Raw genomic sequence first — 112,001 nt, 5'->3', positions numbered from 1 at the left:
GCCCGACGCCCTCGACCTGGGCCTGCCCGATCCGGTCCGCGCCCCCGGCCTGCCCGAGGAGGTCCGGATCCACGAGGTCGGGCCGCGCGACGGCCTGCAGAACGAGAAGTCCCTGGTACCGGTCGAGGTCAAGGCCGAGTTCATCGCCCGGCTCGCGGCCGCCGGGCTGCGCACCGTCGAGGCCACCAGCTTCGTTCACCCGAAATGGGTACCGCAGCTGGCCGACGCCGAGGAGCTGGTCCCCCGGCTCGCCGGTCTGCCGGAGCTCCACCCCGGCCTGCGGCTGCCGGTGCTGGTGCCCAACGAGCGCGGCCTGGACCGCGCGCTCGCCCACCACGCCGCCGACATCGCGGTGTTCGCCAGCGCCACCGAGACCTTCGCCCGCCGCAACCTCAACCGCTCGGCGGACGAGGCCATGGCGATGTTCCGCCCGGTCGTGGGCCGGGCCACCGAGGCCGGGGTCGCGGTCCGCGGCTACCTCTCGATGTGCTTCGGCGACCCGTGGGAGGGCCCCGTCCCGGTCGACCAGGTGGTCCGGTACGGCGTGCAGTTGCTGGAGCTGGGCTGCGCGGAGCTGAGCCTCGGCGACACCATCGGGGTCGCCACCCCGGGCCAGGTCACCGCCCTGCTGGCGGGTTTCGCGCGGGCCGGCGTCCCGGTCGACCGGCTCGCCGTGCACTTCCACGACACCTACGGCCAGGCGCTCAGCAACACCCTGGCGGCCCTGTGCGAGGGCGTCACCACGGTGGACGCCTCGGCGGGCGGCCTGGGCGGCTGCCCGTACGCGAAGAGCGCCACCGGCAACCTGGCCACCGAGGACCTGGTCTGGATGCTGCACGGGCTCGGCATCCGGACCGGCGTCGACCTGCGCTCCCTCGTCGCGACCAGCGGGTGGATGGCCGGGCGCCTCGGCCGCCCGAGCCCGTCCCGCACCGTCCAGGCCCTGCTCGGCTCCGCCGGGGGCTGACCACCCGCTCCCGTCCCCGGCGCCGGCCGCCCGCACCATCCGGCCGACGCCCCGCACCACCCGCACCGATCGACAGTCCATCCCTCAATCGCACCGTGCGACCGTCACACCGTCCGACGGACGCCGGTCACCCCGCTCACGTCCGCGGCCGACCCGGCCGGGCGCCAGGAGGATCACCATGCTCGACCACAGGCTCAGCAGCGAGTACGAGGAACTGCGGCGCACCGTCGCCGAATTCGCCCAGGACGTGGTGGCGCCGAAGATCGGCGAGTTCTACGAGCGGGAGGAGTTCCCGTACGAGATCGTCCGGGAGATGGGGCGGATGGGCCTCTTCGGCCTGCCCTTCCCGGAGGAGTACGGCGGCATGGGCGGCGACTACTTCGCCCTCGGCCTCGCCCTGGAGGAACTCGCCCGCGTGGACTCCTCGGTGGCGATCACCCTGGAGGCCGCCGTCTCGCTCGGAGCGATGCCGATCTACCGGTTCGGCACCGAGGAGCAGAAGCGCGAGTGGCTGCCCCGGCTGACCTCGGGCGAACTCCTCGGCGCCTTCGGCCTCACCGAGCCGGAGGGCGGGTCGGACGCGGGGGCCACCCGGACCACGGCGCGGTACGACGAGGCCACCGACGAGTGGGTCATCAACGGGACCAAGTGCTTCATCACCAACTCCGGCACCGACATCACCGGCCTGGTCACCGTCACCGCGCTCACCGAACCGATCGCTCGTTCGAGTGAAGAGGGCGAATTCCGCTCGCCTGCACGGGAGATCTCCTCCATCATCGTGCCCACCGGGACCCCCGGCTTCCAGGTCTCGAAGAAGTACTCGAAGGTCGGGTGGAACGCATCCGACACCCGCGAACTGTCCTTTACCGACTGCCGCGTTCCCGCGGCCAACCTGCTGGGCGAGCGTGGCCGAGGCTACGCCCAGTTCCTGCGGATCCTCGACGAGGGCCGCATCGCGATCGCGGCCCTGGCCACCGGCCTGGCCCAGGGCTGCGTCGACGAGTCCGTGAAGTACTCCGGCGAGCGCCGGGCCTTCGGCCGGCCGATCGGCGCCAACCAGGCCATCCAGTTCAAGCTTGCCGACATGGAGCTGCGCGCCCACACCTCCCGCCTGGCCTGGCGGGACGCCGCTTCCCGGCTGCTACACGGCGAACCGTTCAAGAAGGAGGCCGCGATCGCGAAGCTGTACTCGTCCGAGGCCGCCGTCGACAACGCCCGCGAGGCGACCCAGATCCACGGCGGGTACGGCTTCATGAACGAATTCCCGGTCGCCCGCTTCTGGCGCGACTGCAAGATCCTGGAAATCGGGGAGGGCACGTCTGAGGTCCAGCGCATGCTCATCGCCCGGGAGCTCGGCGTCGGTTCGTGACGACCGCATCCTGACGGTCGCCTCCTGAACCACGCCCACCGGGCCGGCACACCGGTCAACACACCGCTCCGCGACGAGAGTTGGGGAGCGCCACGGCGAAGGAGGCGTCAGGGGAAGGCGTCAGGAGGAAACAGCAGGAGGAGGCGTAGGAGGAGGTGTCGCGGCGGCTTCGGGAGAAGCCGCCGGAACAGGGCCTCAGGGGATCACGATCACCGGGCGGTTGGCCCGCCGCGCCAGCCGTCCGGAGACCGAGCCGAAGATCTTGCCGAGAAGGCCGTGCGTCGTGCCGACGACGATCGCGTCGGCGGCGTACTCACGGCCGACCTCCTCGATCTCGTGGCAGATGTCCCCTCCGCGCTCGACCAGGATCCACGGCACCCCGGTGAGGAAGTCCGCGCAGGCGAGCTCCAGGCCGAGGACCTCGGTCCGGTGGTCGGGGAGGTCGACGAAGACGGGCGGCTCGCAGCCCGCCCAGACCGTGGCGGGCAGGCGGTTGGCGACGTGCACGATCACCAGGCCGCACTGCGAGCGGCGCGCCATGCCGACGGCGTAGGCGAGGGCGCGCTCGCTCGACAGCGAGCCGTCGAAGCCGACCACCACACCGTGCTGGAACACCGGGTCGAGGGACGGCGCCGGGGTGTCCTGCCCGGACGGCTCGGTGGGCCCGCCCAGCGGGCCGGCCGCGCCGGAAGCCGCCTCCGGGTACTCGGCCCCCGGGCCCAGGCGGCCCGTCACCGGAACCCCGGCGGGGTCGGCCGGAGGCTCGCCACGCCGCTGGCGGGGCCCCGGGCGGTCACGGCGGGCGAGGCTGCCCCGACGGGCGAGGCCGCGCAGAGCGCGTGCGAAGCCCAGCGGGCCGTCGCGCCCGGGGCCGGGCTCCCCTGGCTCCGCGGGCTGTGGCACGTCGGCCGCCGGCCGGGCCGCGCGGGCCGCTCCGGCCGCCTCGAACCCTTCCGCGTCGTCGGCGACGCCGCTGTCGTCGTCGACCCGCTCGTGGCCCGTCCGCACGCCCGGGATGCGGCCCGAGGCCTCGGCGCGCGCGTCGGCTCGTTCGTCGGCAGTGTCGGCAGGCCCGTCGACAGACCCGCCCGCGCTGTCGTCCCCGCGGCCTCCGTCGCGTTCGCCGCCATGGCCACGGTCGCGTTCGTCGCCGTGGCTGCCGTAACTACCGTGACTGCCGTCCTGGTCGTCGTGGCCGTCGCCAAGGTGGTCACTGTGGTGGTCACGGCCGTCCTCGCCGCGCTGGTCGGCGCACAGCTCGGCGCGGCCGTCGGAACGATCGGCGGCAGGCCCGCGGGCCGGGTCCATGCTGCGGGACGTGTCCGGTTCAACCGGTCGGGGAGGCTCAAAACCAGCCATGGCTCACGGCTCTTCGATGGAGAGGGGCCGACAGGAGAGGAGGACAACGCTGCCCGGGCAGCAGGCCCGCCCACGGGATGACGTCGGTCTGCGCCGCGCAGCACCGTATGTGACCTGTTCCTTTCAGAGTACGACGGGCTTGGGGCCCCGCCCAGCGAGGAAGCCCCGGAGCGACGTTGTTCCCGCGAAAGGGGGATGCGCCCGCCGAGGCTGTGCGCCCCGCCCACAGGCGATCGCGCCCCCTCCGGAAAGGAGGTTCCCTGGAGCTTGACTGAGCGGACCGGGCGGCGCAACAGCCCCACGGGACACCGTGACCGGACTGTCATGGATCGGCGACGATCCGTTGCGGCGCGTCGCGAACCGTGACGTCCGACCTGCCCCGACAGTCCCGGTGAGCCCGCGCCTCACCGCCCGCCACGGGGGTGCGGAGGCCGTTTCAGCCAACGCGTACGGCTTCGCGACGCCGTCTGGCATTTGCCATATGCATAGGCGCGGCCGCTGGCACCATGCTCGGCATGTCCCTGCTCCTGTTCGACCTCGACAACACCCTGCTGCCCCGGGACGCCGCCTACCGGGCCTGGGCGCAGGACTTCCTGTCCGAGCACGACCTCCCGCCGGTCGACCTCGACTGGTTCGTCACCCTCGACGGCGGCGGCTACGTACCGCGCAGCACCGTACTGTCGGCAGTCCGGCGGCGCTACGGGCTGGACGTCTCCGCCGACTTCCTGACCGCTCACTACCGACGCGGCATCAACTCCCACATCCACTGCCCGCCCCGGCACATCGAGGCGCTCCGGGTCGCCCGGGCCGCCGGGTGGACACTGGGGATCGTCAGCAACGGCGGCACCCGGCCGCAGTTGGAGAAGATCCGGCGGACCGGGCTCGGCCCCCTGGTCGACGGCTGGGTCATCTCCGAGGAGGCCGACTGCGTCAAACCGGACCCGCTGATCTTCGAGATGGCGGCTCAGCGGTGCGGCATCGCCCCCACCGGGGACTGGGCCGAGCACACCTGGATGATCGGGGACCACGCGCCCGCCGACATCGCCGGTGCCGAACTCACCGGACTGCGCAGCGTCTGGCTGCACCACGGCCGACCCTGGGCGGAGAGCGGCTACCGGCCGACGCTGAAGGCGGCCGGTCTGCCGGAGGCCGTCGGCCAGGTCCTCGCCGCGCGGAACGCGCCCTCGCCGCGGCCGGACGTCCGCTCCGGCGGGCCGCTCCGGAAGGCCGCGGCGGGAGCACCGGTTCACGCGACGGCGCTGGTCGGCGCACGGTCCGGCGCACGTCCCGCGGTGGCCGCCGTGGACGGCCCGAGTGCATCCGTTCCCGCGACCGCCGGGACCGCCGGCCAGGCCACCGCCGCAGGTGGGCCGGGTGTCCGAAACCGATCCGGCGGGTTTGCCCTGATCGCCGAGGCCCGTCCGGAGACCGGCCCGGGCTCCGGGACCAGGGCGGGGAGCAGACCGGGTCCGGCCGCGGACGGCCTCCGCCCCGCACCGACCGCGGCCGGCGCCGCGGCCACCGTCACGGCCGGAGCCGTCCGTCCGAAGCCCCTCGGCAGCGGGCCCGACGGCGCCGTCCCCGCCCGGACCGCCTTTGCCGCCGTGCCCCCTGCGGCCTCGTCCGCGGCGTCGTCCGCGACCGCCGTGGCGGCCGCCCAGTAAGGCCTCGGCCACACCCCGCCCGAGCCCCCTCCGCTTCCCCGCCCCCTACTTCCCTGCCCCACTCCGGCCCCGCTCCCCCGCTCCCCCGCCGCCCCTGCCCGCCCCCGCGCCGCCGTCAGCCGTTCGCCCGCCCCACCGACTCCACCCGCCGCCCCGGCTACGCCGTCGCCGCCACCGCTGTACGGGTCCACCAGCAGGTGCGGGCCTGCTCGACGAACCCGAGCTTGCGGTAGAGCGGTTCGCCGAGCGCGGTGGCGACCAGGGTGGCCGGGCGGTCCGGGTGCGCGTGGGCCAGAGCGGTCCGGAGGACGGCGCGGGCCGCGCCCCGGCCGCGCTGCTCGGGCAGGGTGGCGACCCAGTACACGCCGGTTGCCTGGCCGTCGTCATAGGTGAGGCAGGTGCCCGCCACCGCGCCGTCGACACGGCCGAGCCAGCCCCGCCAGCCGGGTACGTCCAGCAGTCGCTCCGGGAGGGCCTCGCCCCGGACCCAGGGCTGTCGGGCGGGCAGCGGGAAGCCCTCCACGATCGTCCGCTCGACCAGGGCGAAGCTGTCGCCGTCCCGCGCCTCATCGACCGTCAGGACGCCGCCCCCGTGCGCCTCCGAGACCACGGGCAGGTCGGTGGTCGCTCCCTCGACCGGTCCCGGATCCCGGACCATCACCGGCATGAGCGGCATCCGGGTGGCGCCGAGGCCGGTGAGGTCGAGCCCGTCGTACGGGTCCTCCACGGTGCAGCGTATGGTCGACCAATCGGCCATCAGCTCCGCCAACTCCTGCGCCACGGCGGCCGGTTCGTCGTAGGGGCGGGTCACCACGATGCGGTGCGCGTCGTCCGGGGTCCGGGCGCACCGGACCGCGGTCAGCCCCGGGCGGGTGCGGGACTGCCAGCCGTGGACGCGGGCTTGGGCGAGCCAGAAGGCGGCGGCGTTGTCGTTGGCCCGTTCGAGCCGGCTGTTGGTGTTCACGGCAGGACCGTAACCCGGTGCTCCGGTTCCCGGTTCCGCCGTCCCAGGCTTGGCCGGATGAAGCCTGGGAGGCGCACGACTTCTCCCCGTGCGCCCCCTCGTGCACCGCCGATTTTCGGTCAATTTCGCGCCGATCCCTCCCGCTTGGGCAAATCCGCAGCCCAGACCAGCCGGCCGGGCGCACCGGAGCCGGACGCCCCAGGAACCGTCCCGCGACAACCAGCCACCGTTGCCCCGGCCCTCTTCCCAGAAAGGTCGACGGGTGCCACGCTTCGTGATCGAATGCATCACGCCAAATTGCCATGTCGACATAGCGTCGGATGGTGAACTTGTCACAACGGCAATGGTCCACCCGATAGATTTCGATCTTGGCCAGCAGTGCCGCACCACCCACACCACACCACCGAGGGGGCTTGAGCGCCTTGAGCAGGGTGAGCAGGAGCGACGCGGGTCCTGATAGCGGCCAGGCGGCGGCCGGCAGCTCGGGTCGGTCCGCGAGAAGCACTGGCACCGCCGCGATCGCCACCACCCGCACCTCCGGCACCCCGGGCGCCGCCTCGCACTCCTCGTACTCCGCGGTGCCCTCCCCCGGGGCGGGCACCGGCATCGGCCCCGGCGCGGCGCCGGCCACGGCGGACCACGGCGCGGCGGCATCCTACGGAGGACAGCCCGCCTACGGGGGCCAGCCGGCCTTCGGCGGACAGTCCTTCGGCGGACAACCCGTCAGCCGAGGACCCGTCAGTCCCGGCCAGAACTACGGCGGCGAGCACCCGGGCCATTCCAGCCACCCGGGACATCCCGCCCACCCCGGCCATTCCGGCCACCCGGGCTACGGCGGCCAGCTCGGTCACCCCGGTCATTCCGGCCACCCCGGCTACGGCGGCGGCACCCCGGGCCCGAACGGCGGCGGCACCGTCGCCGCCGGGCCGGGCGGCGGTCCGCTCGGCGGCCTCGCGCTCGGCTCCGGCCACGGCCCGCTGGGCCACGGCGGGCCCGGAGCGAACGGCTCCCCGACCCCGGTGACGGCCTCCGCCCCGCGCAAGCTGTCCGGCCGGCGCCGCCGGGAGACCGTCGCGGTGCTGATCTTCGGCGGCGCCCCGATCTTCGAAAGCTCCATCCCGCTCTCCGTCTTCGGCGTGGACCGCCAGGACGCCGGGGTGCCCCGCTACCGCCTGCTGGTCTGCGCCGGCGAGGAGGGCCCGCTGGCCACCACCGGCGGACTGACCCTCTCCGCGCCGTACGGCCTGGAGGCGCTCGCCCGGGCCGGCACGATCGTCGTACCGGCCTGGCGCTCGATCTCCCAGCCCCCGCCGGTCGAGGCGATCACCGCCCTGCGCAAGGCCCACCACGAGGGCGCCCGGATCATCGGGCTCTGCACCGGCGCCTTCGTACTGGCCGCCGCCGGCCTGCTCGACGGCCGCCCGGCGACCACCCACTGGATGTACGCGCCGACGCTGGCCAAGCGCTACCCGCGGGTCCACGTCGACCCGCGCGAGCTGTTCGTCGACGACGGCGACGTGCTCACCTCGGCCGGTACCGCCGCCGGCATCGACCTGTGCCTGCACGTGGTGCGCAGCGACCACGGCGCCGAGGCGGCCAACGCGCTGGCCCGCCGCCTGGTGGTGCCGAGCCGCCGCGGCGGCGGAGGACAGGCCCAGTACATCGATCAGTCTTTACCTGAAGAGATCGGCAACGACCCGCTGGCCGAGGTGGTCACCTGGGCGCTGGAGAACCTCAACCAGCAGTTCGACGTCGAGGTGCTGGCGGCTCGCGCGTACATGAGCCGGCGCACCTTCGACCGGCGGTTCCGCACGCTCACCGGCAGCGCGCCGTTGCAGTGGCTGATCACCCAGCGGGTGCTCCAGGCGCAGCGGCTGCTGGAGACCTCGGAACTGTCGGTGGACGACGTCGCGCGCCGGTGCGGGTTCCGTTCGCCGGTGGCGCTGCGCGGGCACTTCCGCCGCCAGCTCGGGGTCTCCCCGGCCGCGTACCGGACCAGCTACCGGGCCCGCCGTCCCGGTCAGCAGCCGACCGCGCCGGCCGGTGCGCTCGGCGACCTGCGGCTGTCCGGAGCGATCCCGCACCCGGCGGGCGCGGTCGTCCCGGCGGGCGGTCCGCTGTTCGGCGGGGCCCACGGCATGCCGTCGGGGCAGCCGTTCCCGGCCGGTCCGGGCGCGCCGCTCCCGGTCGGCTCGCACGGGCAGCCGGTGCCGCACGGGCAGCCGGGCGGCCACGGCCAGCCCGGCGGGTTCGGTCCGGGCCAGGTCGGGACGCCGACCGGCCAGGCCTTCCACGCCCGCGGCGGTCAGCCGTACCCGCACCAGCAGGCCTCGCAGCAGTCGCACCCCGGGCAGCAGGGTGCGGCTGGGCGCGGTCCGCTGCGGCCGCCGGTGGTTCCGCCGCAGGCCGGGTCGGGGACCGGTCGTCCGCCGCGCACCGCCGAACACGCGGCGGCGGAGGACGGCCTCCCCCAGCCGGGGGTGCGCGGTCAGGGCCAGGGGCACCGGAGCGCGGCCGAGCGGCCCGCGGACGACCCCGGTTCGGCCGGGCGCGGCCACGGCGCGGCCACCGGACGGATGCCGGCCCCGGCCGGGCAGCCGGGCTCCGGCCCGGGCGAGCTCCGCGGCCGCCAGGCCCGGGCTCCGCAGGTCCGCGGCCAGGCCGGCCGACCCGCGCCCGAGGGCGCCCGGGCGGCGCGCGAGGTCCGGACCGGACGGGACGGCCACACGGTCCTGACCGGCCGGGAGGGCGAGCACCCGGACGGCCACGGCACGCACGACGGGCCGGAGGAGCACCAGGCCGAGGCACCCCGCTCGGCTCCACCGGTCCCCGCGGCGCGTGATCGCGCCGTAGGGTGAGTTGTGTGAATGACCGTTTGGTATGGATCGACTGTGAGATGACCGGCCTCGACCTCGACCAGGACGCCCTGGTCGAGGTCGCGGTGCTGGTGACGGACTCCGAGCTGAACATCCTCGGCGAGGGCGTGGACGTCATCATCCGGCCGCCGGCCGAGGCGCTGGCGAACATGCCCGAGGTGGTGCGCGAGATGCACACCGCCTCCGGGCTGCTGGAGGAGCTGGAGCAGGGCGTGACCCTGGCCGAGGCCGAGGAGCGGGTGCTCGCCTACGTGCGCGAGCACGTGCCGGAGGCCGGGAAGACCCCGCTGTGCGGCAACTCGGTGGCCACCGACCGCGGCTTCCTGGCCCGGGACATGCCGGCCCTGGAGAAGCACCTGCACTACCGGATCGTGGACGTCTCCTCGATCAAGGAGCTGGCCCGCCGCTGGTACCCGAAGGCGTACTACAACAGCCCGCAGAAGGGCGGCAACCACCGGGCGCTCGCCGACATCCGGGAGAGCATCGACGAACTGCGGTACTACCGCGAGGCGGTGTTCGTCCCGCAGCCCGGCCCGGACGCCGACACCGCGCGGGCGATCGCCGGGAAGTACCAGGCCCCGGCGGGCTGAGCCCGGGCCCGCCCCGGGCGGCCCACCCCGGAACCGCCCGGAACCGCCCGGCGGACCCCTGTCGGAGGGACCGGGAAGGTGCCCGCGTTCGCCGGAGCGAAACCCTGGCGCGAGCACCCTCTCGGATCCTGTAGAGTTCTTCCTGTCGGAACGGGAACGCGAGAGCGGGAACGGGCCGGACAGATGGTGGGTGTAGCTCAGTTGGTAGAGCACCTGGTTGTGGTCCAGGTGGCCGCGGGTTCGAGTCCCGTCACTCACCCCAGAGCCTGAGGGGCCGATCTCTTCAAGAGATCGGCCCCTCAGGCGTTTTCGCCTCCCTCGGTCGAACACGGCCTCGGTCGAACACCGCCTCAGCCGGACACGGCCTCAGCTGCGCACGCGCCCCCTCGTCCGCGTGTGCGCTCCCTCACACGCGCCCGCCGGATCGGCTTTGCGGCGACCCCTGCCCTCGGAAGCTACCGACTAGTAACATCGTCGCCATGACCACTCCCACGATCGGCCAGATGCTCGACTCCACCGTGCCGATGGCGCACACCCTCAAGCTGGAGTACCTGGAGACCACCCCGGAGCGCGCCGTGCTCCGCCTCCCGGACCAGCCCGCGTACCACAACCACGTCGGCGGCCCGCACGCCGGCGCGATGTTCACGCTGGCCGAGTCCGCCAGCGGCTGCATCGTGCTCGCCGCCTTCGGCGACCAGCTGTCCCGGGCCGTGCCGCTCGCCGTGAACGCCGAGATCGCGTACAAGAAGCTGGCCATGGGCGAGGTCACCGCCACCGCACTGCTCGGCCGCCCGGCCGCCGAGGTCGTCGCCGAGCTGGACGCCGGCGGCCGCCCCGAGTTCCCGGTCACCGTCGAGATCACCCGCGCCGACGGCGCCGTCACCGGCGTGATGACGGTCACCTGGACCCTGCGCCCCAACTCCTGACCGCCACCCGGTCGGTGGCCCCGGGAGAACAGGCCCGGGGCCACCCGTACGATGACTGTCCGTGACGGCGGGCGTGACCTCACCGCCCGGCCGCTCGTTCTCGATTCACGTGCGAGCCAATCACGCGACCAAGCCCCAGGAACCCGTCCCCCGCGGCGCCCCGCGCGGCGTCGCCGGCGCCCGCCGCGGGATCGCCCGGCGGCTGCCCCGCCCCCGGGTCCTCGCGGCCGCCGGGGCCCTGCTCGCACAGCTCTGGGGGTTCGGCGCCCCCGGGGCGTACGCGGCCACCGCCGACCCGGTACCGGACCCGGCCCGGCCCACCGTCCGCCGCGCGCTGCAGGCCGCACCGGCACTCGACCGGCCGGTGCTCGACAGGCCGGTGCTCGACGGACCCGCCCTCGACGGGCAGTCAGCCGAACGTCCCGTCGGGTCCGGACCGCCGGGCCGCTCCCCCGGGCCCGCCGGGGAGCCGACCGGCAACGGCCCCGCCGGCGGGATCACCGGCGTCGCCGGGGCCGTCGGCGGCACCCTCCAGGAACGCATCCGGGCCGGCGGCCTACCCCTGCCCGGCCAGCGGGCGGCCGTCCCCGACGCCTTCGCGCTCGCCTCCGGCCTGCTCGGCACCGTCCCCGCCCAGGCCCGGCCCGACGGCCCCCGCGCCTCCCGCGAGGGCGAACCCGCCGACCCGCCCTCCGCCACCCGGCACCGCGGCGGCGCCCCCTCCACCATCCCCCGGCAGCGCGAGGCCGCGACGGAACCCCTGCTCCAGGAGGCGGCCACCGCCGTCGACGAGGGCGGACCCACCACCGAAGCCGGCAGCACGGCGGACTCCACCGCCACCCCCGCGCCGGACCATGGCAGCACGCCCGGGACGACGGCCATCGCCGACACCGCCACGGCGGCCGGCTCCGGAGACGGCTCCGCCACCGCGACCGCCGTCCTCGTCCCCATCGCCGCCGGACTCCTGCTCACCGGAGCGGCCATGTGCAAGCACCGCGGACTGCCACGCGGCCACTGAGCGGCCCCGGCCGCAGTGGACCGCCCCGTAAGGCATGGGGACGCTGCGCAGCCGCGAGAAGGCGGCGGGACACCTCCGGCCACCGGGCCCAGGGCCGGGCGGCAGCGCTCCGCCCCCGCCTAAGGCGTGGCCAGGTCCACGGCCAGCAGCGGGAGTTCGCGCCCCGGGATCGAACCGGACGGGACGGCGCCGATCCGGATGGCGCCCATCGCGAGGTAGAACGGCTCGGCGTTCGGATCGGATTCGATGATGAGCCGAGACAGGCCGAGTGCCACGGCCAGGCCCTTCGCCCGTTCGAACAGCGCGCGGCCGACGCCACGGCCGATCGACTCGGGCTCGATGAAGAGCAGGTCCAGCGACCCGGTCGGCGGCGCCCCGGAGAGCGAGACGAAGCCCAGGACCCGCCCGTCGTCCTCGGCCACCGCCGTGGCCGACCGCTCGATCACACCGGCGTCCACGGTCAGCTCCGCCCGACAGTCGGCCATGAACGCCTCGTCGTAGCCCCAGCACGCCTTGGACCGCAGCGCGATGCCGGTGAGCAGCGCGGCCTCCTCCGGCCGGGCCGGTCTGATCTCCATGACGCCCCCTCGGGTCGCTGGCCGGACGGCAGCGCCATTGTCGACCGCGACTCGGTCGTCGGCAAACGGTTTTACGGCCGGCGGAGCGGGCGCGGAGAAGCGGTGCGGAGAAGCACCCGCAGGACCGCCGAACCCCCTACCGCGACGAGCGGCCCGTCAGCGGAACACCCCCGGCGGCGGTTCCGGGGACGGGGCCGCCGTGGCGTCCGTCGCCGGGACGGCGCCGGCCGCGAAGTCGGTGAGGGCGCGGCCGTGTTCGACCCGGGCGTGGGCGGGGTCGGAGGCGGCGCGGCGGGTGAGTTCGGCGATCGGCAGCGGGGTGTGGGCGGCGGCCAGGACGAGGTTGCCGAAGCGCTTGCCGCGCAGCACGGCGGGGTCGGCGATCAGGCAGAGCTCGGGGAAGACCGCGGCGAGGGTGGCGACCTGGGAGCGGGCGAAGGGCAGGGCGCCGCCGTCGGCGATGTTCGCGGCGTACCAGCCGCCGGGGGCGAGGGCGCGGGCGGCGAGGGTGGTGAACTCGACGGTGGTGCAGTGGGCCGGGGTGCGGGCCCCGGAGAAGACGTCGGTGATCACCAGGTCGACGCTGTCCTCGGGGGTGCGTTCCAGCACGCCGCGGGCGTCCGCGCCGCGCACCTTGATCTGCCAGCCGCGTTCCAGGGGGAGTTCGGCGCGGACGAGTTCGGTGAGCGCGGTGTCGATCTCGGCGACCTGCTGGCGGGAGCGCGGCCGGGTCGCGGCGGTGTAGCGGGCGAGGGTGAGGGCGCCGCCGCCGAGGTGCAGGACGGTGAGCGGGCGGCCGGGCGGGGCGACCAGGTCGATCAGGTGGCCGAGCCGGCGCTGGTACTCGAAGCCGAGGCGGGTGGGGTCGGCGAGGTCGACGAGGGACTGCGGGGCGCCGTCGATCAGCAGCGACCAGGCGGCGGGGCGGTCGCGGTCGGGGCGCAGCTCGGCGAGGCCGGAGCCGACGGGGCGGCTGAGCGGGCCCTGGGCGTGGGTGCGTCCGCCCGGTCCGGTGGTGGCCTCGGGTTCCGGTCCGCGTGCGGCTCTGCTGCTTCGTCCCATGGCGGCCATTATCGCCGCCGCCGGGGGACGTCCGCTGGTCAGGGGCGTGCCACGGGGGCCCGGCCGGAGGTCGACTGGCCCGGCGGGGTCCGCGCGGCACGCCCGCTAGAACGGGCCGAGGCCGCCCGCGGTGAGTGTGCAGGCGGCCTCGCAGAGGGCGGATCGGAGGACCCAGGCGTCGGTGGGGCGGGCGGTGCGGCCGGTGCCGGAGGGCGGGATCACCCAGCGCGGGTCGGTGGCGGCGGGCAGCAGGGCGCCCGCGGTACAGGAGCTGCCGGGCAGGTGCCAGGTCTCCCAGGTGCCGGCCGGGACGAGGAAGGAGACGGTGCTGCCGTTGCGGCTCTGCAGGACGACTCCGCAGGCGCGGCGCAGTCTCAGGATGTCGACGGCCTCCAGGCCGTGCCGCAGGGCGACGGTCACGGTGTCGCAGGCGCTGACGACGGCGCCCTCCTCGGGGACGGTGCGCTCGCGCCGGTGGCCGCCGCGGGGGAGGCGGCCGCCTTCGACCGGTCCCCGGCCGGAGAGCCGGTCGTCGGCGGGTTCGGGGAGCAGGGCGGGGGCCGCGCCGGCGAGCACTCCCCCGGGGACGGGTCGGTACTGCGGCAGTCCGGTGGCCATCATGGGCTCTCCTGTACCTCGTCGGGTCCGGAAGCACAGCCGTTGGGAGGGGCCACCCGGCTGGGACGGGCCGGGCGACGGCGTGGGCTTCTTCCTCGTACCAGGACAACGCGGGGGTCGTGGCGCAGGCCACGGGGCGCATTACAGCAAGGCATGGCATTTCATGGCGGATACCCCGCAACATCGCCCTTTTTACCCGGGATTGACACGATATGTCCCACCAACCGAATGTGTCCGCTCGGTGACTCCGAGTACTCTCGGCGCCATGGCAGCCACCCCACCGGCCGAGCCGAACCGTCCGTCCCCCAACGCCGTGATGCGCGCACTGCGCGGCGACCGCTCTCCCGGCGAGTTCGCCACGGCCGTCCGCAGGGCCGCCCGCGAGATCGGCGAGCACGTGTCCTGCGACGCCCGGTACGTCGGGCGGGTCGAGTCCGGTGAGATCCGCTGCCCCAACTACGCCTACGAGCGGGTGTTCCGGCACATGTGGCCGGACCGCGCGCTCACCGACCTCGGCTTCGCCCCCCGGACCTCCGTCCGCCGCCGCCCGGCGGACCGGTCCGTCGGGTGGAGCGAACCCCCTCCGCTCCACCCGACGTTCCCGCCCCCGCCCGCCCCGCGCTCACCTCTCTCCACTCAACTCCCGTACGCTGCCTCGCCGTACACGGATCCAGCCGCACCGGACGGGCCCCCGTGGCCGAGCCGCGGGACGGTGCCCAGGGGGCCCGATGGATCGCCCAATCTCGACGAGGAGAACGACGACGTGCGTCGCCGTACGTTCCTGGCCGGCGGCACCACCGCGCTGGCCTCCGTGATCGGCATCGACCGACCGGCCTCGGCGGCCGGCCGGCAGGCCGGCGCCGACGGCGCCGACGGCGCCCCCGGTGCGCTCGCCGGCCAAGGCGCCTTCCCCGGTGCGGAGTTCACCGCGCCGTCGCTGCTCGGCGGCGAACCGCTGGTGCCCGGCCGGCCCGGGCCGGTGGGGCCGCTGCGCCGGGTCGGCGCCGCCGAGGTGCTCGGCGTGGAACAGGCCGTCCGGGAGATCCGGCTGGCCGACGACGCGCACGGCGCCGACGCCCTGTACGAGCTCGCCGGGCGGTCGCTGCGCAACGCGTACGTACTGCTCAACGAGTGCGAGTACAGCCCGGAGACGGAACGCCGGCTGCAGACCGGGGCGGGCGAACTCGCCATCTCCGTCGGCTGGTTGGCCCACGACTCGAACCGGCTCGCGGACGCCCGCTCGTTCTACTCCGAGGCGCTCGCCACCGCCCGGATGGCCGGGGACTCCGCCCTGGAGGCGCACGTCTTCTGCAACAGCGCCTTCCTGGCCAGGGACGCCGGCCGCCCGCGCGAGGCGCTGCGCGCCGCCCAGGCCGGGCAGGTCGCCGCCCGGGGCCTGGGCTCCGAGCGGCTGCTCGCCCTGCTGGCCATGCGCGAGGCCGGCGCCTGGGCGCTGCTCCAGGACCGCGTCTCCTGCGAGCGCGCGCTCGGCCGGGCGTACGCCCTCTTCGACCGGGGCCCCGGCGGGCGGGACCCGGAGTGGATGTCCTTCTTCGGCGAGGCCGAGATCGCCGGCCTCCAATCGCAGTGCTGGTCGGCGCTCGGCGACTGGGACCGCGCGAGCGAGCAGGCCGGGCTGGCGATAGCGCTCCAGAAGCCGCACTTCGTCCGCAACCGGGTGCTGTACACCGCCGAGCTGGCCCACGACCGGCTCGGCCGCGGGGACCTGGCGGGGGCGGCGCACCACGGCTCGGCCGCCGTCGCGCTGTTCGGCGCCGTCCGCTCGGCCCGGATCCGGAGCATGCTCGCGGACACCGCCGGGCGGCTGCGCCCGCACGTCGCGGTGCCCGAGGTGCGCCGGTTCCTGACCGACTACGACCGGGCGGCGGCCGCCTGAGCCCCGCCGCCGGGCTTGGCCGCGACGGGTCCCGGAGCCGCCCGGCCGGCCGGCGGGCTCAGTGCCCGGCGGCCAGGCCCTCCAGGTGGGACAGGTCGTTCCAGACCTCCACCGCCGGGGCGCCGTACTCCCAGGACAGCACGCACAGCGCGGCCGTACCGAGCTTGAACCGCTGGGCGTACTCGGGCGGCAGGCCCAGCCAGCGGGCGGTGAGGATGCGCAGCAGGTGGCCGTGGGCGAACAGGATCACGTCCCGGTCGGCGCAGTGCATCACGGTGGTGTCCGGGGCGGGGACGCCGTGCTCCTCGTTGAGGCCGGCCAGGAAGGCGTCCACCCGGGCGGCCACCTCGGAGAGCTTCTCGCCGCCGGGCACCCCGTCGCGCCAGATCAGCCAGCCGGGCTGGTCACTGGAGCGGATGTCCGCGCCGGTGCGGCCCTCGTACCGGCCGTAGTCCCACTCCATCAGCTCCGGACGCTCCACCGCGCGGTCGCCGAAGCCGGCCAGCTCGCAGGTCTCCTTGGCCCGGCCGAGCGGGCTGGTGTAGACGAGCGCGTCCGGCAGCCCGTTCCAGGGGGCCTTGGCGAGGCGGGCGCCGAGGGCCCGGGCCATCGCCCGGCCCTCCTCGGTCAGCGGGATGTCGGTGCGGCCGGTGTGGCGGCCGGTGGCGGACCACTCGGTCTCGCCGTGGCGGACCAGCACGATGCGGGCGGGCATGGGGACTCCTAGCGACGGGGCGGTGGCAACGGTCGGTCGGTCTCACCATTGAGCACCGGGCTCCATGATCCCCCACCCGGGCGGCGACCACGATCGAGGGGCCCGTCCCGGCGGCCGCGGGACCGGGGGCGGCAGGTGTCCGGTTCCGGCCGCGGACCGGGGGCGGCGGACGTCCGGTTCCGGCTGCGGACCGCCTCTCCAACGGCCGGTCCGCACCGCGTTGTCGGACCTGGATGCGACACTGGGCCGCACCATGAACGTCTCGACGAACGTCCCGCCGCGCGGGCCCGCTGAGCCGCTCGCCCAGCGGCTCGCGGAGCTGCGCGGACCGGCCCCGCAGCGCAGTCTGAACGCCCGCTCCCTCGCCGCGCTGGCCGCCAACCCGGGCTGCCACCGCCGCGCCGTGCTCGACGCGGCCGGGGTGGACAAGTCGGTGCTGGCGGCCCGGCTCGGCCGCCCGGCCCCCTTCGGGCAGTCCCCCTTCGCCATCGCCCGCGGCGTGATCTTCGAGTCCCGGCTGAAGGCCGACGGCTTCGCCCCGCTGCTGGAGCCGCTCCGCCACCACCTGGGCCTCCCGGCGGACGGGCACGCCCCGCTCCTGGTGCCGGACCTGCTGCACCGCTCGGGCCCGGCCGTGCGCGCCGACCGGACGGCCGAGGCGCTGGCCCTGGCCGCCGCCGACCCGGAGGCCTGGACGCTGCTGGACCACCCGATGCTGCGCCTGGGGGTGGCCGGCAGCACCGCCTACCTGGAGCCGGACGCGCTGGTGGTGCACGGCGGGCGGTGCACCGTGGTCGAGATCAAGTCCTTCCCGGTGCTGGACGGCGGCGCCGACCCGGCCAAGGTCGGCGCCGCCGCCCGGCAGGCCGCCGTGTACGTGCTGGCGCTCCAGCGGCTCGCCGCCGCGGCGGCCGGGCAGCCGCTCGCCGAGGACCCGTACACCGAGCAGCGGCTGCCGGGCAGCCCGCGCACCAGCGTGCTGCTGGTCTGCCCGAAGGACTTCGGCAACCGGCCGACCGCGGTCGCCGTGGACGTCCGCCGCGAACTGGCCACCACCCGCCGCCAGCTGGGCCGGATGACCGGCATCGGCCGGCTGCTGGCGGCGCTGCCGCCGGACGCCGACTTCGACCTGGCCGCCGACGAGGACGGCGCGCCGGCCCGGACCACCGAACAGCTGGCCGCCTCGGTCGAGGCGGTGCCCGCCGCCTACAGCCCGGACTGCCTCTCCACCTGCGAACTCGGCTTCCACTGCCGCGCCCGGGCCCGCTGCGACGACCGGGTCGAGCAGCTCGGCCGGGGCGTGCGCGGCGAGCTGGGCAGCATCCGTACGGTCGCCGAGGCGCTGGCCGCCGCCGGCACCAAGAGCGAGGACCTGGACGGCGCGGACGACGCCGCCGAGCGCCTGGCCTACGCGGCCGCCCTGCGCGCCGAAGCCCTGGGCGCCGGCGCCGTGGGGGCGGAAAACCAAGGGGCTCGCGCATGAGCCTGCTCACCACCCTCGCCCGGCTGGAGGCCGTCCGCAGCGGCCGGGCCGAGCCGCTGGCCACCGTCCGGCACCGGCACCTGTCGGACCGCCCGATGGTGCTGGTCCCGCTGACGGCCGCCGGCGAGTCCGGCGCGCCGCTCGCGGTGATGCTCGGCACCGACCGGGACGCGCCCCGGCTGCACCTGGTGCCGCAGCCGCTCAACCGCACCCTGCGGTTCGACTTCCTGGCCGAGCTGGCCGCCGACCTGCTGCCCTACCTGGAGTCCTTCGCCGAGGACGTCGAGCAGATCGAGGGCTCCGAGAAGGACCCGGAGACCGGCGAGAAGACCCAGGTGTTCCGCGAGCTGTGCGCGGACGCCCCGCAGCTGGTGGTGCCGAACGGCGCGGGCGTGCACCACCTCGCCCTGATCGGCCGCTCGACCCGCTTCCGCCGCACCGCCGAGGACGAGGAGCCGGGCCCGTACCCGGCGCCGGTCCGGGTGCCGCTGCTCGGCCGCTGGCTGACCCACCTCACCGACCGCGCCCAGGTGCCCGGCTCCTCGCTGCTGCTGCCGATGACCGGCCTGCTGGCCCGGCACTGGGCGACCGGCCAGAGCCACCTGGAGGACCAGCACCTGGCGGCCCGGCTCGCCTGGCACCGCCCGCCGGACGGCCTGACCGGCGCGCGGGCGGCCGAGCTGGCCGAGTCCGCCCGGGACGACCGGGGTCAGCTGCTGCACCCGCCGGCCGGCCCGGCCACCGACCCGCGCTTCGACGAGTTCGTGCTGGCCCCGGCGATCACCCGCTACGACTCCGCCGTGGGCGCCCTGCAGCACAGCGCCGAGCAGCGCGACGAGGCCGCCGCCGCGCGCGCCCGGGCGGCCGTGCGGGCGGCGGTGACGGCGCTGGAGGAGGCGCTGGCGTCGGTCCTGCTGCCCACCTGGCGGGACGTCTGGCAGGGCCTGGACCTGCTGCGCGCCCTGCCGCCGGCCGGTCACCTGGCGGAGCGCTGGACGGGCGACCGCTGGTCCTACACCGGCCACCGGGACCGGCTGGCGGCCGGCGAGCCGCCGCAGCCCCGGCAGGACGACGCCGTCACCGCCGCCCGCAAGCTCGCCCAGCGCGAGCGCGAGCAGGCCCGCCTGGACGTCCAGGAGGCGCTGGACGACCCGCTGGCGATGGCCGAGCACCGGCTGTCCGGCGAGGCGTTCAGCGGCGTGGTGACGGAGGTGGTGCCGGACTGGGACACCACCGGCCGCTCCCCCAAGCCGCGCCCGCTGGTCACCCTGCGCACCGCCGACCGCCCGCACGCGGACCTCGGCCGGGAGGTGCACCGGGTGCACGGCCCGAGCCCGCAGAAGGCCGAGATCGTCGCGGTGGACACCGCCGAGGGCACCCTCACCCTGCGGGTGCTCTCCGGCATGGGCCGCAGGAAGGAGCCGGAGCCGGGCAGCCTGCCCGAGCCCGGCGAGCCGGTCACCTTCACCCTGTTCGAGCTGACGGTGCGCCAGTCCGCGCCGCTGCCCGAGCCGGACGACACCCCCTGGACCCACGGCGGCCCGCCCGGCGCCACGCCCGTACCCGCCCCGTCCGTCTCCGAGGAGTGGGAGTGATGACCACTTCGATCCCCGAGCAGGCCCCGGGCGCGGCCGCCGACGCCGCGGTGGCCCGGATCCTGACGGCCACCGTCCGTCCGCCGGCCGGCGCCCCGCGCGGCGTGGTGGTGGACTCCCCGCCCGGCGCCGGGAAGTCGACGCTCGTGGTGCGGGCCGCCCGCGAGCTGGTCGGCGCCGGCGAGCGGCTGATGATCGTCGCCCAGACCAACGGCCAGGTGGACGACCTGGTGGGCCGACTGGCCGAGAAGGCGCCGGAGTTGACGATCGGCCGGCTGCACGCCGCGGACTCCCGGCCCGGCCCGGAGGTGCTGAAGCACGCCAACGTCACGCCCTCCGACAAGGTCGCCGACCTGGTCGAGCACGACGTGGTGATCTCCACCTCGGCCAAGTGGCAGTGGGTGCGGACGGAGGCGCCCTGGCGGCACGCGATCGTCGACGAGGCGTACCAGATGCGCTCGGACGCCCTGCTCGCGGTGGCCCGGCTGTTCGAGCGGGCGCTGTTCGTCGGCGACCCGGGCCAGCTGGACCCGTTCACCGTGGTCGGCACCGAGCAGTGGGCCGGGCTGTCGTACGACCCGTCCGGCAGCGCGGTGGTCACCATGCTGGCGCACAACCCGGAGATCGAGCCGCACCGGCTGCCGGTCTCCTGGCGGCTGCCCGCCAGCGCCGCGCCGCTGATCTCGCGGGCCTTCTACCCGTACACGCCGTTCCGCTCCGGTACCGGCCCGGACGACCGCCGGCTGACGGCCGCCGTCCGCCCGGACGGCTCGGCGCTGGACGCGGTGATCGACCGGGCCGCCGAGCACGGCTGGGCCCTGCTGGAGCTGCCCGCCCGGCACACCGTACGGACCGACCCGCAGGCCGTGGCGGCCGTCGCGGCCACCGTCCGCCGGCTGCTGGAGCGGGGGCTGACCGCCCACTCCGAGCAGGGCGAGGCCCCGCTCACCGCGGACCGGGTCGCCGTCGGCACCGCCCACCGGGACCAGGCGGCGGCCGTGCGCGCGGCACTGCTCAAGGCGGGCGTGCCGGTGGACGGCGCGGCCGGTCCGGCCGTCACCGTGGACACCGCCAACCGCCTGCAGGGCCGCGAGTACGACGTCACCGTGGTGCTGCACCCGCTCTCCGGGCGCCCCGACGCGACCGCCTTCCACCTGGAGACCGGCCGGCTCTGCGTGCTCGCCTCCCGGCACCGGCACGCCTGCATCGTGGTGGCCCGGGCCGGGATCGCCGAGCTGCTGGACGAGCACCCCGCGACCGAGCCGGTGCAGCTGGGCGTCCCGGTGGCCTTTCCGGACGGCTGGGAGGCCAACCACGAGGTGCTGGAGCACCTGGGCCGCCACCGGGTCCACCTGCGCTGAGGCCCGTCCGGCCGGCCGCCGAGGTCAGTCCTCGGTCTCGCAGACGGCGTAGGCCACCACCGACCCCCGCTCCGCCTGCGCGCTCCAGCCGCGCGCGTCGGCGGTGGGGCCGTCGGCGCGCACCGGACCGTCCGCGTCGGGCTGGAGCCGGTAGCCGCCGCCGGTCAGGTGGGTGCCGGCCGGGCAGGTCGCCGTCGAGGCGCCGCCGGGGGCGCTCGGCTCCCCGGTGACCACCAGCGCCGTCTCGGCGGCCGCGGCGGGCGGGGCGACGGAGGCGGCGACCGCGAGCAGGGCGCCCAGCAGGGACAGGACGGACAGGGCGAGGGCCGTCAGGCCTCTTCTCACACGCATGGGGGTTCTCTCCGGTTCGTCGGCTTCGTCGGCTTCATCGGCTGCCTCGGCTTCGTCGGGCAGCCCGGGCGCACCGGGTGCACCGGGCGCACCCGGACAACCGGTTCGCATGCGATCCGGAAGCGCGGCGCACGAGTCGCGCGCCCGGCGTGCGCCGGGGAATAGCGCTCGCGTGCGCACCGTTCCGCTACGGGCCCCCGCCGCGAGACAATGGACGGCGGCCACGACCGGGCGGCGCAGCCCGGAGCAGATTTCCCCCACCCCCACCCGAAACCCGGAGGTGTCCGTCCATGCCCGACTCCCCAGAGTCGTCCGAGCCCACCAGGCGCCTGCGTCCGGTGCAGCTGCTGTTCGAGCCGCAGTCCGCCGAACCCGAGCCGGAACGATTCTTCGACCTGGAGTCGATCGAGGACCCGGCGGAGCTGCTGCGCCGCTCCACGGAGCTGGCCCTGGCCTTCCGGGCCGCCGCCGAGCGGGCCACGGACTTCCAGGCGGTCGCCGCCGCGCAGCTCGCCGACCCGCGCCGGTTCGACGCGCTGTCCGACGCCGAGGTCGCCCGGCGGGCGGACTGGACCCCGGACTACGCCGCGAAGATGATCGAGTACGGCCGCACCCTGCTCCAGCCGCGCCGGCACGAGGACTGAGCGCCCGCGGCCGACACGGGCCCCTGGCATATGCGCGGCGGGGAAGGGTACGCCGTCCCCGCCGCGCTGTCCGGCGAACCGCGCTTTCCGTCGCACCGGGGGCGTGCGCCGCACAGGCTGCTCTCCGTGGAGATCTGGACGCAGCAATCGGTGACGCAGCAGTCGGTGTCGTACCCGTCGGTGATGCACCCGTCGGTGGAGTGCGTCGGCGCGGCCGGGGAGGCCTGGCTCGCTTCCGCCAGCGAGTACCCGCGCAGCATGCGCGCCCTGTGGGAGAGCCGCCCCTGGGCGCCCTCGGTACTGCCCTGCGGGCGCGCCTTCGATGTGATCAGCATGCCGGCGCTGTTCGGCCGCCGGGTGCTGGACGAGCTGTGGGCGTCCGGGCCGGGCTGCGGGCCGGTGGCCGTCCACCGGGGGCGGCTGCTGCTGTTCGTCCAGCCGGGCGCGGCGCCCCGGCTGCGCCGGCTGCTGGCCTGGGAGGAGTGGGCCCGGGACGTTCCGCCGCTGCTGTGCCACGGCAAGGGCGACGCGGTGACCGTGCCGCCCCTGCAGCGGATGGTGAACAGCCCGGACTCCCCCGGGCAGGGCGCCGGCCGGTGGATCGTCGCGCCGGAGCGGCGCGCCCCCCGGCTGCCCGGCGCCGCGGTGGTGCTGTGGGCCTGCGTCCGGGCGGCGCGCGAGCCGGGCGCGCCGGTTGCCGCCGGGGCGGCCGTCGTGACCGGGGGGTGAACGCGGGGCGTCCGTTATTCGATTTTGGCTCGGCCGCACGGCGCTGCTAGAGTCTTCTCTGTCAGCAGGCGCCGCTAGCTCAGTTGGTTAGAGCAGCTGACTCTTAATCAGCGGGTCCGGGGTTCGAGTCCCTGGCGGCGCACAGACAGCCGGAAGGCCCTTCGCGAGAGCGAAGGGCCTTCCGGCGTTTCGGCGTCCCAACGCTCCGGCGTTCCGGCGTTCCGGGTTTCCACGGCCGGAGGAGCGTCCCGGTCCGCCCGCCGGAGCGGACGGCCCGGGACGACGGGCTCAGCGGCCGCGCAGCGCCCGGTAGCGGGCGACCAGCTCGGCGGTGGAGCTGTCCAGCTGCTCGGTGCCCTCGCCGGTGAGCAGCACCGGCTCGATCCGCTTGGCGAGCACCTTGCCCAGCTCGACGCCCCACTGGTCGAAGGAGTCGATGTTCCAGATCGCGCCCTGGACGAACACCTTGTGCTCGTAGAGGGCGACCAGCTGGCCGAGCACCGAGGGGGTGAGCTCGCCGGCCAGGAGGGTGGTGGTCGGGTGGTTGCCCTGGAAGGTCTTGTGCGGGACGAGCTCGGCGGGCACGCCCTCGGCCGCGACCTCCTCCGGGGTCTTGCCGAAGGCCAGCGCCTGGGTCTGGGCGAAGAAGTTGGCCAGCAGCAGGTCGTGCTGGGCGACCAGGCCGGCGGGCAGGTCGGCGACCGGCTTGGCGAAGCCGATGAAGTCGGCCGGGATGACCTTGGTGCCCTGGTGCAGCAGCTGGTAGTAGGCGTGCTGGCCGTTGGTGCCGGGGGTGCCCCAGACCACCGGGCCGGTCTGCCAGTCCACCGGGGTGCCGTCGCGGGTCACCGACTTGCCGTTGGACTCCATGTCCAGCTGCTGGAGGTAGGCGGTGAACTTGGACAGGTAGTGCGAGTAGGGCAGCACCGCGTGCGCCTGGGCGTCGAAGAACGCGCCGTACCAGACGCCGAGCAGGCCGAGCAGCAGCGGGACGTTCTGCTCCGGCGGGGCGGTGCGGAAGTGCTCGTCGACCAGGTGGAAGCCGTCCAGCATCTCGCGGAAGGCGTCCGGGCCGATGGCGGTCATCAGCGAGAGGCCGATCGCCGAGTCGTAGGAGTAGCGGCCGCCCACCCAGTCCCAGAACTCGAACATGTTGGCCGTGTCGATGCCGAAGTCCTGCACGCCCCGGGCGTTGGTGGACAGCGCGACGAAGTGCTTGGCCACCGCCTCGGTGCCGGCGCCCAGGCCGCCGAGCAGCCAGTCCCGGGCGGAGACCGCGTTGGTGATGGTCTCGATGGTGGTGAAGGTCTTCGAGGCGACGATGAACAGCGTCTCGGCCGGGTCGAGGTCGCGGACCGCCTCGTGCAGGTCGGCGCCGTCCACGTTGGAGACGAAGCGGACGTCGAGGTCGCGCTTGCTGTACGAGCGGAGCACCTCGTAGGCCATCGCCGGGCCGAGGTCGGAGCCGCCGATGCCGATGTTGACGACGGTGCGGATCGGCTTGCCGGTGTGGCCCTTCCACTCGCCGCTGCGGACCCGGTCGGCGAAGGCGGCCATCTTGTCGAGGACGGCGTGCACCGCGGGCACCACGTTCTCGCCGTCGACCTCGACCACGGCGCCGCGCGGGGCGCGCAGCGCCGTGTGCAGGACCGCCCGGTGCTCGGTGTTGTTGATCTTCTCGCCGCGGAACATCGCGTCCCGCAGCTCGGCGACACCGGTGGCGGCGGCCAGCTCGCGCAGCAGCCCCAGCGTCTCGTCGGTGACCAGGTGCTTGGCGTAGTCCACGTGCAGGTCGCCGACCTGGAGCGTGTAGCGGCGGCCGCGCTCCGGGTCGGCGGCGAACAGCTCGCGCAGGTGGGTGGCGCCCAGTTCGGTCCGGTGCTTGGCCAGGGCGGCCCACTGCGGGGTGCGGTCGAGCGGGGTGCGGGCGTCGGCGCGGGTCTCCGACATCGGTGGGTCCTCGATTCATCTGGGTGCAGAAACCGGCAGGGCCAGGCGTGAGGGTTCGCCGAGGTCGTGCGGGTACTGGTGGTGCGCCGACTCCGTTGACGGCCTGCCCGGGTTCAGCCTATGCAACCCCGGGGCCGGTCGTGCGCATTCCGCCCGGCCCCGGCTGCCGCCCCGTCACTTCCGTTCGGAGCGCAGGTCGAGTCCGCGCAGCACCTCGTCGACCAGCTCCGGATCGGCGCCGGGCTCGCTGCGGGCGGCGAGCATCTCGCGGCGGGAGGCGGCGATCATCTCCTGCTCGACGTCCCGGGCGGCCCGCCACTGGGCCATCCGCAGCTTGGCCTCGGCGGCCTCCTCCTCGGCGTAGTTCTCCGGGCAGAGCCGGGCCAGCCGGTCGTGCTGACGGTCCCGCAGGCGGTCGGCGACCTCGGCGGGCAGCCGGTCCTGCTCCTCCAGTTCGCCGAGCCGGTTGAGCCCGGCCTTGGCGGCCCGCCACCAGAGCTGGCGCACCGCCTGCTCGTGCTTGTCCTGGTCGATGTCCAGCTCGAACCGCTTGGCCAGCCAGGGCAGGGTGAGGCCCTGCACCAACAGGGTGAAGAGCACCACGCTGAAGGCGATGAAGACCAGCCGGCCGCGCTCGGGGAAGTCCTCGCCGGAGTGCAGGGTGAGCGGGATGGCGAGCGCCAGGGCGACGGTGGCCACGCCGCGCATGCCGGACCACCAGAGGATCACGCTCTCCTTCCAGCTGAACGGCGTGTCCTCCTCGTCGCCGGAGCGCAGCCGCTTCGACAGCCAGCCGGCCGGCAGCAGCCAGAGCAGCCGGACCGCCACGACCACCGCGATGACCACGGCGGCGTCGCCGATGAAGCCGGTCCAGCCGCGGCCGGCCTCCTTGAGCACGGTGGCCAGCTCCAGGCCGATCAGTCCGAAGGCGACGCCGGTGATCAGGATCTCGACCACCTCCCAGAAGGCGTTGCCGACCAGCCGGTAGGCGACGGCGTCCGCGTCGGAGGCCCGCTCGGCGAGGTAGAGCGCGCAGACCACGACGGCGAGCACGCCGGAGCCGTGGATCTCCTCGGCCAGGGTGTAGGCGGCGAAGGGCACCAGCAGGTTGAGCGCGACCTGCTGGGTCGGGTCGTCCAGGCGCTCGGCGAGCTTGGTGTTGACCCAGCCGAGCGCGACGCCGACCACCACGGCCAGCACCGCGGACAGCACGAAGCGCAGCACCGCGTCGCCGCCCGAGAAGTCGCCGCTGACCATGGCCTCGATGGACAGCGAGTAGATGACGATCGCGGTGACGTCGTTGAACAGCCCCTCGCTCTCCAGGATCGCCACCAGGCGGCGGGGCAGCCCGACGCTGCCGGCCACCGCGACGGCGGCGACCGGGTCGGGCGGGGAGACCAGCGCGCCGACCGCGATGGCGGCGGCCAGCGGCAGGGCGGGCAGCAGCCAGTGCACGGCACCGGCCACGGCGACCGTGGTGACCACCACCAGGCCGATCGCCAGCAGCAGGATCGAGCGGGCGTTGGCCTTGAAGTAGCGCACCGAGGAGCGCCGGGCCACCGCGAAGATCAGCGGCGGCAGGACCAGCGGGAGGATCAGCTCGGGTTCGATGCTGACGTCCGGGATCTGCGGGACGAGCGCCATGACGATGCCGAGCAGGGTCATCAGCACCGGTTGTGGCACTCCGGTCTTCCGACCGAGCGGCATGGTCACCACGGAGGCGAGCAGCACCAGGAAGAACAGGGGCAGCTGGCCCACGGGGAGGTTCCTCTCGACGACGGACGGCTGAGCGCCGTCCAGGATAAATCTGACAATGCGCCCATCAGTGTCGACACGCTGAACAAAAGCTTGACCTCAAGCGCACTTCAGGCCCGAGGATCGTCGACAACGGATGGATCAAGAAGGCTCACGAAGGTTCGAGAAGGATCGAGAAGGGGCGGGAAAAGGCATGAAAGCGGTCACCGTGACGGGGAGCGGCGGTCCTGAGGTCCTACGGGTCACCGAGGTGCCCGACCCGGAGCCCGGGCCGGGCGAGGTACGGGTACGGGTGTACACGGCCGGGGTGCAGCCGGTGGACCTCGCGATCCGGGAGGGGTTCCGTCCGCCGGGCCTGGCGGTCGAGCCGCCGTTCGTCCTCGGCAACGAGTTCGCCGGGGTGGTGGACGCCCTCGGTCCGGACGCCGGCGACTGGCGGGTCGGGGACGAGGTGCTGGGCTTCCGGATGCTGGGCTGCCAGGCCGACCGGGTCGTGGTCGACGCCGGCCGGCTGGTCGCCAAGCCCGCCGGGATGCCCTGGGAGCAGGCCGGCTCGCTCTCCGCCTCCGGCCAGACCGCGCACCTGGCGCTCACCGAGCTGGGCGTCGGCCCGGGCGACACCGTGCTGGTGCACGGCGCCGCGGGCGGGGTCGGCACGGTCGCCGTCCAGCTGGCCCGCGCCTGGGGCGCCACCGTGGTCGGCACCGCGAGCGAGCGCAACCACGCGTACCTGCGGGAACTGGGCGCGGTACCGGTCACGTACGGCGAGGGGCTGGTGGAGCGGGTCCGGGCGGCGGCGCCGCAGGGGGTGACCGCGGCCTTCGACGCCGCCGGGCGGGGCGCCCTGGAGGCCTCCGTCGAACTGGTCGCCGACCGGGACCGGATCGGCACCGTGGTCGACTACCCGGGCGCCGAGCGGCTGGGCGTCCGGCAGCTGCGGGGCGAGCGGACGGCCGGGCGGCTGGCCGAGCTGGTGAAGCTCTGGGAGGCCGGCGCACTGCGGCTGGAGGTCGAGGAGTCGTTCCCGATCGAGCGGGTCGCCCAGGCCCACCGGCTGGTCGGCTCCGGGCACGTCCGGGGCAAGGTGGTGCTGACCATGTGAGCGCGCCGGGCTCCCCGCCCCGGGCCGATTGTGAGTTTCAGCCGCTGACCAGGTAATGTTCTCCACGTCAGCAGGCGCCGCTAGCTCAGTTGGTTAGAGCAGCTGACTCTTAATCAGCGGGTCCGGGGTTCGAGTCCCTGGCGGCGCACAGACAGCCGGAAGGCCCTTCGCGAGAGCGGGGGGCCTTCCGGCGTTTCGGCGTACGCCCGCGCGGTTTCCGCCGTACGCCCGTACGGGTCCCGCCGTCCGCCCGCGCGCCCCTCCGGTCCCGCGCCGCCGCACGCGCCCCCACCCTCGCTCCCGCACGCGCCGGATGGCAGGAAAGGTGGGAAGCAGGTCATTGCTGCCACCGCTCCCCGTTGGGAGGCTGGCCGCATGAGAGCGCACAGCGTGGTCATCGTCCTCTTCGAGGGCGTGCAGAGCCTCGATGTGACCGGCCCCCTGGAGGTGTTCGCGGGGGCGGGCCGGGCCGCCGGGCAGCCCGCGGCCTACCGGGTCACCACCGCCTCCCCCGGCGGCGGGCCGGTGCGCAGCCACAGCGGACTGCGGCTGCTGCCGGACGCGGACCTGGCCGGGGTCGGGCCGGTGGACACCCTGCTGGTTCCCGGCGGGATGGACACCGGGCGCCCGGACCCGGCCCTGGTGGAGCGGATCCGGGAGCTGGCCGGAGCGGCCGAGCGGGTGGTGTCGGTGTGCACCGGGGCCTTCCTGCTCGCCGAGGCCGGACTGCTGGCCGGGCGCCGGGCGACCACCCACTGGGCCTACGGCGAGGAGCTGGCCCGGCGGTTCCCGGACGTCGAGGTGGACCCGGACCCGATCCACGTCCGGGACGGCCGGATCGCCACCTCGGCCGGGGTCACCGCCGGGATCGACCTGGCGCTGGCCCTGGTCGAGGAGGACCTCGGGCGCGAGACGGCCCTGCTGGTCGCCCGCCACCTGGTGGTCTTCCTGCGCCGGCCGGGCAACCAGGCCCAGTTCAGCACCCAGCTGGCCGCCCAGGTGGCGGCCCGGCAGCCGCTGCGCGAGGTGCAGCGGTGGATCGCCGAGCACCCGGAGGCCGACCTCTCGGTCGAGGCGCTGGCCGACCGGTCGGCGCTGTCGCCGCGGCACTTCGCCCGGGCCTTCGCCGCCGAGGTGGGGGTGACCCCGGGCCGGTACGTGGACGGGGTCCGGCTGGAGGCCGCCCGGCGGCTGCTGGAGGACACCGACCACGGCATCGAGGAGATCGCGCGCTCCTGCGGCTACGGCACCCCGGAGGCGATGCGGCGCGCCTTCGTCCGGGCCCTGGCCGCCCCGCCCGCCGAGTACCGACGCCGCTTCCGACCCGAACCCACTGGAGGTCACTGATGCGCATCGCCATCCTGCTCTACCCCGAGTTCACCACCCTGGACGCGGTCGGCCCGTACGAGGTGCTGTCCCGGCTCCCCGGCGCCGAGGTGGTGTTCGCCGCCGCCGAACGCGGGCCGGTCCGCAACGACCTGCACAGCCTGGCGCTCACCGCGGACGCCGCCCTGGACGAGGTCGACTCGGCCGACCTGCTGCTGGTGCCCGGCGGGCCCGGGACGGAGGCCCAACTGAAGGACCGGGCCGTGCTCGACTGGGTGCGCCGGATCGACGCGACCACCACCTGGACCACCTCGGTCTGCTCCGGCTCGCTGATCCTGGGCGCCGCCGGACTGCTGGAGGGCCGCCGGGCCACCTCCCACTGGGGCGTCCTCGACCGGCTGCCCGGGTACGGGGCGGAGCCGACCGGGACGGAGCGGGTCGTCATCGACGGCAAGTACGCCATCGCCGCCGGGGTCTCGGCCGGGATCGACCTCGCGCTGACGCTGGCCGGCCGGATCGCCGGGGACACCGTCGCCCAGGCGATCCAGCTGCTGATCGAGTACGACCCCCAGCCGCCGTACGACTCCGGCGCGCTCGCGAAGGCGTCCCCCGAGGTGGTCGAGGAGGTGAACCGGCTGATGCGGGGCTAACTCCGGACCGACGGGAAGGCGTGCCGGCGGGCGGCGGTGGCCACCGCGAGGACGGGGAGCATCAGCGCGAGCACCGTCCAGGGCAGGGCGCCGGTGCCCAGGCCGCTCAGGACCAGGCCGCCGAGCACGCCGCCGCCCGCCATCGCGGCGTTCCACAGGGTCACCAGGACGGCCTGGGCGGCGTCCGCCCGCTCCCCGCCCGCGTCGCCGAGGGCGGTCTGGAGCAGGGTCGGGGCGCCGCCCCAGCCGAGGCCCCAGAACAGCGCCGCGGCGTACACCAGCGGCGTGCTGCCGGACGCCACCGCGAGGACGGCCGCGGTCACGGCGACCAGCAGCGCGCCGCCGATCGTCAGCTGCCGCAGCCGGCGGTGGATGTGGGCGCCGACCAGCCAGACGCTCGCCAGCGAGGCCAGCCCGAAGACCAGCAGCACGGTGCCGGTGGCGCCGCCGAGGCCGGCCCGGTCCAGGAAGGGCGCGATGTAGGTGAACAGGATGGTGTGCGCGAGCACCCAGAGCACCGTCACGGTGAGCACCGGCCGGACGCCGGGCACGGTGAGCGCGTCCCGGACCGGTGTCCGCTCACCGGCCGGCTGCCCGGGCTGGTCCGGCAGCAGCGCCGCGATCCAGCCGATCACGGCGACCGCCAGTGCCGTCATGGCCAGGAAGGGCACCCACCAGGCGAGCACCTGCCCGAGGAAGGTGCCGACCGGCACTCCCAGCGACAGCGCGACCGGCACGCCCGCCATCGCCACCGCCATGGCCCGGCCCTGCTGGTCGACCGGCACCAGCCGGCGCGCGTACCCCGCCAGCAGGGCCCAGGCAAGGCCGGCCGCGACGCCCGCGAGGAAGCGGGCGGCGAGCGTGAGCGGGTAGTTGGTGGAGACCGCGGTGACGGTGTTGGCCACCGCGAAGCCCGCCATCGCGGTGAGCAGCAGCCGCTTGCGGCCCCAGCCGGCGGTGGCCGCGCTGAGCGGGATCGCGGTGACGGCGGAGCCGATCGCGTAGACGGTGACGGTCTGCCCGGCCGCGGACTCGCTGACCCCGAGTGCCTCGCTCATCCCGGGCAGCACCCCGGCGGGCAGGTTCTCGGTGAGACCGGTGACGAAGACGGCGGTGGCCAGGGCGAGCAGGGCGGGGAGCGGGAAGGGCTTGGGGGGTACCGGGGTGGTGAGCTGTGTGGTCGCCATGGGGACCATGCTTGGACCTCACACCGGTGTCAGGTTCAAGCACGGTCCCGCGGGCGGCCGGGTCAGCGGATCAGCCGGGCCGGGACTCGGCTGCTCAGCGGCCGAAGTAGCCGTTGAAGTTCTTGGAGAACTCCTGGCCGCCGAACCGGTCCCAGTTGATCGACCAGGTCATCAGCCCGCGCAGGTTCGGCTGCGCGCCCGAACGCGGCACGTAGGTGCCGCAGTTGGCCAGCTTGGTGAGGCAGTCGAGCGCCTTGTTCACCTCGGCCGGGGCGACGTAGCCGTTGCCCGCGTTGGTGGTGGCCGGCATGCCGATGGCGACCTTGGAGGCGGGCAGCGCCGGGAACACGTTGTTCGCGTTGCCCGCCACCGGGAAGCCCTTGAGCAGCATGTCGGTCATCGCGACGTGGAAGTCGGCGCCGCCCATCGAGTGGTACTGGTTGTCCAGGCCCATGATGGAGCCGGAGTTGTAGTCCTGGACGTGCAGCAGGGTGAGGTCGTCGCGCAGCGCGTGGATGACCGGCAGGTACGCCCCGGCGCGCGGGTCCTGGCCGCCCCAGGGGCCGGATCCGTAGTACTGGTAGCCGAGTTGGACGAAGAAGGTCTCCGGCGCCATGGTCAGCACGAAGCCCGGGCCGTACTTGGCCTTGAGGGTCTTCACCGCGGAGATCAGGTTGACGATGACCGGGCTGGTCGGGTTCCTGAAGTCGGTGTCACCGGTGTTGAGGGAGAGCGAGTGGCCCTCGAAGTCGATGTCCAGGCCGTCCAGGCCCCACTTGTCGATGATCGCCGAGACCGAGCTGACGAAGGTGTCCCGGGCGGCGGTGCTGGTCAGCTGGACCTGGCCGTTCTGGCCGCCGATCGAGATCAGCACCTTCTTGCCCTGGGCCCGCTTGGCGGCGATGGCGGCCTTGAACTCGTCGTCCGACTCGACGGTCGGGCACTCGGTGGCCGGGCAGCGGTTGAAGCGGATGTCGCCGGAGGTGACGGAGGTGGGCTCGCCGAAGGACAGGTTGATGAAGTCCCAGGAGTTCGGGACGTCGGCCATCCGGGTGTAGCCGGCGCCGTTGGCGAAGCTCGCGTGCAGGTAGCCGACCAGGGCGTGGCTGCCGGCGGGCGGGCTGGTGGGCGTCCCCGTGGGGGTGCCCGTGGGCGTGCTGGTCGGGGTGCCGGTGGGCGTCCCGGTCGGGGTGCCCGTCGGGGTCGCGGTCGGCGAGGCGGTCGGCGAGGCCGTCCCGGTGGGCGTCGGCGTGGGCGTCGGGCTGGGCGCGCCCGGCCCGTCCAGCGAGATGTCGTCCGCGTAGTAGGTGCCCTGGCCGTACCAGCCGTGGGTGTAGACGGTGGCGCTGGTCTGGGTGGCGCCGGTGGTGAAGCTGAGGCTGAGCTTCTGGTACGAGCCGCCGGTGCCCGGGGTCCAGGTGCTCGGGCCGCCGCCGTCCACGCCCAGGTAGACGTACGAGCCGTTGACGTAGGCGCTGAGCATGTAGGTGGTGTTCGGGGCGACGGTGACGGTCTGGCCGCACTGGGCGGTGTCGCCGGCCGTGGCGGCCGCGGCGAGCGCGCGACTGCCGCCGTGCACCGGGCTGGTGACGACGCTGCCGGAGTTGCCGGAGCAGCTCCAGGGGCCGAGTGAGCCGGACTCGAAGCCGCCGTTGACCAGGAACTCGCCGGCCGAGGCGGTGGGCGCCAGGCCGAGTGTGACGCCGACCAGCGTGGCCGCGGCGACGGCGGAGGCGGTGCCGGCCGCGATGGTGGCGCGGCGTTGTCCGGGAAGGGTTCTGCGCATGCGGGTGCTCCTGCGATGGCGCGGTCGTGGGGGACGTCCGAGGGCACGCCGGAGCACGGGCCAGTGGGGGGAACGGCCCGGCCTGGCACCCAAGTTGGACTAGACCACTGAAGTGGATCCGGCCGGGAGGTGTCAATGGTCCAGACCGGTTCGGGCGGCCCCGGCCCGCTGGCGCCCGGCCGCCCCCGGCCACCCCCGGTTGCCTCCGGTTGCCGGAGGTGACACCCCGTCGAAGGATGGAGGCGTGACCCCGCCCGGCTACCTCCGCCACCCCCACCTGCACGGCGGCCTGCTCACCTTCACCGCCGAGGACGACGTCTGGATCGCCCCGCTGGACGCCGACGGCGGCGGCACCGGCCGGGCCTGGCGGGTCGGCTGCGACCGCACCCGGGTCAGCCACCCCCGCTTCTCCCCCGACGGCACCACCCTCGCCTGGACCAGCTGGCTCGCCCTGACCCCCGAGGTGTGGACCGCCCCGGTCGAGGGCGGCCCGGCGGACCGGCTCAGCTTCTGGGGCAGCCAGGACACCCGGGTGCGCGGCTGGCTGCCGGACGGCGAGGTGCTGGCCGTCACCTCCTACCACGAGCCCTTCGGCCACTACACCTGGGCGCACGCCCTGCCGCCGGACGGCTCCCCCGGCCGCCGGATGCCCTGGGGGCCGGTCGGCGACGCCCAGATGAGCCGCGAGCGGACCGTACTGCTCACCGGCGCCGCCCCGCACGGGCCGGCCGCCTGGAAGCGCTACCGGGGCGGCGCCACCGGCCGGCTCTGGGTGGACGGCGACCGGATCCTGCCCGGGCACACCGGGCACCTCGCCGCGCCGATGCCGGTCGGCGGCCCGCTCGGCGACCGGATCGCCTTCCTCTCCGACCACGAGGGCATCGGCAACGTCTACTCCTGCCGCCCGGACGGCACCGACCTGCGCCGGCACACCGACCACGCCTCCTACTACGCCCGCGAGGCCGCCACCGACGGCACCCGGATCGTCTACCAGCACGCCGGCGACCTCTGGCTGCTGGATGACCTGGCCGCCCCCGCCCCGCGCCGGCTGCACGTCCCGCTCGGCGGCGCCCGGGCCGGCCGCCGCCCGTACCAGGTCAGCGCCGCCGGCCAGGTCAAGGATCTCGCCTGCGACCAGACCGGCCGGGCCGGGGTGGTCACCGTGCGCGGCAGCCAGTACTGGCTCACCCACAAGGACGGCCCGGCCCGGGCGCTCGCCGACACCCCCGGGGTGCGCACCCGGCTGCCGGTGCTGCTCGGGCACACCGGCGAGGCGGCCTGGGTCACCGACGCCGAGGGCGCCGACGCGATCGAGGTGGTGCCGCTGCCGGGGCACCCCCGCTCGGAGCAGCACCGCCACCGGGTGCTCGCCGCCGGGCGGATCGGCCGCGTCCTGGAGCTCACCGCCTCCCCCGACGGCAGCCGGCTCGCCGCCACCACCTCGGACGGGCGGCTGCTGCTGGTCTCCGCCGCCGACGGCGGGGTGCGCGAACTGGCCGCCTCCGGCTACGGGCCGGTCACCGGCGCCCGCTTCTCCCCCGACTCGCACTGGACCGCCTGGTCCGAGCCGGTCGCCGGGCGCTCGCTGCGCCGCATCCGGCTCACCCGCGCCGACGCCTCCGCGGCGACCACCGACGTCACCGACGGCCGGTTCGAGGACGAGCAGCCGGTGTTCACCCGGGACGGCCGCTACCTGGCCTTCCTGTCCTGGCGCGGCTTCGACCCGGTCCACGACGTGCACACCGGCGACCTCTCCTTCCCGGTCGGCTGCCGCCCGTACCTCGTCCCGCTCGCCGCCGACACCCCCTCACCGTTCACCGCCCCGCCCGAGGACGGCGCCGCGCACGGCGACGGCGGCGACGGCACCGTCCAGGTCGACCCGGAGGGCATCGGCGAGCGGCTGCTCCAGTTCCCGGTGATCGCCTCCAAGTACTCGGCCACCGACGCGGTGCGCGGCGGCCTGGTCTGGCTGCGCTGGCCGATCTCCGGCACCCTCGGGCAGACCTTCGCCAGCCCGGAGGACACCTCGGGGCGCCCCTCGCTGGAGCACTTCGACCTGGCCCGGGGCACCCGCAGCACGCTGGTCGACAAGCTGGACGGCTACGCGGTCTCCGGGGACGGCGGCTCGATCGCGGTGTACTCGGCCGGGACGCTGCGGGTGGTCCCGGTCGCCGCCCCCACCGCCGGCACCACCGTCGACCTGCGCCGGATCACCCACACCGTGCACCCGGCCGCCGAGTGGCGCCAGGCCTACCACGAGGCGGCCCGGATCGTCCGGGACCAGTTCTGGGACGAGCGGATGTCCGGCCTGGACTGGCCCGCGCTGGTCGCCCAGTACGAGCCGCTGCTGGACCGGGTCTGCTCCCCCGACGACTTCGCCGACCTGCTGCGCGAACTCCTCGGCGAACTCGGCACCTCGCACGCCTACGTCACCCCCTCCCGGCGCGCCGAGGGCCCGGTGCTCGCCCAGCAGCCGCTCGGCCTGCTCGGCGCCAACGCCCACCGCTCCCCCGACGGCCGCTGGCTGGTCGACCGGGTGCTGCCCGGCGAGACCTCCGACCCGCGCGCCCGCGCCCCGCTCGCCGCCCAGGGCGTGCGGGACGGCGACGAGTTCCTGGAGGTCGGCGGCCGCCCGGTGGACCCGCTGCGCGGACCGCTGCCGCTGCTGGCCGGCACCGGCGGCACGACGCTCGAACTGGCCCTGCGCGGCGCCCCGGACGGCCCGGTGCGGCGGATCGTGATCACCCCGCTGGTCGACGAGCGGCCCATCCGCTACCAGGACTGGGTGGCCAAACGGCGTTCCCTGGTCCGCGAGTTCAGCGACGGGCGGTGCGGCTACCTGCACATCCCGGACCTCGGCGGCTCCGGCTGGGCACAGTTCAACCGGGACCTGCGGCGCGAACTGGACAAGCCCGCGCTGGTCCTGGACGTCCGCGGCAACGCCGGCGGCAACGTCTCCGAACTCGTCCTGGAGAAGCTCTCCCGGCACGTCCTGGCCTGGGACTTCACCCGGGACCGCCGCCCGGTCCGCTGGCCCCGGCACGCACCGCGCGGACCCCTGGTGGCGCTGGCCGACGAGGCCACCAGCTCCGACGGCGACGTGATCATCGCGGCGATCAAGCTGCTCGGGCTCGGCCCGGTGGTCGGCGCCCGCACCTGGGGCGGGGTGGTCGGGATGAGCGGGCGGCACACCCTCGGCGACGGCACCCAGATCTCGGTGCCGAAGAACGCCTCCTGGTTCGGCGGCGGGCTCGGCTGGACAGTGGAGAACCGGGGTGTCGAACCGGACGTGCACGTGCTGCGCACCCCGCGCGACTGGGCCCGGGGGCGCCACCCGGAGCTGGTCGCCGCCGTCCAGCTGGCCCTGGAGCTGCTGGAGGACGCCCCCGCCGCCGAGCCGCCGTCCGCCGACACCCCCCGGCCGGACCTGCGCCGCCCGCCGCTGCCGCCGCGTACGGCCTGAGCTCCGGGCTCAGCCCCAGGGGTCGCCCTCGGCGGTCATGTTCTCGGCGGCGCGCCGGTCGGCCTCCTCCTGGGCGAGCCGTTCCTGCTGCTCCCGGGTGCGCTCGATGTCGTCGCCGTACGCGTCGGCGGCCTCGTCGTGGGCGAGGGCGGCCCGCTGGGCGGACTCCTGCCCGGCGGACTCGTGCTGCGGCCGGTGGAACAACCTGTCGAAGATGCCCATGGCTCCTCCTCCGGGGGGAACGACGGAATGCCGGGCTGTCCCCCACTCTCACACCGGGCACGGACGGGCGCACCTTGAGCCTTTGGTCCCTGGTGAACGCGTCCAAGGGCCGTAGCCGGGAGCCACCGGACGGGCGGAGGGTGGTGGCCGTCGGCGACATCCACGCCACCCCCTGGAGCCCGCAGTGACCGTCGTACACCCCGGAAGCCCCGCCCGGCGCACCGCCGAGGACCAGCACGACGGACCGCGCCGGCGGGTCGGCCCGCTGGCCGCCCTGGACGGCCGGCTGCCCGGCGCCCACGACCTGCTGCTGATGCAGTGCCCCAGCTCGCTGCGGCCCCTCGCGGGCGGCGAACTGCCGGACTGGGCACGGGCCGTGCTGCGGGCGCACCCCTGGGTGACGGTCGGCCGGGCGCCCGCCGTGGTCGGCAACCCGGTGGACCTGCCGCACCCCCAGCGCTGCACCCGGGACCCGGAGGCCGCGCCCGAGTTGTGGTTCCCGGTGACCGTGCGCGGCCCGCGCCCGGGCCAGCGGCTGGACGCCCTGGCCCCCTGGGCGGCGGTGGCCCGGACCCTGCGGCCCGAACAGCTCCCCGACCGGCGCGGGCATCTGGCCCCCGAACGGCTCGCCGGCATCCCGGCCCTGGCCCTGCTGCCCGAGGTCGGCCGGCTGGTCGCGGACCACCGGCTGCCCTGGGGCCCGATCGGCGCGGTCGGCTACGAGCTGGGCAGCGGCGTGCCGGTGGCCGGGCCGATGAGCCCGCTGCGGCTGGTGCTGCGCGCGCCGCAGCCGATCAGCCGGCGGGACGCCCTGCAGCTGCGGCGGGCCCTGACCAAGCTGCCGGTGCCCGTGCAGGCCGAACTGGAGACCCGGCACGGCTCGGTGCAGCTCGCCGAGTACGCCTCCGGCGCGCTCGGCCTCACCCTGCTGACCCCGGACGGGCCCCGCGAGGTCCACGACCCGTGGTTCCCCCGGGGCCCGTTCGCCTGACGGGCCCGGACCGCCCCCGAGAAAAGTCCTCGAAAGAATCCCGGGCCCGATGTCAATCCCGCCGGGTCCGCTCCGACGTCCCGGTGTGCGGCACCCCGCCGCACGATCACAGGACAGGAGCTCCAGTCATGGACCAACTACTCAGAGTGATGAACTTCAACGTCTCCGCTGACGGCGTCGCGGCCGGCGAGCACCAGAGCTTCGAGCTGCCGTTCGGCCTCGACCGCCCCGAGCGGCTCTTCTCCTGGGCCGGGGCCACCGCGAGCTGGCCGATGCGCACCGACCCCGGCGGCAGCCGGGGCCTGGACGACTACTTCACCCGGGACTTCGACCGCAACATCGGCGCCGAGATCATGGGCCGCAACAAGTTCGGGCCCCAGCGCGGCCCGTGGCAGGACCACGAGTGGCTTGGCTGGTGGGGTGCCGAGCCGCCGTTCCGTACGCCGGTGTTCGTCATGACCCACCACACCCGGCCGTCGTTCACGCTCTCCGACACCACCTTCCACTTCGTCGACGGCGATCCGGCCACCGTCCTCAAGCAGGCCCGGGAGGCCGCCGACGGCAAGGACGTCCGCCTCGGCGGCGGGGTCACCACCATCCGCCAGTTCCTCGACGCCGACCTCGTGGACACCCTGCACGTCGCGGTCTCCCCGCTGGAACTCGGCACCGGGCTGAAGCTCTGGGACTCCCCCGACGAGCTGCTCGACCGGTTCCACCTGGAGGTCGTCCCCAGCCCGAGCGGCGTGGCGCACCACCTGTTCTGGCGGCGGTGACACGGGGGCCCCACTTCTCGGCGGAGGAGTGGGGCCCCGTTCGGCGCGGTGGGAACGACGGTCAGCCGGTGATGCTCGCCGCACCCGTCTCCAGGTGGCCGGTGAAGCGCTGGGACCAGGTGCTGTCCGCATCCACCGTCACGGTGAAGTCGTACCAGCCGTTGCTGTACGCCACGGCGTTGAAGAAGTCGCTCACGCTGCCGCCGGCCGGGACCTGGTACGTCCAGGGGCCGTCCGTCCGGTAGTTGTTGGACGCGATCGTGAACGTGATCGGGGTGCTGCCGGAGTTGGCGAGCTTGAAGTAGAGCGCGAGCTTGCCGGTGCCCGGTTCGACGGCGTACGAGGCGGTGACAGCAGCGTTCTTGCCCGCCTTCGTCGCGTCGCCCTTGAAGCGGCGCAGGAAGCGGTTGGGGCCGACCACCGTGAGGTCGTACGGGCCGCCGCCGAAGTTGGTGCCGCAGTTGAAGAAGTCGCTGGTGCTGCCGCCCGGGTCCACCGTGTACTGCCAGGGACCGCCGCCGCGGTAGGCGTTGGCGTAGGCCGCGAAGTGGGCGGACTTGGTGGCGGTGGCGCCCCCGTTGTCCATCGCGATCCAGACCTTCATCACCCCGCCGGAGCCGAACTCCAGGTGGTCCAGGTTGGCGTTCGGCTGGTACGGCAGGGCGCGCGCGGGGCGGGTGCCGGACTCCTGCACCGGGAGCTGGTTGTTCACCGGGGCCGGGTTGGGCAGCGGGCCGCAGGCGGACAGGCCGATGGTCTGCGAGGTGTCGGGCAGCGCGGGCAGGCCGTAGACCGGGTTGGCGAAGTCGAACACGCTGGTGAGGTCGCCGCAGACGCGGCGGCGCCAGTCGCTGATGTTCGGGCAGGTGGCGGGCTTGCCGAGGGCGGCGGTCCAGGTCTCCAGGAAGCGCAGCACCGAGGTGTGGTCGAAGGTCTCGGAGTTGACCCAGCCGCCGCGGGTCCAGGGCGAGACGGCGATGAGCGGGACGCGGAAGCCGAGGCCGATGTTGGTGCCGTTGTAGAACTCGCCCGGGGTGCCGGCCGGGGCGGCGGGCGGCGGGACGTGGTCGAAGAAGCCGTCGTTCTCGTCGTAGTTGATGAACAGGACGGACGAGTCGAAGACGTTCGGGTCCGCGTTGAGCGCGTCGATCACCATGTGGACGAAGTGCGCGCCGTCCACCGGGGTGGCGTACGGGTGCTCGGAGGAGGCCTGGTCGGGGACGATCCAGCTCACCTGCGGCAGCGTCCCGGCCAGCACGTCGGCCTTGATGGCGGCGGCGATGTCGTCCGGGGTCCGCCCGGTGACCTTGGGCACCGAGCCCATGCCCTTGACGGCCAGCGGGCTGCCGGCCTGGGCGCCCGTGAAGTTCGTGAAGTACGCCAGGGCGTTGTCGCCGTAGTTGTCGGCGGCGTTCTGGTAGACCTTCCAGCTGACGCCGGCGCTCTCCAGCGCCTCGGCGTAGGTCTGCCAGCGCAGGCCCTTCTCGTCGCCGCCGTCGTAGGCCGGGCCGCCCGCGGTGCCGGCCGGGTCGATCTGGCCGGACCAGTGGTAGGTGCGGTTGGGGCCGGTCGCGCTGAGCACGGAGCAGTGGTAGGCGTCGCAGATGGTCCAGTTCTCGGCCAGGGCGTAGTGGAACGGGATGTCCTGGCGGGTGAGGAAGCCGAGCGTGCGGACGTTGCCCTTGGCGGCGACCCAGGAGTCCATCTTGCCGCCGTTCCAGGCCTTGTGCTGGTCACCCCATCCGTGGCTGAGGTCCCCGTTGCACTGGGCGAGGCGCTCCGGGTCCGCTCCGCCGGCCGGCTTGGTCTGACTGAACTGCCACGGGTACTGGCGGGCGAGCAGGCCGTTCGGCTGGTTGAAGACGCTGTAGCCGCCGGAGATCTGGATGGCGCTGCGGTCGGCGAAGCCGCGCACGCCGCGCAGCGTGCCGAAGTAGTGGTCGAAGCTGCGGTTCTCCTGCATCAGGATCACCACGTGCCGGGCGTCGGTGATGGTGCCGGTCGCGCTGAGCGCGGCGGTGGAAGCGGGAGCCGCGCCACTTCCCTGGGCGGCCCCCGCGGGCCCCGCCGCTCCGGTGCCGGCCACGGCGAGGCCTGCCGCGGCGGCGCCGGACAGCGTGACGAACTTCCTACGACTCAACTCGGCCATCAGACCGGTCCGTCCCTTCGCTGGCGATGTTGTGTGCACAAGTCGGGGCCATCGATCGCGGAGAAGTCTCCACCTCGGCCCGACCGGCCCACCAGGTGCCGACGGCAGGTTTGGCGGACTGTTCGCCCGGGCGTCACCGAGCGACGCCCGGCTGAACGCGCGGAGGGGCTCAGGTGCTCAGCGGTCCTTGACCTCGATCCCCAGCGCGTGGGCGAACTGGGGGGCCAGCTCCATCAGTTGGAGCGAGCTGATGACCGCCCCGCGCAGCCCCTGGTGGCCGTCGACCAGGCCGAGCCGGACGGCGCCCCGCAGGTCCGTCCGGCTCAGCGTGGCGCCGCGCAGCCGGACCTCCTCCAGCGTGGAGCCGGGGAAGGACACCCCGGTCAGCTTCGCCTCGCCGAAGTCCACGTCGCGCAGCAGGCAGTCCTCGAAGACGACGTCCCGCAGGACGGCCGAGCGCAGGTTGACCGCCTCCAGCTTGCAGCCCCGGAACACCACCCGGCGCAGCGCCGAGCCGTACCCGGCGACCCCGGCGAGCACGCCGCCGACGAAGGAGCTGTCCTGCCACTCGGAGTCGCTCAGGTCGCAGGCGACCCAGCGGCCGGCCTGCACCCACACCTCGTTGAACCTTGCCTGGCGCAGCTTGACCCCGCTGAGCGCGACACCGGTGAAGGCGCACTCCAGGAAGGCCGCCCCGGCGCCCGACTCGTCGGTGTGCTCGCCGCCGTCGAAGTGCGCGGTGTCGTACCGCTCGTCGGCGCGCAGCGGCCCGGTGTGCGGGCGCAGCAGCTCGGCGTACGGGAGGTCGGCGAGCCGGTCGGGGGCGGAACGGGGCATGGCGATGGCTCCTGGCGGTCGGGGCGTACGGGTCTCGGCCGCATGCTCGCACGCGGCACCGACAACGCCGGGGAGCGACGAGGCCCCGGACCGGCCGCGCCGAGGCGGCCGGTCCGGGGTTCACCGTCCGGGGTTCACTGCCCGGGGTTCAGCGCCCGGGTCAGCCGCGCGCCCAGAGCGAGTTGACGCGGCTGCGCTCGGTGGTGTTCGGGTACGGGTTGGTGCAGGAGGTGCCGGGGCCGCCGCCCGACATCAGCTCGCTGCACGGGCCGGAGTAGTGGTCCGGCAGGCCGAGCACGTGGCCGGTCTCGTGCGCCACCACGCGCACCGAGCTGTACTGCTGGTTCTGCTGGTAGTCGAGGAAGACGTAGCCGCGCCCGTGGCCGTCGGTGCTGGCGTAGGAGCCGCGGCTGTCGTTGCCCTCGTAGTAGCGGAAGTCGGCGGCCGAACCGGACTGCAGCTTGACGTTGGCGACCGAGCCGTTCCAGATCTGCGCGGCCTGGGATATCTGGTTGCGGAAGGAGGGGGCGGAGCTGGCGTCGTAGGTGACGGTGACGCTCGCCAGGCCCGGGTTGGCGGCCTGCTTGGCCTTGGCCGAGGCCATCACGGCCTGGAAGAAGGCCTGGTTGTTCGCCGCCTCCGCGGCCGAACCCGCGTACGTCGTGGCGGTGTAGCCCTGCACGGCCGGGGCGGTCGGCGTCGCGGCCGCGGCGGCGGTGGTGGGCAGCACGGCGAGGCCGGCCGCGAGGGCGAGGCCGAGGGTGGCGGACAGCACGGATCGCTTCATGTGGGGGCTCCGATTCCTGAGGTGACGTGGCCGGTTGGGGGCCGGCCGGGGGGAACACCTGGTCAACGGGTGGTGTCCCCAGAGCTTCGGGCAACCCGGCGCGTGCGCGGATGATGCCAACCCGCGATAGCACCGTTCAATACCCCTGCTATGGAGTCGATTTGAGCTGTCTTTTCCTCGCCTTGACTCAATCGTGCCCCTGGCATTCCGTTCCGGCGGCGGCTAGGCTCCGGTCCGGGGAAGTACCCGGGGTGGCGGGCCGCTCGATTCCGGCCGAGCGGCCCGCCACCCCGAACCCGCTTGCCGCTCGCGTCAGTTCCGCGCCGCGAGACCGTTCGCCCAGAGGTAGTCGACCTGGCTGCGCTCGTTGCCGTCGGGGTACGGGTTGGTGCAGGACGGGCCGGGGCCGCCGCCCGACATCAGCTCGCTGCACGGGCCGGAGTAGTCGTCGGGCAGGCCGAGCACGTGGCCGGTCTCGTGCGCCACCACGCGGAGCGAGCTGTACTGCTGGTTCTGCTGGTAGTCGAGGAAGACGTAGCCGTGGCCGTGGCCGTCGGTGCTGGCGTAGGAGCCGCGGCTGTCGTTGCCCTCGTAGTACGAGAAGTCGCCGCTGCCGCTCGCCGCCTGGAGCTGGACGTTGGTCTCCGAGCTGTTCCAGATCTGCGCGGCCTGGGATATCTGGCTGGTGAAGGAGGGCGCGTTCGCGGTGTCGTAGGTGACGGTGACGGTCGCCAGGCCGGGGTTGGCGGCCTGCTTGGCCTTGGCCGAGGCCATCACGGCCTGGAAGAAGGCCTGGTTGTTCGCCGCCTCCGCGGCCGAACCGGCGTACGTCGAGGGGGTGTAGCCCTGGACGGCCGGGGCGGCGGGAGCGGCCGGCGCGGCGTTCGCGGCGGTGGCGGGCAGGACCGCCAGGCCGGCCGCGAGGGTCAGGCCCAGGGCTGCGGACAGCACGGATCGCTTCATGTGGGGACTCCGGTTTCGCGGTGCGCCGGCTCGCCGGGGCCCGATGGGGGCCGGGCCCGGCCGGGGCGCACGGTGGGGGCCGCCCCGGGCGGTGGCCGAGGGGCGGGTTGCTGCCCCCGAGCTTCGACCCGGGCGGGGCCGTCGCGGATGATGCCAACCGGCGATAGCACCACCGCATAGCGGCCCGGTGCCGTCGTGCGGCGCACCGGTCGATCCGTCGGCCGTTCAGCCGGTCGGTCCGTCGGCCGGCCCTTCGGCATGCCTTGAATGCCTGTCATGTCCTTGGCGAAGGGGTGCGACGGCGTCTATGCTCCCGACGTGGAGCTCGACGTGAGACACCTCCGGGTGCTGTGCGCGATCGCCGACAGCGGCAGCCTCCGCAAGGCCGCGCTCCAGCTCGGCATGACCCAGCCCTCCCTCACCACCCAGCTGCACCGCATCGAACGGGCCATCGGCGGCACCCTGTTCACCCGCGAGCAGACCGGCAGCCGGCCCACCGCGCTCGGCCACTCGGTGCTCTCCCGGGCCCGGCCGGTGATCACCGAGATGGCCGCCCTGGTGGCCGCCGCCCGCCAGGAGGCACGGGACTCGGCCGGACCCGGCCGGCAGCGGCGGCTGCGGATCGGCAGCGTCGGCAGCCGGGCGGTCGCGGCCTGGCTGCGCCGGGTGCACGAGCGGCTGCCGGACACCGACACCACCATCCACGTGGACATCTCGGCCAGCGCGCTGCTGCGGATGGTCGCCGCCGACCAGCTGGACGTGGCCTTCGTGCACGAGTGCGAGGGCTTCCCGCTGCGGGTCCCGCCGGACGCCGAGCACCGGGTGCTGATGGCCCGGGAGCCGCAGTTCGTCGCGCTCGCCGCCGGGCACCCGGCCGCCGCCCGCGACGTCGTCCACCTGGCCGACCTCGCCGAGGACACCTGGATGGTCGACCCGACCGCCGACCACGAGTACGCGGCGATGCGCCGGGTGTTCACCGAGGCCGGGCTCAACCCCCGGGTGGTGCAGGTGCGGGACAACGCCACCGCCGCCGAGCTGGTCGCCTCCGGCGAGGCCGTCCGCCCCTGCCAGCCCACCTCGCTGCCCGGTCCCGGCACGGTGGTCCGCCCGGTGCACGGGGATCCGCTGGCCGTCCGGCTGCTGTTCACCTGGCGTCCGCGCGTGCTCAGCCCGCCCGCGCTGGACGCGCTGTACGGCGAACTGCGGGCCGCCTACCTGGATCTGGCCAAGGTCAACCCGGCCTACCTGGACTGGCTGGCGCGGCACGAGCCGGTGCTGCTGGGCCGGGTCGGCTGACGGGCAGGGCGGGCAGGGCGGTTCGAACTGGGCGGTTCGGACTGGGCGTGCCCCGTGGATCGGTACGCCCCGCGGATCAGTACGCCCGGCGGGCGCCCGCCCGCCTGCTCTCCCGGCCGTGGACCAGCACGCCCACCGCCACCATCAGCGCGCAGACCAGGCCCGCCGCGAACACCCCGGAGCCGCCGAGCGCGGTGCAGGCCAGCACCAGCGCGGCCCCCGCCGGCGCCACGGCCTGGGCCGCCGCGCCCCGCTTGGTGTGCCGGGAGTGCAGGAACCAGACCGTGACCAGGTAGAGCGCGGTGGGCACGGTGACCGTCGCGGTGGCGGCGGTCTCGGAGATGTGCGCCTGGTGCACCGCCGACTCCACCGCCACCTCCAGCCCGGTGCCGATCGCCGCCGCCGAGGCGAACACCAGGTAGTGCCCGTACCCCCAGACCAGCGCCTGCCGGTTGGAGCGCAGGTGCTCGTGGACGGGCCGGGCGAAGTAGATCCACCAGGCCGCGAAGCAGATCAGCAGCCCCCCGACCGCCACCGGCACCAGCCGGCCCAGCTCCTCGTGCTCGTCCACCGCCGACTGCACCGCGACGGTCGCCGCCGCCACCGTCTCGCCGAGCACGATCAGGGTGAACAGCCCGTACCGTTCGGCGATGTGGTGCGGGTGCCAGGAGGTCCGCGCCCGCAGTTCGGCGACCACCGGTACGGCCAGCTCGCACAGCACCCCGACCGGGATGACGTACAGCCGGACGTCCTGCGGCAGGAACAGCACCACCACCCAGCCGGCCTGGCAGAGCGTGATCCCCGCCGCGTAGCCCAGCGCGACCCGGCGCGCCGGGCCCTGCTCGCCGGCGGCCGCGCGCAGCCACTGGGTGACCATCGCCAGGCGCATCACCAGGTAGCCGACGATCCCCAGCGTCAGGTCCTGGGTGGCGAAGATCCGCGGCACGCCGGCGGCGAGGATCAGCACCCCGGCGATCTGCACCAGCGTGGTGATCCGGTACGGCACGTCGTCGACGTCGTACGCGGAGGCGAACCAGGTGAAGTTCATCCAGGCCCACCAGATCGCGAAGAAGGCCAGCACGTAGCCGCGCAGGCCGTCGCCGTAGTGCCCGGCCGCCAGCGAGCCGGCCAGTTCGCGCCCGGCCTGGCCGACCGCGACCACGAAGCAGAGGTCGAAGAAGAGCTCCAGCGGGGTGGCGACCCGGTGCGGCTCGTTCCGGTCGCGCGGGACCATCCGGCGCACCGGCGGCGGATCGACGGGGTGGCTGGGGCGTGCCGTCGCGGCGGGGTCACTGGCCATCGGAGCTGCTCCGGGGAGTCGGGAGGAGGGCGGGGGGACCGTCCCGCGCATCCTGGCAGCGGCCCCGGCCCGGCGCACGCACCGGCGCGACGGCTGTGCACGCGGGCGCAACAGCTGTGCACGCTCCGGCGCGGCCCGGAATGTCCGCGCGCCCCCGGGTACGATGGCCCCGTATGTCCCCTTTTTTCCTTGCCGTCAGCCGTAGTTGACGCTCCGGTGCGCGAACCGGGTGACAGCGCGGCGGGTTTCCGGGCGCGCCCCGCGCGCTGCGTCGCGAGCGACCGGAGCGCCGCTAGATTCTTCCCCGGTTGGAAGAGCGCGGGCCCTGCCGGGCCCCACGACACGGGTGGCGTGCGGGCAACGCGGAAGGTCAAGGCGGGTGGCGGGATTGCGGGGGCGGCGGAGCCGATCCCCCCGCGTCCGCGCCACCGGCCTCGTGATCACCGCGCTGCTCGCCAGCGCCTGCCGTGCGGCCCGCCCCGCCCCGGCGGCGGCTACTTCTCCCAGCCGAGCCTGCTGTAGTCCTCCTGGGCGAGACCGAAGGCGCCGTAGTTGGCCAGCCCCTTGCGGGTCGCCACCACGGCGGGCCGCTGGTAGAGCTCGACGGTGTGGCCGAGCTCCCAGATCCTCGCGTCCGCCTGGTTGTAGAGCTTCGCGGCCTCCGCCGGGTCGACCGTCCCGGCCGCCTTCTTCAGCAGCGCGTCGATCTCCGGGGTGCCCAGCCGGGAGGGGTTGCTGAAGGTGTTGTCGCCCACCGGCAGGCGGAAGTTGGCCAGGCTCTTGGAGTTCGGGAACGAGTCGGTGTTGCGCCAGCTCGCGATGTCGAACTTGCCCGGGGTGACGTACTTGGCGAAGTAGTCGTTGGCCGCCACCTTGTCCAGGTCGACCTTGACCCCGGCCGCCTGCCACATCGCCGCCGCCGCGGTGGCGAGGTCGAGCTGGGCCTGCGCGGTGCCGTCGCTGAGCACCCAATGCAGCTCCAGCGGCTTGCCGTCCTTGGTGCGCGGCTGGCCGCCGCCGGACTCCTTCCAGCCGGCCTGGTCGAGCAGCTTCTTGGCCGCGGCCAGGTCGAAGGTCGCCCACTCACCGGAGTTGTCCTGGTAGCCGGTCTGGTTGGGCATGATGATGTGGTTGCCGAGCGGCTTGAACTCCACCGGCACCCCGTTGTTGGCGATCTTGATCAGCGCCGAGCGGTCGAGCGCCTTGCCGAGTGCCTGGCGGACCGTCCGGTCCGCCAGCGCGCCGGTGCCGCCGAAGGAGATGTGCACCTCGTCCCACGGGCTGGCGGCCCGGATCACGGTGTCCTTGGCGTTCTTGAGCTGCCCGTACGCGGCGGCGGTGCCGGCCGAGGCGAAGTCGATCTCGTTGTTGAGGTACGCCTGGATGCTCGCGGCCTTGTCCATCACCCGGAAGGTGATCTTGTCCAGCTTGGCCCGGGTGCCCCACCAGGCCGGGTCCGGCACCAGGCTGATGGTCTGCGCGGTCTTGTCCGCCACACCGATCTTCAGCGCGCCCGCGGTGATCGGGACCTTCTCCACCCAGCCCTTGTTGAAGTCGTCCGGGGTGGCGATGCCGGCCGCCGGGATCAGCGGGCGGAACAGGTTCTGCCAGTCCGCGTACGGCTCCGAGAAGGTGACCTTGACCTCGCTCGGGTCGGCGCCCTGCTCGACCGCGGAGATCAGCTCGTAGCCGGACGGGTCGTAGATGTTGTACGCCGGGTCCTTGCCGTTGCCCGCCTGCCAGTCGGCCTTGAAGTCCAGGTAGCTCAGCTGCTTGCCGTCCGACCAGGTGGCCTTGGGGTTCAGCTTGTACGTGACCACCTGCGGCGAGGTCGAGGTGACCTCGGCCCCCACCAGGTAGTCCGGGTCCGCCCGGAAGGCGCCGGAGGCGTCGGTGCGGAAGAGCGAGGGCTCCAGGGCGCGGATGAGGTTCACCGTGTCGGTGTAGGAGCCGCCGTCCACCTGGAGCGGGTTCCACTGGGTGATCCACTGGTCCAGCTGGAAGCGCACCTCCCCGCCGTCCTTGATCTGGTCCGGCGCCTTGGGGTTGACGTCCTCGGAGTCCTGTCTCGGCGGCTCGCTCTTGGCCACCTTGTCGGCGGAGCCGGCCCCGCCCGAGGTGCACGCGGTGACCGCGAGCGCGACGGCGACGGCGAGCGCGGCGGCCCGGCCGAGGCGGCGGGCCGTGGTGGAAGCGTCCATGAGGGTCCCCCTGGGATCGATGACGGGAGTTGGGGCGCGAGAGGTGTGACGGGGCTTGAGCGTGGGCAGCCAATTCGGCACCGGGCGAGCAGAAGGTAACAGCGGATCAGATCCGCCACCAGGGGGAGGAGGGCACACCTGATCGAAAAGTCACACGCGGCAACACGGGCGCAACACTGCCTCAGCGCCCGGGTGCTTCACTCTGACCTGCGTTTTCCCAACTGCCGGACGAACCACGCCATCTGACGATCCGACGAACCAGAACGAACCCCGACGAACCCTGCCACCCGACGCCCCCACCGGGCCCGGACCGGAGGCCACCACCCGATGCCCACCAGACGCGTCGGCCCCACCCGCACCGCGACGGGCGGCCGTTGATGCTCCGCTTCCTGGCGAAACGGCTGAGCTACTACGCGGTGCTGCTGATCGCCGCCGTCTTCCTGGCGTACGCGATCTCCGCGACCGCCCTGCAGCCGCGCACCTACTTCGAGGCCAAGGTCCCCCGGCCGTCCGTCGAATCGGTCGAGCGCCAGCTCACCGCGCTCAACCTGAACGACCGCACCCCGGTGGTCGAGCGCTTCGGCCACTGGGCCGGCGGGCTGCTGGAGGGCGACCTCGGCCGGACCATCCACGACACCCCGGTCACCGACGACTTCGGCCGCCGGGTCTGGGTCTCGCTGCGGCTGCTGCTGCTCGGCAGCCTGCTGGGCATGGTCCTCGGCGTCGCCGCCGGGGCGTGGAGCGCGGTGCGCCAGTACCGGATCTCCGACCGGCTGCTCACCGTGCTGTCCTTCGTGCTGCTCTCCACCCCGGTCTTCCTGGTCGCGCTGTTCCTCAAGAACGGCGCCATCGCCGCCAAGGACGCGGCCGGACACGAGGTGGTCCCGTTCACCGGCTACGAGACCCCCGGGCTCGCCGGCGGCCTCGGCGCCCACCTCGCCGACTGGGCGCTGCACCTGCTGCTGCCCACCATCTCGCTGGCCCTCGGCGGCCTCGCCACCTACAGCCGCTACCAGCGCGGCACCATGCTCGACGTGCTCGGCTCCGACTACCTGCGCACCGCCGAGGCCAAGGGCCTGACCCGCGGCCGGGCACTGCTCAAGCACGGGCTGCGGACCGCGGTGATCCCGATGTCGACCATGTTCGCCTACAGCTTCCTGGGCATCTTCACCGGCGCGATCTTCACCGAGACGATCTTCGGCTGGCACGGCATGGGCGAGTGGCTGATCAAGTCGATCAACGAACAGGACGTCAACTCGGTGGTGGCGATCAACCTGTTCACCGCCGTCGTCGTGCTCGTCTCCGGCCTCCTCGCCGACACCCTGCACGCCGCCCTCGACCCGCGCGTGCGGTCCTGACCGGAGGAGAGCCGAGTTGACCACCGCCACCACCGCCGGACCGGCCGGACCCACCGGCCCCGCCGAACCCACCGCACCCGCCGGCCGCCCGCCCCGGGCCACCGGCCGCGGCCGGCTCGTCCTCGCCCGGCTGCTCGCCGCCCGCGGGGCCGTGGTCGGCGCCGTCATGGTGCTGCTGCTGTTCGCGCTCGCCTTCGGCGGGCCGTACCTGACGCCCTGGGACTACGCCACCCCCGACTTCTCCGCCCTGCACCAACCCCCGTCCACCGAGCACCTGTTCGGCACCAACGGGGTCGGCCAGGACGTCTTCGCGCAGACCGTCCGCGGCCTGCAGAAGTCGCTGGTCATCGGACTGCTGGTGGCGCTGCTCTCCACCGTGCTGGCCTCCGTGGTCGGCGCCTGCGCCGGCTACTTCGGCGGCTGGGCCGACCGGGCGCTGATGTTCCTGGTGGACCTGCTGCTGGTCTTCCCGGCCTTCCTGATCATCACCATCGTCTCGTCCCGGCTGAAGAGCGCCGGCTGGATCGCCTTCGTCCTGCTGCTCGCTCTGTTCAACTGGATGATCACCGCCCGGGTGGTCCGCTCGATGACCATCTCCCTGCGCGAGCGCGAATTCGTCCGCGCCGCACGGTTCATGGGCGTACGGCCGCTGCGGATCATCAGCCGGCACATCCTGCCGAACGTCGCCTCCTTCCTCATCATCGACGCCACCATCGCGGTCGGCGGCGCCGTGATGAGCGAGACCGCGCTCTCCTACTTCGGCTTCGGGGTCAAGCCGCCGGACGTCTCGCTCGGCACCCTGCTCGCCGCCGGGACCGGCGAGGCCCCGGTGTTCCCCTGGCTGTTCTACTTCGCCGCCGGGCTGCTGGTGCTGTTCGTCCTCGCCGTCAACCTGATCGGGGACGGGCTGCGCGACGCCCTCGACCCCACCTCCGGGACGGCGCCCCGCCGTTCCCGGTCCACCCGCCGTTCCCACCGCCCTGCCAGCCGTAGGAAGCTCCCGTGACCACCACCGTCGAAACCCCGCTGCTCGCCGTCCGGGACCTGCGGGTCGACTTCGCCGGGCCCGACGGCCCGGTCCCCGCCGTCCGCGGGGTGGACCTCACCCTGCGGCGCGGCGAGACCCTCGGCATCGTCGGCGAGTCCGGCTCCGGGAAGTCCGTGACCGCGCTGTCCGTGCTCGGGCTGCTGCCCGGCACGGCGCGGGTCAGCGGCTCGGTGCGGCTGGACGGGCGGGAACTGGTCGGGCTGCCGGGCCGGGAGCTCGCCGCGATCCGCGGCCGCCGGATCGCCATGGTCTTCCAGGACCCGCTGTCCGCCTTCACCCCGGTCTACCGGATCGGCGACCAGATCGCCGAGGCGGTCCGCGTCCACCAGCGGGTGGACCGGGCCGCCGCACGCCGCCGGGCCGCCGAACTCCTCGACCTGGTCGGCATCCCGGCACCCGACCGGGCCCTGGACAGCTTCCCGCACGAGTTCTCCGGCGGCATGCGGCAGCGCGCGATGATCGCCATGGCGGTCGCCAACGATCCCGACATCCTGCTCGCCGACGAGCCCACCACCGCCCTCGACGTCACCATCCAGGCCCAGGTGCTCGACGTGCTGCGCACCGCCCAGCGGGAGACCGGCGCGGCGCTCGTCCTGGTCAGCCACGACCTCGGGGTGATCGCCGGGGCGGCCGACCGGGTCGCGGTGATGTACGCCGGACGGGTGGTCGAGACGGCCGGGGTGGACGAGCTCTTCGCGGCCCCGCACCACCCGTACTCGCTCGGCCTGATCGGCGCGCTGCCCCGGCTGGACGGGCGCGGCGGTCCGCTCGTACCGATCCCCGGCACCCCGGCGCCGATGGCCGAACTGCCCCCGGGCTGCCCCTTCGCGGCGCGCTGCCCGCTCGCGGAGGAGCGCTGCACGACGGCCGAGCCCGCCCTGGAGGGCACGGAGGAGCACCTGTCCGCCTGCGTACGGTCGGCGGAGCTCGCCGAGCGACGGCCCGCGCCGGCCGAGGTCTACCCCGTTCCGGAGCTGCCGCCGGCCGCCGCCGGCCCCGTCGACCGCTCCACCCGGACGCCGGTGCTGTCGGTGAGCGGCCTGGAAAAAACGTTCCCCCTCCTCAAGGGCACGGTGTTCAAGCGCAAGGTCGGCGAGGTGTACGCGGTGGACGGCGTCGACCTGGACCTGCGGGAGGGCGAGACCCTCGGCCTGGTCGGGGAGTCCGGCTCCGGCAAGTCCACCACCCTGTTCGAACTGCTGCGGCTCGGCGCCCCGGAGACCGGCCGGATCGAACTGCTCGGCCACGACACCGCGACGCTCACCCGGGCCGAGGCCCACCGGCTCCGCGCCCGGGTGCAGATCGTCTTCCAGGACCCGATGGCCAGCCTCGACCCCCGGATGCCGATCGGCGACATCGTCGCCGAACCACTGCTCGCCCAGCGCGCCCCGCGCGAGGAGATCGCCCGCCGGGTGCCCGAGCTGCTGCGCCAGGTCGGCCTCGACCCGGAGCACGCCGTCCGCTACCCGCACCAGTTCTCCGGCGGCCAGCGCCAGCGCGTCTCGATCGCCCGGGCACTCGCCGTCCGGCCCGGGCTGCTGGTGCTGGACGAGCCGGTCTCCGCCCTGGACGTCTCCATCCAGGCCGGGGTGCTCAACCTGCTCCAGGCCCTCAAGGCCGAACTGGGCCTCTCCTACCTGTTCGTCTCGCACGACCTCTCGGTGATCCGGCACCTCGCCGACCGGGTCAGCGTGATGTACCTCGGCCGGACGGTCGAGCAGGGCGAGGTCTCCGCCGTCTTCGACCGCCCCCGCCACCCGTACACCCGCGCCCTGCTCTCCGCCGTCCCGCTGCCCGACCCCGCCGCCGAGCGCGCCCGCGACCGCATCCTGCTGGCCGGCGACCCGCCCCCGCCCACCGAGCGCCGCACCGGCTGCGTCTTCCGCACCCGCTGCCCGCGCTACGCCGCGCTCACCGCCCCGGCGGACCGGGCCCGCTGCGAACAGGAGCGGCCGACCCTGCTCGGCACCCCCGGGGCGGACCACCAGGCGGCCTGCCACCACCCGGAGCCGACGACCCGGGGGCAGTGACAATCGGTGATCACTCGAACACGATTCGGTGGATCCGGTCGGCGGCGTGTAAAGTCTTCGACGTCAGCAAGCGCCGCTAGCTCAGTTGGTTAGAGCAGCTGACTCTTAATCAGCGGGTCCGGGGTTCGAGTCCCTGGCGGCGCACATGGCAAGGTCTCAGGCCGTCCACTCCGGTGGGCGGCCTGAGGCGTTTCCGGGCCGGGTAGGCCTTCTCCCCATGAACTCCCCCGACACCGGCACCCGGCCCCTGGCCGAGGAACTGCTGCTGCTCTGCGCCGACCCAGCGGACGGACGCCTTCGGATCCCCGCCCTCACCCTCTCGACGGCGGTCGCGGGCGCCGTCCTCGCCGAGCTCCAGCTGGCCGGCACGATCACCGTCGACGGGCGCCGGATCACCGGCCACCGGCCGCCGGGCGACCAGGACGAACTCGCCGCCGCCGTCCTGGCCGACCTCGGGCAGGCGGGCGAGGGCCGGCCCCGGACCCTCGAACACGCGCTGCGCGCGCTGACCCACCCGCACGGCCGGGCGACCCACCACCACCTGGACCGGATGGTCGGGCAGGGCGTGCTGACCGTCCGGAGCCACCGCTTCCTCGGGCTGCCCTACCGCCGCTGGACGGCCGTGCGGCCGGATGCCGGAGCGCTGATCGCCGCCCGGACGGCGGCCACGCTGGCGCGCGCCGGGCTCTCCGGGCTCTCCGGGCTCTCTGGTCCGACTGGTCTCTCTGGTCTCTCTGGCCCGACCGGTGCGGCTGATCCGACCGATCCGGCCGACGAGCGCGACCGGCAGCTGGCCGGCCTGATCGGGGCGGCCGGGCTGGAGCGCCGGCTCTACCGGGGTCCGGACGGCGCCGAGACCCGGCACGCCGTCCGGCAGCTGGCCCGCGACCTGCCGGTCCCCCGGGCCGTGAAGCGGGAGATCACCCGGCGGAGGTCCCAGTCCGGGGGCTGATCCGTGCTCCGGCACCCGCCCTCGCGGCCTCCGGCACCCGGGCCGACCGCTCAGTGGGTGTCGAGCACCGCCGAGGCCACCGCGTCCGGGCGGTCGAACATCACCAGGTGCCCGGCCGGGGCGGTGGTGCGGAAGTCCGCCCCGAGCAGCGCCGCCAGCTCCCGCTGCCTGGCCAGCCAGTCCTCGGTGCGGCGGGTCCGGCAGCCGTCGTCGGCGGCCAGCACGGTCACCGGCAGGTCCTCGGCCAGCGGCCGGGTGCGCCGCAGCTCGTCCAGTTCGGCGGCCGTGTCGAGGTAGCGGCCGTTCTCCCGCAGCAGCGCGCGCAGCGCCCGCCCGGTGCGGTAGCAGTGCCGGACCAGCGGCGCCGGGGCGAGGTCCTCGCGGCGGACGGTGGACAGCCGGGCCATGGCCCGGCGGGCGGTCGGGCCCAGCAGGTAGGGCACGGCGAGGGCGGTGGCGGCGCCGGCCACCGCCCGGGCCACCAGGTCGCGCGCGGCGGGCGCCGGGTAGGGCCGGGCCGCCGCCTCCACGCTGCCGTCGACCAGCACCAGTCCGGCGGTCCGCTCGGGGTGCAGCCGGGCGAAGGCCTCGACGTGGAAGCCCGCGAGCGAGTGCCCGACCACGGTGCAGCGTTCCCGCAGCCCGAGGCCGTCCAGCACCGCCCGGATCCGCCCGGCCTCGCCGGCCGCCGTCGGCGCGGGCCGTCCGGTGGCGGGCTCCCCGGCGCTCAGCCCGTAACCGGGCCGGTCGAAGCGGACCACGGTGCGGTACGGGGTGAGGAAGGGGACGACCAGGTCCCAGTCGAACCAGCTGCTGCCGAGGCCGCCGGAGAGCAGGCAGACCGGGCCGCTGCCCTCGGTGCGGACGTGCAGCGGGACGCCGTCGACGCGCAGGAAGCGCGCCCGGTCGACGGCCTCCGGTCCGGCGGTGCTCATGTCGGCCTCCGTCCCGGGGACGGTTCGGTCGGTCGGCGCCGCCCCTCGTCCCCCTGGTTCACCTCGGCGTCCTCGGCGTCCTCATCCGTACCGTCCGAGCGGGCGACGCCCAGGGCCAGCAGGCCGAGCCAGAGCGCGACCAGCAGCACCTGGAGCCGCTGCCCGGCCCCGAGCGCCCAGGTGCCGTGCCCGGCCTGGAAGGCGGCGATCGAGGCGAGGCTCCAGCCGGTGGCGAGCAGCTCGGCGCCCAGCAGCCAGGGCCCGAACCGGCGCACCGGCGGCCACCAGTGGTAGCGCCGGGCGGCCACGGTGAGCGAGACCAGCGCGGTGAGCGCCCCGGCCATGGCGAGGCTGCTGGTGACCGCGTGCGCGGTGTGGGTGGCGGGGACGAGCCCGGCGGTCTCCCGGGCGGCGCACATCTCGTCGCTGGTGGGGGCGCAGCTGAGCGGCAGCCGGGAGTCGGCGGCGGTCGCGGCGCCGAACAGGGCGAGCGCGGACCAGCCGGCCAGCGCCCAGCGCCGCCGCCGCGAGGCCCCGACCCGACCGGTGGCGAGGGCGGCGCCTGCGGCGGCGAGCAGGCAGAGTCCGGCGGCCAGGTCGGTGGCCCGGAACAGGCCGCCCAGCGGCTGGTCCTCGGCGGCGAGTTCGCTGATGTACGCCTGCACCGGGTCGAGTCCGGTGCTCAGCACGACCTCCAGCACCCAGGCGGTGTACGCCACGGCGCTGAGCAGCAGCAGGGTGGCGACCGTCGTCCGCGCGGCGCGGTGGCCTGGCTGGGGGCGGGGCACCGTTCCACCCTAACCAGCGGCGAACTCCGGACCAACCGGAAGGAAAGGGACGGATCGATCGGCCGCCGCCCGGGTCGTTCGCGGGTGCCCCGGGCACGACCCGGGGACGACCCGGGGGCGGCTCGGGGGCGGCTCGGCGACGGTTCGGTGATGGCTCGGTGATGGTTCGAGGCACCCCTCGGAACCGTGTATTGTTTTCCAGGTCAGCAGGCGCCGCTAGCTCAGTTGGTTAGAGCAGCTGACTCTTAATCAGCGGGTCCGGGGTTCGAGTCCCTGGCGGCGCACAGACATTTGGGGAGCCTCTCGCAGCAGCGAGGGGCTCCCCGATTTTTTGGCCTCCGACGTCCGTTTTGCGTGTGATGTCGGTCTCGATTGGCGATCCGCCGGAGCTATCCGGCCCGTTCTGCTCGTCCAGGGCAGTAAAACCGGAATCGGGACAAAGGTCCCCAACCGCCGATGTCCCCGTCCGTGCCGGGCTGCCTCGATGCGCCCGCAGGAAAGGCCGCGCTTTGTCCAGAAACGCCCAGGGCGGCCGTCGCACGCCGTCGATCAGTCTCCGGCCGGTCAAACGGCTCAAGCGCTCCACCCGCCCGGCCGGCGGGTCCGGCGGGTCCGGCGGCAGGAAGCCGCGACGTCCGAAGCGCACCGGCTGGCGCCGGCTGATACCCACCTGGCGGATGACCCTGCTGGGCTTCGGCTCCGCGCTGCTGCTCGGCATCGGTCTGTTCGCCCTCGGGATCGCCCTGGTGAAGGTGCCGGACGCGCACGCCGCCGCCACCGCCCAGAGCAACACCTGGCTCTACGCGGACGGTTCGGTGCTCACCCGCACCGGCCAGACCAACCGGCAGAACGTCTCCCTGGACAAGGTCTCCCCCGCCGCCCAGCACGCCGCGCTGGCCGCCGAGGACCGGAACTTCTACAACGAGGGCGCGATCAACGTCCAGGGCCTGGCCCGGGCCGCGGTCAACACCGCCAAGGGCCAGGGCACCCAGGGCGGCTCCACCATCACCCAGCAGTACGTGAAGAACACGTACCTGAACCAGAAGCAGTCGGTCACCCGCAAGGTGAAGGAACTGTTCATCGCCATCAAGGTGGACGCCACCGAGAGCAAGAACGACATCCTCTCCGGCTACCTGAACACCTCCTACTACGGCCGCGGCGCCTACGGCATCCAGGCCGCCTCCCAGGCGTACTTCGGCATCGACGCGTCCGCCCTCGATCCCGCCCAGGGCGCCTACCTGGCCACCCTGCTGAACGCCCCGAGCGCCTACGACGTCGCCACCGCGACCGCGGCGGGCAAGCAGAACGCCGTCAACCGCTGGAACTACGTGCTCGACGGCATGGTCAAGGAGGGCTGGCTCTCCGCGGACGAGCGGGCCAGGACCGCCTTCCCGGAGGTCCGGGACCCCCAGCCGAACCCGGGCCTGTCCGGCCAGGCCGGCTACCTGGTCGACGCGGCCACCCAGTACCTCACCTCCAGCGGCGTGATCAACGAGACCGAGCTGGCCAAGGGCGGCTACACGATCAAGCTGAGCATCGACCCGGCCCGCCAGCAGGCCCTCCAGGACTCCGTCCAGGCCCAGCTGCACGACAGCCTGAACCCGGACAAGCGGAAGAAGGACGCGGCCGCCCAGGCCGGCGCCGCCTCGGTGGACCCGAAGACCGGCGCGGTCGTCGCCCTGTACGGCGGCGTCGACTACGTGAAGCACTACGTCGACAACGCCACCCGGCGCGACTACCAGGCCGGCTCGACCTTCAAGGCGATCGCGCTGGCCGCCGCCTTCGAGAACAACGCCAAGACCCAGGAGGGTCGCACCGTCACCCCGCGCACGGTCTACGACGGCACCAGCGGCCGGAAGGTCCGCGGCGGCAAGGGCACCCCGTACGCGCCGCCGAACGAGGGCGACAAGAGCTACGGCCAGATCACCCTCCAGCAGGCCACCGACTGGTCGGTCAACTCGGCGTTCGCGCAGCTCGCGCAGGACACCGGGCTCCAGAAGGTCAAGGACACCGCCGTCGCGATGGGCCTGCCCGGCAACACCCCGGGCCTCGACCCGGTGCCGTCCATCCCGCTGGGCGCGGCCACCCCGAGCGTGCTCGACATGGCGGGCGTGTACGCCACGCTGGACAACGGCGGCAAGCAGATCACCCCGTGGCTGGTGCAGTCGGTGGACCGCGAGGGCGAGAACGTCGCGCTGCCCGCGCACAAGACCACCCAGGCGATCAGCGAGGACACCGCCAACCAGGTCACCTCGATGCTCCAGGGCGTGGTGAGCGACCCGGGCGGCACCGGCTGGCGGGCCAAGGGCCTCGGCCGCCCGGTGGCGGGCAAGACCGGCACCACCGACGACCAGAAGTCGGTCTGGTTCGTGGGCTACACCCCCGAGCTGGTCACCTCGGTCGCCCTGTTCGGCCAGGACCCGGGCAACGGCTCCCAGGTCAGCCTGAGCGGCGTCGGCGGCATCGACGGCGCGGCCGGCGGCCAGTTCCCGGCCCAGATCTGGACCAGCTACATGAAGTCCGCGCTCAAGGGCCAGCCGGTCAGCGACTTCGCCACCCCGGCGGGCGGCGACTCCTCGGGCGCCACCGACCTGCCGACCGCCCCGAGCACGCCGAGCAGCGCCCCGTCGACGGGCGCCCCCAGCGGCGCTCCGAGCACCGGCCCCACCACGGCGCCGGGCGACGGCTCGGGCTCGACCCCGTCGGGCGGCACCGACGGCGGCGCGACCACCGCGCCGACGGCCCCGCCGACCAGCCAGCCCACCACCCAGCCCACCCGGCCGCCCCGGCCCACCTCGAAGCCGACGCAGACCACCCAGCCGACCGCGCCCCCGACCAGCCAGCCGACCGGCCAGCCCACGGGCGGGACGGGCGGGACGGACGCGCTCACGGGGACGGGCGCCTCGTCCCGCTCCGGGGGCTGACGGGGTCCGATCACCCCGGCCCGTTCACTCGGCCCCGGCCGCCCGCTCTCAGCTGAGACCGGGCGGCCGGGGCCGAGTGATTTCGCCGCTGCGTACGGTGAAGGGCAGGACCGAATGACGGAATGGCGCCTTACCCGATCATTGGTATGACTGTCACAATGCGGCCGTGCACAGATCAACGGCCTCGCCCACCCTCCCTTCGGGCAGAACCCTCGGCCTCGGCCTCGCGCTCGTCTCCGCCTTCGCCTTCGGCGGCTCCGGCACCGCGGCCAAGCCGCTGATAGAGGCCGGACTCTCCCCCCTGCACGTGGTGTGGCTCCGCGTCACCGGGGCGGCGGTGGCACTCCTCCCGATCGCCTACCGGCACCGGGACGCCGTCCTGCGCCGCCCCGGCCTGCTGCTCGGCTTCGGCCTGCTCGCCGTGGCGGGCGTCCAGGCCTGCTACTTCGCGGCGATCTCCCGCATCCCGGTCGGCGTCGCCCTGCTCATCGAGTACCTCGGCCCGCCGCTGCTGATCGGCTACGTCAAGTTCGTCCAGCGCAAGCCGATCACCCGCGGCGCGGCCATCGGCGCCGGCGTCGCGGTGGCCGGGCTGGCCTGCGTGGTCGAGGTCTGGAACGGTCTGAGCTTCGACGCGCTGGGCGTGCTGTTCGCCCTCGGCGCGGCCTTCTGCCAGGTCGGCTACTTCGTGCTCGCCGACGCCGGCCGGCACGGCGACCGCCCGGTCGACCCGCTCGCCGTCAGCGCGTTCGGGCTGCTCGTCGGCGCGGTGCTGCTCACCGTCCTCACCCGGCCGTGGCAGGCCGACTGGAGCCGGCTCGGCGGGTCGGTGGTGATGAACGGGCACACCCTGCCCGCGTTCGTCCCGGCCGCGTGGATGGTCCTGATCGCGACCGTGCTCGCCTACCTGACCGGGGTGATCTCGGTCGGCTACCTCTCGCCGCCGATCGCCGGGGTGGTCGCCAACCTGGAGGCCGTGGTCGCCACCGTGACGGCCTGGGTGCTGCTCGGCGAGCACCTCGGGGTGCCGCAGATCGCGGGCGGCCTGCTGGTGCTGACCGGCGCCTTCGCGGCGCAGGCGAGCAAGCCCGCGGAGGCGGGTTCGGGGACGGGTTCAGGGACGGGCTCGGGAACGGGTTCGGGAACGGGTTCAGACGCGGGGGCCGACGGCCCTGGAGCCGCCGGGCCCGGGGCCCCCGACCGGGTGGCCGCCGAGCGCGGGATCAGCGGCCGGTCCAGCCGAACCAGTCGAGGTGACTGAGCGGCCACACGACGGCCGACACCGGGCCGACCACGTTGTCCACCGGCACGGCGCCGCCGCCCGGGCCGTGCTGGTGGTACCGGGAGTCCGCGGAGTCGCTGCGGTGGTCGCCCTCGACCCAGACGTAGCCCGAGGGCACCTTCACCGGCCCGAAGTCCAGCCCGGCGCAGGAGTCGTCCCCGGGATGCAGGTACGGCTCGTCGACCTTCCGACCGTCGACGGTCAGCGTGGTGCCCTCGCACTGCACGGTCTGGCCGCCGGTCGCGATGACCCGCTTGACCAGGTAGTTGTCGTCCTTCGGCGGCACCAGGCCGACGAAGCTGAGCACCGAGCTCACGGCGTTGGTGACCGGGTTCGGGTCGGTCGGCTGCGGCGGCAGCCAGCCCCCCGGGTCCTTGAACACCACCGGCTGCCCCGGCTCCGGCTCCCAGCCGGTCAGCGGCGCCAGCTTGTTCACGCCGACCCGGTCGCCGATCCGCAGGGTGTTCTCCATCGAGCCGGACGGGATGGTGAACACCTGGAACAGGCAGGTCTTGATCAGCAGCGCGACCACCAGGCCGACCGCCGCCATCACCGGCAGCTCGATCCACCACGGCCGGGGACGCCGGCCCGCGCGGCGGTCCGTACGGCCGCGCGAACCGCGCGCCCGACGGCGGGCCTCGGCGCGGCCGCCGGACACCTCGTGGACGTTCGACGCGGAGCCGCTGGGGGCTCCGGCCCCGCTGGGCGTTTCGGGCAGGTTCACCGCCATCGTCGCTGCTCCACCTCTCCGGCTGGGGAAACCTGCACGCTACGCCAACCGTGGAGCCTGACGAAATCGGTCATTTAGCCGCCGCCGACATCGCCGGGTGTGCCGGAGGAGCCCGGGGGGTCGCACCGGGGATCACCGGGGGTCACCTGGGAACGGCCGGGAGGGGCCGGGCACGACCGGGGCCCGCTGCCGGCGGTCCGCTCCGTCTCCGTCTCCGGGTGGGGTGCGGGCTCCGGGCGTGGGGGCCTCCGGCCTCCGGGCGTGCGGGCTCCGGCCCGGTCAGGCGCGGGCGATGGCCTCGTGGTGGCGGATGACCTCGGCGATGATGAAGTTCAGGAACTTCTCCGCGAAGACCGGGTCCAGCTTCGCCCCCGCCGCCAGCTCCCGCAGCCGCTTGATCTGGTCCCGCTCGCGCGCCGGGTCGGCCGGCGGCAGCTTGTGCTCGGCCTTGAGCCGGCCGACCCGCTGGGTCGCCTTGAAACGCTCGGCCAGCATGTGGACCACCGCGGCGTCGATGTTGTCGATGCTCTCGCGCAGGCTGGTCAGCTCGGCCCGTACGGCGTCGTCGATCCCCTGGGGCAGAGCGGCGTCGGGGGTCGTGGAGTGGTCCGTCATCGGGGCGGCTCCCGGTGTCTGGAGTGGGCGCCCGACCGTACGCCGGCCGGGCTCGGGCCCGGGCAAATCTAACAGGGCCCCCGCTCCGGCCCCGCACCGTCGAACAGAACCGTCCACGATCCGGACAGTGCCCCGGAGCCGCCCGTCGGCACCGCGCACCGCCTCCCCGCTGCGGCGTGACACGCCGGAGCGGGGAGGTCCCTGCCCGTAGGCTGGGGCACGCATGACCGGAAGTGACCGCTCGAACACTCTCCCTCAGCACTGGAGGAACCGATCGTGGCAACCACCCGCACCGCCCGTACGGCCTGGGAGGGCAACCTCGTCGCCGGCCAGGGCCAGGTGACCTTCGAATCGTCCGGCATCGGCACGTACCCGGTGTCCTGGCCGTCCCGCGCCGAGCAGGCCAACGGCAAGACCAGCCCGGAGGAGCTCATCGCCGGCGCCCACTCGGCGTGCTTCTCGATGGCCCTCTCCCACGGCCTCACCGGCGCCGGCACCCCGCCCACCACGCTGGAGACCCAGGCCGACGTCACCTTCCAGCCGGGCGAGGGCATCACCGGCATCCACCTGACCGTCACCGGCACGGTGCCGGGCCTGGACGAGGCGGGCTTCGTCAAGGCAGCCGAGGACGCCAAGGCCAACTGCCCGGTCAGCCAGGCCCTGACCGGCACCACCATCACCCTCACCGCCAAGCTGGCCTGAACCGCACCCCTCTTCTCCTCTTCTTCTTCACCGCGCCCCTCGGGGACCGGCCGGCGTCCGGCTCCCGGCCGGTGTCCGGCCCGCGGTCGGCGCGCGACCGGTCCGCGTCCGGCGCACGGTTGGCGCCCAGGGGCGCGGCTTCAGCGCACGCGCCCCTGGCGCACATCATGTGATGTGCACCGGGGGCGTCTGCACGTACCGCCATTCATGATCACAAAGCGGGCGAATCACCCTGGCGGCGGTCACCGCGTGTTGCCGTCGCGGCCTATGATCGGCCGCAGCGCCCTGTCCTTCAGGCGGGTCCCCGCGCACCGGCGCCCCACGACGGGCGGCCCCGCAGCGGACCGACTCCGAGGACCACGACAGAGTGCGGAGCCGACCGCCGGGTCCCGACTGGCCGGCCGGACATCGTCAAGCGTCAGCAGCGGACGGGAGCATGCCGTGCCGGGCCAGAACGAGGGGGCCGACGCACACCACCCGGGCGGGCGGCACGAGGAGTCACCGTGCCACCGCCACCTCGCCTCTCCGGTCCTGGAACCGGTCCTCGATCCGGCCCTTGAACCGACCCTGGGACCCACCGCCGGATCAGCCGTCGGACCTGTCGTCGGACCTGTCGTCGGACCTGTCGTCGGATCGACCGGCGGAACGGGCGGCGGGCCCGTCTCCGGATCCGTCACCGGGCCGGCCGCGGGGCCCGTCACCTCCTTCACCGCCTGCGGGACGCTGACCGAGCCGGAGCCGCTGCTCTGCCCCACCTGCGCGGCCCCGCTCAGCGGCGACGCCCGCCGGGAGCGGGGGCTCACCCGTGGCAGCGGCCGGGAGAGCATCGACACCGACCGGCTGCTGGCGGCGCTGCGGGCCAGCGAGTCCCGGTTCCGGGCCGCCTTCTGCGACGCCGTCATCGGCATGGCCCTGATCGATGCCGATGACCGGATCATCGAGGTCAACCCCGCCTTCGCCGCCCTGATCGGACAGGGCGTCGGCGACCTGGTCCGCACCCACCTGCACGAGATCATCGACCCGGAGGGCATGCCGGACCGGCTCTTCTCCGAACTCGTCCGCGGCGAGCGGGAACGGTTCCGCGTGGAGAAGCAGCTCAAGCACCGCGAGGGCCACACGGTCTGGAGCAAGGTCACCGTCTCTCTGATCCGGGACGGCGCCGGGGACCCCCTCTACACCCTCGCGCTGGTCGAGGACATCACCGAGCAGCGCCGGCTCGGCGACCGGCTGGAGTACCAGGCCCTGCACGACCCGCTGACCCGGCTGCCCAACCGGACCTACTTCTTCGAGCGGCTCGACGCCGCCTGCCTCGCGCCGGCCGACCAGCCGGGCCCGGTCGGCGCCCCGGACGAACGCCGGGTCGGGGTCTGCTACCTGGACCTCGACGGCTTCGCGGCGATCAACGAGGCGCTCGGCCACCACATCGGCGACCAGCTGCTGATCGCCGTCGCCACCCGGCTGCGGCGCGGGTTCGACGGGCGCGACACCCACCTGGTGGCCCGGATGGGCGGCGACGAGTTCGCCGTACTGGTCACCGACAGCCTGGGCAGCGAGCAGCTGACCGAACTGGCCGCCCGGATCCTGGAGGTGCTGGAACGTCCCTTCGACGTCGCCGGGCACCGGCTGGTGGTCACCGCCAGCGTCGGCGTGGTCGAGCGGTCCGTGCACGAGACCACCTCGACCGACCTGGTCAAGGACGCCGACGCCACGCTCTACTGGTCCAAGGCCGACGGCCGCGCCCGCTGGACCCTCTACGACCCGGACCGCGGCGCCCACCAGCTCACCCGGCAGCTGCTCGCCACCGCGCTCCGCCCGGCCCTGGAACGCGGCGAGTTCGCGATCGAGTACCAGCCGCTGGTCGGCCTGGCCGACGGCACCGTGCACGGCGCGGAGGCGCTGGTCCGCTGGCGCCACCCCCGCTACGGGACACTCTCCCCGGACCGCTTCATCCCGCTCGCCGAGGAGACCGGCGCGATCGTGCCGCTCGGGACCTGGGTACTGGAGGAGTCCTGCCGCCAGGCCCGGCAGTGGCTCGCCGAGTTCCCCGAGACCGAGACCTTCGTGAGCGTCAACCTCGCCGCCCGCCAGATCTGGGACTCCGACATCGTCGCCGACGTCGCCCGGGCCCTCGAACGCACCGGCCTGCCGGCCCGACTGCTCCAACTGGAGATCACCGAGAGCGCCCTGCTCGGCCCCGGCGGCCGGCCCCTCCAGGCCCTCCAGGCGCTCGCCGACATGGGCGTGCGGATCGCGATCGACGACTTCGGCACCGGCTACTCCAACCTGGCCTACCTCTCCCGGCTGCCGGTGCACGTGCTCAAACTCGACGGCACCTTCATCGAGGGCTTCCGCGAGCCCTCCCCGACGGACCGGCCCGGACGCCCGGAACTCGGCTCCCGCCGCAGCGACGCGGACGAGCAGATCGTCGGCGCGATGGTGCAGCTCGCCCACACCCTCGGCCTGACCGTCACCGCCGAGGGCATCGAGAGCGCCGCCCAGGCCGAACGCCTGCGGCTGACCGGCTGCGACACCGCCCAGGGCTGGTACTTCGCCCGCCCCGGCGAGGCCGAACTCGTCGCGGCCATACTCCGCGACGGCCGCCCCGCCCTACAGGGCCGCTAGCCGCAGGGGCGGGCCGGAACGAGACGGGGCCTCGGCCGACGCCCGCCCGGAGCCGGCACTTCGCCTGCCCCCGGCGAAGCCGAACCGGTCGCAGTGAGCAACAGCCGCGGGCCGGCGGGCCGACGGGTCGGTCCGCCCGGCCCGCGGTGGTGTGGCCCACCACCGCGTGGCGCTCGGCCCGCGCCCCGGCCAGCCCGGGGCGTCGAACCTCCCGGCGGCGGTCACGGCTGTAGCAGGACCGCAGGCCGTCGGTCCCGCCACAGCCGTCAGGCCGCAGCCGTCACACCGTCGCCGTCAGGCCGTACGCCTCGGCGATCAGGCCGTACGAGCGGAGCCGGGCCTCGTGGCCGTGGATGTGGGAGGTGACCATCAGCTCGTCCACGCCGGTCCGCTTGCGCAGGGCCTCCAGCCCGTCGGCGACCCGGCCCGGGTCGCCGAGCACGACGTTGTCGAGCCAGCTGTCGATGAAGTCGGCCTCGACCGGGCTGTACGGGTACTCCTCGGCCTCCTGCGGGGTGGGGATCGGGCCGGGGTTGCCGCGCCGCAGGCGGAGCATGCCGAGGGCCGCGGAGCGGGCGAGGCGCCGGGCCGAGGGCTCGTCGTCGGCGGCGACCGCGCTCACGCCGATCAGCGCGTACGGCTCGGCGAGCACGGCGGAGGGGCGGAAGGACGAGCGGTAGAGGTCCAGCGCCGGGACGGTGTTGGCGCTGCTGAAGTGGTGGGCGAAGGCGAACGGGAGGCCGAGGCGGCCCGCGAGCTGGGCGCTGAAGCCGGAGGAGCCGAGCAGCCAGACCGGCGGGCGGCCCTCGCCCTTGGGGACGGCCGTCAGCCGGGCGTACGGGTGGCCGTCCGGGAAGTCGCCGTCGAGGAAGTGGGTCAGCTCGGCGAGCTGCTGCGGGAAGTCGTCCGCGCCTTCGGCGAGGCCGCGGCGCAGCGCCCGGGCGGTGGCCTGGTCGGTGCCGGGGGCGCGGCCGAGTCCGAGGTCGATCCGCCCGGGGTGCAGGGCTTCCAGCAGGCCGAACTGCTCGGCGATGGCCAGCGGGGCGTGGTTGGGGAGCATGACGCCGCCGGAGCCGAGCCGCAGCGTGGTGGTGTTGGCCCCGAGGTGGGCGAGCAGGACGGCGGGGGTGGAGCTGGCCACTCCGGGCATGCCGTGGTGCTCGGCCACCCAGAAGCGGTGGTAGCCCCACTGTTCGGCCTGGCGGGCCAGTTCGGTGGTGGCGGCGAGGGCCTCGGCGGGCGTGTGGCCGACGCCGACCGTGGCCAGGTCGAGGATGGAGAGCGGGGCGGGTGCCGTTCCCCGGACGGTGCCCCGGATCGCCGTGTCGGCCGCCGGTTCGGCTCCGTGCTCCTGCTGGTCCTCGGTGGTCATCCCGTCCGCCCTCCTGGCTGCCGTCCTTGTGCCGGCCGTCGTGGCCGGCCGCGCGGGCCCGGGTGGTCCGCCGGTCGCTGTCGCCGACCGGGGTCAACCACGGCCGGGGGCTCGCTGTTCCCGCCTCGGGGATGTCGTCCGGCCACGGTCCGAGTGGGTTTCGGCCATTTCGCACGGGCGTCCGACCGACCGTTCGGCTGACGGAGAGCCAGTGGGCGAACACGGCTGGCGACTTCCCGCCAGCGCCGGAAGTCGCCAGCCCGGGCCCTCGCGACCGGGGGCCGGCGTCCGGCAGGCTTGGGCCCAGAGGCGGACCGCCGGAGCGGGATCCGCACTCCACCAGCAAGATCGTCGGGCTGGACCAGCACCGGACGATCACTGCGAGCCCTCGGCGCGGCACCCCGCCCCGGGGGCTCGTTCGGTTTCGGCGGCCCTCCGCCGCCCGGGCACCCCTCACCCCGGCCGACCCGGACATACGGCCCGGACGCACGGCCCGCAGCCTCGGGGCACGGCCGGAATCAGCACTCGTGATCCATGCCATACCGGGGTGCTTCATGGCATGAAAAGTCGAGGCGCTAGCGTTGACCCCTGCAGCCACCTGCTCCCCCGGGAGGCACGGAGGGAGTAAAGGGTCTTGAACTTCGTGGCCGCGATCGGATCCTCGTGGATCTGCGCGCTGGCGCTCGTCGCCGTGCTCGGGGACGCCCTCCTGCCGTTCATCCCCAGCGGGACGCTGGTCATCCTGGCCGTGCTCAAGACCTCGCAGATCAACGGCGCGCCCCTGATGCTCGGACTGGGCGTGGCGGTGGCCTCCTTCCTGGGCGACCTCCTGCTGCTGAACCTGGCCCGGCGCGGCGCCCCGGTGCTGCACCGCCGACTCGCCCGGCGCCCGAAACTGGCGGCCAGCGTGACCCGGGTCCAGGAGGCCCTGATCGAACGCCCCCACGGAGCGGCCGCCGCGATGGTGGTGGTCGCCCGGTTCGTCCCGGCCGGCCGGACCGTCCTCGACCTGGCCATCGGCCACTCCCCCGCCCATCCGCACCGGTTCCTGCACTGGTCGGCACTGGCGGCACTGGTCTGGGCCGCCTACATCGTGACGCTGGGCTGGCTGAACAGCCACTGGTTCAACACCGCCTGGCTGAGCCTCGTGGTCTCCTGCGCGGCGGCCACCGCCATCAGCACCGCGATCGCGCGCATGGTGCGCCGCACCCGGCGACTCGCCGCGCTCTGACGGCCCGCCCGACCGCCCCTCCCCCTTCTCTCCCTCCTTTCCCCTCCCGCCCGGCCCGCCCGGAGCGGCCCCATAGCGGGCTTCGGGCTGCCCGGCCCAGCAAGGGGCAAAAGTTTTCCCAAAAGGGCGACCAACCGGGCCGAACGCTGACGAACTCCGGCGGGGAGCGGACCGACCGGCGGTAGCGTACTGACCGGACCGCACGGGGCGGGAAGCGTCACAGGACGGCAACAGTCGAGGCATCCCCGCAGCCCAGCCGTACGCGCCCGGCGTGTTGAGAGTCGTCAGCGCTCGGCGACCTTGGTGGCCGCTGCGGCGACATGACATGCTAACGGCGGAATATTCATCAATTGCCCGATTTGACCGGTGCGGCCATGGGCCGCCCTCACCACCGGTATCGGCACCCAGGGGAGACCATGACCAGCATCTCGCGCAGGACGGTGCTCAGCGCAACCGCCGCGACCGCGGCCCTCGGCGCGGTCGCGGCCTGCTCCAGCGGCGGGTCCGGCTCGGGCCAGGGCTCCCCCTCCCCCGGCCCCGGCGGCGCGAGCACCACCCAGGGCGGCAGCGGCGACCCCACCCAGGCGGTGGTGCCCAAGGGCACCCCGATCGGCGACGGTTCCAACGCGGACACCGGCCCGCAGCCGAACCAGCCCAAGCCCGAGAAGCTCAAGCCGGGCGAGCGGCCGCCCCAGTTCGTGGTCTTCTCCTGGGACGGCGCCGGCGGCACCGAGGACGGCCAGTTCCCCCGCTTCCTGAAGCTGGCGGAGCAGCACAAGGCCACGATGACCTTCTTCCTCTCGGGCATCTACGCCCTGCCCAAGGGCAAGGCGGACCTCTACCACCCGCCGAAGCACTCGGTCGGCGCCTCCGACATCCCGTACCTGTCGGACGGCGCGGTGAAGAGCACACTCAAGCTCGTCAGCCAGGCCTGGCTGGCCGGGCACGAGATCGGCACCCACTTCAACGGGCACTTCTGCTCCAGCCGTCCGGACAAGAACGGGGTCAACGTGTGGACCCCGGAGGACTGGCAGAGCGAGATCGACCAGGCGATCGGCTTCGTCACCCAGTGGCGGACCAACACCGGTTTCACCGATGTCGACCCGCTCCCCTTCGACTACAAGAAGGAGCTGATCGGCGGCCGCACCCCGTGCCTGGAGGGCCAGAAGGCGCTGCTGCCGACCATCGCCAAGCTGGGCTGGAAGTACGACGCCAGTTCCTCGGGCGGCCTGCAGATATGGCCGCAGAAGGTGCAGGACGGCAAGGTCTGGGACTTCCCGCTGCAGTCCATCCCGTTCCCCGGGCACACCTTCCAGGTCCTGTCGATGGACTACAACATCCTGGCCAACCAGTCCGCCGGCAGCACCAAGGGCGACCCGGCCAAGTACGGCGACTGGCGCACCCAGGCCACCAACTCCTACCTGGCGGGCTTCGAGCGCGCGTACAACGGCAACCGCGCGCCGTTCTTCGTCGGCAACCACTTCGAGCAGTGGAACGGCGGCATCTACATGGACGCCGTCGAGGAGACCCTCAAGACCATCGCGGGCAAGCCCGACGTCCGACTGGTCTCCTTCAAGCAGCTCGTCGAGTGGCTGGAGGTGCAGGACCAGTCCACCCTGCGCAAGCTGCGCTCGCTCAACGTCGGCCAGGCGCCGGCGGGCGGCTGGGAGAGCTTCCTCGGCACGGCGGGCTGACCCGCCGGGGAGCGGCGGGACGGGGCACCGGCGGCGGCCGGCGGGGGTGCGGGCCCCCGCCGGCCGTCGGCGTTCCGGGGCGGACCGGCTACCCGGCGGTGAGGGCGTCCGCGAGCAGGATGCGGACGATGCGGTCCGCCCCGGCCTCGCCCCAGAGGATCGAGTAGTGGTTGGTGTCCGGCACCGGCGAGGCCGGAACCCGCTCCGGGTCCAGTCCGGCCAGCCCGATCCGCTCGTGGTCGTAGAGGCCCTGCGGCTCGTCGAACAGGCCGCGCTCGGCCCAGATCAGGTCGGCCGGGCAGGGCAGCCGGTGCACGGCGGCGGCCGCGTCCTCGTCCAGCAGGACCTGGGCGCCGTCGGCCTGCACGGCCTCCAGCACGCAGGAGGAGCGCAGTTCGGGCTCAGCGCCGACCAGGTCGCGCTGGGTGTAGGCGTCGATCCCCTCGGTCCACTCACCGGCGAAGGCGGGGTGCCCGCGCCAGAACTCCCGGTAGGCCTCCCGGTCCGGGAAGGTCGTGGACAGCCGGGCCAGCGCGGGGCCGAGCACCGCGGCCAGGGCGTCCTCCTCGCGGACGCCCTGCGGCAGCGGGAAGGTCACCGCCCCGTCGACCAGCAGGACGCGGCGGACCAGGTCGGGGTGCCGGACGGCGGCCAGGGCGGTGACCCAGGCCCCCATCGAGTGGCCGACCACCGTGACGGGCCCCGAGCCGAGCGCGCCGATCAGCGCGGCCACGTCGTCGGCGTGCCGGGCCAGTCCGTACGGTCCGGTGACCGAGCGGCTGGCGCCGCGGCCCCGCAGGTCGGGCGCGAGCAGGGTGACCCGGCCGGCGAGCCGGCGGGCGACCTCGTACCAGGCGAGGCCGTTGGCGGTGATGCCGTGCACCGCCACGACCGTCGGGGCCTGCGGGTCCTCGGCGGGCCAGCGCAGGACGGCCAGGTCCCCACCGGGCACGGGGACGGTCAACTCCTCGGGCTTCAGCGGCGACTGGCTCACGCGGGGGTACCTCCGGTGGGGTGGGCGGTTCCGAGGCCGGCCGGCGCCGGGGCGGAACGGCCGGTGCGGGCGGATCGGATGCGGGCAGGCAGTCTAGCCAGGCCGCCGGGCAGCAGGTAGACCACGGCGACGAACAGGGCGCCCAGCAGGAACAGGGGTTGGGAGAGCGGCACGCGCAGCACCGCCGGAAGGTCGGCGACGGCCGACGAGTTGGCGAGGTCGCCGAGCCGGTGGCTCGCCCAGGTGTACAGGACACCGCCGAGCAGCGGCCCCCAGCGGGTGCCGGAGCCGCCGAGGACGACCATGACCAGGAGCGCGAGCGTGGCGTCCGAGGTGGTGGCCTGCGGAGTGGCGCCACCGGTCAGCAGCAGGTAGACCACCCCGCCCAGCCCGGCGAGCCCGCCGGCCAGCACGAAGGCGACCAACTTGTAGCCGTACGGCCGCAGTCCGAGCACCTCGACCCGGCGCTCGTTCTCCTTGATGCCCTCCCAGACCCGGCCGATCGGGGACTTGACGGCCCAGTGGACCGCGGCGACCGTCAGCACCAGGTAGCCGACGGCGATCCAGTAGAGGTTGGCGGTGTTCTCGATCCCGAGCAGGCCGGAGGGCAGCAGGTCGGCCGGGGCGGACCGGCCCTCCTCACCACCGGTGGCGCCACCGGGGTTGCGCTGGACGAGGATCGAGCCGGCCTGGGCGAAGGCGAGGGTGACCATGGAGAAGCCGATGCCGGTGACGCGCAGGCTGACCGAGCCGAGCAGCAGGGCCAGCAGGACGGAGCAGGAGACGCCGAACACCGCGGCGGCGGCGAACGGCAGTCGCAGCTCCAGCATGCCGAGGTCGGTGGCGTAGAGGCCGGTCGCGAAGTAGAGCGCGTGGCCGAAGGAGAGCAGTCCGGTCCGACCGAGCAGGAGGTCGTAACCGGTGGCGAGCCCGCCGTAGAGGAGGCACAGGGCGAGCAGTTGGAGGCTTCCGGGGCTGCCGAGCGGGCCGTCGAGCAGTCCCGGGACGGGAAGCGCACTGTATGGGGCGACAAGGAGCGTGATCAGCAGAGCGATCGGCCACCAGCGTAGCGCTCTGTGCACGCCAGTCCAGCGATTAGTGACTGGATCACCCGTTCGAGGGATGGCGCCGGACTCGGCCCTGTGTTCACAATGGGTCTCGGCAAGGCCGGTGTCAGTCCCCCTTGCCACAGTGGCGGTGTCGGTGGAGCTGGTGTCAGTCCCCTCTGCTGACATGGTGGTCACGGCAGGGCTGGCGTCAGTCCCCCCTGCCGGAGCGGCGGCGCTGCGGCCGGCCGCGGGGCCACCGGTGCTCGTGATCGGTGTTTCGGCGCTCACGCGAGCCTCCCGGTGAGTCCACGGGGTCGGACGAGAAGCAGCACGGCGAGCAGGACGACGACCGAGAGGTCGCCGAGCCCGGCGCCGGTGTAGTAGTTGGCGAACTGCTGGACGAGGCCGACGCCCACCGAGGCGACGGCGGCTCCGGTCACGGAGCCCATGCCGCCCATCACCACGACGACGAAGGCGAAGATGAGCAGGCCGGTCCCCTGGCCGGGATTGACCGAACCGAAGTAGAGGCCGCCGAGGGCGCCACCGAGGGCGGCGGCCGCCCCGCCGAGGGCGAAGACGAGGGTGAACGCCTTCCGGACGTCGATGCCGAGCGCCGTGACCATCGCCCGGTCCTCGACGCCGGCCCGGACGATCAGCCCGTAGCGGGTGCGGGCGAGGAACAACCGAAGAGCGAGCAGCAGCAGGGCGGCGGCGGCCACCAGCACGAAGCGGTTGACCGGGACGGTCGCCCCGAGCACGTGCCAGGTGCCGGACAGCAGCTCCGGCTGCGGGAAGGGGCGGGAGTCCGCGCCCCAGATCCCCATCAGCAGGGCGGGTACGGCGAGCCCGACCCCGACGGTGGCAAGGATCTGGTCGCGCGGCCGGCTGTAGAGCGGCCGGATCAGGAAGAGCTCCAGCAGGACGGCGGCGGCCGTTCCGACCAGGGTGCCGAACGGCACCGCGAGCCAGAAGGAGAGACCAGCCTCGGCACCGGCCCACCAGGTGGCGTAGGCGCCGATCGAGAGCAGGGCGCCGTGCGCGAAGTTGAGCACGTCCATCAGACCGAAGATCAGCGACAGACCGGAGGCGACCAGGAAGTACAGCGCACCGAGACCGAGTCCGGTACAGAAAAGGAGGACGACAGTGTCCATCAGGGCTTCACCTCGGCGGTGACGACAGGGGCGGCCGGGGAGGCCGGGGCGGCGGCGGGCCGGGGCCCGCCGGCGAGCGGGTGACGGGAGCCGACGCCGAGCAGGCGGCGGGCGGCCTCCTCGTCGGCCAACAGCTCGGCGGTGTCTCCGCGGTGGGCGGTACGGCCGTCGGCCAGGACGGCGCAGGTGCCGGCCAGTCGGCGGACGAGGGCGAGGTTCTGCTCGACCAGGAGGACGGGCACGGCCTCGGCCGCACGCGCCAGCACCTCGGCCACCTCGGCGACGATCTTCGGGGCCAGGCCCTTGGTGGGCTCGTCGGCGATGATCAACCGGTTGCGGTTGAGCAGCGTCCGGCCGATCGCCACCATCTGCTGCTGGCCGCCGGAGAGCGTTCCGGCCAATTGCCCGGCCCGCTGCTTGAGTTCGGGGAAGAGCTCATGGACGAGTGCGTAGTTGGGCTCACCGGCCTCGCCGCCACTCCCACTCCCGCTCCCGCTCCCGCTCCCGGCAGCGCGCTCGGCGAGGCGGAGGTTCTCGGCGACCGTGAGGCCGGCGAAGATCCCCCGGTCCTCGGGCGCGTAGCCGATGCCATGACGAACGACCAGATGCGTGGGAAGGGAGGAGAGTTCGGAGCCGGACAGCCGGATGCTTCCGGTGCGCGGCACCAGGCCCATGACGGCCTTGACGGTGGTGGTCTTCCCGGCGCCGTTGCGGCCGAGGAGCGCGGTCACCCCGACGGGGGCCACGTCGAAGTCGACGCCGTGCAGGATGTGCAGCCCGTCGATGACCACCCGCAGATCGCGGACGGAGAGGAGGGGTTCGGCAGCGGACGACGGCGAGGACGCGGACGACGGAGAGGAGGCGGAGTGCGCCGAAGGAGCGGGGCGCTGAGCGGAGAACGGAGAGGAGGTCACAACGCCTCACCCAGGTAGGCCTGTTGCACGGTCGGGTCGGCCATCACGGCCTCGGGGGTGTCCAGGGCGAGCAGCGTGCCGTGGTGCATCACCGCGAGCCGGTCGGCGAGGCCGAGCAGGACGTCCATGTGGTGCTCGACCATCAGGACGGTCCGGCCCAGGTCACGGTGCACGGAACGGATCAGCTCGGTGAGGGCGGGCACCTCCTCCGCGCTGACTCCGGCCATCGGCTCGTCCAGCAGGATCAGCCGGGGCTCCGAGACCAGCAGGACGGCCAGCTCCAGCTTGCGCTTCTCCCCGTGCGAGAGCGCACTGGCCAGGGTGTCCGCGCGGTGGGTGAGATCGGTGCGTTCCAGGGTGTCGGCCAGCTGCTGCTCGTAGCGGTCGGCGCGGCGCCAGAGCCGGTACGAGGCACCCGGTCCGGCTGCCGCCTGAGCGGCCAGGCGGACGTGGTCGGCGACGGTCATCCCCGGCCAGAGCGAGGATGTCTGGAAGGTGCGGCCGAGCCCGCGGCGGGCCCTGGCGTGCACCGTCTCGGCGGTGATGTCCGCGCCGTCGAGGTGGAGGCTGCCGTGGGTCGCCGGGTAGATGCCCGAGATCAGGTTGAAGAGGGAGGTCTTGCCGGCGCCGTTGGGCCCGATGAAGGCGATGAACTCGCCTTCGCCGACCGAGAAGGAGACGTCCTCGACGATCGGCACGCCGCGGACGGCCCAGCCGAGCCCGTCCAGACGCAGCACCGGAGAGGAGGACGCGGAGGACCCCGCGGACGAGGTGGACGCGGCGGAGGCAGCCGAGGAGGCGGAAGGAGTCGACGTGGTGCGGGCGGGCATCGGGATCAGCCCGCCATCGGGGTGACCGGGGGTGCCGCCTCGTCCGCGGTCAGGGTCTTCTCCACCGAGGGCTTGGCGGCGGCACCGCTGCCGGTCAGCCGCACCTGGAACATCGGCTGGAGCAGGGCGTGGTCCTCGGCGCGGACCGTGGTCTTCCCCTTCACGCCGTCGAAGCTCCAGCCCTCCAGGGCCTTGACCAGGGCCGAGGTGTCGTCGGCGGAGCCGTGGTTGGACTCGACGGCGTGCACGATCATCTGGGCGGCGGTGAAGCCGTCCGGGGTGAAGATGTCCGTCTTCCCTCCGGCGGCGGTGACGGCATCGGTCATGGCCTTCTCCACCGGGGTGCCGGCGGCGCCGTCGAAGTAGTGGTTCAGGAAGGAGATCTTCTCGGCGGCCGGGCCGAACAGCGGGTAGGAGGCGGCCAGGTCGAGGCCGGTCACGACCTTGGTGTCGGCGAACACGTCCTGCTGGTTGAGCGCCGTCCACAGGGCCGAGGCGGTGTCGCCGGCCCAGGCGACGAACAGCAGGTCGGGCTTGGCGGTCTTGGCCTGGGTGGCGAAGGGGGTGAGGTCGGTGGCGCTCGGCGGGGCGAGCACCTGGTCGACCGTCGCGCCCTCGGCGCCGAGCAGCGCCTTCACGGCGGCCACGTTGGCCTGGCCGAAGGCGTTGTCCTGGGCGAGCACGGTGACCTTCTTGCCCTTGGCGTCACCGATGAACGAGGCCGCGGTCTTGATGTCCTGGTAGGACTGGCGGCCGGAACGGAAGGTGTACTTGTTCAGACCGGTGGCCTTGTCGGCGGCGGCCGGGCCGCTGATGAAGAGCACCTTGTTCTGGGCGGCGATCGGACCGACCTGGAGGGCCACACCGGAGGCGGTGGAACCGGCCAGCACCTTGTAGCCCTTGCCGATCAGGTCCTTGGCGGCGGACACCGCCTTGGCCGGGTCGCCGGCGTCGTCCTGCTCCTCGAACTCGATCTTGTGCCCGTCGACCGCGCCGGTGCCCTTGGTCGCGTAGCTCAGCCCGGCCTTGAAGCCCTCCAGGTACTGCTTGCCGTAGGCGGCCAGCGGCCCGGTCTTGGAGTACACCAGGCCGACCTTGATCGGGCCCTTCGATCCGCCGTCCGCCGCGCTCGTCCCGGCCGTCCCGGCCTTGGCACAGCCCGAGGCCAGCAGGACGCAGGCCGCGAGGGCGGCGAGCTTCCGGGCCGGGCCGCCGGTCAGGGAGTCGCCCAGGCGAACGCCGGAGGCGGTCCTGGAGGGGTTTGTCGAGCTGCGCATGGTGACCGACTCCTGAAGTGCGGCGGGTGGATGCGGGAACCGTAGGTGTGCGGTGGGAACGGCGACATGTGCCTGGTCGACGTATCAGTCGGTCGGGATGTGGCTCCGGTCGACATACCGTCGGCCCGCCGCCGTCCCCCGGGCGCCCGGGTGTGGCCCGCCGACACGGCTCCGCGCCCACCCATGGGGGTGGCCGCCATGGCTGCGCCCACCCCTGCCCGGTGACGGTGGAGGGGCGCGGAGCCCGTCCGACGGCAGCCAACCCCAGCGGCGTGCCCGACCCCGGTCCGGCCCAGGCAGGACCCCAGCCCGGCCTGGTACGGCCACGGGCTCCGCGCGGCGGCCGAGCCCGCCGGCCGCCCCTCCCACAAGCCCGTCCCACCTGCCCGTCCCACCTTCCCCGGCCGCCGCACCACCCCGGCCGCGCTCCGCCCCTTCCTCTTCCACCCCCTCCGCCCACTCCCTCACGAGGTGACCCCTTGGACAAGGTCCTGGACTCCCCCGCCGACGCCGTCGGGGACGTTCCCGACGGCGCGGTGCTGGCCGTCGGCGGCTTCGGCCTCTGCGGCATCCCCAGCACGCTGATCGGCGCCCTGGTGGACTCCGGCGCCACCGGACTGCGGGTGGTCTCGAACAACTGCGGGGTGGACGACTGGGGGCTGGGCCTGCTGCTGCGGGCGGGCCGGATCGCCCGGATGACCTCCTCGTACGTCGGGGAGAACAAGGAGTTCGCCCGGCAGTACCTCTCCGGCGAGCTGGAGGTCGAGCTGACCCCGCAGGGCACGCTGGCCGAGCGGCTCCGGGCGGGCGGCGCCGGCATCCCGGCGTTCTTCACCCCGGCCGGGGTCGGCACCCAGGTCGAGGAGGGCGGGCTGCCGTGGCGCTACGCGGCCGACGGCTCGGTGGCCCTGGCCTCCCCGCCGAAGGAGGTCCGGGAGTTCGGCGGCCGTCGCTACCTGCTGGAGGAGGCGATCACGGCGGACTTCGCGCTGGTCCGGGCCGAGGTGGCGGACCGGCACGGCAACTGCGTGTTCCACGCCGCCGCCCGGAACTTCAACCCGCTCTGCGCGGCGGCGGGCCGGATCACCCTTGTCGAGGCGGACCGGATCGTCGAACCGGGCGAGCTCCCTCCGGACGCGGTGCACCTGCCCGGGGTGTACGTCGACCGGGTGGTGGCCGCCGACCCCGAGGACCGCCGCATCGAGCGCCGGACCGTCCGCCCCGCACTCCAGGAGGCCTGAGCCGATGCCCACCGAGACCGCAGTCCGCGCCACCACCACCACCGCTCTCGATCCCCGCAACGCCCTGGCCGCCCGCGCCGCCCGCGAGTTGCGCGACGGCCAGTACGTGAACCTGGGCATCGGCCTGCCGACCCTGATCCCCAACCACCTCCCGCCGGGCGTCGAGGTGGTGCTCCACTCGGAGAACGGCATCCTCGGCGTCGGCCCGTACCCGGAGGAGGGCGCCGAGCACGCCGACCTGATCAACGCCGGGAAGGAGACGGTGACGGTCGCCCCCGGCGCCTCGTACTTCGACTCCGCCTTCTCCTTCGGCATGATCCGGGCCGGGCGGATCGACGTCTCGGTGCTCGGCGCGATGCAGGTGTCGGCCACCGGGGACCTCGCCAACTGGATGATCCCCGGCAAGATGGTCAAGGGCATGGGCGGCGCGATGGACCTGGTGCACGGGGCCCGTCGGCTGATCGTGGTGATGGAGCACACCGCCCGGGACGGCTCGCCGAAGATCGTCGATGAGCTGTCACTTCCCGCGACCGGCCTGGGAGTTGTGGACCGGATCGTCACCGACCTCGCGGTAGTCGACGTGACCCCGGAGGGGCTGCGGGTGGTGGAGACGGCGCCGGGCGTGGACTTCGCCGAGGTCCAGGCCGCGACCGGCGCGCCCCTGCTGCCCCCGCTCTGACCAGCCCGCCTGACCAGCCCCGCCGACCAGCCTGCCTGACCAGCCCGGCCCCGTACGGACGGCCGGATCGCCCCGAGGGGCGGTCCGGCCGTTCCGCTGCCCCCACCGGCACACGACAGCGACCCCGCGAGCGGCTCCACGGGCAACTCCGCAACAGCCCTCCACCGCAGCCGAGTTCCATGGACCGCCCGGGCCGGAGCGAATTCACCGCATTAGCACCAACGCCCGCCGGATCGGCCGGAAACCGTGGCATCTTCATGCCTGGGCGACGGCGATCTCCCGGACTGGTTGCGATCACCGTTGCGCTCAGGGAGAGTTGAGGCGGCCAAGGATCCCGACGTACCCGGAGGGGAAGCTGGAAAGTGCATCGGGATCCCGGATTCGAGGCCGCCGTACCGACGCACAACCGAACCGGTCGCACACGCCGAATCTGCCGGACGGCCCGGGAACTGCCCGAGAACCGCAGTTCGCCGGGTCTCGTTCCAGCCGGTTCCGGCTGTTCCCAGCTGTTTCCAGCTGATTCCGGCCGGTTCCACCCTGTTCCACCCGGACGGCTCCGAGTCGAGGCAGACCCACGCAAGAGCCGAGCGAGCCGAGTGAACCGAGCGAGCCGCGCAAGGCGCGAACTCCGGGGGGAGCAGCTATGACCACGCCGCCGTTCTCACGACGCAAGGGCGTCGGAACGGCCCACGGGCGAGGTGCCGGGGAGTTGGACGAGGCCGCCCTGCGCGCCCTTCCCATACCCGAAGCCCCTTACGACTACGGCCACTTCAGCCGTCTCGCGGGCCCGGCGTACGACCCGGACGAGGACGACGACCTCGGCGGCGGCGTCTACTGGCCCGAACCGGTCGCACCGCACCCGCCCTCCCCCGACGGACCGCACGACCCCACCGCATACAGCCCCACCCCGTACGGCCCCGCCCCGACGGCCACCCCGCAGAACCCCGCCCCGACAGCCGCCCCGTACGAGCCGCCCCCCGCGGCCCCCTACCGCGTCCGGTACCGCAGCCTGCTGCGCCGCGAGCCGCACCGGATCCGCGCCGCGCTGCTGCTGATGGCCGCCCCCGTGGTGGAGGCGGTGCTGCTGGTCTGGCTGCTGCTGCCGGAGCACTGGCCCGAGCGGCTGGACGAGACGAACTCCCTGGTGCTGCTCGGCGACAAGGTGATGATCGGCATCATCGCCGTCGTCGAGGTGTTCCGGCTGGTCAACGTCGTCTCCAACACCCACGCCACGCTGGTCGCCCGCGACCCGGTCCCGGTGACGCCGGAGCCCGGCACCCGGGTCGCCTTCCTCACCACCTGCGTGCCGGGCAAGGAGCCGCCGGAGATGGTCCGGGCCACGCTGACGGCGGCGCGGGCCGTCCGGCACAACGGACCGTACGACGTCTGGTTGTTGGACGAGGGAAACGATCCTGCAATGCGGGGGCTCTGCGCCGAGCTGGGCGTGCGCCACTTCACCCGCGCCGGCCGGCCGCACTGGAACCGGCCGAAGGGCCGGTTCCGCGCCGGGACCAAGCACGGCAACTACAACGCCTGGCTCCAGGCCCACGGCGACGACTACGAGTTCTGGGTGTCCGTGGACACCGACCACGTTCCGCTGCCGGACTTCTGCGAGCGGATGCTCGGCTACTTCCGTGACCCCGACGTGGCATTCGTGGTCGGCCCCCAGGTGTACGGGAACTACCGCAGCTCGGGATCGGCCGTCACCAAATTCTCCGAGAGCCAGCAGTACCTCTTCCACGCCCTCATCCAACGCGCCGGAAACCGTTACGGCGCGCCCATGTTCGTGGGCACCAACAACGCCGTCAGAATCAGCGCTCTCCAGTCGATCGGCGGGTTGTACGACTCCATCACCGAGGACATGGCGACCGGTCTGGAGTTCCACCGGAGCCGGAACCCGGAGACCGGAGAACGCTGGAAGTCCGTGTACACCCCGGACGTGCTCGCGGTCGGCGAAGGCCCGTCCTCCTGGACCGACTTCTTCTCCCAGCAACTGCGCTGGAGCCGCGGCACCTACGAGACCCTGTTCACCCAGTACTGGCGGGTGCTGTGGCGGCTGTCGCCCGGCCGGCTGCTCAACTACTCGCTGATGGTGGGCTTCTACCCGATGGCGGCGCTCACCTGGCTGCTCGGCGGCCTGTCCAGCGTGCTCTACCTGGGCTTCGGCGCCTCCGGCGTGCACGTCTCCTCGGAGATCTGGATGATGCTCTACAGCGACGCCGCCGCGCTCCAGCTCCTGCTCTACACCTGGAACCGCAAGCACAACGTGAGCCCGCACGAGCCGGCCGGCTCCTCCGGGGTCGCCGGCATTGTGATGTCGGCGCTCTGCGGTCCGGTCTACGCGGCCTCGCTGCTCCAGGCGCTGGTCCGCCGCCGCAGCCGCTTCGTGGTGACGCCCAAGGGCAGTTCGGCCAGCACCGACCGGCTCGGCACCTTCCGCTTCCACCTGTTCTGGACGCTGGTGTTCGGGGGCGCGATCGCCGCCTCCTACGTCACCGGCTACGACCACGTCGCGATGCGCACCTGGGCCTGGATCGCCCTGCTGCTCACCCTCCTGCCGGTCCTGATCAGCGCCGGCGACGCCGTACGCCGCCGCCGGACCCGCCCGACCGCCACCCTCACCGTCACCGGCGACCCGACGGCGGCCCCGCAGGTCGTCCTGGAGAAGCGCCGCCCGCGCCACGCCCGCGACCCCCGAGCCGTCCGGACCGCCGGACCGGCGCAGCCCGCACCTCCCGCCCCCCGCCCCGGACGAACCTCACCCGACCACGCCGACAGCGGCAGACCCTCCCACTGACCGGCACCCTCTCACTGACCAGCACCGCCGCCTGACCAGCACCACCCACCGGCCAGAGCCACCCACCGAACAGCACCACCCACCGACCAGCACCGCCCCGCCGAACAGCACCACCCACCGAACAGAGCCGCCCACCGACCAGAGCCCCCGACCGCCTCCCGAGGGGAGCACCCACCGTGAAGATCCACAAGGCCGGCCGCACCAAGCGCCTCGCCCTCGGCAGCACCGTCGCGCTGACCGTGGCCGGGATGAACGCGCCGGCCGTCCTCGGCTTCGCCTCCCAGCAGTACCACCACTACGTGATCAACCGCCCCGAGTACAAGGCGCAGTACGGCCACTGGCAGACCCTGTCGCTGCCCACCGAGTTCCGGGTCAACGCCGTGCACGCGACCGTGCTGCGCACGGGCAAGGTCCTGATCGTGGCCGGTTCCGGCAACGACGAGAAGCAGTTCAACGCGGGCACCTTCAAGAGCCTGCTCTGGGACCCGGCCCGGAACACCTACAAGCTGGTCCCCACCCCGGCCGACATGTTCTGCGGCGGCCACACCTCGCTGCCGGACGGCCGCGTCCTGGTGGCCGGCGGCACCCAGCGCTACGAGAAGCTGGCCGGCGCCGTGAAGAAGGCCGCCGGCATCATGCGGGTGCGCAACGAGAGCCCGGAGCGCGACCGGACCTTCCCCAAGGGCACCGTCTTCGTCTCCCCGAACGGCCACGAGTACGCCAGCACCGCCGCCGTGACGGTCCCGGCCGCGACCAAGACCGGCTCCGGCAAGCAGACCGTGGTCACCGCCGGCGAGCAGCACGTGTACGTGGAGGCGGTCGGCCCGGGCCAGGACTTCGTCTCCGACTCCCCCGCCCAGTACCGGATCAAGGGCCTGAGCGGCACCGACGCCCACAACCTGTACGGGCAGAGCGAGAAGCTGACCCTGGACAAGCAGGAGTACCAGGGCATCCGCTCCGCCTTCGAGTTCAACCCGGACACCGAGCTGTACGAGCCGGTCACCGACATGGCCCACGCCCGCTGGTACCCGACGCTGACCGGGCTGGGCGACGGCCGGGTGGTCACCGTCTCCGGGCTGGACGACACCGGGGAGATCCTCAGCGGCAACGACAACGAGATCTACGACCCGAGGACCAAGTCCTGGTCCAAGGGCCCCGACCACTACTTCCCGACCTACCCGGCGGTCTTCCTGACCGCCTCCGGCAAGCTCTTCTACTCCGGCTCCAACGGCGGCTACGGCCCCGGCGACAAGGGCCGCGAGCCGGGCGTGTGGGACCTGTCGAGCGGGGCCTTCCAGCCCGTCCCCGGCCTGCGCGACCCCGGCCTCACCGAGACCTCCTCCTCGGTGCTGCTGCCGCCCGCGCAGGCGCAGAAGGTGATGGTGCTCGGCGGCGGCGGTGTCGGGGAGTCGCCGCTGTCCACGGCCCGCACCGACATCGCGGACCTCTCCTCCGCCGCTCCCGCCTTCACCCCGGGCCCGGACCTGCCGGCCGGCGGCACCCGCTACCTCAACAGCGTGATCCTGCCGGACGACACCGTCTTCACCACCGGCGGCTCCAGCGGCTACCGCGGCCGCGGCGACAGCGACCTGCTCAAGGCGCAGGTGTACCACCCGGACACCAACGGCTTCACGACCGCCGCCGAGCCGACCGTCGGCCGCAACTACCACTCCGAGGCGCTGCTGCTGCCGGACGGCCGGGTCGCCGTGCTGGGCTCCAACCCGCTCTTCGCGGACAAGGCCGAGACCCAGCCGGGCGGCTTCGAGCAGCGCATCGAGATCTACACCCCGCCGTACCTGTACCACGGCGACCGTCCGGAGGTCGGCGCCGTTCCGCAGGCGGCCCGGCTCGGCGGCACCCTCGCCGTCGGGACGGCGCGCCCGGAGGCGGTCGCCACCGCCAAGCTGATCCGGCCGAGTTCGGTCACCCACGTGACGGACGTCGAGCAGCGCTCGGTGGCCCTGGACGTCGCCGGACGGACGGCGGACGGCGTCTCGCTCACCCTGCCCGGCAATCCCAACCTGCTGCCGCCGGGCTGGTACATGCTGTTCCTGACGGACGCCGCCGGCACCCCGTCGGTCGCCCGCTGGATCCAGATCACCGCGTAGACCGCGCGCCGTGTGAACCGCACGACGCACAGGGCCCGAGGTCAGGCGCAGGCGGCCTCAGCGCGCCGCCTGCGCCAGCCCGAGCGCGTACGGCAGCCAGAACTCGCCCGCCCGGGGCTCGCCCCGGCCGCAGTCGCCGTCCGACTCCCCCGGGTTCTTGATCCACAGGTAGGCGTCCACCCCGGGCCGGCCGGTCTCGGTGGTCGGCCGCTCGCCGAGCGCGCGCCCGGGCGGGTTGCACCAGGCGGCGCCGCCCAGCGCCCCGTTGCCGCTGCGGCTGGTGTCGATGACGTAGTTCTTCCCGCCGAGGGCCGCGGAGAGCCTGGCGCCGTAGGCCGCGTTCCGTTCGGTGTCGTAGAAGTTGGCGACGTTCACGGCGAAGCCGTCGGCCGCCGCGATGCCCGACTTGCGCAGGGCGGTGGCCATCTCCTCCGGGTCCTGTGCCCAGCCGGGGTTGCCCGCGTCCAGGTAGACCCGCGCGTTGGGGTTCTTCTTCAACTCCTGGACGGCGAAGGCCAGCAGGCCGTACCGCTCGGCGGCCAGGTCGCCCTTGATCCCGCAGGTGTCCAGGGTGTGCGCGACGGCGTCCGGCTCCAGCACCACCCAGGCCCTGCGGTCGCCGAGGGCCTGGGCGACGCCGGTGATCCAGGCCCGGTAGGCGGCCGCGTCGGGGGCGCCGCCGGCCGAGTACTGGCCGCAGTCGCGGTGCGGGATGTCGTACGCGACGAAGACCGCCGTGCGGCCGGCCTCGGCGGCCCGTCGGCTCACCTGCTCGGCGATCGTCTGGGCGCCCTGCTCGCCGAGCCACTGCGAGGAGGGCTGGCCGGCGATCCGCAGCAGCGCGTCGGCCTCCGCCGTCCGGCCCTGGCCGCGCAGCGCGGTCACCTGCTGGGCGGCGTTGGTGCGGTCGGAGACGTAGAAGGCCTGCCCGGGCAGTTGGGCGAAGCCCGCACCGGCACCCGCCCCCGCGCCCGCCCCGGCGGCGGAGGACACGGACCCGGCTCCCGGCTTCCCGCCGTCCGAACCGGTGCAGCCGGACCCGACCGCCAGCACCACCCCGGCCAGCAGCGCCCCGACGGCGCCCCGCAACGTCCCTGTCCGCCCCAGCCCGTGCACGTACCGCCCCTCCCCGGCCCCGGTCCGGCGACCGGTCGGCACCAGCTAAGCACACCCGGCACCGGCCGACGGCCACCGGTGGTGAACGCCAAGTGGCCGTGGGCGGACGGGACATCGAACCCGTCCGAACCACGGCCACCACCGGCTGCCGGCGCCCGCCGACCAGCACCCCGGAACGCCCGCAGGCGCTCCGGGCGGAGGCTCAGGCCTCCTTCAGGTTCGGCACCTGCCAGTCGATCGCCTCGGCGCCGAAGGAGTCCAGCGCGGCGTTGATCTGCGAGAACGGACGGCTGCCGAAGAACAGCTTCGCCGACAGCGGCGACGGGTGCGCGCCCTGCACCACCACGTGCTTGGCGGTGTCGATCAGCGGCAGCTTCTTCTTCGCGTAGTTGCCCCACAGCACGAAGACCACCGGCTCGTCGCGGTCGCTCACCGCCTTGATCACCGCGTCGGTGAACTTCTCCCAGCCCTTCGCCTTGTGCGAGTTGGCCTCGTGCGCGCGGACCGTGAGCACCGCGTTGAGCAGCAGCACGCCCTGCTCGGCCCAGTGCATCAGGTAGCCGTTGTCCGGGGCGGGGACGCCCAGGTCGGCGTCCAGCTCCTTGAAGATGTTGCGCAGCGACGGCGGCGTCTTGGTGCCCGGCAGCACCGAGAAGCTCATGCCGTGGGCCTGGCCGTTGTCGTGGTACGGGTCCTGGCCGAGCACGAGCACCCGGACCTTGTCGTACGGGGTGGCCTCCAGTGCGGCGAACTCCTGGCCGCTCGGCGGGAACACCTCGTGCTCCGCGCGCTGGGCCGCCACGAAGGCCGCCAGCTCGGCGAAGTACGGCTTCTCCGTCTCGGCGCCCAGCACCCCGCGCCAGGACTCGGGCAGTTCCAGCCCGCCGCCCTCGCCGGCCTCGACCACGCCCGCCTCGACCGTGTCCGTCACGACATCTACCTCCCACACCGCGGCTGTTGCGCCGCACGCCCTCTTTCACCCCGAACGCTACACAGCCCCACCGACAACGGCCGCCTCCCCGCGGGCACCAGGCGGCCCCGCACCCCGGGCACGGAGCGGCCCCGCCCCGGCGACCTGCCGGAACGGGGCCCACGACGAGAACGCGGGGGGAGAACGCGGACGTCAGACCAGCTCGACCAGGTCCGCGATCGACTGGACCACGCGGGTCGGCCGGTACGGGAAGCGCTCCACGTCGGAGGCGGAGGTCAGGCCGGTGAGCACCAGGATGGTCTCCATGCCGGCCTCCATGCCCGCGACGATGTCGGTGTCCATCCGGTCGCCGATCATCACCGCCGTCTCGGAGTGGGCGCCGGCGGTGTTCAGCGCCTCGCGCATCATCAGCGGGTTGGGCTTGCCGACGAAGTACGGCTCGACCCCGGTCGCCTTGGTGATCAGGGCCGCGACCGAGCCGGTGGCTGGCAGCACGCCCTCGGTGGAGGGGCCGGTCTCGTCCGGGTTGGTGCAGATGAACCGGGCGCCCTGGTTGATCAGGCGGATCGCCTTGGTGAGCGCCTCGAAGGAGTAGGTGCGGGTCTCGCCGAGCACCACGTAGTCGGGGTTGTTGTCGGTCAGCACGTAACCGGCCTGGTACAGCGCGGTGGTGAGGCCGGCCTCGCCGATCACGTACGCGGTGCCCCCGGGGCGCTGGCCCGCGAGGAACTTGGCCGTCGCCAGGGCGGAGGTCCAGATGCACTCCTCCGGCACCTCCAGGCCCATGCCGGCCAGCCGGGCGCTGAGGTCGCGCGGGGTGTAGATGGAGTTGTTGGTGAGGACCAGGAAGGGCTTGCCGGACTCCCGCAGCTTGCGCAGGAACTCCTCCGCCCCGGGGATCGGCGTGCCCTCGTGGATGAGGACCCCGTCCATGTCGGTCAGCCAGGACTCGATGGGCTTGCGCTCTGCCACGTAGGTGTCTCCTCGGTCTTGCACAGGTCTGAACGTTCTCGCACATGCCCAGACCGGACACCCTCGGCCGGTCGGGCGCCACAGGCTGCCCCAACTCCGACCAGCGTAGTCGCCCGCACCGCCACCGCGCGGCCCCCGCCCGGCCGGTGGCCGCACACCCCGGGGCCGGTGGCCGTACGGGCCGAGCCCGGTGACCGCACGGGCCGGGCCCCGTGGCCGCGCGGTGGCGCCCCGGTCAGGACGACGAGTCGGTCAGGCCGGTCGGGACCTGCCACTCCCGGCGGCGGCCCTTGTTGGTGAGCAGCAGCCCCTCCTTGAAGACCAGCAGCCCCAGTTGGCTCGCCAGTTCGGCGAGCGGCGGCAGGGTGTCGCCCGTCCTGCCGTACCCGAAGTTCGGCAGGGCGGCGGCGCTCAGCCCGAGCTTGGTGAGGCTGTCCGCCGGGGGCACCGCGATGACGTCGGCGGACTTGTCGCCGATCAGGCGCCGGATCAGGGTGGGGCCCGCTCCCGACGGGACCGGCAGCACCTCCCGGATGAAGTCCAGGACGCCCTTCGTCAGCACCCGTCCGGCTTCCGAGGGCCGCTGCTGGTGGCGGACGATGGCGTCCTTCAGGGCCGCGCCGTCGCCGAACTTGGCCGGGTTGAGCTGCTCGTCGACGCCCAGGACGTGGCCGACCACCCGCCAGATGTGGAAGTAGGCTTCCCGGTCCTCGGGCAGCAGCTCGACGCCCAGTTCGGCGAGGCCGAGCGGGATCAGCACCGAGAAGCTCATCAGCGTGCCGGCCAGGTCCTCCTGGTTGACCGGCACCCCCAGGGCGGCGGCGTCCCAGTCGCCCAGCTGGGAGACGTGGTAGCGCATGGTGGCGTGCAGCAGGCGGACCTTCTGGGCCGACCGGAGCCCGCGGCCGCCCGGCCCCAGGCCGTCGTTGTCGAGGACGTCGACGACGAACTGCGAGGTCTCCATCAGGCGCCGGTACACCCCGGAGGTGAGGCGCTGGGAGCGGACGAGCACCTCGGCGCCGTTGCCGCAGGTGTAGCAGAGCGGGAGCGAGCCGCAGAGCAGGATCGAGGCGATCAGCGGCTGGTAGCGGCCGAGCAGCTCGTGGCCGCGCGCCATCTGCGCCCGGTCCGCCCAGGACGGCAGGACGGCGGACTCCTCGAAGTACGCCTGGAGCCTGGGCGGCAGCCCGGCCGGGACGGCGTCGCTGTTGCGGCCGAAGCCGAGCAGGGTCTGCCGCACCTGGTCCTGCTGTCCGAGCTCGTACGTCTCGGCGATGGCGGCGTCCCCGAGCGGGTCGCCGACGGTGCGCATCCGGTCGAGCAGGTCGTCGGTCCAGCCGTTGGCGGCCATGTGATCCTCCGTCGCAGTCCGTGGGGTGATACGTGCACGTATCGCCGCGTACACGTATCACCGCGCTCCGGGCCGCGGCGGCAGCCTCACCCGTACGAGGGCGCGGCGGCGGGCCCGCCGTCCCGTCCGCCGAAACCGGGAGCAACCGGGCGCCTCGTGATTGAGTGGGCGCATGAACCCGCAGACGACTCCCGGTCCGTTCCGTGTCGGCCTGATCGGCTACGGCCTGGCCGGCTCCGCGTTCCACGCGCCGCTGATCGCCACCACGCCGGGGCTGCGGCTGGACGCCGTGGTCACCGCCAACCCCGACCGGCGCGCCCAGCTGGCGCGCGAGCACCCCGGTGCCCGCGCCGTGGACACGCCCGAGCAGCTGCTCGCCGACCCGGACGCCCTGGACCTGGTCGTCATCGCCTCGCCCAACCGCACCCACGCCCCGCTCGCCCGCGCCGCCCTGCGGGCCGGCCTGGCCACCGTGGTGGACAAGCCGCTGGCCGGCACCGCCGCCCAGGCGCTGGAGCTGTGCCGGCTCGCCGAGGAGCAGGGCGTGCTGCTCTCGGTCTTCCACAACCGGCGCTGGGACGGCGACTTCCTCACCGCGAGCCGGCTGGTGCGCGGCGGCGCGCTCGGCCGGGTGCACCGCTTCGAGTCCCGCTTCGAGCGCTTCCGCCCCAAGCCCAAGCCGGGCTGGCGGGAGCTGGCCGACCCGGCCGAGGTCGGCGGCACCCTGTACGACCTGGGCAGCCACCTCGTCGACCAGGCGCTCACCCTGTTCGGGCCGGTCGAGACGGTGTACGCGGAGATCGACGTGCGGCGCGACGGCGCGGTGGTGGACGACGACGCCTTCCTCGCCCTCACCCACACCAGCGGCACCCGCTCGCACCTGTGGACCAGCGCCATCACCCCGCTGATCGGCCCCCGGCTGCGGGTGCTCGGCGACACCGCCGGCTACGTCAAGTCCGGCATGGACCCGCAGGAGGCCGACCTGCGGGCGGGCCTGCGCCCGGACGGCACCCGCCCCTGGGGCACCGACCAACCCGCGCACTACGGCACCCTCGGCACCGACGAGTCGGCGATCCGGCTGCCGACCAACCCGGGCGACTACCCCGCCTTCTACGCGGGCATCGCCGCCGCCCTGGCCACCCCGGGCACCCCGCCCCCGGTCGACCCGCGCGACGCGGTGGCCGCCCTGGCCGTCCTGGAGGCCGCCCGCACCTCCGCCGCCACCGGGACGGCGGTCCGCCCGGGCTGACGCCATACGGCCCGCTTTACCCTCCCTTGACCTAGCCTCCTACGATGGCCGCCATGAGCAACCGGGGGGAACGGCGGGTCACCGCCGACGAGCGGCGTGAGCGCGAACAGGCGTGGTCCACCGAGCAGAAGAAGCGCGAGAAGGCCTGGTCGGAGGAGTTCGAGCAGCGCCGGAAGGCCCGGGAGGCCGAGGACCGCGAGCTCCAGGAGAGCCTGTCGACCACGAGGGAGCGGACGGCCTGGGCCCGCGGCGAGCGGGACGGGTCGATCGGCTACGTCGACGTGACCGGGCCCGACCGCCGCCCCGTACGGATCGCGGTGGTGTGGCTCGGCCGCCTCGGGGCCACGCACAGGCCCCTGCACGCCTACGACCCCATGCGGCACGTCGGCGGCGAAGCCGACGGCGAGGGGGTCCTCCTGCTCGTCCCCATCGCCGCCGTCCTGGGGCTGAACTTCGGACTCCACTGGCTGGTCCTCGCCCTGCTCCGCCGACCGCGCTGGGCCGTCGCCGCCAAGGCGGGCGGCGACCGGGGCAAGCGCGGGGGCAACACCGTCCTGCTGCGCACCCGGAACCGGGCGGAGGCCCTGAAGGCCGCGGCCGCCCTGGCCGACCGGGTCGAGCGGGACGGGGCCGCCGCCCTCGGCGCCCCCTGACCGCCGCTCCCGCCCGGCCCTCGGGCCCCCCCGACCATCGCCCCCGCCCGGCCCTCACACCCCGATGACCTCCACCGCGGAGCCCAGCCCCCGGAAGTCCGCCACGTTGCGGGTGTACAGCGGCAGCCCGTGGGCCGAGGCGACCGCGGCGATCATCAGGTCGATCCGGCGCGGGCGCGGCTGCCGTCCGGCGGCGATGGTGAGGGTGACCAGCGTCCCGTAGCGGGCGGCGGCGGCCGCGTCGAAGGGCAGCGGGTCGAAGTCCGCCATCGCCGCGCCCAGCACCTCCAGCCGGGCGGCCCGGCTGGCCGGGTCGCGGGCCATCGACACGCCCTGCTGCAGTTCGGCGAAGGTGATCGCGGTCAGCTCGGGCACGGCCGGCAGGTCGGAGGGGCTGAGCAGCGCCAGGTCGATGTAGACGCAGGTGTCCAGCACCCCGGCCGGCCGCCGCCGAGGTGCTCTGCGGCGCTCAGCCACGCCGCCGCTCGAACGGGTCGTCGCCGTCGTCGCCCACCAGCTCCTCGGGGCCGAAGTCCTCCTCGGCCTCCTTGCGCATCTGCTGGTAGTCCACGCGCGGCAGCTTCACGTGCCGGGCCACCAGCTCCTCCGCCGTGAGCCGCCGACGCCCGGGCACCGGCCGCAGCTCCGCGACCTCGACCCCGTTCCTGGTGATGTGGAACGTCTCCCCCGCCTCCACCGCGTCCATCACGGCGGCGGAGTTGTTCCGGAACTCCCGCTGGGTAATCGTCTTCACCTCTCCACGGTAGCCCCGTGTAGCCCCGGCGGCTACACCCCGGACGACCGCTTTTCGCCGCTCCGAGGAGGGGACCTTCGGGTACGAACGAAATCGGGCGGGACCAGATGGGAGCGCCGTGGGGCACTTCCCCGACACAGGCGGGAACCCGGGGGCTCGTAGGATCGTCCTGCTGGTACGTCAGGAAGCCGATGGGACACCGGGAGGGGGAGCGCGTCGTGGCCGTTGTGGCGATGCTGCTGGGCCTGCTCCGGGTGCTGACCGGGGAGCTGGTGGCCGACAGCGGGACGCTGGCGTCGGTGGCCGCCGTCGCGGCCGTGGCACTGGTGGCCGGGGCGGTCGCCGGGGCGCTGGCCGGGGCACGGCTCCTCGGGGCGCGGGCGCCGGCGGCGGTGCGCAGCGGGGTGCTGCGGCGCCGGGCGTTCGGTACGGCGTTCCTTCCGCAGCGTGATCCGGACGCCCGGGGCAGGCGACGCCCCAGGGCGCCGGGAGCGGCCCCGGCGGCCGCGTAGTTCCGTCCGACGTCCTTCCAGGCGTTCTTCCGATCGTTCCTGCCGGACGTTCTTCCAGGCGTTCCCCGTGGCCGTCCTCCGCCGATCACTCATGTCCTGAGACCCCGGAGGGCTCGCTCCACCATGTCCGTACTCGCTGTTCTCGACCCTGCCGTCGCCGTGGCGCACGCCGTCGTCGCCGCCGTCGCCCACCTGGTGCCGACCGCCTTGGCCATCGTCCTGTTCACCGTCGCCGTCCGCCTGGCGCTGCACCCGCTGGCGCGGGCGGCGGCGCGCGGGGAGAGGGCCAGGGCGCGGCTGGCGCCGAAGGTCGCCGCGTTGCAGAGGAAGCACAGGGACCGCCCGGAGCGGCTGCGGGAGGCGCTGGCCGAGATGTACCGGAAGGAGCAGGTGTCGCCGTTCGCGGGGTGCCTGCCGGTGCTGGTGCAGATCCCGTTCTTCTCGGTGATGTACCGCCTGTTCACCACTCCGAACGACCTGCTGGACCACACCCTGTTCGGGGTGCCGCTGGGTCTGCACGTCACGGGCGCGCAGGGTGCCGGGCAGTGGGCGGTGTTCGGGGTGCTGTTCGCCGGGCTGGCGGCGGTCGGGGTCGTCAACTTCCGCCGGGCCCGGCGCACTGCCGCGGCGGCGGCGGCTACAGCGGCGACGGCGCAGCCCGCCCCGCAGCCGGGGGCGGGACTGCTGCCGTACCTGTCGTTCGGGTCGGTGCTGTTCGCGGCGCTGGTCCCGGTGGCCGCCGTGCTCTACCTGCTGACGACCGGCGTCTGGTCGGCCGCCGAGCGGGCCTGGCTGTACCGGGACGGGACGCCGGTGCCGGCGGCCGCGATGATGGGCTGAGGGCCCGGAGGGGCCGTCAGAAGTGGCGCAGCAGCTCGGGGAAGGCCCCGAGCCGCAGCGTCGCCTCGTCCGGGCCGAGTTCCGCGTGCTCCAGCACCCAGGTGTGCTCGTGCGGGATGAAGACGGTGCGCAGGCCGGCCCGGCGGGCGGGGGCGATGTCGGACTTGGGCGAGTTGCCGATCATCCAGGTCCGGCCCGGGTCGAGGCCGAGGTCGGCGGTGAGCTGCCGGTAGGTGTCGACCGACTTCTCGGCGACGATGTGGACGCCGCGGAAGTGGTGGTCGATGGTGGACGCCGTCACCTTGCGCTGCTGTTCGCCCTGGTCGCCCTTGGTGAGCAGGAGCAGCTGGTGGCGGTCGGCGAGGGCGGCCAGGGTGTCGGCGACGCCGGCGATCAGTTCGACGTCGCGGCTGGTCAGCGGGGTGAGCAGGTCGTCGATCCGGGCCTGCTCGGCGGCCGTGGGGGTGCGGTCGTTGAGCCGCTGGAGGCAGTCGGCGAGGCTCTGCCGGAAGACGGTGGCGCCGTAGCCGAGGGTGGCGGAGTTGACGGCCTCGATCTCGTTCAGCAGGGCCCGGGTGCGCTGCTGCTCCTGCGGGGCGGCGACCCAGTCCAGGAAGCCGTCGATGACCCGCTCGAAGAGGACGTTGTTCTCCCAGAGCGTGTCGTCGGCGTCGAAGATCAGGGTCTGGTCGGTGTGCATCCGGTCGCTCTCCAAGGGGGGTCAGGCGGACGGCAGCAGGCGGGCCGCGCGGTCGAGGGTCTCACGGAGGTTGTCCTCGGTGGTCCGCCGCTTGGCCTCCTCGACGGTGAGCCACTCCAGCGGGGACGCCGGGTTCTCCGGCCGGGCCTGCTCCGGGGTGGCGGTGGCCAGCAGGAAGCGCAGGTCGGCGTGCTCGTGGGCGGGTTCGGCGGGCGAGGCGGGGACGGGCACCACGGCGAGGTGGACGAGGGCGGGGCCGGGCCAGGGGGCGAGGTCGGTCAGGCCGGTCTCCTCCAGACCCTCGCGCAGGGCGATGTCCAGCGGGAGGGTCTCGCCCGGGTCGCCGTGGCCGCCGACGTGCAGCCAGGCCTGCTGGCGGACGTGCCAGCGCAGCAGGACGCGGCGGGTGGGCGGGTGGACGATCAGCGCGGAGGCGGTGAAGTGCAGCGGGAAGGTGCCCCTGTTCCAGGCGTCGGCGACGCCGAGGAGGCGGCGGGCGCGCTCGTGGTCGGCGGTCTCCACCGGGCCGCGCGGACGGTGGTCGGCCAGCAGTCGGGCCGGGTCGGGGCTCTGGGACGGGCCGCCCGTGGTCACCATGGGTCTGCGCTCCTCGTTCCGCGCCGGGACCGCGGACCGCGTCAACCGGCGTGCGGGGGCGGGCAGTCGGGCCCGGGGCTTCGGGTTCCGGCGAACCCGCGCAGCCTAGCCCGGGGGCGCTCGGGCGGCCCACCGGTTTTCACCGCGGGCGCTCCGGCGGACGTCCGCGACGCTCGCGCGCGAATTGAGCACCGGACGTTCCGACGACGGACACCTCCCGTACCTCCGGCGGCATGCCGCCTGGTCCGGGCGTTCCCCCGGAGGCCGTAGCCTGTGGTGATCGTTTTCGGGACAGGTGGAGGGATGTCGTCATGGTGGCTGCTCCGGCGCTCGCCGAGCTGCGCGAGGTGTGCCAGCCGCAGGCCAAGCTTCAGAGCCGCAACGGCGAGCACTGGGCGGGCCGGATGTACATGCGGCGGATCTCGCTGCGGACCACCCGGCAGCTGGTGCGCACCTCGGTGTCGCCGAACACCCTCACCTGGGTGATGGTGGTGTGCGGGGTCGGCGGCGGCGCGGCCCTGCTGATCCCGGGCCCGGCCGGTGCGGTGCTGGCCGTCGTGCTGTTCCAGCTGTTCCTGCTGTTCGACTGCGTGGACGGCGAAGTGGCGCGCTGGAAGCGCCAGTTCAGCATGGCCGGGGTGTACGTGGACCGGCTCGGCGCCTATCTGGCGGACGCCGCGCTGATGATCGGTGCGGGTGTCCGGGCGGCGCGCGGCGGGTCGGAGCTGTGGGTGTCGGCAGGTCTGGCGGCCGCGCTGGGCGTGGTGCTGCTCAAGGCCTCGACGGACCTGGTGGACGTGGCCCGCGCCCGCAGCGGGCAGCTGCCGGCGACCGAGGAGTCGACGCAGCCGCGTTCCCAGGGCATCGCGACGGCCCGCAAGGTCGCCTCGCTGTTCAAGATCCACCGGGTGACGAACGGCATCGAGGCCTCGCTGGTGCTGCTGGCGGCGGCCGCGGTGGACGCCGGGCTCGGGAACCTGGACGCCACCCGGTGGACGCTCGCGGGCATCACGGCGATCACCTGGGGCATGGTGGTCGCGCACCTGGCGTCGATCCTGTCCTCCTCGCGGCTGCGCTGATCCGGGCGGCGCCCCGGCCACCGGGTGACGGGGCGAGGCGCCCTGCTCCCGGGGGCCGAGGCGCCCCTCCCCCGCCCGGGGGAGCCCCCGGCGCCGGGCCCGCCGCCGGGGGGACGCGGCGGGCCGGGGCCGCGCGGAAGGGTGGGGGCATGACGACGCCCCGGCCCGCTGCCGCCGCCTCCACCGCCGTTCCCGCCGCGCCCCGTTGGGCCGTGCGCGCCGCCCACCTCGCCGCCGTCACCGCGCTGCCGGCCGGGCTGTGGCGGCTCGGGCTGGTGGCGGGCTGGCACGGCGGGTACACGGAGGCGGGCTACCGGGCGATGGGCCTCACCGGGTGGGGCGCGGTGTGGCCGGTCTTCCTGAGCCTGTTCACCGAGGCGCTGGCGCTGCTCACGATCGGGCTGGTCCGCCCGTGGGGCACGGTGCCGCCGCGCTGGGTGCCGTTCCTCGGCGGCCGCCCGGTCCGCCCGCGTGCGGTGGTGCTCGCGGCCTCGCTCGGCGCCGTCGGCCTGGCCCCGCTGTGGACGCCGTTCGTCGGCTGGTGGGCCCTGCCGGGTACGGGCATGACCCCGCTCGGCCACACCCTGGTCGGCTTCCTCTACCTGCCGACCGTCGCCTGGGCGCCGCTGCTGGCGGCCGTCACCGTGTCGTACCACCGCCGCCACCGGGCGCCATCGGTGGTGATGACGCTCCCTCGGGCGGCCTGAAGCACAGTCGGCAGGCATGTGACGCGAATCACGGCAGCGCCCGGGGCCCGCCGGACAGGACCGGGTGTGGAGCAATCGATACGGGCGCGGATCCGCGCCGGGGACGCCGAGGCGTTCGGGCAGGTCTTCGAGGATCACGCCCGGGCGGTGTACCGGCACGCCGTACGGATGACCGGGGACCGGACCGTCGCCGAGGACGTGGTCTCGCTGACCTTCCTGGAGGCCTGGCGGCTGCGCGCCCGGATCGCCCCCGAGCGGGAGGACGGCGCGGAGAGCCTGGCGCCGTGGCTGCTGGGCATCGCCGGGAACGTCATCCGCAACACCCGCCGGGCGGCCCGCCGGCACCAGAAGGCGATGGCCAAGCTGCCGCCGCGCGAGGTGGTGCCGGACTTCTCCGGCGAGCTGGCGGGCCGGATCGCCGACGCCGAGGAACTGGCCGCCGCGAAGGCCGCGTTGGAGCGGCTGCGGCCGGCCGAGCGGGAGGTCTTCGCGCTGTACGTGTGGGAGGGGCTGGACCACGCGGCCGTCGCCGAGGCGCTCGGCCGCCCGGTGGGTACGGTCCGCTCCCGGCTCTCGCGTGCCCGCGCCCGGCTGCGGGAGCTGACCGAGCGGGAGCTGGCCGCGGCGCGTTCGGCGCGGGCGGAGCAGCGGGGCGCGCCGCCGGCGGGCCACCAGGCCGGCCACCGGGCGGCGGAGACCTCGCAACGCCCGGGCAGCACCGGACAGGTACCAGGTGACCGCACCCCCGCGGTCCGGCCGACCAAGGAGACGATCCGATGAGCGCCACCCCCCGGCACCGGTCCGAACAGGCCGATCGGGAGGAGCTGGCCCGGCTGCTGCCGGCCCCGGCCGCTCCGGTCCTCCCCCGGAGCCGCCACCTCCTGCTCAAGGAGCACCTGTTGGACAGCATCACCGACCCGGACGGCACCCCCGACACCCCTCGGCGCACCACCCGTCGGCGCGGCCTGCTCCTGGGCGCCGCCCTCCCGCTGGGGCTGGCCGCCGCGCTGGCCGGGGTCCTGCTCACCACCGGCACCGACGGCTCCACCCCCGGCGGCGACGACAGCGGACGGTCGCTGGGCAGCAGCAGCGGTGTCGCGTACACCCTGGAGAGTGAGGAGGAGGTGGTCCGGCTGACCATCCTCGAGGACTACAAGCCGGTGGACGTGGACCAGTTGCAGCGCGACATCGACCGGTTCGGGATCCGCGCCCGGGTCTACCCCGGCGAGCCGGGCTGCAAGGCCCGCGAGCCGAAGCAGCCCTCCCACGTGGACCTCACCGCCGGGTGGGACATCGAGCACGGGCCCGGGGAGCCGCTCGTGCTGACCGTCCACCCCCGTCGGCTCCCGGCGGGCACGGAGATCTTCATCTACCTGCCGCTGGCCAGGACTTCGCCGGCCAACAGCTCCCGCGAGATGCAGGCCGGACTGATGAAGTCCCCGGGCCCTTCCTGCATGCCGGCCAAGGAGTACGTCAACCCGCTGGCGAGCCTGTACCCGACCCCGCCGGCGAAATGACCCGGCCCGGCCCGTAGGCACCCCCCCTTCCGTGGAACCAGTCGGACTACATATGCAGTCCAACGACATATACAGTCGTCCGACAGTCGACAGAAGGGGGCGCGCCCATGCCACCCCGCACCACGACCCGGCCGAACCCGACCCGGCCCGACCCGACTCCGCTCGCCACCGGTCGAAGCACCGCCCGAAGCACCGCCCGAACCGCCGTGCGTGCCACAGCCGCCACCGTCCGCGCCGCCGTCGTCCGGACCGCCGCCACCCGGCCCGCCGTCGTGCTGCTCGTCGGCTACCTGGCCGAGCTGCTGTTCCGTCTCGTCCTCGTCCGGTCCATGGACTTCCCGTCCGTCCACCCCGACGAGGACTCCTACCTCGCCGAGGCCCGGGTGCTGGCCGGCGGCTCGGCGACCGAGATCCCGGTCGGCGTGGTCATCCCCGGCGGCTACCCCCTGCTGATCTCCCCCGCGCTGCGCCTGGCCGACGACCCGACGACCGCCTACCACCTGGTCATGGGCGTCAACGCCGCCGTCAACGCCCTGGTCTTCCCGCTCGCCCACGTCGCGCTGCGCCGCCTCGGCCTGGACCGCCGCCTCTCGTACGCCTTCGCCGCCGCGACCGCGCTGCTGCCGCCGGTGGTCTTCTACTCGCAGTTCGTGCTGACCGACGCCGTCCTGCCCGTCCTGGTGCTCGCCTGGCTGCTCTGCCTGCACGGCTGGCTCGCCGACGGCCCGCCGCGGCGCCGCACCTGGCACGCCGTCGGGGCGGGGGCGTCGGCGGGCTACGCGATGGCGGTGCACGACCGCGGCGGCGTGGTGGTGGCGCTGACCGCCGCCGTCCTGCTCGGCGTCCTGCTGCTGCGCCGGGCGCCGTGGCGCGCCACGGCGGCCGGGCTCGCGGCGCTCGGCCTCGGCGTGCTCGGCGCCGAGCTGCTGTCGGCCTGGCTGCACGCGCGGTTCACCGTCCCGGACAGCGACGTCGGCGGCTCGCTCTGGAAGGGCCTGACCGATCCGGGCGCCGCCGTGCAGACCCTCGCCCGGGCGGCCGGTCAGATCTGGTACTTCACCGTCTCCACCTGGGGCGTCGGCGGGCTCGCCGTCGTCGCCTGCCTGTGCGCGGTGTTCGACCGCCGCCGGCCGCCCGCCCTGCGGACCACCGGCGGCGTGCTGGTGGCCCTGCTGCTCGGCACGGCCGTGGCCTCCGCCGCCGCCCTGCCGCTGGACGGCCGGGTCGACGACTGGGTGTACGCCCGGTACACCTCCTACCTCGTCCCGTCGGCCTTCGTCGCGGTGCTCGCGCGGTACGGTCGCCGCGCGCTGGTCCGGACGGCGACGATCGCGGCCGGACTCGTCCTGCTGCTCGCCGGGGTCGTGGCGCTGGCGGCCGGCGAGCGGCTGCGGACGTCGATGTTCATCCCCTGGACCCTGCCCGACGTCTCGTTCCTGGCCGCGGACTGGGGCCGGATCGACCTGCCCCGCACCTGCGCCGCCGTGCTGGTCCTGCTCGGTGCGGCGGTCCTGGTCCGCCACGCCGGGGGCCACCGGGTGCTCGGGGCGCTCGGCGTCTCGCTGGCGCTGTTCGCCGCCTTCGCCACCACGACGATCACCGCACAGGTCGCCCGGCCGCACGCGGAGGGCCGCGAGGGCCTGGCGACCGGCTTCACCCGCGCCGCCGGGATCACGGCGGACGACAACGTGGTGTTCGCCTGGGACGTCGACTGGTCGCTGCGCGCCGCCCAGACCTTCGAGGTCTACCGGGGGCGGGTCTGGTCCCGCGACCCCCGCTGGCAGCCCGTCCCGGCGGAGGCGAACGTGATGGTCCTCCCGCTGCCCGGGGAGGGGAGGCCGCCGGAGGCGTACTGGCCGGGCCACCCCGCCGACTGGTACGTCGAGCGCTTCGACGCCCGGCAGAACTGGGCGGTCTGGCACCGGCGTTGAGCGCTCCGGTGTCGCCTAACCCGCCGTACCGGCGTGGGCGACGGCGGCGGCGTGGGCGGCGGCGGCGTGGGCGGCGAGGACGGTGTCGAGCAGCCCGGGGAAGCGCTGCTCCAGGTCGACGGTGCGCAGGGCGGAGAAGCGCCGGTTGGCCTCCTCGCGCTGGACGATCAGGCCGGACTCGCGCAGCACCTTGAAGTGGTGGCTCAGGGTGGAGGGCGCGACGTCCACCGGGAAGGTGCCGCAGGCCCGTTCGGGCTCGGTGCGCAGAACGCGGACGATGGTCATCCGGGTGGGGTCGGAGAGCGCGTGCAGGACGTCGAAGAGGTCGATCTCCTCGGCCGCGGGGTGGGCGAGCGCCGGTCGTCGGCGGGTGCTGCGGGGCATGGGTCGACCTCCCTGATCTGCGATGTTCGACATCCATGGAAATGGCGTGGTACCACTGTCCCGCGCCAATTTCGTCGTTCGTCGAACATCGTAGTCGAGGGGGCCCGACATGCGTGCGCTGGTGATGACCGCACCCGGTGGAGCGGAGAACTCGGAGGTCCGGGAGGTCCCGGTGCCGCACCCCGGACCGGGCCAGGTGGCGGTCGACGTCGCCCACGCCGGACTGAACTTCGTGGACGTGATGACCCGCCGCGGCGACGCCGCGTACGCCGCCGAGTGGCCGTACCGGCCCGGCAAGGAGGTGTCCGGTACGGTCCGCGAGCTCGGCGCCGGGGTCACCGGCCTGGCGGTGGGCGACCGGGTGGTCGCCGCGCCGGTCGGCGCCGGGCTGGCCGAGGTGGTGGTCGCGGAGGCCGCGCTCACCGTGCCGCTCCCGGACGGGGTGGCGCTGCGCGAGGCCGCCGCCGTCCCGCTGGGCCTGGCCACCTCGATGCTGCTGCTGACCGACGCGGGCCGCTTCACCGCCGGGGACACCGTCCTGGTCCACTCGGCGGGCGGCGGGATCGGCAACGCCGTCGCCCGGCTCGTCCCGCTGCTCGGCGGCGGCCGGCTGATCGGCACGGTCGGCCGGCCGGAGAAGGCCGCGGCGGCGCTCGCCTCCGGCTACGACCACGTCTTCGCCCGCGGCGCGGCCGACGGACCGGGCGCCGATGGACCTGGCACCGACGGAAGCAGCGGCGGCGGACCGGCCGAGGCGATCCGCGCCGCCACCGGCGGCCGGGGCGTCGACCTGGTGCTCGACCCGCTGGGCACCGCCGCCCTCGACCTCGACCTCGCCGTGGCGGCACCCGGCGCGCGGATCGTGCTGTTCGGCAACGCGGGCGGCGGCGCCGTCGCCGACCTGCCCCCGCTCGGCCGCCTGATGGCGGGCAACCTGACCGTCACCGGCTTCAGCCACCGCGGCCTGGCCGCCACCGCCCCCGAGCGGCTGGCCCGCGCCGTCCGCCGGGTCCTCCGCCTCCTCGCCGACGGCGGCCTGGACCTGCCGGTCACCGAACTGCCCGGCCTCGACGCCGTCCCGGCCGCCCACGACGCCATGCAGGAGGGCCGGGCGACCGGCAAGTACGTGGTGCGCGTCGGCGGTTGATCCCGCACCCGCGGGTACGGCAACGCGCCCTGCACGGGAAGTCGACTCCGCCGACTTCCCGTGCAGGGCGCGCTACGTCACTTCGCCGGGCGGATCAGCTCGCGGACCCGGCGGAGGCCCCGGCGGAGGGGGCGGAGGGCGCGGAGCCGGCCCGGCCGGTGGCGGTGGGCGCGGTACGGACGGAACGCTTCAGAGCCATGTGCATGACAGGACTTCCCTTTCGATGAGGAGGGGACGGGAGTCGCCGGCGACGACGCGTCAGCTCAGCGGCTTGCCCGGGCACCAGGCGTCGCCCCAGGCCGTCGTCTGGACGCAGTGGTGGCCGTCGTGCACGCCGCCGGGTTCCGTCAGCGTCGCGCCGTCGAACACGGAGGCGCCGGCCGGAGCCACCCCGCCCAACCAGGCGGCGGCACCCAGCGCGACCACGGCCAGTGTCCGCGTCACGATTCCTCGCATGACGACAACTCCCATCACTTCGGGGACGGTTCCACACGTTCCGGGCGTTTCCGCAGTTCCTGCCGCATCGCCCGGTCCGTGCTCGTCACCCTGCCAGGCGGCGGATGGCCACGGCATCCCCCGCAGGGGATCATGAGCCTGCCTGGCAGCTTTAGGAGGCATGCGATGCACCCCGTGACCGGCCCCGACCCGACCGTCCCCGACCCGACCGCCGACGTGCCCGCGCTCGACAGCGCGGCCGTCACGCTCTACCGGTGGACGGTGGTGCACGAGCGCCTCACCCCGGCGACCCTCGCGCAGGCGGCGTCGGAGACCGACCTGACCCTGCCGGAGTGCGAGGCGGCCGTCCGGCAGCTCACCGGGGCCTGCCTCCTCCAGGAACTGTTCCCCGACGACCGCCGTACGGACGGGAACCGTACGGACGCGCCCCCGGTCGCCTGGCAGCCCGTCAGCCCCCAGGCCGCCACCGCCCAGCTGCTCTCCGCCCGCGACACCGCCCTGCGCGCCCGAGAGGAGGCCCTGCGCGAGCAGCGGCGGATCGTCCAGCAGCAGCGCGACGGCCTCGCGGCGCTGGTGCCCGTCTACCTCCAGGCCCGTCAGCACGCCTTCCCCCAGGGCACCATCGACCGCCTGCCGGACAAGTTCGCGGTGCGCTCGCTGCTCGCCGACGTGATCGACTCCTGCCGCAGCGAGGTGCTGGTCTCCAAGCACGGCGGTTCGTTCTCCCCGGCCGCCCTGCGCGAGGCGCTGCCGCGCGACCTGGCGCTGCTCGACCGGGGCGTCCGGATGCGCAGCCTCTACCAGCACGCGACCCGCTTCGACCAGCCCACCCGGGTGCACGCCGAGCAGCTCATCGAGGTCGGCGCCGAGATCCGGACGCTGCCGGAGGTGCTGCCACAACTGATCATCGTGGACGGCTCGCTGGCCCTGCTGCCCGCCAGCTCCGGCGGCGCGCTCATCATCCGCGAGCCCGACCTGCTCTCCTACCTGCTGACGGTCTTCGAACGGGACTGGGAGAACGCGGCCCCGTTCGCCAGCGGCCCGCAGGCCGCGCACGACGTCACCAAGACGATGAAGCAGAGCATCCTGGTGCTGCTCGCGAAGGGCCTCAAGGACGAGTCCATCGCCCGCCGCCTCGGCATCTCCCTGCGCACCTGCCGCCGCCACGTCTCGGACCTGCTGGACGGCCTCGGCGCGCACAGCCGCTTCCAGGCCGGCGTGGTCGCCGAACGGCTGGGCCTGACCTCGCACCCGGTCCCGGACGCCCCGGCCCCCGACGAGGAGCCCGAACCGGCCCCGGCCTGCCCCGCCTGCGGCGGCCCGCTGACGGCCCCCGCCCCCTCCCCCGCCGGCCCGCGCCCCGGCGGCCGCCCGCCCCGCTACTGCTCGCCCCGCTGCCGCTCCCGCGCCTACCGCACCCGGCAGCGGGAACGCGCGGACGGCGTCACGTAACCCCCCGGCGGCGTGACGTAACCCGGGATGCGCCCGCGAACCGGGCCGGTGGAGTCGGGCTGGTGGAGTCGGGCTGGTAGCCGCCCGGGCATAGCCCCGGGCGCACCGGTGTCGGGGGCGGGCATGACCAAGGTTCTGGTGATCGGCGCAACCGGCAGTGTGGGCAGGCACGTTGTGGCCTCGCTGGTCGAAGGCGGCCACGAGGTAAGGGCGTTGGTGCGGGACGAGGCGGCATCCCGGCTCCCGGCGGGCGTCGAGGCCGTCCAGGGCGACCTGCCCCGGCCCGAGAGCCTGGAGCCGGCGCTGGCCGGCGGGGTGGAGGCGGTCTACCTGATGTGGCCCGGGCTGCCCGTGCGGCCCCGGGTGGTGGAGCTGATCGCCCGGCACGCCCGGCGGGTCGTCTACCTGTCGACGGACGTGGCGGACCTCGCCGACGACGAGCCGGCCGTCGTCTTCCACCAGGAGATCGAGCGGCTGATCCGGCGCTCGGGCCTGGAGTGGACCTTCGTCCGGGCGATCGACTTCGCGGGCAACCTGCCGGCCTGGGCCGACCAGGCGCGGGAGCGCGTGGTCCGCCGGCCGTACGGGCGGGCGCGGCGATCACTGGTGCACGAGCGGGACATCGCGGACGTCGCGGTGCGGGCGCTCACCGAGGACGGGCACGGCCGCGCCGCGTACGTGCTCACCGGCCCGGAGTCGCTCTCGCACGCCGAGCCGGCCGGGATCATCGGCGAGGAGCTGGGCGTCGCGGTGCGGTGGGAGGAGCTGCCGCCGGAGACGGCCCGCGAGGAGCTGACGGCGGCCTGGGGCAACGCCGCGTTCGTGGCGGCCCGGCTGCGCGCCTGGGAGTCGTTCACCCGGGAGCCGGAGCGGGTGACCGGCACCGTGCGGGAGGTGCTCGGGCGTCCGCCGCGCGATGTCCGCAGCTGGGTGCGGGACCACGCGGCGGACTTCCGCTAGGCCGGGGGTCAGTACCGGACGGCCTTGACCACCACCGGCAGCAGCGTCCGGTCGGCCGGCTGCCTGCTGAAGGCGACGGGCTCGGCCGTGCCGTTCGCCGGGACGTTCTCGGCGCCGACGACGGCGCTGTCCACGGTCTTGCCGCTGGTGTCGGTGAAGTCGACCTGGACGGCGTAGGAGGCCGCTTCGAGCCCCCGGTTGCGGATCGTGACGACCACGGCGTGCAGGCCGCCGGTGTTCTGCCGGTTGATGCCGGTGATCGCGACGTCGTTCACCGCGTTGCCGCCGTCCGGCTCCCCGCTGAGCACCGAGGCGGCCTTCTCCCTGGTCGTCACCTGCTGCGCCGAGACGGAGGCCTCGAAGGCGGAGGCCGCCGCGGCCTTGGAGGCGACGGACGCCGCGGAGGCCTCCGAGGCCGAGGCGATGGCCGCGGACGCCGAGGCCAGCAGCGACTCGGCGGCGGAGGCGACGGCGGAGGGCGGCTCGCCGGAGAAGGCGCCCGCGTTGGGCGGGGTGGCCGTCGCCGAGCCGGCCGCCGTGCCCGAGGAGCTGCTGCTGCAGGCCGCGAGCACGGCGACGCCGGAGGCCGCCACGATCAGCGCGACCGTCCGCTGCGGCGTCCACCTCCGGCCCGGTCGGCGGTGGCTGGGGGGACTGTGGAGTTCACGCACCGAGGGATCCCTCTCCTGGTCGGTGTTCGGCGGCCGAGGGGCCCGTACGTCCCCATGCTTGGCAACATCCCGCTCCACAGCGACAGCTCCTGACCCGTCCGAGTGGCCCGGGCCCCCGGCGGAACGGCGGACTCGGGAAAGACGAACCGCCCCGGGCGCGCGAGCACGGCGCGCCCGGGGCGGGGCTTCGAGGACCGGCGGAGCTCAGGCCTTGGCCTGGTCCGCCTCCTCGGCGCCGGCCCCCGCCGGCACGGGAACGGAGCGCAGCCGGGACGCGGGCGGCGCGGGGATGACGGCGGCGACGGCGGCCGCGATCAGCGCGACGCCGCAGCCGATCACCAGGCCGACCCGGAAGCCGCCCTCCGAGGGCAGGGTGTGGCCGCCCAGGGTGACGGTCATCTGCGACAGCACCACGCCCATCACGGCGGCGGACACCGAGGTGCCCAGCGAGCGCATCAGGGTGTTGAAGCTGTTCGCCGAGGCCGTCGCGGTCAGCGGCACCGCGCTCATGATCAGCGCGGGCATCGCGCCGTAGGCCAGGCCCACGCCGCTGTTGCAGACGATCGTCACGATCAGCACGCCCCAGGTGGAGCCCATCAGCGGCAGCGCCAGCCCGTACCCGACGGCGATCGTCAGCGCCCCGGCGACCAGGGTGAACTTCGGTCCGCGCGCGGCCGACAGCTTGCCGCCGAACGGGGAGACGACCATCATCATCAGCCCGCCGGGCGCCATCCACAGGCCCATCGCCAGCATCGACTGCCCGAGCCCGTAACCGGTGGCCTCCGGCAGCTGGAGCAGCTGCGGCACGATCAGCGCCTGGGCGTACATGCCGAAGCCGACCAGGACGGAGGCGGCGTTGGTCAGCAGCACCCGGGGGCGCGCGGTGACCCGCAGGTCCACCAGCGGCTCGGTGACGCGCAGCTCCCAGCGGGCCCAGAGCAGCAGGATCGCGGCGGAGGCGGTGAACAGGCCGAGGGTCCGGGTGCTGCCCCAGCCCCAGTCGCCGCCCTTGGAGACGGGCAGCAGCAGGCAGACCAGGCCGACGCTGAGGCCGATCGCGCCGACGTAGTCGAAGCGCCCGCCGGTGGCGGGGCGGCCGTCCGAGGAAGCGGAAGCGGCCGGGGCCGGGATGATGACCCAGAGCAGGCCGATGATGACGACGGCCAGTACGGCGGTGCCCCAGAACAGCACGCGCCAGCTGGCGTAGTCGGCGACGCCGGCCGCGATCGGCAGGCCGAGGCCGCCGCCGATCCCCATGGAGGCGCTGACCAGGGCGATCGCCGAGCCGAGCCGCTCGGGCGGCAGCACGTCGCGCAGCAGGCTGATGCCGATCGGCACCAGGCCCATGCCCATGCCCTGCAGGGCCCGTCCGGCGATCATCGGCACCACGGAGTCGGCCACCGCGCACAGCACCGAGCCGAGCAGCAGCGGGACGCAGGAGGCGATGAGCATCGTCCGCTTGCCGAGGAGGTCGCCGAGGCGGCCGCTGATCGGGACGAAGACGGCGGCGGAGAGCAGGGTCGCGGTGATGACCCAGGAGGCGTTGGACGCGGTGGTGTGCAGGAGTTGCGGGAGCTGGCTGATCAGCGGGGTGACCAGGGTCTGCATGATCGCGGCGACGGTGCCGGTGAAGGCGAGCACCGCCACGATCGGACCGGTGCGGGGGGTGGGGGCGGGGCCGTTGATGACGGGCCTCCTCGGGCGGTCGAAGAGCAGTCGAAGAACGTTCGAAGAGCGTTCGAGAGCGGAAACATGCACAAAACACACGATGTGCATGAAACACAAGACGGTCAGCTTACACAGGATGTGCGCGATGCACATCATGTGTGCCGCGCATGCCTCTGGCATACTGAAGGGTGATCCACGGAGAACCCGCAGGTCGAAGCGGTGATGAAGGGACTTCGACATGACCAGCCCCACGCACGAGGTCGCCCTCGAGTTCCTGGTGTTCGCCCGGCACCGCGACCTCAGCCAGGTCAACGCCCGCCCCGAGGGCAGCCAGCTCGAACGCAGCGCCTACATCCTGCTCAGCCGGGTCGACGCCGAAGGGCCGATGTCCATCGGCCAGCTGAGCGACGCCTTCGCCCTGGACGTCTCCACCCTCAACCGGCAGACGGCGGCCCTGAAGAGCGCGGGACTGCTCGAACGCATCCCGGACCCGGACGGCGGCATCGCCCGCAAGTTCCGCCTCACCGAGGAGGGCCGCCGCCGGCTGGACGCGGAACGCGAGGCGCACGTACGGGCGCTGAACCTCGTGATGACGGACTGGCCGGAGGAGGACATCGCCTCCTTCGCCGGCTTCCTGCGCCGCTTCAACACCGGCATCGAGCGGCTCGACGGCCGCCCCTGGCCGCGCGACTGAGCCGACGCGGGCGCCGCGCGGGACGTCGGCCCGGCAGGGGAGCGCACGGGAAGTCGGCGGGGCCGACTTCTCGCGCGGGGCGGCCTGGAGAATGCCCGGCATGGGAACGGACATCAACGGATTCATCGAGTGCCGGGCATGGTTCCCGCGCGACGAGGACGGGAAGCCGGCCTGGCAGGCCGCCGTCGCCCTCGACCTCCTCAACACCACCAGGAACTACGACGCCTTCGGCTGCCTCTTCGGGGTCCGCAACCACGCCAACTTCCGCCCGCTGGCCGCCGATCGCGGACTGCCGCCGGACGCCTCGCAGACCGTGCGGGCGGCGGTGGACACCTACGGGACCACCTTCTACGGCACCACCTGGATCACCTGGGCCGAGGTGAGGGCCGTGGACTGGGCCGAGGCGGCGGAGGCACCCGACAGCCGGCTCCACGAGTACCGGCGGACCCCCGACGGGCTCACGCTCGTCGGCAAGAGCGCCTGGAACCGGCGCTTCGGCGAGACCCTCGGCATTCCCGAACCGGTGCCGACACCGGGACCGGGGTCGGAGCCGGGCGAGGTGCGGACCTGGCCCGAGGGCAGCGAGTGGGTGGTCGACGACGTCGTCTACCGCTCCGAGCGGATGGACCGCCGCGACGCCGTCCGCGAGGACGGCGAGTGGAAGCCGGTCTGGACGGTCATGGAGGCCCTCGCCTCGCAGCACGGCGACGACAACGTCCGGCTGGTGGTCTGGTTCGACTACTGAGCGGCGCCCGCCCGCAAGCGCCGCCCGCCGCCCGGCGGTCGCAGCTCGGCAGCCGGCTCAGCCGTCGGCGCGGATCCGGTCGGCGACCGGGAAGTCGGTCCCGCAGTCGGGGCACGTCGCACCGCCGAACACGTGGGTCAGCGCGTGCGCGACCTCGCGCTGTCCGTCGGCGAGCGCGAGGTCGTGGAGGCGCCGCCCGATGCCGTCCAGGTCCGCGGGGTCGGCCGGCCGCAGGGGCCGGGTCTCGATGTCCCCGTCGGTGAGCGCGTAGTCCTCGCCGGTGGAGAAGTGGCCGCGTTCGCCGAAGACGATGAACAGGCCCGCCCCGCAGCCCGGGCAGGAGACCTCGTACTCCTCGCTCCCGAGCCCCCAGGCCAGGTCCTCGCTCCACCCCGCGACGCCTTCGAAGCCCAACACGGCTTCCAGGAGGTGGACGTACTCTCCGCGGTCCGTGGCGGTCCGCAGGTACCGGTTCGCGGCTTCCAGCAGCCCGGCGATCTCCGCCGCGTGCTCCGCGCGGACGTCGCCCGCCTCGTGCAGCTGGTCGGCGCCGGCCGTGATCGCGCCCGCCAGCACCACGGCGTTGACCGCCTGGTCCCGGTCCCCGCGCGCGGCCAGGTCGGCCAGCCAGGGCAGTGCCGCGAAGCTGGCCGGGTAGACGCTGCCCTGGTGGCACAGGGCCGACCACAGGTCGTTCCAGAGTTCGGCGCTGGGCTCCGCCGCGATCCGGTCCAGCAGGGCGGGTACGTCCTCGGCGGAGCCGTAGGCGTGGTGGAGGCGTGACCAGTCCGTCATGCGGCGATCCAACCAGGCCGACGGGCGCCACCCGTCAGCGGGCCGGGGGGAGTTGGGCGAGGAGGGCGGGGCCGGTCCAGGCGGGGGTGGCGGCGGGGGCGGCGGCCTCGGCCCGGCGGACGAGGGTGATCAGGCGGGCGTTGGCGGGGGCGGTGAGGCCGTGGCGTTCGGCGAGGGCGACGATCTCGCCCTGGAGCGAGTCGATCTCGGTGGGGCGGCCGCGCTGGAGGTCCTCCCACATCGAGGAGCGGGCGGTGGCGTCGATCCGCAGGCTCGCCCCGGCCAGCCGCTGGAACAGGGCGTCGGGCAGGCCGAGCACCCAGGGCATCAGCCCCGGCGGCACCGGGCCGAGCCGCGCCGGTGCGACCCCGGCGGCCCGGAACGCCGCCAGCGCCTCCCGCTGGCAGCGCGCCACGCACCGCCGGTACGCCCGCTGCCCGACCTGCTCGCGCAGCGGAAGCCCGGAGAGCGCGTTGACGGCGTTGTTGAGGTTCAGCAGCAGCTTGGCCGCCTGGACGGCCGGCATGTCCGGCCGCAGGTCCAGCCGGAGCCCGCTCGCCCGGGCCGCCCCGGCGAGGGCGGCGGCCCCCTCCCCCGCCGCCAGCATCAGCGACCCGCCGCTGCCCTGGTGGACGGCGGCGGACCCGGTCCGCACCACGTTGTACGGGACCATGCCGGCCAGCACCCGGTGGGCGGGCAGCGCGGCCGCGAGCGCCCCGGCGTTGCGCAGGCCGTTCTGGAAGCTCACCACCACCGCGTCCGGGCCGAGGTGCGGGGCGAGTTCGCGGGCGGCGGTCGCGGTGTCGGCGGACTTCACGGTGACCAGGACGTGGTCGGCGCCGGCCACGGCCGCCGGGTCGGTGGCGGCGGTCAGGCCCCGTACCTCGCGGCGGGCCCCGCCCGGGCCGGTGAGGGTCAGCCCGGCCGCGTCGATCGCCGCCATCGCCGCCGGCCGCCCGATCAGGGTGACGTCGGCGGTCGCGGCGAGCATGCCGCCGAGGTGGCAGCCGATGGAGCCGGCGCCGAACACGGCGATCCGGAGCCTGCGTTGGGCGGGGGTGGCGGGCACGGGGGGCTTCTCCGAGGGGTGGGCGGACGGGGAAGGCGGACGGGGAAGGCGGGGACCGTCAGTCGAAGAGGTCGGGGTCGGAGGCGGTGATCTGGTCCCACAGCGGGCGGGCCTGGAACCAGCCGGCCAGCGGGGTCCCGACCTGGCCCCGGGTGATCAGCGCGGTCTCCCGGTCGATCGGCTTGGGGGTGCCGGCCGCCATCGCGAGCAGCTGCGCCTGGCAGGAGCGCTCCATGGTGACGAACCACCAGACCGCCTCGGCCACGGACTGGCCGACGGTCAGCAGGCCGTGGTTCTGCAGGATGACGGCCTTGTGACTGCCGAGCGCGGCGGCAACCCTCTTGCCCTCCTCGGTGTCGGTCACGACGCCCCGGTAGTCGCTGTACAGGCCGTGGTCCTCGAAGAAGGCGCAGGCGTCCTGGGTCAGCGGGGCGAGCGGGATGCCGAGGCTGGAGAAGGCCTTGCCGTGGAGCGAGTGCGAGTGGGCGGCGGCGACCGCGTCGGGGCGGGCGGCGTGCACCTGGGAGTGGATGGCGAAGGCGGCCCGGTTCACCGGGCGGGTGCCGTGCAGCAGGGTGCCCTCGTGGTCGACCAGGATCAGGTCGGAGGCCTTGATCTGGCTGAAGCTCATGCCGAACGGGTTCACCCAGAACCGGTCCGGGTGCTCCGGGTCGCGGACGGTGATGTGCCCGGCGACGCCCTCCGAGAAGCCGAACCGCCCGAACAGGCGGAAGCCCGCGGCGAGTTGCTCCTTGCGGTACCGGCGCTCCTCCTCCACCGAGTCGAACACCGGCGGCAGCGGCAGGGTGACCCCTTCGGGGGCGGGGCCCACGACGCCGATCGCCGCGTACGGGTCGGCGGGCTGCTGCGGTACGGGCATGGCGGCTCCTCGGGGTGCGGTCGGTCAGGTCAGAGGTGAGGTGTCACGCCGGATTTCCGGCGGACGTACGGAAGCGGTGGAGCAGTTCGCGGGCGGGCGGGCTGTCTGCGTCGAAGGCCTGCATGCCGTGGAGGTCGGACGGCACCCCGGGGCCGGCGAGCCAGACGCCGTGGCAGCTGAAGCAGAAGGAGACCTCGAAGAGGAGCCCGCCGGGGCCGTGCGCCCGGATCCCGTACCCGGGCGCGAAACAGCGGCGCAGTTCGCCCTCCGGCAGCTCGCCCATCAGGTCGAGGGCCTGCCGGAGGTGCTCGGAATCCCAGACGGTGAGGACCTCGCCGGTGACGGAGTCCGAGCCGTAGGCGCTCCTCGGATCCGCGATCCGGACCACTTCGATGAGGACGGTCTGCGAGGCGACGTCGGGGAGCAGCATGCGAACAGGATCACAGAGCGGGACTGTTCCCGGGAAGGTGTCGTCACTCCAGCCGATGGCGGACGTCGCGGTTGCGCTTGTACTCGCGCATGAGCGCGAGGAGGTTGATCAGAGTGCTGGCCGGAACGTTGCCGATGTCGACCAGGCGGCGGCCGTGGAGGTTGATGTCACCGGGGATGGCGGACGGCCAGAGGAGGCCGAACTCACGGCCCTCGGTGCGGAGTTCCACGATGAGTTCGGTGACCTGGCGCGAGGTGAGGTGGAGCAGGGCCGGGTCGGCGGGGTGGATCGGGTGGTGGGCGCTCACGCGGCACCGTCCTGCCGCAGCTCAAACCAGACGGTTTTGCCGAGGTGCTGGGGGTCGACACCCCAGCGGTGGGTAAGGCCGGCGACGAGCTGGAGGCCCCGGCCGGTCTCGGAGAGGAGGGCGTGGGGGCCCAGGGTCGGGGGGAGTGGACTGCGGTCGGAGACGGCGACGCGGAGGGTGTCGACGCGGTGGTCGATGAGGATGACCGGGGAGGTCGTCTCGCCGTGGCGCCAGGCGTTGACGATGAGTTCGACCATGGCGAGCTCGGCGTCCGCGATGAGGGAGGGCGGCCAGCCGGCGCTGGCCATGCCGTCGCGGAGGGCGTCGCGGGAGAGGGTGAGGGAGGGGGAGTTGATGTTACGCACAGTTTCTCCCAGGGGGGATGGAAGGATGAACCGAGCGAGCTGTCACCGTGAGCCAGTCCGGGCATGGGTGCTCTGCGGTGCGAGGCAGCGTTACTGACGCCCGCATCGGTGGTCGGTGCGTCACCGACTGTAGGGCACGTGTGGCACATGTACCGGCACTTCTACCCAATCCTTCACTCGATCGATGGATTGCTGGACCCCTCGCGGGATCGCGATGGATGCTTGGGGCATGCCACCAGGAATCACCCCTTCTGCCCGGCAGGAACGAGTCGGCATCGAGCTGCGGAAGATGCGCGACTGCGCGGGACGCACAACGGCCCAGGCTGCCGCGCTGTTTGGGTTCTCTCGCACGAAGATCACACAGATCGAGAAGGCGCAGTACCCGATCAGCGCCGAGCGCGTGAGGATGCTCGCCTGCGACTTCCAGGAGAGCGACGCCGCTTACATCGAGGCGCTTGGCGCCATGGCCGAGGAGCGCCACAGAGGCTGGTGGGAGGAATTTCGCGGCTCCGTGCCAGTCGGCTTCCTCGACATTGCGGAGATGGAGTACTTCTCCAAGGGTTCTCGCTCGTACCAGGTCTCGCACGTTCCCGGCGTTATGCAGACGGAGGAGTACGGGCGGGCGATCTTCAAAGACGTCTACCCTCCGCTTTCACCGCGCCTGCTTGAAGCGCGCGTTGAACACCGAGTGCAACGTGCGGCAGTCTTGATTCGAGACGGAGCCGAGCCGTACTCGGCGTTGGTCCACGAAGCCGCTCTTCGCATGCTCTTCGGCGGCCGCGATGCCGCAAGGCGACAGCTGGACCAGCTGCTCGAGTACTCGGAACTGCCCCATGTGACACTCCGGGTGATCAGCTTCAGCACCAACGGCTTCATGGGTGCAGGTCAGGGGATCTGCTACGCGAGAGGCCCAGTCCCCCGCCTGGACACCGTTCAGCTCGATGCGGTTGGCGGCCCCGCGTTCCTGCACGAGCAGAAGCACCTGGAAAACTACCGACACATTATCGACGTGATGACTGAGCGGTCCCTGACCGAGAGCCAGTCTCGCGATGCCATCAGGCTAATCAAGAAAGAGCTCTGAGCCATGGAAAACCTTCACTGGAAGCGTCCTGAGGCCTGCCCGGACGGCAACTCCTGCCCGGAGGTGTCCATAGCCCCCGACGCCGTCTACGTCCGCAGCAGCCTCCTGCCCGACGCCATCGCCCAGCTCACCCCCGACGAATGGCGCGACCTCGTCTCCGCCATCCGCGCGGGCGAGTTCGACCTGTAGCACCCGACTACGGAGGGAGTTCGATGAAGAACCTCGCCTGGACGCGGCCCACGTCATGCCCCAACGCGAACAACTGCCCCGAAGTTGCCGTAGCTCCCGACGCCGTCTACGTCCGCAGCAGCCTCCTGCCCGACGCCGTCGCCCAACTCACCCCCGACGAATGGCGTGACCTCGTCTCCGCCATCCGCGCGGGCGAGTTCGACGTCTGACGCCTCCCCCGCCGCACCGGCCGGCCCGTTCCACCCTCCGGCCGGTGCCCCGGCGGCCCCGATTCGGCGCACGGGCACTGAGCTGCTAATATTTCTTTCAGCGCGAGGGACATGAGCCCTCGTCAGGCGTCAGCGGTGCTACCAGAGCACGTCCTACTTTCAGTAGGAAGAGTCCGTGCAACCCGGGCCTGGCGCTCCATCACCGGAAGGGTCCGGCACCACACAGGTGCCGGACCCTTCCGCATTCCCCCCCGGCACTTGGTGAACGTCACGGCGATCGGGATGCCGCGACGGTCCACGATCACATGGCGCTTGGAGCCAGGTCCGCGCGGTGCAGTTCGGTCAGCAGTGCGGCGTGCAAGCGGGGCCACACGCTGGCCTCGGTCGATGGCGTCGTCCGGGAGCGGGCGGCAGCAGCGGAGCCACCCGCTCCCACAAGTCATCCGGGACGGGAGCAACACGCACCCCGGGTACCCTGCCGACCGAGACCGCCGAGTACAAGAGGGCAGCTCAACTCATGCTGAAGCGGTCAGCAGGGGCAGGATCACTCCTCGTACCACTGCTCTGCCCCGAGCCGGGCCTCGCTGATGGCGGCGTCACCGACACGGGCGGCACGCACGAACACGCCGAGGCCGTAGATCTCCATGTCCCCGCTGACGGGAAGCCGCAGGCCGAGGTCGTTGTCCGCGATGTACCTGACGATGTCGGCTTCGACGGCGGTGACCGGCCGGCCGACGAGCGGGATGCCGTCGAGGAGGATCTGGGGGCCGGATCGCCCAAGGGCGGTGACCGCGACAAGGAGCGGGCCGCGGCCTTGCTCCCACCCCGAGTAGTGCGCGCGGACGCCGGCGGCCTCGAATCGCTCCTCCACCAGTCGCTCCTCCTCAGGGTCACCCTGGGTCGCCCAAGGGGTGCCTGCGGGGAAGGGATGGTAGATGCCGCGCGAAGAAGCCGTCTCCCCGCCCAGGGCAGCCGACACCTGCTCCGGCGTCATCTCGAACCGAAGCGGCCCCACCCGCTCCAGCGGCACACACTCCCACTGCGGCCGCTCCCGCTCGGGCCGTACTGTCCACGGCCCCGGTTCGGGGTCGGGGCGCCGGAAGTTGCTACGCCAACTCGCCACGGTCCTGTCGCCGTACGGGTTCTCGGCCAGGCCGGGCCCGGTCACCAGCAGGTCGGTGACCATGGCATCCAGCCGCTGTCGCCGGAAGCCCTCGGCATCCGGCAGCCACTGCTGGACCGCACCCACCGAGACACCCCACGCCGGCACGTCCTGCTCCCCTTCGGCGTTCGGCACCTCCTTCACCCCGCACCGCAGCGCCAGGCGGCTGATGTCCGCGCGCACCTCGGAAGGCGCCCGGCCGACCAGCACCACGCCCTCCAACAGCACCAGCGGCCCGCTATTCGCATTGATCCCCACGGCCACCAGTTGCTCCCGCGGTCCGAAGATCGCGCTCACTCCATGCCGGCGGTACCAGCTCCACGACCGCAGAGCGCCGCTGAGGACACCGGCCGGAGCATCCTCGCCCAGCGCCACGTTTACCTGTTCAGGCGACATCCCGAACCGCAGCGGCCCCACCCCCACCAGCGGCTCCAGTAGCCAGCTCGCCCGGCCTCCGACTCCGACACCCATCCCAACCCCCGTGCTGCGTCCGGTCACCGGCACAATCGGCCTGCAAGGAACACCAACCTAGCGATGACCTGTGACACCAGGTGCAGCAGCGGATCGGCGGCCTGGCCTGCAGCATCGTCTGCCTCCGGCACCTTCGAAGTCATTCCGAAACGATCAGTTAATCACTCGGCATCTCCTCCCCCGACTGACATCGTGGCGGGCATGGACCAGACGCGACCAACCGCTCCCGACGATTCCGACCTGCCCGTCAGCATGGAGCGGAACCTCGCCGAGCACGCCTGCCACCTGCACCGCCGCCTGGAGCACGCGACCGTCACCGAAACCGCCGACCTCGTCGTCGCCGACAGCGGGCTCGACGACGACACCTTCAACATCGTTGCGGCGGCACGCTTCACCGCCGGCACCGCCCCCGCCCGGCTCGCGGAGACCGTCCGGACGCTCACCGCGACCGGCCGCCCCTTCTCCTGGTGGGTCGGCCCCGCCACCACTCCCCCAGATCTCCCCACCCTCCTCTCCACCGCCGGCCTCCAGGCCTCCGAGACCGAGACCGGGATGTGCCTGGACCTGCACACCGCCCCGCCGGAGCCGTCCGCCGACGACCTGGACATCCGCCTCGCGACAACTCCCGAACAACTCGCCGACTACGCGACGATCGTGGCGGCGAACTGGGACCCGCCGGCCGCCACGGTCCGCCGCTTCTACGCCGACGCGACCGAGTACGCCCTCTCCCCCGACTGCCCCGCCCGCTACCTCGTCGGGTACGTGGCCGGGCGACCGGTCTGCTCGGCCGAGGTCTTCCTCTTCGCCGGGGTCGCCGGGATCTACAACATCGCGACCCTCGCTTCCGAGCGCCGGCGCGGCTACGGCGGAGCCATCACCCTGGCCACCCTGCGCACGGCCTACGACGCGGGCTACCGCACCGCCGTCCTCCAGGCCTCCTCCGACGGTGAGCCCGTCTACCGCCGCCTCGGATTCCAGTCCTGCGGCGGGTTCACCGAGTACGCGGTCGCCCCCTGAGCCTGCCCGCCCGGCCTCGTGGCACCGCGATTCGGCACACCGGCACTGAACTGCTAATATTCCTGATGTCGCGAGGAACATGATTCCTCGTCAGGCGTCAGCGGTACTACCAG

Annotated in this window: 100 protein-coding genes, 5 tRNA genes and 2 pseudogenes (1 of these 107 cut by a window edge); 58 read left to right on the top strand and 49 right to left on the bottom strand. The window is 74.0% G+C overall.

The features are described from left to right. Both ACFVU7_RS27010 and ACFVU7_RS27005 read left to right on the top strand, forming a co-directional pair. A protein-coding gene (locus tag ACFVU7_RS27010) for a hydroxymethylglutaryl-CoA lyase (protein ID WP_388047529.1) crosses the window boundary here: on the top strand, window positions 1-967 show its 3' portion. 26 nt of this gene lie to the left of the window's left edge; the window shows 967 of its 993 coding nt (coding positions 27-993); its start codon lies beyond the left edge, outside the window; the stop codon is at window positions 965-967. Window positions 968-1,145: 178 nt separating this feature from the next. Then, window positions 1,146-2,336 (top strand): acyl-CoA dehydrogenase family protein, encoded by a 1,191-nt coding sequence (locus ACFVU7_RS27005; RefSeq protein ID WP_049653907.1) that lies wholly within the window; start codon window positions 1,146-1,148, stop codon window positions 2,334-2,336. Window positions 2,337-2,531: 195 nt separating this feature from the next. Here the strand turns inward: ACFVU7_RS27005 and ACFVU7_RS27000 are convergent, their stop codons facing one another. After that, a complete protein-coding gene (locus tag ACFVU7_RS27000; RefSeq protein WP_049653914.1) occupies window positions 2,532-3,008 on the bottom strand; it encodes a universal stress protein in 477 nt (158 codons plus the stop codon). A gap of 456 nt (window positions 3,009-3,464) precedes the next feature. Between ACFVU7_RS27000 and ACFVU7_RS26995 the strand changes: the two genes are divergently transcribed. Both ACFVU7_RS26995 and ACFVU7_RS26990 read left to right on the top strand, forming a co-directional pair. Continuing rightward, window positions 3,465-3,776, top strand: a complete 312-nt coding sequence (locus ACFVU7_RS26995) for a hypothetical protein (RefSeq protein ID WP_388047527.1) — start codon at window positions 3,465-3,467, stop codon at window positions 3,774-3,776. 434 nt (window positions 3,777-4,210) lie between these two features. Next, window positions 4,211-5,359: an HAD family hydrolase gene (locus tag ACFVU7_RS26990; protein ID WP_388047525.1), complete on the top strand. Its 1,149-nt coding sequence runs from the start codon at window positions 4,211-4,213 to the stop codon at window positions 5,357-5,359. 157 nt (window positions 5,360-5,516) lie between these two features. Here ACFVU7_RS26990 and ACFVU7_RS26985 read toward each other — a convergent pair whose 3' ends face one another. Next, the gene (locus ACFVU7_RS26985) at window positions 5,517-6,323 is read right to left on the bottom strand and encodes a GNAT family N-acetyltransferase (RefSeq protein ID WP_388047523.1); all 807 of its coding nucleotides are present in this window, start codon (window positions 6,321-6,323) and stop codon (window positions 5,517-5,519) included. Window positions 6,324-7,342: 1,019 nt separating this feature from the next. Between ACFVU7_RS26985 and ACFVU7_RS26980 the strand changes: the two are divergent. From ACFVU7_RS26980 to ACFVU7_RS26960, 5 genes and pseudogenes are all read left to right on the top strand, one after another. Continuing rightward, a pseudogene (locus ACFVU7_RS26980) lies at window positions 7,343-8,348 on the top strand (helix-turn-helix domain-containing protein); the annotation flags it as partial. A gap of 838 nt (window positions 8,349-9,186) precedes the next feature. Further along, window positions 9,187-9,789: an oligoribonuclease gene (gene orn, locus ACFVU7_RS26975; protein ID WP_049660762.1), complete on the top strand. Its 603-nt coding sequence runs from the start codon at window positions 9,187-9,189 to the stop codon at window positions 9,787-9,789. A gap of 186 nt (window positions 9,790-9,975) precedes the next feature. Next, window positions 9,976-10,051, top strand: a tRNA-His gene (locus ACFVU7_RS26970). 217 nt (window positions 10,052-10,268) lie between these two features. Next, complete coding sequence (locus tag ACFVU7_RS26965) at window positions 10,269-10,715, top strand: DUF4442 domain-containing protein (protein ID WP_049660764.1); 447 nt, start codon at window positions 10,269-10,271, stop codon at window positions 10,713-10,715. 109 nt (window positions 10,716-10,824) lie between these two features. After that, window positions 10,825-11,733 carry a hypothetical protein gene (locus tag ACFVU7_RS26960; RefSeq protein ID WP_388047521.1) on the top strand — a complete coding sequence of 303 codons (909 nt, stop codon included), beginning with the start codon at window positions 10,825-10,827 and terminating at the stop codon, window positions 11,731-11,733. Between the two features lie 119 nt (window positions 11,734-11,852). Here the strand turns inward: ACFVU7_RS26960 and ACFVU7_RS26955 are convergent, their stop codons facing one another. The 3 genes from ACFVU7_RS26955 to ACFVU7_RS26945 all read right to left on the bottom strand — a co-directional run bounded on the left by ACFVU7_RS26955 (window position 11,853) and on the right by ACFVU7_RS26945 (window position 13,994). Then, window positions 11,853-12,311: a GNAT family N-acetyltransferase gene (locus ACFVU7_RS26955; protein WP_388047520.1), complete on the bottom strand. Its 459-nt coding sequence runs from the start codon at window positions 12,309-12,311 to the stop codon at window positions 11,853-11,855. 156 nt (window positions 12,312-12,467) lie between these two features. Next, the gene (locus tag ACFVU7_RS26950; protein ID WP_049657326.1) at window positions 12,468-13,373 is read right to left on the bottom strand and encodes a spermidine synthase; all 906 of its coding nucleotides are present in this window, start codon (window positions 13,371-13,373) and stop codon (window positions 12,468-12,470) included. 105 nt (window positions 13,374-13,478) lie between these two features. Further along, a complete protein-coding gene (locus ACFVU7_RS26945) occupies window positions 13,479-13,994 on the bottom strand; it encodes a hypothetical protein (protein WP_310593138.1) in 516 nt (171 codons plus the stop codon). A 262-nt stretch (window positions 13,995-14,256) separates the two neighbouring features. Between ACFVU7_RS26945 and ACFVU7_RS26940 the strand changes: the two genes are divergently transcribed. Next, complete coding sequence (locus tag ACFVU7_RS26940; protein ID WP_388047518.1) at window positions 14,257-15,888, top strand: tetratricopeptide repeat protein; 1,632 nt, start codon at window positions 14,257-14,259, stop codon at window positions 15,886-15,888. Window positions 15,889-15,946: 58 nt separating this feature from the next. Here the strand turns inward: ACFVU7_RS26940 and ACFVU7_RS26935 are convergent, their stop codons facing one another. Further along, on the bottom strand, window positions 15,947-16,603 hold the full coding sequence (locus ACFVU7_RS26935) for a histidine phosphatase family protein (RefSeq protein WP_074005115.1): 657 nt from the start codon (window positions 16,601-16,603) through the stop codon (window positions 15,947-15,949). A 253-nt stretch (window positions 16,604-16,856) separates the two neighbouring features. Between ACFVU7_RS26935 and ACFVU7_RS26930 the strand changes: the two genes are divergently transcribed. The 3 genes from ACFVU7_RS26930 to ACFVU7_RS26920 are packed head-to-tail and all read left to right on the top strand — an operon-like array spanning window position 16,857 to window position 21,042. Continuing rightward, the gene (locus tag ACFVU7_RS26930) at window positions 16,857-18,086 is read left to right on the top strand and encodes a hypothetical protein (RefSeq protein WP_388047516.1); all 1,230 of its coding nucleotides are present in this window, start codon (window positions 16,857-16,859) and stop codon (window positions 18,084-18,086) included. Then, window positions 18,083-19,681, top strand: a complete 1,599-nt coding sequence (locus tag ACFVU7_RS26925; RefSeq protein WP_380777989.1) for a hypothetical protein — start codon at window positions 18,083-18,085, stop codon at window positions 19,679-19,681. The genes ACFVU7_RS26930 and ACFVU7_RS26925 overlap by 4 nt, the downstream gene beginning before the upstream one ends. Beyond that, window positions 19,681-21,042 (top strand): AAA family ATPase, encoded by a 1,362-nt coding sequence (locus tag ACFVU7_RS26920; RefSeq protein ID WP_388047515.1) that lies wholly within the window; start codon window positions 19,681-19,683, stop codon window positions 21,040-21,042. The genes ACFVU7_RS26925 and ACFVU7_RS26920 overlap by 1 nt, the downstream gene beginning before the upstream one ends. Window positions 21,043-21,066: 24 nt before the next feature. On the opposite strand, the gene ACFVU7_RS26915 is transcribed toward ACFVU7_RS26920, so the two are convergent. Continuing rightward, on the bottom strand, window positions 21,067-21,393 hold the full coding sequence (locus tag ACFVU7_RS26915) for a hypothetical protein (protein ID WP_049651948.1): 327 nt from the start codon (window positions 21,391-21,393) through the stop codon (window positions 21,067-21,069). Window positions 21,394-21,683: 290 nt separating this feature from the next. On the opposite strand from ACFVU7_RS26915, the gene ACFVU7_RS26910 reads away from it, so the two are divergent. From ACFVU7_RS26910 to ACFVU7_RS26900, 3 genes are all read left to right on the top strand, one after another. Next, window positions 21,684-22,037 carry a hypothetical protein gene (locus ACFVU7_RS26910; RefSeq protein WP_074005111.1) on the top strand — a complete coding sequence of 118 codons (354 nt, stop codon included), beginning with the start codon at window positions 21,684-21,686 and terminating at the stop codon, window positions 22,035-22,037. A gap of 126 nt (window positions 22,038-22,163) precedes the next feature. Continuing rightward, on the top strand, window positions 22,164-22,766 hold the full coding sequence (locus tag ACFVU7_RS26905) for a bifunctional DNA primase/polymerase (RefSeq protein WP_388047513.1): 603 nt from the start codon (window positions 22,164-22,166) through the stop codon (window positions 22,764-22,766). 68 nt (window positions 22,767-22,834) lie between these two features. Then, window positions 22,835-22,908 (top strand) — tRNA-Lys (locus tag ACFVU7_RS26900). 146 nt (window positions 22,909-23,054) lie between these two features. On the opposite strand, the gene pgi is transcribed toward ACFVU7_RS26900, so the two are convergent. Next, window positions 23,055-24,716 carry a glucose-6-phosphate isomerase gene (pgi, locus tag ACFVU7_RS26895; protein WP_074005110.1) on the bottom strand — a complete coding sequence of 554 codons (1,662 nt, stop codon included), beginning with the start codon at window positions 24,714-24,716 and terminating at the stop codon, window positions 23,055-23,057. Window positions 24,717-24,890: 174 nt separating this feature from the next. Then, window positions 24,891-26,474 carry a Na+/H+ antiporter gene (locus tag ACFVU7_RS26890; protein WP_074005109.1) on the bottom strand — a complete coding sequence of 528 codons (1,584 nt, stop codon included), beginning with the start codon at window positions 26,472-26,474 and terminating at the stop codon, window positions 24,891-24,893. A gap of 190 nt (window positions 26,475-26,664) precedes the next feature. On the opposite strand from ACFVU7_RS26890, the gene ACFVU7_RS26885 reads away from it, so the two are divergent. The 4 genes from ACFVU7_RS26885 (at window position 26,665) to ACFVU7_RS26870 (ending at window position 29,549) form a co-directional block, all read left to right on the top strand. After that, entirely contained in the window at window positions 26,665-27,573 is a 909-nt protein-coding gene (locus tag ACFVU7_RS26885) for an NADP-dependent oxidoreductase (RefSeq protein ID WP_388047511.1), read from the top strand. Between the two features lie 74 nt (window positions 27,574-27,647). Further along, a tRNA-Lys gene (locus ACFVU7_RS26880) sits at window positions 27,648-27,721 on the top strand. A 227-nt stretch (window positions 27,722-27,948) separates the two neighbouring features. Then, window positions 27,949-28,920, top strand: coding sequence for a GlxA family transcriptional regulator (locus tag ACFVU7_RS26875; protein WP_049651944.1), 972 nt, complete (start codon window positions 27,949-27,951; stop codon window positions 28,918-28,920). Continuing rightward, window positions 28,920-29,549, top strand: coding sequence for a DJ-1/PfpI family protein (locus tag ACFVU7_RS26870; protein WP_388047510.1), 630 nt, complete (start codon window positions 28,920-28,922; stop codon window positions 29,547-29,549). The genes ACFVU7_RS26875 and ACFVU7_RS26870 overlap by 1 nt, the downstream gene beginning before the upstream one ends. On the opposite strand, the gene ACFVU7_RS26865 is transcribed toward ACFVU7_RS26870, so the two are convergent. Further along, entirely contained in the window at window positions 29,546-30,736 is a 1,191-nt protein-coding gene (locus tag ACFVU7_RS26865; protein ID WP_380777987.1) for an MFS transporter, read from the bottom strand. The two genes, ACFVU7_RS26870 and ACFVU7_RS26865, sit on opposite strands and share 4 nt — an antisense overlap. Before the next feature lie 94 nt (window positions 30,737-30,830). After that, complete coding sequence (locus ACFVU7_RS26860) at window positions 30,831-32,522, bottom strand: chitinase (RefSeq protein WP_388047508.1); 1,692 nt, start codon at window positions 32,520-32,522, stop codon at window positions 30,831-30,833. 244 nt (window positions 32,523-32,766) lie between these two features. Here ACFVU7_RS26860 and ACFVU7_RS26855 point away from each other — a divergent pair, with 244 nt between their 5' ends. After that, window positions 32,767-35,985, top strand: a complete 3,219-nt coding sequence (locus ACFVU7_RS26855) for a S41 family peptidase (protein ID WP_388047506.1) — start codon at window positions 32,767-32,769, stop codon at window positions 35,983-35,985. Window positions 35,986-35,994: 9 nt separating this feature from the next. Here ACFVU7_RS26855 and ACFVU7_RS26850 read toward each other — a convergent pair whose 3' ends face one another. Continuing rightward, a complete protein-coding gene (locus ACFVU7_RS26850; RefSeq protein WP_380741404.1) occupies window positions 35,995-36,207 on the bottom strand; it encodes a hypothetical protein in 213 nt (70 codons plus the stop codon). 184 nt (window positions 36,208-36,391) lie between these two features. Here ACFVU7_RS26850 and ACFVU7_RS26845 point away from each other — a divergent pair, with 184 nt between their 5' ends. Next, window positions 36,392-37,198, top strand: coding sequence for a phosphoribosyl-dephospho-CoA transferase MdcG domain-containing protein (locus ACFVU7_RS26845; protein ID WP_117487882.1), 807 nt, complete (start codon window positions 36,392-36,394; stop codon window positions 37,196-37,198). A 128-nt stretch (window positions 37,199-37,326) separates the two neighbouring features. After that, window positions 37,327-37,971, top strand: coding sequence for a dihydrofolate reductase family protein (locus tag ACFVU7_RS26840; protein WP_388047504.1), 645 nt, complete (start codon window positions 37,327-37,329; stop codon window positions 37,969-37,971). A gap of 61 nt (window positions 37,972-38,032) precedes the next feature. Here the strand turns inward: ACFVU7_RS26840 and ACFVU7_RS26835 are convergent, their stop codons facing one another. From ACFVU7_RS26835 to snpA (ACFVU7_RS26820), 4 genes are all read right to left on the bottom strand, one after another. Then, window positions 38,033-40,120, bottom strand: coding sequence for a phosphocholine-specific phospholipase C (locus ACFVU7_RS26835; RefSeq protein WP_388047502.1), 2,088 nt, complete (start codon window positions 40,118-40,120; stop codon window positions 38,033-38,035). A gap of 177 nt (window positions 40,121-40,297) precedes the next feature. After that, a complete protein-coding gene (locus ACFVU7_RS26830; protein WP_049652227.1) occupies window positions 40,298-40,957 on the bottom strand; it encodes a pentapeptide repeat-containing protein in 660 nt (219 codons plus the stop codon). 160 nt (window positions 40,958-41,117) lie between these two features. After that, entirely contained in the window at window positions 41,118-41,744 is a 627-nt protein-coding gene (snpA, locus tag ACFVU7_RS26825) for a snapalysin (RefSeq protein ID WP_049652228.1), read from the bottom strand. A 312-nt stretch (window positions 41,745-42,056) separates the two neighbouring features. After that, a complete protein-coding gene (gene snpA / locus ACFVU7_RS26820; RefSeq protein WP_117487888.1) occupies window positions 42,057-42,707 on the bottom strand; it encodes a snapalysin in 651 nt (216 codons plus the stop codon). Between the two features lie 276 nt (window positions 42,708-42,983). Between snpA (ACFVU7_RS26820) and ACFVU7_RS26815 the strand changes: the two genes are divergently transcribed. Then, window positions 42,984-44,003: a LysR family transcriptional regulator gene (locus ACFVU7_RS26815; protein ID WP_074005102.1), complete on the top strand. Its 1,020-nt coding sequence runs from the start codon at window positions 42,984-42,986 to the stop codon at window positions 44,001-44,003. Window positions 44,004-44,079: 76 nt separating this feature from the next. Here the strand turns inward: ACFVU7_RS26815 and ACFVU7_RS26810 are convergent, their stop codons facing one another. Together ACFVU7_RS26810 and ACFVU7_RS26805 are read right to left on the bottom strand one after the other, a co-directional pair. Next, window positions 44,080-45,303, bottom strand: a complete 1,224-nt coding sequence (locus ACFVU7_RS26810) for a low temperature requirement protein A (protein WP_388047500.1) — start codon at window positions 45,301-45,303, stop codon at window positions 44,080-44,082. 494 nt (window positions 45,304-45,797) lie between these two features. Next, a complete protein-coding gene (locus ACFVU7_RS26805; RefSeq protein ID WP_388047498.1) occupies window positions 45,798-47,504 on the bottom strand; it encodes an ABC transporter family substrate-binding protein in 1,707 nt (568 codons plus the stop codon). Window positions 47,505-47,881: 377 nt separating this feature from the next. Between ACFVU7_RS26805 and ACFVU7_RS26800 the strand changes: the two genes are divergently transcribed. The 5 genes from ACFVU7_RS26800 to ACFVU7_RS26780 all read left to right on the top strand — a co-directional run bounded on the left by ACFVU7_RS26800 (window position 47,882) and on the right by ACFVU7_RS26780 (window position 52,892). Beyond that, complete coding sequence (locus ACFVU7_RS26800; RefSeq protein ID WP_388047495.1) at window positions 47,882-48,862, top strand: ABC transporter permease; 981 nt, start codon at window positions 47,882-47,884, stop codon at window positions 48,860-48,862. Window positions 48,863-48,878: 16 nt separating this feature from the next. Next, entirely contained in the window at window positions 48,879-49,868 is a 990-nt protein-coding gene (locus ACFVU7_RS26795) for an ABC transporter permease (RefSeq protein WP_388047493.1), read from the top strand. Continuing rightward, complete coding sequence (locus ACFVU7_RS26790) at window positions 49,865-51,940, top strand: dipeptide ABC transporter ATP-binding protein (protein WP_388047491.1); 2,076 nt, start codon at window positions 49,865-49,867, stop codon at window positions 51,938-51,940. Before ACFVU7_RS26795 ends, ACFVU7_RS26790 begins: the two co-directional genes overlap by 4 nt. Window positions 51,941-52,010: 70 nt before the next feature. Then, window positions 52,011-52,084 (top strand) — tRNA-Lys (locus ACFVU7_RS26785). Window positions 52,085-52,157: 73 nt separating this feature from the next. Then, on the top strand, window positions 52,158-52,892 hold the full coding sequence (locus ACFVU7_RS26780; protein ID WP_388047489.1) for a GPP34 family phosphoprotein: 735 nt from the start codon (window positions 52,158-52,160) through the stop codon (window positions 52,890-52,892). A gap of 50 nt (window positions 52,893-52,942) precedes the next feature. On the opposite strand, the gene ACFVU7_RS26775 is transcribed toward ACFVU7_RS26780, so the two are convergent. Beyond that, the gene (locus tag ACFVU7_RS26775) at window positions 52,943-53,827 is read right to left on the bottom strand and encodes an alpha/beta fold hydrolase (RefSeq protein WP_388047487.1); all 885 of its coding nucleotides are present in this window, start codon (window positions 53,825-53,827) and stop codon (window positions 52,943-52,945) included. Further along, complete coding sequence (locus tag ACFVU7_RS26770) at window positions 53,824-54,615, bottom strand: DUF998 domain-containing protein (protein ID WP_388047485.1); 792 nt, start codon at window positions 54,613-54,615, stop codon at window positions 53,824-53,826. The genes ACFVU7_RS26775 and ACFVU7_RS26770 overlap by 4 nt, the downstream gene beginning before the upstream one ends. Window positions 54,616-54,825: 210 nt before the next feature. Between ACFVU7_RS26770 and ACFVU7_RS26765 the strand changes: the two genes are divergently transcribed. The 3 genes from ACFVU7_RS26765 to ACFVU7_RS26755 all read left to right on the top strand — a co-directional run bounded on the left by ACFVU7_RS26765 (window position 54,826) and on the right by ACFVU7_RS26755 (window position 58,800). Further along, window positions 54,826-54,899 (top strand) — tRNA-Lys (locus ACFVU7_RS26765). 225 nt (window positions 54,900-55,124) lie between these two features. Further along, complete coding sequence (locus ACFVU7_RS26760; protein ID WP_388047483.1) at window positions 55,125-57,539, top strand: transglycosylase domain-containing protein; 2,415 nt, start codon at window positions 55,125-55,127, stop codon at window positions 57,537-57,539. 166 nt (window positions 57,540-57,705) lie between these two features. Then, the gene (locus tag ACFVU7_RS26755; protein ID WP_388047482.1) at window positions 57,706-58,800 is read left to right on the top strand and encodes a DMT family transporter; all 1,095 of its coding nucleotides are present in this window, start codon (window positions 57,706-57,708) and stop codon (window positions 58,798-58,800) included. Here the strand turns inward: ACFVU7_RS26755 and lepB are convergent. Beyond that, window positions 58,763-59,551 (bottom strand): signal peptidase I, encoded by a 789-nt coding sequence (gene lepB, locus ACFVU7_RS26750; RefSeq protein ID WP_063780047.1) that lies wholly within the window; start codon window positions 59,549-59,551, stop codon window positions 58,763-58,765. The genes ACFVU7_RS26755 and lepB overlap by 38 nt on opposite strands. A 279-nt stretch (window positions 59,552-59,830) precedes the next feature. Then, the gene (locus ACFVU7_RS26745) at window positions 59,831-60,166 is read right to left on the bottom strand and encodes a chorismate mutase (RefSeq protein ID WP_049649676.1); all 336 of its coding nucleotides are present in this window, start codon (window positions 60,164-60,166) and stop codon (window positions 59,831-59,833) included. Window positions 60,167-60,442: 276 nt separating this feature from the next. On the opposite strand from ACFVU7_RS26745, the gene ACFVU7_RS26740 reads away from it, so the two are divergent. Beyond that, window positions 60,443-60,868 carry an OsmC family protein gene (locus ACFVU7_RS26740; RefSeq protein WP_049649677.1) on the top strand — a complete coding sequence of 142 codons (426 nt, stop codon included), beginning with the start codon at window positions 60,443-60,445 and terminating at the stop codon, window positions 60,866-60,868. A gap of 441 nt (window positions 60,869-61,309) precedes the next feature. After that, entirely contained in the window at window positions 61,310-63,490 is a 2,181-nt protein-coding gene (locus ACFVU7_RS26735; protein WP_388047479.1) for a putative bifunctional diguanylate cyclase/phosphodiesterase, read from the top strand. Window positions 63,491-63,770: 280 nt separating this feature from the next. Here the strand turns inward: ACFVU7_RS26735 and ACFVU7_RS26730 are convergent, their stop codons facing one another. After that, window positions 63,771-64,862, bottom strand: coding sequence for an LLM class flavin-dependent oxidoreductase (locus ACFVU7_RS26730; RefSeq protein WP_388047477.1), 1,092 nt, complete (start codon window positions 64,860-64,862; stop codon window positions 63,771-63,773). A 643-nt stretch (window positions 64,863-65,505) separates the two neighbouring features. Between ACFVU7_RS26730 and ACFVU7_RS26725 the strand changes: the two genes are divergently transcribed. Both ACFVU7_RS26725 and ACFVU7_RS26720 read left to right on the top strand, forming a co-directional pair. Then, window positions 65,506-66,093, top strand: coding sequence for a DedA family protein (locus ACFVU7_RS26725; protein WP_234348218.1), 588 nt, complete (start codon window positions 65,506-65,508; stop codon window positions 66,091-66,093). A gap of 416 nt (window positions 66,094-66,509) precedes the next feature. Further along, complete coding sequence (locus ACFVU7_RS26720) at window positions 66,510-67,787, top strand: lipoprotein (protein WP_049649680.1); 1,278 nt, start codon at window positions 66,510-66,512, stop codon at window positions 67,785-67,787. 88 nt (window positions 67,788-67,875) lie between these two features. On the opposite strand, the gene ACFVU7_RS26715 is transcribed toward ACFVU7_RS26720, so the two are convergent. From ACFVU7_RS26715 to ACFVU7_RS26690, 6 genes are all read right to left on the bottom strand, one after another. Further along, a complete protein-coding gene (locus ACFVU7_RS26715; protein ID WP_049649681.1) occupies window positions 67,876-68,781 on the bottom strand; it encodes an alpha/beta fold hydrolase in 906 nt (301 codons plus the stop codon). Then, entirely contained in the window at window positions 68,778-69,905 is a 1,128-nt protein-coding gene (locus ACFVU7_RS26710; RefSeq protein WP_388047558.1) for a branched-chain amino acid ABC transporter permease, read from the bottom strand. Before ACFVU7_RS26710 ends, ACFVU7_RS26715 begins: the two co-directional genes overlap by 4 nt. A 209-nt stretch (window positions 69,906-70,114) precedes the next feature. Continuing rightward, window positions 70,115-70,981, bottom strand: coding sequence for a branched-chain amino acid ABC transporter permease (locus ACFVU7_RS26705; RefSeq protein WP_074005092.1), 867 nt, complete (start codon window positions 70,979-70,981; stop codon window positions 70,115-70,117). Further along, window positions 70,981-71,778: an ABC transporter ATP-binding protein gene (locus ACFVU7_RS26700; protein WP_380743846.1), complete on the bottom strand. Its 798-nt coding sequence runs from the start codon at window positions 71,776-71,778 to the stop codon at window positions 70,981-70,983. Before ACFVU7_RS26700 ends, ACFVU7_RS26705 begins: the two co-directional genes overlap by 1 nt. A gap of 113 nt (window positions 71,779-71,891) precedes the next feature. After that, window positions 71,892-72,632 (bottom strand): ABC transporter ATP-binding protein, encoded by a 741-nt coding sequence (locus tag ACFVU7_RS26695; RefSeq protein ID WP_074005091.1) that lies wholly within the window; start codon window positions 72,630-72,632, stop codon window positions 71,892-71,894. A 98-nt stretch (window positions 72,633-72,730) separates the two neighbouring features. Then, window positions 72,731-74,002, bottom strand: coding sequence for a substrate-binding domain-containing protein (locus tag ACFVU7_RS26690; RefSeq protein WP_082345208.1), 1,272 nt, complete (start codon window positions 74,000-74,002; stop codon window positions 72,731-72,733). Between the two features lie 479 nt (window positions 74,003-74,481). Between ACFVU7_RS26690 and ACFVU7_RS26685 the strand changes: the two genes are divergently transcribed. The 4 genes from ACFVU7_RS26685 (at window position 74,482) to ACFVU7_RS26670 (ending at window position 80,827) form a co-directional block, all read left to right on the top strand. Beyond that, the gene (locus tag ACFVU7_RS26685) at window positions 74,482-75,243 is read left to right on the top strand and encodes a CoA transferase subunit A (RefSeq protein WP_074005090.1); all 762 of its coding nucleotides are present in this window, start codon (window positions 74,482-74,484) and stop codon (window positions 75,241-75,243) included. 4 nt (window positions 75,244-75,247) lie between these two features. Continuing rightward, the gene (locus tag ACFVU7_RS26680) at window positions 75,248-75,922 is read left to right on the top strand and encodes a 3-oxoacid CoA-transferase subunit B (RefSeq protein ID WP_388047474.1); all 675 of its coding nucleotides are present in this window, start codon (window positions 75,248-75,250) and stop codon (window positions 75,920-75,922) included. A gap of 643 nt (window positions 75,923-76,565) precedes the next feature. Next, window positions 76,566-78,719, top strand: coding sequence for a glycosyltransferase family 2 protein (locus ACFVU7_RS26675; protein WP_388047472.1), 2,154 nt, complete (start codon window positions 76,566-76,568; stop codon window positions 78,717-78,719). Between the two features lie 176 nt (window positions 78,720-78,895). Then, on the top strand, window positions 78,896-80,827 hold the full coding sequence (locus tag ACFVU7_RS26670; protein WP_380743398.1) for a galactose oxidase-like domain-containing protein: 1,932 nt from the start codon (window positions 78,896-78,898) through the stop codon (window positions 80,825-80,827). A gap of 57 nt (window positions 80,828-80,884) precedes the next feature. On the opposite strand, the gene ACFVU7_RS26665 is transcribed toward ACFVU7_RS26670, so the two are convergent. The 4 genes from ACFVU7_RS26665 to ACFVU7_RS26650 all read right to left on the bottom strand — a co-directional run bounded on the left by ACFVU7_RS26665 (window position 80,885) and on the right by ACFVU7_RS26650 (window position 85,197). Then, window positions 80,885-81,985: a glycoside hydrolase family 6 protein gene (locus ACFVU7_RS26665; protein WP_380743396.1), complete on the bottom strand. Its 1,101-nt coding sequence runs from the start codon at window positions 81,983-81,985 to the stop codon at window positions 80,885-80,887. Between the two features lie 160 nt (window positions 81,986-82,145). After that, window positions 82,146-82,874 (bottom strand): uracil-DNA glycosylase, encoded by a 729-nt coding sequence (locus tag ACFVU7_RS26660; protein WP_234348220.1) that lies wholly within the window; start codon window positions 82,872-82,874, stop codon window positions 82,146-82,148. Between the two features lie 192 nt (window positions 82,875-83,066). Continuing rightward, on the bottom strand, window positions 83,067-83,846 hold the full coding sequence (locus ACFVU7_RS26655) for an HAD-IIA family hydrolase (protein ID WP_049649696.1): 780 nt from the start codon (window positions 83,844-83,846) through the stop codon (window positions 83,067-83,069). Window positions 83,847-84,081: 235 nt separating this feature from the next. Further along, window positions 84,082-85,197, bottom strand: a complete 1,116-nt coding sequence (locus ACFVU7_RS26650) for an oxygenase MpaB family protein (protein ID WP_388047469.1) — start codon at window positions 85,195-85,197, stop codon at window positions 84,082-84,084. A gap of 172 nt (window positions 85,198-85,369) precedes the next feature. Between ACFVU7_RS26650 and ACFVU7_RS26645 the strand changes: the two genes are divergently transcribed. Next, on the top strand, window positions 85,370-86,446 hold the full coding sequence (locus ACFVU7_RS26645; RefSeq protein WP_388047467.1) for a Gfo/Idh/MocA family oxidoreductase: 1,077 nt from the start codon (window positions 85,370-85,372) through the stop codon (window positions 86,444-86,446). A gap of 53 nt (window positions 86,447-86,499) precedes the next feature. Beyond that, the gene (locus ACFVU7_RS26640) at window positions 86,500-87,099 is read left to right on the top strand and encodes a hypothetical protein (protein WP_388047465.1); all 600 of its coding nucleotides are present in this window, start codon (window positions 86,500-86,502) and stop codon (window positions 87,097-87,099) included. 54 nt (window positions 87,100-87,153) lie between these two features. On the opposite strand, the gene ACFVU7_RS26635 is transcribed toward ACFVU7_RS26640, so the two are convergent. Both ACFVU7_RS26635 and ACFVU7_RS26630 read right to left on the bottom strand, forming a co-directional pair. Further along, window positions 87,154-87,576 (bottom strand): type II toxin-antitoxin system VapC family toxin, encoded by a 423-nt coding sequence (locus ACFVU7_RS26635; RefSeq protein WP_049649700.1) that lies wholly within the window; start codon window positions 87,574-87,576, stop codon window positions 87,154-87,156. Then, a complete protein-coding gene (locus ACFVU7_RS26630; RefSeq protein ID WP_049649701.1) occupies window positions 87,569-87,853 on the bottom strand; it encodes a type II toxin-antitoxin system Phd/YefM family antitoxin in 285 nt (94 codons plus the stop codon). Before ACFVU7_RS26630 ends, ACFVU7_RS26635 begins: the two co-directional genes overlap by 8 nt. 218 nt (window positions 87,854-88,071) lie before the next feature. On the opposite strand from ACFVU7_RS26630, the gene ACFVU7_RS26625 reads away from it, so the two are divergent. Together ACFVU7_RS26625 and ACFVU7_RS26620 are read left to right on the top strand one after the other, a co-directional pair. Beyond that, window positions 88,072-88,365 (top strand): DUF6412 domain-containing protein, encoded by a 294-nt coding sequence (locus tag ACFVU7_RS26625; RefSeq protein ID WP_234348221.1) that lies wholly within the window; start codon window positions 88,072-88,074, stop codon window positions 88,363-88,365. Between the two features lie 123 nt (window positions 88,366-88,488). Next, window positions 88,489-89,205 carry a YidC/Oxa1 family membrane protein insertase gene (locus ACFVU7_RS26620; protein WP_388047462.1) on the top strand — a complete coding sequence of 239 codons (717 nt, stop codon included), beginning with the start codon at window positions 88,489-88,491 and terminating at the stop codon, window positions 89,203-89,205. 16 nt (window positions 89,206-89,221) lie between these two features. Here ACFVU7_RS26620 and ACFVU7_RS26615 read toward each other — a convergent pair whose 3' ends face one another. Both ACFVU7_RS26615 and ACFVU7_RS26610 read right to left on the bottom strand, forming a co-directional pair. Beyond that, a complete protein-coding gene (locus ACFVU7_RS26615) occupies window positions 89,222-89,905 on the bottom strand; it encodes an HAD family hydrolase (protein WP_049649704.1) in 684 nt (227 codons plus the stop codon). A gap of 21 nt (window positions 89,906-89,926) precedes the next feature. Next, the gene (locus ACFVU7_RS26610) at window positions 89,927-90,502 is read right to left on the bottom strand and encodes an NUDIX hydrolase (protein ID WP_388047460.1); all 576 of its coding nucleotides are present in this window, start codon (window positions 90,500-90,502) and stop codon (window positions 89,927-89,929) included. Between the two features lie 311 nt (window positions 90,503-90,813). Here ACFVU7_RS26610 and ACFVU7_RS26605 point away from each other — a divergent pair, with 311 nt between their 5' ends. The 5 genes from ACFVU7_RS26605 to ACFVU7_RS26585 all read left to right on the top strand — a co-directional run bounded on the left by ACFVU7_RS26605 (window position 90,814) and on the right by ACFVU7_RS26585 (window position 95,736). Continuing rightward, window positions 90,814-91,581 carry a CDP-alcohol phosphatidyltransferase family protein gene (locus tag ACFVU7_RS26605; protein ID WP_388047458.1) on the top strand — a complete coding sequence of 256 codons (768 nt, stop codon included), beginning with the start codon at window positions 90,814-90,816 and terminating at the stop codon, window positions 91,579-91,581. 149 nt (window positions 91,582-91,730) lie between these two features. After that, entirely contained in the window at window positions 91,731-92,288 is a 558-nt protein-coding gene (locus tag ACFVU7_RS26600; RefSeq protein WP_388047456.1) for a hypothetical protein, read from the top strand. Between the two features lie 66 nt (window positions 92,289-92,354). Then, entirely contained in the window at window positions 92,355-93,068 is a 714-nt protein-coding gene (locus tag ACFVU7_RS26595) for an RNA polymerase sigma factor (RefSeq protein ID WP_388047454.1), read from the top strand. Further along, complete coding sequence (locus ACFVU7_RS26590) at window positions 93,065-93,805, top strand: hypothetical protein (protein ID WP_388047453.1); 741 nt, start codon at window positions 93,065-93,067, stop codon at window positions 93,803-93,805. The genes ACFVU7_RS26595 and ACFVU7_RS26590 overlap by 4 nt, the downstream gene beginning before the upstream one ends. A gap of 206 nt (window positions 93,806-94,011) precedes the next feature. After that, window positions 94,012-95,736, top strand: coding sequence for a hypothetical protein (locus ACFVU7_RS26585; protein ID WP_388047451.1), 1,725 nt, complete (start codon window positions 94,012-94,014; stop codon window positions 95,734-95,736). A gap of 15 nt (window positions 95,737-95,751) precedes the next feature. Here the strand turns inward: ACFVU7_RS26585 and ACFVU7_RS26580 are convergent, their stop codons facing one another. Next, a complete protein-coding gene (locus tag ACFVU7_RS26580) occupies window positions 95,752-96,120 on the bottom strand; it encodes an ArsR/SmtB family transcription factor (RefSeq protein WP_388047449.1) in 369 nt (122 codons plus the stop codon). A gap of 109 nt (window positions 96,121-96,229) precedes the next feature. Here ACFVU7_RS26580 and ACFVU7_RS26575 point away from each other — a divergent pair, with 109 nt between their 5' ends. Continuing rightward, on the top strand, window positions 96,230-97,267 hold the full coding sequence (locus tag ACFVU7_RS26575) for a zinc-binding alcohol dehydrogenase family protein (RefSeq protein WP_388047447.1): 1,038 nt from the start codon (window positions 96,230-96,232) through the stop codon (window positions 97,265-97,267). Window positions 97,268-97,525: 258 nt separating this feature from the next. Here ACFVU7_RS26575 and ACFVU7_RS26570 read toward each other — a convergent pair whose 3' ends face one another. Next, complete coding sequence (locus ACFVU7_RS26570; protein WP_143204680.1) at window positions 97,526-97,723, bottom strand: hypothetical protein; 198 nt, start codon at window positions 97,721-97,723, stop codon at window positions 97,526-97,528. Between the two features lie 165 nt (window positions 97,724-97,888). Between ACFVU7_RS26570 and ACFVU7_RS26565 the strand changes: the two genes are divergently transcribed. Further along, window positions 97,889-99,175 (top strand): LuxR C-terminal-related transcriptional regulator, encoded by a 1,287-nt coding sequence (locus tag ACFVU7_RS26565; RefSeq protein WP_388047446.1) that lies wholly within the window; start codon window positions 97,889-97,891, stop codon window positions 99,173-99,175. Window positions 99,176-99,298: 123 nt separating this feature from the next. Continuing rightward, window positions 99,299-100,135 (top strand): NAD(P)H-binding protein, encoded by an 837-nt coding sequence (locus ACFVU7_RS26560; RefSeq protein WP_388047443.1) that lies wholly within the window; start codon window positions 99,299-99,301, stop codon window positions 100,133-100,135. Between the two features lie 8 nt (window positions 100,136-100,143). Here the strand turns inward: ACFVU7_RS26560 and ACFVU7_RS26555 are convergent, their stop codons facing one another. Both ACFVU7_RS26555 and ACFVU7_RS26550 read right to left on the bottom strand, forming a co-directional pair. Further along, entirely contained in the window at window positions 100,144-100,806 is a 663-nt protein-coding gene (locus ACFVU7_RS26555; RefSeq protein ID WP_234348259.1) for a hypothetical protein, read from the bottom strand. Between the two features lie 204 nt (window positions 100,807-101,010). Beyond that, window positions 101,011-102,492, bottom strand: coding sequence for an MFS transporter (locus ACFVU7_RS26550; RefSeq protein WP_388047555.1), 1,482 nt, complete (start codon window positions 102,490-102,492; stop codon window positions 101,011-101,013). A gap of 220 nt (window positions 102,493-102,712) precedes the next feature. On the opposite strand from ACFVU7_RS26550, the gene ACFVU7_RS26545 reads away from it, so the two are divergent. Together ACFVU7_RS26545 and ACFVU7_RS26540 are read left to right on the top strand one after the other, a co-directional pair. Next, window positions 102,713-103,168, top strand: coding sequence for a MarR family winged helix-turn-helix transcriptional regulator (locus ACFVU7_RS26545; RefSeq protein WP_049650286.1), 456 nt, complete (start codon window positions 102,713-102,715; stop codon window positions 103,166-103,168). A gap of 100 nt (window positions 103,169-103,268) precedes the next feature. After that, window positions 103,269-103,913 (top strand): hypothetical protein, encoded by a 645-nt coding sequence (locus tag ACFVU7_RS26540; protein WP_388047441.1) that lies wholly within the window; start codon window positions 103,269-103,271, stop codon window positions 103,911-103,913. A gap of 57 nt (window positions 103,914-103,970) precedes the next feature. On the opposite strand, the gene ACFVU7_RS26535 is transcribed toward ACFVU7_RS26540, so the two are convergent. Genes ACFVU7_RS26535 through ACFVU7_RS26510 form a run of 6 tightly spaced genes read right to left on the bottom strand, consistent with a single transcriptional unit; the run spans window position 103,971 to window position 107,759 of the window. Further along, entirely contained in the window at window positions 103,971-104,708 is a 738-nt protein-coding gene (locus ACFVU7_RS26535; protein ID WP_388047439.1) for a hypothetical protein, read from the bottom strand. A 34-nt stretch (window positions 104,709-104,742) separates the two neighbouring features. Continuing rightward, entirely contained in the window at window positions 104,743-105,777 is a 1,035-nt protein-coding gene (locus tag ACFVU7_RS26530) for a 2-dehydropantoate 2-reductase (protein ID WP_388047437.1), read from the bottom strand. Between the two features lie 58 nt (window positions 105,778-105,835). Then, window positions 105,836-106,657: a class II aldolase/adducin family protein gene (locus tag ACFVU7_RS26525; RefSeq protein ID WP_375874743.1), complete on the bottom strand. Its 822-nt coding sequence runs from the start codon at window positions 106,655-106,657 to the stop codon at window positions 105,836-105,838. Window positions 106,658-106,700: 43 nt separating this feature from the next. Beyond that, the gene (locus tag ACFVU7_RS26520) at window positions 106,701-107,087 is read right to left on the bottom strand and encodes a hypothetical protein (RefSeq protein WP_049650290.1); all 387 of its coding nucleotides are present in this window, start codon (window positions 107,085-107,087) and stop codon (window positions 106,701-106,703) included. 43 nt (window positions 107,088-107,130) lie between these two features. Next, window positions 107,131-107,394, bottom strand: a complete 264-nt coding sequence (locus ACFVU7_RS26515) for a hypothetical protein (RefSeq protein ID WP_074005068.1) — start codon at window positions 107,392-107,394, stop codon at window positions 107,131-107,133. Then, window positions 107,391-107,759 (bottom strand): ATP-binding protein, encoded by a 369-nt coding sequence (locus tag ACFVU7_RS26510; RefSeq protein ID WP_387827418.1) that lies wholly within the window; start codon window positions 107,757-107,759, stop codon window positions 107,391-107,393. The genes ACFVU7_RS26515 and ACFVU7_RS26510 overlap by 4 nt, the downstream gene beginning before the upstream one ends. A 229-nt stretch (window positions 107,760-107,988) precedes the next feature. On the opposite strand from ACFVU7_RS26510, the gene ACFVU7_RS26505 reads away from it, so the two are divergent. The 3 genes from ACFVU7_RS26505 to ACFVU7_RS26495 are packed head-to-tail and all read left to right on the top strand — an operon-like array spanning window position 107,989 to window position 109,238. After that, window positions 107,989-108,840, top strand: a complete 852-nt coding sequence (locus tag ACFVU7_RS26505) for a helix-turn-helix domain-containing protein (RefSeq protein ID WP_388047435.1) — start codon at window positions 107,989-107,991, stop codon at window positions 108,838-108,840. 3 nt (window positions 108,841-108,843) lie between these two features. Continuing rightward, window positions 108,844-109,029, top strand: a complete 186-nt coding sequence (locus tag ACFVU7_RS26500) for a DUF397 domain-containing protein (protein WP_117487962.1) — start codon at window positions 108,844-108,846, stop codon at window positions 109,027-109,029. Between the two features lie 23 nt (window positions 109,030-109,052). Then, the gene (locus ACFVU7_RS26495; RefSeq protein WP_388047433.1) at window positions 109,053-109,238 is read left to right on the top strand and encodes a DUF397 domain-containing protein; all 186 of its coding nucleotides are present in this window, start codon (window positions 109,053-109,055) and stop codon (window positions 109,236-109,238) included. A gap of 239 nt (window positions 109,239-109,477) precedes the next feature. Here the strand turns inward: ACFVU7_RS26495 and ACFVU7_RS26490 are convergent. Further along, window positions 109,478-109,739 (bottom strand): annotated as a pseudogene (locus ACFVU7_RS26490) (hypothetical protein); the annotation flags it as partial. A 43-nt stretch (window positions 109,740-109,782) separates the two neighbouring features. After that, a complete protein-coding gene (locus tag ACFVU7_RS26485) occupies window positions 109,783-110,871 on the bottom strand; it encodes a hypothetical protein (RefSeq protein ID WP_388047432.1) in 1,089 nt (362 codons plus the stop codon). Between the two features lie 252 nt (window positions 110,872-111,123). Between ACFVU7_RS26485 and ACFVU7_RS26480 the strand changes: the two genes are divergently transcribed. Next, entirely contained in the window at window positions 111,124-111,888 is a 765-nt protein-coding gene (locus tag ACFVU7_RS26480; protein ID WP_388047552.1) for a GNAT family N-acetyltransferase, read from the top strand. The last annotated feature ends 113 nt before the right edge of the window (window positions 111,889-112,001 follow it).

The organism is Kitasatospora sp. NPDC058046 (assembly GCF_042885595.1).
Classification (GTDB): Bacteria; Actinomycetota; Actinomycetes; order Streptomycetales; family Streptomycetaceae; genus Kitasatospora.
Note: the sequence above shows the minus strand (reverse complement) of the source record. Positions and strands in the feature narration are given on the sequence as shown.

Bases quoted from the DNA above. Each gene is read 5' to 3' on its own strand.
- ACFVU7_RS26835 (WP_388047502.1), bottom strand. From the start codon at position 40,120: ATGGCCGAGTTGAGTCGTAGGAAGTTCGTCACGCTGTCCGGCGCCGCC.
- ACFVU7_RS26600 (WP_388047456.1), top strand. From the start codon at position 91,731: ATGACGACGCCCCGGCCCGCTGCCGCCGCCTCCACCGCCGTTCCCGCC.
- ACFVU7_RS26865 (WP_380777987.1), bottom strand. From the start codon at position 30,736: ATGGCGACCACACAGCTCACCACCCCGGTACCCCCCAAGCCCTTCCCG.
- ACFVU7_RS26705 (WP_074005092.1), bottom strand. From the start codon at position 70,981: ATGGACACTGTCGTCCTCCTTTTCTGTACCGGACTCGGTCTCGGTGCG.
- ACFVU7_RS26690 (WP_082345208.1), bottom strand. From the start codon at position 74,002: ATGCGCAGCTCGACAAACCCCTCCAGGACCGCCTCCGGCGTTCGCCTG.
- ACFVU7_RS26720 (WP_049649680.1), top strand. From the start codon at position 66,510: ATGACCAGCATCTCGCGCAGGACGGTGCTCAGCGCAACCGCCGCGACC.
- ACFVU7_RS26925 (WP_380777989.1), top strand. From the start codon at position 18,083: ATGAGCCTGCTCACCACCCTCGCCCGGCTGGAGGCCGTCCGCAGCGGC.
- ACFVU7_RS26945 (WP_310593138.1), bottom strand. From the start codon at position 13,994: ATGATGGCCACCGGACTGCCGCAGTACCGACCCGTCCCCGGGGGAGTG.
- ACFVU7_RS26520 (WP_049650290.1), bottom strand. From the start codon at position 107,087: ATGCTGCTCCCCGACGTCGCCTCGCAGACCGTCCTCATCGAAGTGGTC.
- ACFVU7_RS26830 (WP_049652227.1), bottom strand. From the start codon at position 40,957: ATGCCCCGTTCCGCCCCCGACCGGCTCGCCGACCTCCCGTACGCCGAG.
- ACFVU7_RS26545 (WP_049650286.1), top strand. From the start codon at position 102,713: ATGACCAGCCCCACGCACGAGGTCGCCCTCGAGTTCCTGGTGTTCGCC.
- ACFVU7_RS26480 (WP_388047552.1), top strand. From the start codon at position 111,124: ATGGAGCGGAACCTCGCCGAGCACGCCTGCCACCTGCACCGCCGCCTG.
- ACFVU7_RS26645 (WP_388047467.1), top strand. From the start codon at position 85,370: ATGAACCCGCAGACGACTCCCGGTCCGTTCCGTGTCGGCCTGATCGGC.
- ACFVU7_RS26605 (WP_388047458.1), top strand. From the start codon at position 90,814: ATGGTGGCTGCTCCGGCGCTCGCCGAGCTGCGCGAGGTGTGCCAGCCG.
- ACFVU7_RS26615 (WP_049649704.1), bottom strand. From the start codon at position 89,905: ATGCACACCGACCAGACCCTGATCTTCGACGCCGACGACACGCTCTGG.
- ACFVU7_RS26745 (WP_049649676.1), bottom strand. From the start codon at position 60,166: ATGACGGACCACTCCACGACCCCCGACGCCGCTCTGCCCCAGGGGATC.
- ACFVU7_RS26870 (WP_388047510.1), top strand. From the start codon at position 28,920: ATGCGCATCGCCATCCTGCTCTACCCCGAGTTCACCACCCTGGACGCG.
- ACFVU7_RS26675 (WP_388047472.1), top strand. From the start codon at position 76,566: ATGACCACGCCGCCGTTCTCACGACGCAAGGGCGTCGGAACGGCCCAC.
- ACFVU7_RS26935 (WP_074005115.1), bottom strand. From the start codon at position 16,603: ATGCCCGCCCGCATCGTGCTGGTCCGCCACGGCGAGACCGAGTGGTCC.
- ACFVU7_RS26875 (WP_049651944.1), top strand. From the start codon at position 27,949: ATGAGAGCGCACAGCGTGGTCATCGTCCTCTTCGAGGGCGTGCAGAGC.
- ACFVU7_RS26495 (WP_388047433.1), top strand. From the start codon at position 109,053: ATGAAGAACCTCGCCTGGACGCGGCCCACGTCATGCCCCAACGCGAAC.
- ACFVU7_RS26910 (WP_074005111.1), top strand. From the start codon at position 21,684: ATGCCCGACTCCCCAGAGTCGTCCGAGCCCACCAGGCGCCTGCGTCCG.
- ACFVU7_RS26965 (WP_049660764.1), top strand. From the start codon at position 10,269: ATGACCACTCCCACGATCGGCCAGATGCTCGACTCCACCGTGCCGATG.
- ACFVU7_RS26800 (WP_388047495.1), top strand. From the start codon at position 47,882: ATGCTCCGCTTCCTGGCGAAACGGCTGAGCTACTACGCGGTGCTGCTG.
- lepB (WP_063780047.1), bottom strand. From the start codon at position 59,551: ATGGCGGTGAACCTGCCCGAAACGCCCAGCGGGGCCGGAGCCCCCAGC.
- ACFVU7_RS26525 (WP_375874743.1), bottom strand. From the start codon at position 106,657: ATGCCCGTACCGCAGCAGCCCGCCGACCCGTACGCGGCGATCGGCGTC.
- ACFVU7_RS26940 (WP_388047518.1), top strand. From the start codon at position 14,257: ATGGCAGCCACCCCACCGGCCGAGCCGAACCGTCCGTCCCCCAACGCC.
- ACFVU7_RS26860 (WP_388047508.1), bottom strand. From the start codon at position 32,522: ATGCGCAGAACCCTTCCCGGACAACGCCGCGCCACCATCGCGGCCGGC.
- ACFVU7_RS26730 (WP_388047477.1), bottom strand. From the start codon at position 64,862: ATGACCACCGAGGACCAGCAGGAGCACGGAGCCGAACCGGCGGCCGAC.
- snpA (WP_049652228.1), bottom strand. From the start codon at position 41,744: ATGAAGCGATCCGTGCTGTCCGCCACCCTCGGCCTCGCCCTCGCGGCC.
- ACFVU7_RS26780 (WP_388047489.1), top strand. From the start codon at position 52,158: ATGAACTCCCCCGACACCGGCACCCGGCCCCTGGCCGAGGAACTGCTG.
- ACFVU7_RS26500 (WP_117487962.1), top strand. From the start codon at position 108,844: ATGGAAAACCTTCACTGGAAGCGTCCTGAGGCCTGCCCGGACGGCAAC.
- ACFVU7_RS26580 (WP_388047449.1), bottom strand. From the start codon at position 96,120: ATGCCCCGCAGCACCCGCCGACGACCGGCGCTCGCCCACCCCGCGGCC.
- ACFVU7_RS26950 (WP_049657326.1), bottom strand. From the start codon at position 13,373: ATGGGACGAAGCAGCAGAGCCGCACGCGGACCGGAACCCGAGGCCACC.
- ACFVU7_RS26650 (WP_388047469.1), bottom strand. From the start codon at position 85,197: ATGGCCGCCAACGGCTGGACCGACGACCTGCTCGACCGGATGCGCACC.
- ACFVU7_RS26915 (WP_049651948.1), bottom strand. From the start codon at position 21,393: ATGCGTGTGAGAAGAGGCCTGACGGCCCTCGCCCTGTCCGTCCTGTCC.
- ACFVU7_RS26505 (WP_388047435.1), top strand. From the start codon at position 107,989: ATGCCACCAGGAATCACCCCTTCTGCCCGGCAGGAACGAGTCGGCATC.
- ACFVU7_RS26565 (WP_388047446.1), top strand. From the start codon at position 97,889: ATGCACCCCGTGACCGGCCCCGACCCGACCGTCCCCGACCCGACCGCC.
- ACFVU7_RS26485 (WP_388047432.1), bottom strand. From the start codon at position 110,871: ATGGGTGTCGGAGTCGGAGGCCGGGCGAGCTGGCTACTGGAGCCGCTG.
- ACFVU7_RS26540 (WP_388047441.1), top strand. From the start codon at position 103,269: ATGGGAACGGACATCAACGGATTCATCGAGTGCCGGGCATGGTTCCCG.
- ACFVU7_RS26955 (WP_388047520.1), bottom strand. From the start codon at position 12,311: ATGGAGATCAGACCGGCCCGGCCGGAGGAGGCCGCGCTGCTCACCGGC.
- ACFVU7_RS26815 (WP_074005102.1), top strand. From the start codon at position 42,984: ATGTCCTTGGCGAAGGGGTGCGACGGCGTCTATGCTCCCGACGTGGAG.
- ACFVU7_RS26590 (WP_388047453.1), top strand. From the start codon at position 93,065: ATGAGCGCCACCCCCCGGCACCGGTCCGAACAGGCCGATCGGGAGGAG.
- ACFVU7_RS26930 (WP_388047516.1), top strand. From the start codon at position 16,857: ATGAACGTCTCGACGAACGTCCCGCCGCGCGGGCCCGCTGAGCCGCTC.
- ACFVU7_RS26995 (WP_388047527.1), top strand. From the start codon at position 3,465: ATGGCCACGGTCGCGTTCGTCGCCGTGGCTGCCGTAACTACCGTGACT.
- pgi (WP_074005110.1), bottom strand. From the start codon at position 24,716: ATGTCGGAGACCCGCGCCGACGCCCGCACCCCGCTCGACCGCACCCCG.
- ACFVU7_RS26920 (WP_388047515.1), top strand. From the start codon at position 19,681: ATGACCACTTCGATCCCCGAGCAGGCCCCGGGCGCGGCCGCCGACGCC.
- ACFVU7_RS26535 (WP_388047439.1), bottom strand. From the start codon at position 104,708: ATGACGGACTGGTCACGCCTCCACCACGCCTACGGCTCCGCCGAGGAC.
- ACFVU7_RS26575 (WP_388047447.1), top strand. From the start codon at position 96,230: ATGCGTGCGCTGGTGATGACCGCACCCGGTGGAGCGGAGAACTCGGAG.
- ACFVU7_RS26850 (WP_380741404.1), bottom strand. From the start codon at position 36,207: ATGGGCATCTTCGACAGGTTGTTCCACCGGCCGCAGCACGAGTCCGCC.
- ACFVU7_RS26570 (WP_143204680.1), bottom strand. From the start codon at position 97,723: ATGCGAGGAATCGTGACGCGGACACTGGCCGTGGTCGCGCTGGGTGCC.
- ACFVU7_RS27005 (WP_049653907.1), top strand. From the start codon at position 1,146: ATGCTCGACCACAGGCTCAGCAGCGAGTACGAGGAACTGCGGCGCACC.
- ACFVU7_RS26640 (WP_388047465.1), top strand. From the start codon at position 86,500: ATGAGCAACCGGGGGGAACGGCGGGTCACCGCCGACGAGCGGCGTGAG.
- ACFVU7_RS26840 (WP_388047504.1), top strand. From the start codon at position 37,327: ATGGACCAACTACTCAGAGTGATGAACTTCAACGTCTCCGCTGACGGC.
- ACFVU7_RS26610 (WP_388047460.1), bottom strand. From the start codon at position 90,502: ATGGTGACCACGGGCGGCCCGTCCCAGAGCCCCGACCCGGCCCGACTG.
- ACFVU7_RS26990 (WP_388047525.1), top strand. From the start codon at position 4,211: ATGTCCCTGCTCCTGTTCGACCTCGACAACACCCTGCTGCCCCGGGAC.
- ACFVU7_RS26560 (WP_388047443.1), top strand. From the start codon at position 99,299: ATGACCAAGGTTCTGGTGATCGGCGCAACCGGCAGTGTGGGCAGGCAC.
- ACFVU7_RS26885 (WP_388047511.1), top strand. From the start codon at position 26,665: ATGAAAGCGGTCACCGTGACGGGGAGCGGCGGTCCTGAGGTCCTACGG.
- ACFVU7_RS26680 (WP_388047474.1), top strand. From the start codon at position 75,248: ATGCCCACCGAGACCGCAGTCCGCGCCACCACCACCACCGCTCTCGAT.
- snpA (WP_117487888.1), bottom strand. From the start codon at position 42,707: ATGAAGCGATCCGTGCTGTCCGCAGCCCTGGGCCTGACCCTCGCGGCC.
- ACFVU7_RS26620 (WP_388047462.1), top strand. From the start codon at position 88,489: ATGTCCGTACTCGCTGTTCTCGACCCTGCCGTCGCCGTGGCGCACGCC.
- ACFVU7_RS26810 (WP_388047500.1), bottom strand. From the start codon at position 45,303: ATGGCCAGTGACCCCGCCGCGACGGCACGCCCCAGCCACCCCGTCGAT.
- ACFVU7_RS26775 (WP_388047487.1), bottom strand. From the start codon at position 53,827: ATGAGCACCGCCGGACCGGAGGCCGTCGACCGGGCGCGCTTCCTGCGC.
- ACFVU7_RS26805 (WP_388047498.1), bottom strand. From the start codon at position 47,504: ATGGACGCTTCCACCACGGCCCGCCGCCTCGGCCGGGCCGCCGCGCTC.